This is a genomic window from Tolumonas lignilytica (genome assembly GCF_000527035.1).
GTDB lineage: Bacteria > Pseudomonadota > Gammaproteobacteria > Enterobacterales > Aeromonadaceae > Tolumonas > Tolumonas lignilytica.
Window position 1 is genome coordinate 1,925,343 of the sequence record NZ_AZUK01000001.1, and the last position, 111,687, is coordinate 2,037,029.

Below are 111,687 nucleotides of genomic sequence, written 5' to 3' on the forward strand. Positions count from 1 at the left end.
GGGTCGGGAAATGAAAGCCACGCCGGAAGCATTCCGCAGCGGATTGGCAGGCAAAAACATCGTGACGCTGTTTGAAAAACAGTCTTTGCGGACCCGGGTAACGTTCGATATCGGGATCAACCGTCTCGGTGGTCATGCTGTCTATCTGGACCAACAGAATGGCGCAATGGGGCAGCGTGAATCGGTCAAAGATTTTGCGGCCAACCTGTCCCGCTGGTGTGACGGTATTGTGGCTCGTGTCTATGACCACAAGACACTGATTGGCTTACGTGAAAATGCGACCGTCCCCGTCGTGAACTCACTGTGTAACCTTTATCATCCCTGCCAGGCGTTGGCCGATTTCATGACCATTGCCGAAAATTACGATGATCTGAGCAAGGTAAAACTGGCTTATTTGGGTGAAGGCAACAACGTGTCTCATTCATTGCTGATCACTGGTGCCATTCTGGGCACTGATGTTACGATCGTTTCACCGAAAGGATCGGGTCCGGATGCGCAGATTTTCAACCTGGCTGCCGAATTGGCGCGTAAATCAGGTGCCAAACTGAGCGTCACTGATAACTGTGATGACATTCGTGGCTTTGATGTGGCTTACACTGATACTTGGGTTTCAATGGGTGATACGACCCCGATGGAAGCCGTTATCGACAAATACATGCCGTATCAGATCAATCAGGCACTACTGGATAACACCGGTATTCGTCATGTGCTGCACTGCCAGCCAGCACACCGTGAACTGGAAATTACCTCCGAAGTGATGGACGGCCCGGCATCACTGATTATGGATGAAGCCGAAAACCGTATGCATATCCAGAATGCCATTCTGTACACACTGATCAATCAGGCATAATTCAGTGGGGAGTCACTAAAAGTGGCTCCTCTTCTGTGAAGTGCCTCGCTACACTAAGCAGCATTGCAAGCATTTAAGAAAGGAACCTGTCATGGCTTTATGGGGTGGACGTTTCAGCCAGGCGGCTGATACCCGATTCAAACAATTCAACGACTCTCTGCGTTTTGATTATCGTCTGGCAGAGCAGGATATCGTCGGCTCCATTGGCTGGTCAAAAGCACTGGTCAGCGTGGGTGTACTGACAGGCGATGAACAGGCGAAACTGGAAGCTGCACTGCTGGCACTGAAAGCGGAAGTCGAAGCTGATCCCGAGCAAATCCTGCAATCGGATGCTGAAGACATCCACTCATGGGTCGAAGGTAAATTGATTGAGCGGGTTGGCGATCTGGGTAAGAAATTACATACCGGCCGCAGTCGTAACGATCAGGTCGCCACCGATCTGAAACTGTGGTGCAAGCAGCAGGGCGCAATTTTGCTGAGTAGCATTCATGGCCTGCAAACCAAGCTGGTTGCAACGGCACGTCAGTATCAGACGACGACCTTACCAGGTTATACCCACCTGCAACGCGCGCAACCAGTCACTTTTTCGCATTGGGCGCTGGCGTATGTGGAAATGCTGGATCGGGATTACACCCGTTTACAGGATGCGTTGAAGCGCCTGAATACCAGCCCGCTGGGTTCCGGTGCCTTGGCGGGAACAGCCTATCCAATCGACCGTCAGGTATTGGCACTGGATCTGGGTTTTGAGCGTGCCACCCGTAACAGTCTGGATTCCGTGTCGGATCGTGATCACGCCATTGAGCTGATGAGCACCGCTGCACTGTCCATGATCCATCTGTCCCGTTTTGCAGAAGATCTGATCTTTTACGCATCGGGTGAAGCCGGGTTCATTGAATTGTCCGATAAGGTGACGTCGGGGTCTTCCCTGATGCCGCAAAAGAAAAACCCGGATGCCCTAGAGCTGATCCGCGGTAAAACCGGTCGTGTGGCAGGTGCTTTGAACGGTATGCTGATGACGCTGAAAGCCCTGCCACTGGCCTACAACAAAGACATGCAGGAAGATAAAGAAGGGTTGTTTGACGCACTCGATACTTGGCACGATTGTCTGGATATGGCGCAATTGGTACTGGAAGATCTGAAAGTCAACGAACCGGTTACCAAAGCTGCCGCAATGGGTGGCTATTCTAATGCCACTGAACTGGCTGACTATCTGGTCGCAAAAGGCATTCCGTTCCGCGAAGCCCACCACATCGTCGGTGAAGCGGTGGTTTATGCCATCGGGCAGCAAAAACCACTGGAAGATCTGAGCATTGCGGAATTCCAGCAGTTCAATGTGGTGATTGCCGATGATGTCTATCCGATTCTATCTCTGGAATCGACACTGGCTAAACGGCAGGCGCTGGGTGGTGTTTGTGCCGAACAGATCGCCTTTGCCCTACAGCAGGCCGAACAACATCTGGCTAGCCGTTCACTGTAACGAAGAAAAGCGTAATTTCCCCGATAAAAAAGAGAGCAGCAGCTCTCTTTTTTATTTGGCAGGATCTGCACATAAAAACAACAACACAACTTGCACTCCGGTGTCAGATCCGTATAATACGTCGGCTTGCTAATACCAAGCTGAGCGATATGCTCTGGTGTTCGAGATATTCGGCACCTCATCAGTTCCTCCGATAGGGAGGAAAATGTAGCGAAACAACCTCCGGGTCGAATTAAAACGATCTCGGGCGGTTTTGTTTCATGTTCTTTTTACCATCTGGAGCTCTGGTCCATGCAGAACCAAAGAATCCGTATCCGCCTGAAGGCTTTCGATCATCGTCTGATCGACCAGTCTACTGCGGAAATCGTAGAAACTGCCAAACGCACTGGTGCACAGGTACGTGGTCCAATCCCACTGCCAACTCGCAAAGAGCGTTTCACTGTACTGATTTCTCCACACGTGAACAAAGATGCTCGTGATCAGTACGAAATCCGCACTCACAAGCGTCTGGTTGACATCGTTGAGCCGACAGACAAGACCGTTGACGCACTGATGCGTCTGGATCTGGCTGCTGGTGTTGACGTCCAGATCAGCTTGGGTTAATTCGGAAAGAGGTTGATAGACAATGACTCTCGGTCTTGTAGGTCGCAAACTGGGCATGACTCGCGTCTTCACTGAAGACGGTGTATCTATTCCAGTGACTGTTATTGAAGTAGAAGCCAACCGTGTTACCCAGCTGAAAACTCTGGAAACTGACGGTTACACCGCTGTTCAAGTAACTACCGGTGTTAAAAAGGCAAGCCGCCTGACTAAAGCTGAAGCTGGCCATTTCGCCAAAGCTGAAGTAGAAGCAGGTCGCGGTCTGTGGGAATTCCGTCTGAACGACGGCGAAGGCGCTGACCTGAAAGTTGGCTCTGAGCTGAAAGTAGACATTTTCGCTGACGTTAAAAAAGCAGACGTTACCGGTATCTCTAAAGGTAAAGGCTTTGCTGGTACTGTTAAGCGCTGGAACTTCCGCACCCAAGACATGACCCATGGTAACTCCCGTTCACATCGTGTACCGGGTTCTATCGGTCAGAACCAGTCTCCGGGTAAAGTGTTCAAAGGCAAGAAAATGGCTGGCCACATGGGTAACGAACGTGTAACCGTTCAGAGCCTGGATATCGTGCGCGTTGATGTTGAACGTAACCTGCTGCTCATCAAAGGTGCAGTTCCAGGTGCGACCAACGGCGACGTAATCGTCAAGCCTGCCGTTAAAGCGTAACGTCTGAGGAGATAGTAATGGAATTGGTATTGAAAGACGCGCAGAGCGCTCTTCAGGTTTCCGAAACTACCTTCGGTCGTGAGTTCAACGAAGCTCTGGTTCACCAGGTAGTCGTTGCTTATGCAGCTGCGGCCCGTCAGGGTACTCGCGCGCAGAAGACTCGCTCTGAAGTGTCTGGCGGCGGTAAAAAACCGTGGCGTCAGAAGGGTACTGGTCGTGCCCGTGCTGGTACTATCCGCTCTCCTCTGTGGCGTAGCGGTGGTGTGACTTTTGCTGCTAAGCCGCAAGATCACAGCCAGAAAGTAAACCGTAAAATGTACCGTGGTGCGATCCAAAGCATCCTGTCTGAACTGGTTCGCCAGGACCGTCTGGTAGTTGTAGAAAAATTTGGTGTTGAAGCTCCGAAAACTAAAGAGCTGCTGACCAAACTGCAAGCACTGGACCTGAAAGACGTGCTGATCGTTACCCCAGAAGTTGAAGAAAATCTGTTCCTGGCTGCACGTAACCTGTACAAGGTTGACGTTCGCGATGTAACAGGTATCGATCCGGTTAGCCTGATCGCCTTCGACAAGGTACTGATGACTGCTGATGCAGTTAAGCAAATCGAGGAGATGCTGGCATGATCCGTGAAGAGCGTCTGCTGAAAGTTCTGAAGGCTCCGCACATCTCTGAAAAGAGCACTATGGTAGCTGAAAAACTGAACACTATCGTGTTCAAAGTTGCTACTGATGCTACTAAAGCGGAAATCAAAGCGGCAGTTGAAAAACTGTTCGAAGTGAAGGTTGAAGCTGTTCGTACCCTGAACGTTGCTGGTAAGACCAAACGTACTGGTGCACGCATGGGCCGTCGTTCCGATTGGAAAAAAGCCTATGTAACTCTGGTTGAAGGTCAGGACATCGACTTCGTGGGCGGCGCTGCCGAGTAAGAGGAGTCTTAAAAAATGGCAATCGTAAAATGTAAGCCTACTTCTCCGGGCCGTCGTCACGTCGTTAAGATCGTTACCCCGGAGCTGCACAAGGGCAAGCCGTTTGCTGGTCTGCTGGAAGAAAAACGCAAGACTGGCGGTCGTAATAACAACGGCCGTATCACTACCCGTCATATCGGTGGTGGTCACAAACAGCACTATCGTCTGATTGATTTCAAACGCAACAAAGACGGTATCCCAGCTAAGATTGAACGTCTGGAATATGATCCAAACCGTTCTGCAAACATCGCACTGGTGTTATACGCAGACGGTGAACGTCGTTATATTCTGGCACCGAAAAATCTGAAAGCTGGCGATGCAATCGTCTCTGGTGTGGATGCACCGATCAAAGCTGGTAACGCGCTGCCAATGCGCAATATCCCGGTTGGTACTACTGTTCACGCAGTAGAAATGAAACCGGGTAAAGGCGCACAGATGGCTCGTTCTGCTGGTGCAAGCGTACAGATCCTGGCGCGTGAAGGTGCATATGTAACCTTACGTCTGCGTTCTGGCGAAGTACGTAAAGTATTGGCTGAATGCCGTGCTACTATCGGTGAAGTTGGTAACTCAGAACACATGTTGCGTCAATTGGGTAAAGCCGGTGCTAACCGCTGGCGTGGTGTTCGTCCTACCGTTCGCGGTATGGCGATGAACCCAGTTGACCATCCACATGGTGGTGGTGAGGGTCGCAACAAAGGTATCCAGCCTGTATCTCCTTGGGGTACACCGGCTAAAGGCTACCGCACACGTAGCAACAAGCGCACTGACAAGTACATCGTACGTCGTCGTAATAAGTAATTCTTTTATAGAGGAATCGCCATGCCACGTTCTCTCAAGAAGGGTCCATTTATTGACCTGCACTTGCTGAAGAAGGTAGAGAAAGCGGTGGAAAGCGCGGACAAAAAGCCTATCAAGACTTGGTCCCGTCGTTCAATGATCATTCCAGATATGATTGGTTTGACCATCGCTGTCCATAATGGTCGTCAGCACGTACCAGTTTATGTTACCGACGAAATGATCGGTCATAAACTTGGTGAATTTGCACCGACTCGTACTTATCGCGGTCATGCCGCTGATAAGAAGGCCAAGAAGAAATAAGGGATAAATGATGGAAGCTATCGCTAAACACCGTTTTGCCCGCACTTCTGCACAGAAGGCTCGCCTGGTTGCTGATCAGGTTCGTGGTCTGCCTGTGGATCGGGCCTTGAACCTGTTGGCTTTCAGCCCGAAAAAGGCTGCTGAGCTGATCAAGAAGGTTCTGGAGTCTGCTGTTGCTAACGCTGAGCATAACGAAGGCGCGGATATCGACACCCTGAAAGTACAAACTATCATGGTTGATGAAGGTCCATCTCTGAAGCGTATTCGTGCTCGTGCGAAAGGCCGTGCGGACCGTATCGTCAAGCGTACTGCCCACATCACTGTGGTGGTATCCGACGCTAAGGCTGGGAGATAAGCAATGGGTCAGAAAGTACATCCTAATGGTATCCGTTTAGGTATTACCAAGCCGTTCAACTCTACTTGGTATGCAAATACCAAAGAGTTCGCAGACAATCTGCACGGTGATTTTCAGGTACGTCAGTATCTGACCAAGGAGCTGAAAGCAGCCTCTCTGTCCCGCATTGTGATCGAGCGTCCAGCTAAGAGCATTCGCGTGACTATCCACACTGCCCGTCCAGGCGTAGTGATTGGTAAGAAAGGTGAAGATGTTGAAAAACTGCGCAAGCAAATCGCCAGCATCGCTGGTGTGCCTGCACAAATCAACATCGCTGAAGTTCGTAAGCCAGAGTTGGACTCTCAGCTGGTTGCTGACAGTATCTCCTCTCAGCTGGAACGTCGTGTTATGTTCCGTCGCGCTATGAAGCGTGCGGTGCAGAACGCAATGCGTCTGGGTGCTAAGGGTATCAAAGTTGAAGTTAGCGGCCGTTTGGGCGGTGCAGAAATCGCACGTACCGAATGGTATCGTGAAGGCCGCGTGCCTCTGCACACTCTGCGTGCAGACATCGACTATGCTACCTCTGAAGCACACACCACTTATGGTGTTATCGGTGTTAAGGTATGGATCTTCAAAGGTGAAGTTCTGGGCGGTCTGGCTGCTGTTACTGCTGCAGCTGCAGCTGCACAGCAAGAGCCGGCTCCTGCCAAGCCGAAACGCAAACCGCGTGGTGCTAAGTAAGGAGAACCGGTAAATGTTGCAACCAAAGCGTACAAAGTTCCGTAAGGTTCATAAAGGCCGTAACCGCGGTCTGGCTAATGCAGGTAGCGATGTATCTTTCGGTACCTATGGCCTGAAAGCGGTGACCCGTGGCCAACTGACTGCGCGTCAGATCGAAGCTGCACGTCGTGCGATGACCCGTGCTGTTAAGCGTCAAGGTAAAATTTGGATCCGTGTTTTCCCGGACAAACCAATTACTGAGAAACCGCTTGAAGTGCGTATGGGTAAAGGTAAAGGTAACGTAGAATACTGGGTTGCCTTGATCCAACCAGGCAAAGTGCTGTACGAGATGGACGGTGTACCAGAATCTCTGGCACGTGAAGCATTCGAATTAGCGGCTGCTAAACTGTCTGTTAAGACCACCTTTGTAATTCGGACGGCAATGTGATGAAAGCTCAAGATCTGCGTCAGAAAAGTGTGGAAGAGCTGAAAGCTGAACTGCTGGGCCTGCTGCGTGAACAGTTCAACCTGCGCATTCAGAAGAGCACTGGTCAGCTGAATCAGACTCACACTATCAAACAAGTACGTCGCGACATCGCGCGCGTCAAAACTGTACTGAACGAGAAGGCAGGTGCGTAATGACTGATAAAATCCGTACTCTGCAAGGTCGTGTAGTTAGTGACAAAATGGACAAGTCCATTACTGTAGCTATTGAACGTAAGGTAAAACACCCAATTCTGGGTAAAATTATCGTGCGTACAACTAAGTTGCATGTCCATGATGAAAACAACGAATCCAAAGCTGGCGACCTGGTGGAAATCCGCGAATGTCGCCCGTTGTCCAAAACTAAATGTTGGACACTGGTATCTGTTGTAGAGAAAGCCTAATCATCGATTAGGATAGGAATGTGAGCGGCCCGTTTCTGGGCCGCTCACTTTTTGGCTACCACTTTGTTTGGTGCTGTGATATTATGCTGCGCCTTTCAAAGGTAGCCAGATGCCCACATTTTGTGGGAAGTAGTTATTTAGCGGAGCACTAACATGATCCAAATGCAAAGTATGCTGGACGTCGCCGACAACTCCGGCGCACGCAGCGTAATGTGTATTAAGGTTCTGGGTGGTTCGCACCGCCGTTATGCCGGTGTAGGCGACATCATCAAAGTTTCCATTAAAGAAGCAATTCCACGTGGAAAAGTTAAAAAAGGTGATGTGTACAATGCGGTGGTCGTTCGCACCCGTAAAGGCGTTCGTCGTCAAGATGGTTCTCTGATCCGTTTTGATCGCAACGCGGCTGTGCTGTTGAACAACCAACATCAGCCGATCGGTACTCGTATCTTCGGCCCAGTGACTCGTGAACTGCGTAACGAAAAGTTCATGAAGATCGTGTCCCTGGCCCCAGAAGTACTGTAAGGAGCACAGAACATGGCAGCAAAAATCCGTCGTGAAGACGAAGTAATTGTTTTGACCGGTAAAGACAAAGGCAAACGTGGCAAAGTCACTAAAGTCTTGGTTCAACAGGGCAAAGTAATTGTAGAAGGCATCAATGTGGTGAAAAAACACCAGAAGCCAGTTCCGGCTTTGGGTGTTGCTGGCGGTATCGTTAGTAAAGAAACCCCTATTGATGTATCAAACGTAGCGATTTTCAACCCTGCTACTGGCAAGGCAGATCGCGTTGGTTTCAGATTTGAAGACGGCAACAAAGTTCGTTTCTTCAAATCTAACGGTGAACTTGTAAAGTAATTGGAGTTTAACGATGGCGAAACTGCATGATACCTACAGACAAACTGTAGTCCAGGAACTGATGAAACAGTTCGGCTACAATTCTGTCATGCAAGTCCCTCGGATCGAGAAGATCACCCTGAACATGGGTGTCGGTGAAGCCTTGGCTGACAAAAAAGTACTGGAAAATGCTGCTGCAGATTTGGCCGCAATTTCTGGTCAGAAGCCACTGATCACCAAAGCACGCAAATCTGTTGCGGGCTTCAAGATTCGTGAAGGCTACCCGATCGGTTGTAAAGTAACCCTGCGCGGCGAGCGTATGTGGGAGTTTTTGGAGCGCTTGATTTGCATCTCTATGCCACGTATTCGTGACTTCCGTGGTGTTAGTGCTAAGTCCTTTGATGGTCGTGGCAACTATTCTATGGGCGTGCGTGAGCAAATCATCTTCCCCGAAATCGACTACGATAAAGTCGATAAAGTGCGCGGTCTGGATATCACTATCACAACGACTGCGAAGACTGACGAGGAAGGCCGTGCTCTGCTGGCTGCCTTTAGCTTCCCATTCCGTAAGTAAGGTGTAGGGTTATGGCAAAACTGTCCATGATTGCACGTGAAGAAAAACGTGCAAAATTGATTGCAAAACACTTCGAGAAGCGTGCTGCGCTGAAAGCGATCATCTCTGACGTTAATGCTTCTGACGAAGCACGTTGGGATGCTGTGCTCAAGTTGCAACAACTGCCGCGTGACTCCAGCCCGAGCCGTCAACGTAATCGTTGCAATATCACAGGTCGTCCACACGGCTACCTGCGTAAATTCGGTCTTTGCCGCATCAAAGTGCGTGAGCACATGATGAAAGGCGAAATTCCTGGCCTGAAAAAGGCTAGCTGGTAATTAATCACGGGAGTTAAGACACATGAGCATGCAAGATCCGATCGCGGACATGCTGACCCGCATCCGCAACGGTCAGGCGGCCCACAAGGTTTCCGTCTCTATGCCTTCTTCCAAGCTGAAAGTAGCTATTGCTAATCTGCTGAAAGAAGAAGGTTACATCGCTGACGTTAAAGTGAGTGGTGACGTTAAACCTGAACTGGAAATTGAACTGAAATATTTCCAGGGCAAGCCTGTTGTTGAGCTGATCCAGCGCGTAAGTCGCCCTGGTCTGCGTATTTATAAGAAACGTGGCGAACTGCCAAAGATCATGAACGGTCTGGGTATCGCTGTGGTTTCTACTTCTAAAGGTGTGATGACTGACCGTGCTGCGCGTAAAGCAGGCATGGGCGGTGAGATCATCTGCTACGTAGCGTAAGGAGCTAGGAAATGTCTCGTGTTGCGAAAGCACCTGTTACTATTCCTGCTGGCGTGGAAGTAACCCTGAACGGCCAGGAAATTGCTGTTAAAGGTAAAAATGGCACCCTGAAGCGCACTCTGAACGCTGCAGTTATCGTCACCAAAGAAGAAAATGTGTTGAAATTCGCACCTCAGGAAGGTGTGACTGGTGCAGACGCGCAGGCTGGTACTGCTCGTGCACTGGTTAACAACATGGTTGTTGGTGTTACTACTGGCTTCGAGCGCAAACTGGTGCTGGTTGGTGTAGGTTACCGTGCACAAGCTAAAGGTAAGTCTGTTGGTCTGGCTCTGGGCTTCTCCCATCCAATCGACCACGAACTGCCAGAAGGTGTGACTGCAGAATGCCCTACTCAGACTGAAATCGTACTGAAAAGTGCTGATAAAGCTCTGTTAGGCCAAGTTGCTGCAGACATCCGTGCTTATCGTAGCCCGGAGCCTTACAAAGGCAAAGGTGTACGCTATTCTGACGAAGTTGTGCGTACTAAAGAAGCTAAGAAGAAGTAAGGTAACACTATGGACAAGAAAGCAGCTCGTATCCGTCGTGCTACTAAAGCACGTCGTAAAATGCTGGAACTGGGCGCGACTCGTCTGGTGGTTCACCGTACTCCGCGTCATATTTATGCGCAGGTTATCGCAGCAAGCGGTGCCGAAGTGTTAGCTTCTGCATCAACTGTTGAAACAACCATTCGTGAGCAAGTGAAATACACCGGTAACGCCGATGCGGCCGCCGCTGTGGGTAAAGCAATTGCAGAGCGTGCTCTGGCAAAAGGCATTACCACCGTAGCGTTCGATCGCTCTGGGTTCCAATATCACGGTCGCGTAGCCGCACTGGCTGCTGCTGCACGTGAAGCTGGTCTTCAGTTCTAAGCCAGGAGTCGACAATGTCTAAAATCGAATCTCAAGCCGGTGAACTGCAAGAAAAGTTAGTCGCAGTAAACCGTGTTTCAAAAGTAGTTAAAGGTGGTCGTATTTTCTCCTTCACAGCTCTGACTGTAGTTGGTGATGGTGCTGGCCGCGTTGGTTTCGGTTACGGTAAAGCACGTGAAGTTCCTGCCGCTATTCAAAAAGCGATGGAACAGGCTCGTCGTAACATGGTTAAAGTAGAGCTGATTGAAGGCACTCTGCATCACCATGTTAAAGGAACCCATGCAGGTTCTACCGTATTCATGCAGCCTGCTTCTCAGGGTACCGGTATCATCGCCGGTGGTGCAATGCGTGCCGTTCTGGAAGTGGCTGGTGTACATAACGTTCTGGCTAAGACTTATGGCTCAACCAATCCGATGAATGTTGTTCGTGCGACTATCGAAGCACTGGCTGACATCAAATCACCGGAACAGGTTGCAGCTAAACGTGGTCTGCGCGTGGAAGAAATCCTGGGGTAATACGACATGGCTAACAAGACTGTAAAAGTTACACAGACTCGCAGCTCCATCGGTCGTTTACCGAAGCACAAAGCCACTCTGGTGGGTTTGGGTCTGCGTCGTATTGGTCACACTGTCGAACTGGAAGACACTCCATGTGTTCGTGGTATGATCAACCAGGTTTATTACATGGTGAAGGTGGAGGAGTAATCAATGCGTTTAAACACTCTTTCTCCAGCTGCTGGTGCTAAATCTGCTAAGAAACGTGTGGGTCGTGGTATCGGTTCTGGTTTAGGTAAAACCGGTGGCCGAGGCGTCAAAGGCGCTGGCTCACGTGCTGGTAGTGGTGTAGGTCCAGGTTTTGAAGGCGGTCAGATGCCTTTGAAAATTCGTCTGCCAAAATTTGGTTTTTACTCTCGTAAAGGTGCTGTCACTGCTGAAGTACGTTTGAGCGAAGTTGCTAAAGTTGAAGGCGATGTAGTAGACCTGAACACCCTGAAGCAAGCTGGTGTGATCACTAAAGGCATGCAGTTTGCCAAGATCGTTCTCTCTGGGAACATCGACCGTGCAGTAACTGTTCGCGGTGTAAGCGTCACTAAAGGTGCTCGCGCTGCAATCGAAGCTGCTGGTGGCAAAATCGAGGAATAATAAGTAGATGGCCAAGAAACCAGGATTAGTAACACGGGGCTCGCAAGGGGGCCTGAGCGAACTGAAAAGCCGTTTGTTTTTCGTTCTAGGTGCTATCATCGTCTTCCGTGCGGGCGCTTATGTGCCGATTCCTGGTATTGACGCTGCTGTGCTGGGACAATTGTTCCAGCAACAGAAGGGAACCATCATTGAAATGTTCAACATGTTCAGTGGTGGTGCTCTGTCTCGTGCATCAATTTTTGCGCTGGGTATTATGCCGTATATTTCGGCATCTATTATTATCCAGTTGTTGACTGTTATCAGCCCTTATTATGTAGAGCTTAAAAAGGAAGGTGAAAGCGGTCGACGTGTGATCAGTAAACATACTCGATGGGGTACTTTGGTATTAGCCACAGTGCAGGCATCGGGTATTGCAACTGGTCTGCCTAATATGATGCATGGCTTGGTGCTCAACCCCGGTTTCGGCTTCTACTTTACTGCGGTGGTCAGTCTGGTCACAGGAACCATGTTCTTGATGTGGTTAGGTGAACAGATCACCGAGCGCGGTATTGGTAACGGTATTTCACTGATCATCTTTTCTGGTATTGTTGCCGGTTTGCCAAGAGCAATCGGGGCAACGGCAGAACAGGCCCGACAAGGTGAATTACATATACTGTTGCTATTGTTACTTGTAGTCATTGTGTTTGCAGTCACTTATTTTGTAGTGTTTGTTGAACGTGGTCAGCGACGTATTGTTGTTAACTATGCAAAACGCCAACAAGGTAATCAGATTTTTGCAGCACAAAGTACACACTTACCGTTAAAACTGAATATGGCGGGTGTAATTCCGGCAATTTTTGCGTCGAGCATTATTTTGTTCCCTGGGACGATTGCGTCTTGGTTTGGGCAGGGTGATTCTTGGATTGCAAATATCCTGCAAGAAATCTCTTTGAGCTTGCAACCGGGACAGCCGTTATATGAATTGCTGTATGCTATCGCGATTGTTTTCTTTAGCTTTTTCTATACCGCACTCGTGTTTAATCCACGTGAAACGGCCGATAATCTGAAGAAAAGCGGTGCATTCATTCCTGGCATTCGTCCGGGTGAACAGACAGCACGTTTTATCGATAAAGTGATGACTCGGTTAACACTGGCTGGTGCTTTGTATATCACAGTGATTTGCCTAGTACCTCAGTTATTGATGACCTTCTGGCACGTCCAGTTCTATTTCGGTGGTACTTCACTGCTGATTATTGTAGTGGTCATCATGGACTTTATGGCACAGGTACAAACACATATGATGTCTCATCAATATGGGGATGTACTGAAAAAAGCCAATCTTAAAGGCGTAGGCCGATAAGTCGGCCTAATATTGCGGAGTTAAGCAATGAAAGTTCGCGCTTCCGTTAAAGCAATCTGCCGTAACTGCAAAATCATCAAACGCCACGGTGTGGTGCGTGTGATTTGCACTGAGCCGAAGCATAAACAACGCCAAGGCTAATATATTTTCGGTAGAGACTTGAAAAGTCGAGGCTGGCTAAGTACATTAGCCAGCCTACATTTGTGTGTAGGCTGATCACCATGTATCCGGAACGGGCTTTGTGGTGGTCATAAAATTACTATTTTGTTTAGGAGTGGAATAGTGGCCCGTATCGCTGGCATTAACATTCCTGACCATAAACATGCAGTTATCGCGTTAACTGCGATTTATGGCGTTGGCGACACCCGTGCAAAAAACATTTGCGCAGCAGCTGGTATCGCCGAGGATGTGAAAGTTAAAGATCTGGACGAAGCTCAAATTGAAGCGCTTCGTACTGAAGTTGGTAAGTTTACTGTCGAGGGTGACCTGCGTCGTGAAGTATCCATGAACATCAAGCGTTTGATGGACTTGGGTTGCTACCGTGGTCTGCGTCATCGTCGTGGTCTGCCGGTTCGTGGACAACGTACCAAAACTAACGCGCGCACCCGTAAGGGTCCTCGTAAACCGATTAAGAAGTAAGCGGGAAGGTAGAAAATGGCAAAAGCTCCTACTCGTGCTCGTAAGCGCGTTAGAAAGCAAGTTAGCGACGGCATTGCACACGTTCATGCCTCTTTCAATAACACAATCGTAACTATTACTGACCGTCAAGGTAATGCTCTGTCTTGGGCTACTGCCGGTGGTTCTGGTTTCCGTGGTTCTCGTAAATCAACACCTTTTGCTGCACAGGTTGCTGCTGAACGTGCTGGTGAGATCGCCAAAGAATATGGCGTTAAAAACCTGGAAGTAATGGTTAAAGGTCCTGGTCCGGGCCGTGAGTCTTCTATTCGTGCGTTGAATGCTGCGGGTTTCCGTATCACCAACATCACAGATGTGACTCCGATCCCGCACAACGGTTGTCGTCCTCCTAAAAAACGTCGTGTATAACGTTGTCTAGTAGGATTGTTGGAGAAAGAACATGGCAAGATATTTAGGCCCAAAGCTGAAGCTTAGCCGTCGTGAAGGCACCGATCTGTTCCTGAAATCAGGCGTTCGTGCTATCGACTCTAAGTGTAAAATTGATACAGCCCCTGGTCAGCACGGTGCGCGTAAGCCACGTCTGTCTGACTATGGTGTGCAATTACGTGAAAAACAGAAAGTTCGTCGTATTTACGGCATTCTGGAAAAACAATTCCGTAATTATTACCGCGAAGCAACTCGCTTGAAAGGTAATACTGGTGAAAACCTATTGCAGTTGCTGGAAGGTCGTCTGGATAACGTAGTTTATCGTATGGGTTTTGCAACTACCCGTGCTGAAGCTCGCCAGCTGGTTAGCCACAAAGCCATTGTTGTGAATGGTAAAGTAGTTAACATTCCTTCTTCTCAGGTTTCTCCTGAAGATGTAGTCACTGTTCGTGAGAAGGCAAAGAAACAAGCTCGTATCAAGGCCGCACTGGACTTGGCTGCGCAGCGTGAAAAGCCAACTTGGATTGAGATCAATGCAGACAAGATGGAAGGCGTTTACAAACGTCTGCCAGAGCGTTCAGATCTGTCTGCTGACATCAATGAACAGTTGATCGTCGAGCTTTACTCCAAGTAAGGCTAGCTTCTAAGAGAGGACATAATGCTGGGTTCTGTAACAGATTTTCTCAAGCCACGTTTGGTTGATATCGAGCAACTCAGTCCGACTCATGCCAAGGTAACTCTTGAGCCGTTGGAGCGTGGTTTCGGTCATACTTTAGGTAATGCGTTACGGCGCATTCTCCTGTCGTCCATGCCGGGATGTGCAGTTGCTGAGGTTGAGATCGACGGTGTATTGCACGAGTACAGCAGCAAAGAAGGTGTTCAGGAAGATATCCTGGAAATCTTGCTGAACTTGAAAGGCATTGCAGTAAAGCTGGAAGGTAAAGATGAAGTAATCCTTTCGCTGACCAAGTCTGGTGCGGGCCCGGTCACGGCAGGTGATATCGTCCATGGGGATGATGTTGTCATTGTCAATCCGGAGCATGTGATTTGTCATCTGACCGGTGCAAATGCTGAAATCAGCATGCGTCTGCGTGTACAACGTGGTCGTGGCTATGTTCCAGCATCAGCTCGTTTACATACAGATGATGAAGATCGTCCGATTGGTCGTTTGTTACTGGATGCTGCGTTCAGCCCTGTGGTACGTATTGCCTACAATGTTGAAGCTGCTCGTGTGGAACAACGTACTGATTTGGATAAGTTGGTTATCGATATGGAAACCAACGGCACGCTGGATCCGGAAGAAGCAATCCGTCGCGCAGCTACTATTCTAGCTGAGCAACTGGATGCCTTTGTTGATTTGCGTGATGTTTCCGTTCCGGAGAAGAAAGAAGACAAGCCGGAGTTCGATCCGATCCTGCTGCGTCCTGTTGATGATCTGGAATTGACAGTTCGTTCTGCGAACTGCCTGAAAGCAGAAGCAATCCATTATATTGGTGATCTGGTACAACGTACCGAAGTTGAGTTGTTGAAAACTCCAAACTTGGGTAAGAAGTCTTTGACAGAAATCAAAGACGTGCTGGCTTCTCGCGGTCTGTCTCTGGGTATGCGCCTTGAGAACTGGCCACCGGCAAGTCTGGCTGATAATTAATCCAGATCGCAGGTTCTACCGATTTTGTTAGAAGGATAAGGTCATGCGCCATCGTTTGAGTGGTCGTCAACTGAACCGGAATGCTAGCCATCGTTCGGCTATGTTCCGTAACATGGCCAGCTCCCTTGTTCGTCATGAGATCATCAAGACGACTCTGCCTAAAGCAAAGGAGCTACGTCGTGTAGTTGAGCCCTTGATTACTCTTGCTAAGAGTGACAGTGTTGCAAATCGTCGTCTGGCGTTTGCGCGTACCCGTGACAGAGATGTTGTTGGTAAGCTGTTCACTGAACTTGGCCCACGTTTTCAAGGCCGTCCAGGTGGTTACACTCGCATTCTGAAATGCGGTTTCCGCGCTGGTGATAATGCACCAATGGCTTATATTGAGCTGGTTGGTCGTCCGGTAGATGCTGAAGCAGTTACCGAAGAATAAAATAAAGCCGGGGTATCCCGGCTTTATTTTTTCCTGCAATTACATCACGGCATAGCCGTATCACATCTTATGATTTGATCCTTCGTCTGCTATACTGTATCTCATACTGAATGACCGGGATTATCTTCCTGTTTTATCAGCAGAAATCATGGTTAGTATTTTAGTTTTTTATTGCCAATGATCTGAAGGATTCAATGCTGATCTCTTCCCGTATTGAGTTAAAACCGCCATCTCTGGAGTGGGTTGAACCACTTCGCCTTGCCTTATCTGAAAGCTATGAATTGCATCAATTATATTTGGATTGGGCAGAACCAGAACCTTCACTTTTGACCGTTACTGCAACGATGAATGTGGCCAAAGAACAATTTGAGCGTAAAGAGCATGAATTGCGTTTTCTTATTGTTCGTCGCGAAGATCAGGAGTTGGTGGGGAGTATTAGCTTACACGTCAGGGATGTTGCTGTACCGTATTACGAACTGGGCTATTGGGTGCGGCAGTCGGCGGCAGGAAAAGGCTATATTACGGAAGCAGTCTTGTTATTGGCTGACTATGCATTTATTCATTTGCATGCAGCAAGATTAGAGATCCGTACTGCTGCAGGAAATGAGAAGAGCCGGGCCGTTGCGGAACGGGCTGGCTTTCATCTGGAGGCAACCTTGCAGAATGCTTGCCGTACGCAGGGGCATTTGGATGATATGCTGGTCTATAGTCGGATAGGTCACGAAGACATGATCCCGGAGATTGATTTAGTGGATATCTCCCCGGAGGACTTAGATTACTAATTCACATCACGCCATTATTCATCATATTTTTCTATCGGTTTACCCATTTCTGCCATGAGTTGTTGTACCGCAAGAGGGATATCATCGGGGCAATCTTTTCGCAGATCATCATCGGCAGGTAGTGGTTGTCCTGTGTAGGCATGCAAAAAAGCCTCGCAGAGCAATTCGCTGTTTGTGGCATGACGGAGATTGTTGATCTGACGACGTGTACGTTCATCTGTGAGTATCTTGAGTACTTTCAGAGGAATGGATACAGTGATTTTTTTTACTTGTTCACTTTTTTTGCCATGTTCTGCATATGGGCTGATATAGTCGCCATTCCACGCCGTTTTCATTGTGCACCTGCAATTTTATCCAGACTTTAACATAGTAACCCGTATGCCTTGTAATGGCAATCCATAGGCAAAGCCATATGGACGTCTAGAAGTGTTGACGTCTTATTGGCGGTGGGGTAACGTGGTACGCAGTACGACCAGTAAGGAATGATTATGTCGGATTACCAACGGGAAACATACGCTGTCAAATCAGGAATCGCCACAGATACCCAGTATGGTGCTGTCGTTCCACCTATTTATCTTTCCACTAACTACACCTTTGCGGGATTTGGTGAGAAAAGAGAGTTTGACTATAGCCGTTCTGGCAATCCAACGAGGAATACTTTGGCTGGGGCGTTAGCGGCATTGGAAGGCGGTGCTGGCGCTGTATTCACTGGCAGCGGCATGGGAGCTATTAATCTTGTTACGGCATTGTTGTCTTCGGACGACCTGCTGGTAGCTCCGCATGATTGTTATGGCGGTACTTACCGATTATTTCAGCATGTGGCTGCTAAAGGTTCATATCGGGTGTTGTTTGTGGATCAGACTGATCCTCAGGCATTGGCGCAGGCATTAGCATTACAGCCCAAGATGGTGTGGCTGGAAACCCCATCCAACCCCTTATTGCGTGTTGTGGATGTTGCGGCAATTTGTCAGCAGGCTCATGCCGTTGGCGCCTTGGTTGTGGTGGATAACACGTTTTTATCCCCCTTATTACAGCAGCCTTTGGCATTAGGGGCGGATATTGTCGTTCATTCTACGACCAAATATATCAATGGTCATTCTGATGTCGTTGGTGGTGCTGTCATTTCAAAAACGCAGGAACTCCACGAAAAATTGGCCTGGTGGGGCAATTGTCTCGGTCATACTGGCGGTGCCTTTGATGCCTACCTGACCTTGCGTGGTTTGCGTACACTGGCGCCTCGGATGCGTGCCCATCAGGATAATGCCACTGCCATATTGAGCTATCTGCAACAGAAACCGCAAGTTACCAAGATTTATCATCCTAGCTTGCCGGATCATCCGGGTCATGAAATTGCCAAGAAACAACAACAGGGTTTTGGTGCGATGTTGAGCTTTGAGGTTGACTTTGATGTCGCACAATTAAAACAATTTTTGAGTGGATTAGAGCTATTTTGTTTGGCAGAGTCACTAGGCGGCGTGGAAAGTCTCGTTGCGCATCCGGCCAGCATGACTCACGCCGGGATGGATCCTGCCGCCAGACAGATAGCCGGTATTTCCGACCAACTGCTGCGCTTATCGATTGGTATTGAACATATCGATGACCTGTTGGCGGATCTTGAACACGCTTTTTCATGCGTGAGCAGTAAATAAAAAATGAATTCGGGCAGTATGCACGGGCTGCTTAGAGATAGTTAAGAGGTAAAAGATATGCCCCACACCGCAACAGGCCATTTGCCAGGACGCCAGGTTCACAAATTCGGTGGTAGCAGTTTGGCTGATCCGAATTGTTATCGTCGGGTTGCAGGTTTGATTGAACAGGAAGCCGATGCTCGGGCTTTGATTGTTGTCTCTGCGGCTGGAAAAACGACCAATCGTTTACTCCAGGTGCTGGAACTCAGTGAAGCGGGTGATGAAGCGGTGGTGACGGCATTAAATGGGTTAAGAAGCTATCAATTAGGATTGATTGAAGGGTTGCTTGATGGCCCGGCCCGTCAGGTGTTATCGCTACAACTGATCGAAGATGTTGAGACGATTGCTCGTGTTCTGAAAAATGGTTATGACCGACATGGTCGTAACGGCATTTTGGCCAACGGCGAGGTATGGTCTGCCCGTTTGCTGGCTGCGCTCTTAACGGAACGTGGTAATCAGACGGCCTGGCTTGACGCAAGGCGCTTTCTTTCTGCTGAAGAAGGGGCTTTAGCGCGGGTTAATGAACTCTTATCGCGTGAGAAATTGCGCGATGTATTAGCGGGTATTGGTGAACAGCGCGTTGTGGTTACGGGATTTATTGCCGCGGACCCTGAAGGTCGAACCCTGCTCTTGGGCCGCAACGGTTCTGATTATTCAGCAACGCTGTTAGGCGCGTTGGCAGATGCCGACTCGACAACGATCTGGAGTGATGTTGCCGGGGTTTATAGTGCTGATCCGCGTTGCGTGAAAGATGCGAAGTTGCTGGAGCGATTGTCATTAACCGAGGCCAATGAATTAGCCAGATTAGGCGCTCCGGTTTTGCATTCCCGGACCTTACAGCCGTTATTGCGCAGTCAGCAAAGATTGGTTTTACGTTCCAGCTATGCACCTGATGGCGGTGCATCGCATATTTTGCGGCGTAAATCGCAGGTTAAAGGGGCTCGCATTGTTACGTCACTGGATCAAGTGGCATTGATTGAATTACGGATCCAACCCGGCTGTGATTACGCAGAAGCCATCCGTCATTTGGAAGAGTTATTGTCGCAACAGCAATTATCGCCACTGGTGAGTAAATGCCAGGCGGATCGTCGTCTCATTCGTCTGACTTACACATTGGAAATGATTTCAGACGCGTATGATTTTCTGGTTAAACAGCAAACGAATTGCAACTTAAAAGAAGTTGTACGCCGTGATGGATTCAGCTTAATCGGTCTTGTCGGGGCCGGGGTGTGCGACAACGCGGAACAATGCCATCGCTTTTATCGGTTATTGGTCGATCAACCGCTGGAGTTTATTTATACCTCGCCGGATGGCGTGAGTTTAGTCGCCGTTGTTCGCGAAATTACTTTGGAACCGCTCCTGATTGCGTTGCACCACGCCATGTTCCTGCAGACAAAACGGGTTGGCCTAGTGGTCTTGGGGAAAGGAAACATTGGCAGTCAGTGGTTAAAATTACTGGCCAAAGAAAAACACCATCTTGAACAGGCCCATCAGTTAACTCTGACACTGTTTGGTTTGTTTGATTCGCGTGGCGGTATTCTGAGTGAGGATGGTTTAGACCCCCTGCAAGTTCTGGATAATTTTGATCCGCAACCGGTCATCTGGGCCGAATTGCTGGTGCAGCTTGAACAACATCCCTTTGATGAGCTGGTGTTACTTGATTTGACGGCCAGTGAGACCGTCAGCAGTTATTACCCGGAGTTTGCACAAATTGGTGCCCATCTAATCACTGCCAATAAGCTGGCGGGTGCGGCAGAAAATGTCTTCTATTCCCGGGTACGCCAGAGTTTTGCCGAACATCAAGTGCAGTGGCGTTATAACGCGACCGTCGGTGCGGGTCTGCCGGTTCAGGCATGTATTCGCATGATGCTGGAATCAGGAGATCGGGTACATGGTATTTCGGGTATTTTTTCCGGCACGTTAAGTTGGTTGTTTCAACAATATAATGGTTCTATTCCCTTTTCCGAGTTGGTTGAACAGGCTTGGCAGCACGGCTTGACGGAACCTGATCCGCGTGAGGATTTAACCGGACATGATGTGCGGCGGAAATTGCTGATTCTGGCCCGTGAGGCGGGCTTGGATCTGGAGCCAGATCATATTTCATTGCAGAGTCTGGTTCCTGCTGAACTGGCTGATATTCCGTTGGATGAATTCTTTGAACGACTGAGTGAACTGGATCAGACGATTGAGACGGCATTTGACGAAGCACAGGCGCATGGCAAGGTGCTGCGTTATGTGGCCCGACTTGATCGGGATGGATCTGCGCGTGTGGGTCTGGATTTGTTATCTGCAGAGCATCCGTTCGCGAATTTGCGTCCTTGCGATAACATTTTCTCAATCGAAACCGATTTCTATCGGACTAATCCACTGATTCTGCAGGGACCTGGTGCCGGGCGGGAAGTGACAGCCGCCGCCGTACAGGCAGATCTTTGGAAAATTTGTGCCACGCTAAAATAAGCTTAATAGGCCCGGAAGGCGCTTGCTGATACAGAACCTGCCGCTAATTCCGTAACCTCTATCTCATCGACACTGGCTGTTCTCGGACCTGATTTCAGCCAGTGTATGAGTTTTTCTATGGCTTCTGCCTGACCTTGCGCGATCACTTCGACTGAACCATCGGACAGGTTGGTAGCTCGGCCACATAGCCCGAGGCGGCTAGCTTCCTGTTGTGTATAGTATCGGAAGCCGACACCTTGCACGATGCCATATACCTGTACTCTGACGCTGCGTAATTGCGACATGCTGCTCTTCTCTCGTTCTGCTTTTCTTTAACTTAGACATAACCCTATCAGGCAGCAAGGTGGAATGTGGCATAAGGGCGATCTGAATCGCAATTTGCTGCGTATCATCATCACAGTAAACAGTGGCTTGTTGCCATATTCAGGATCGATAAATGCCAGAATTACCAGAAGTTGAAGTGAGCCGGTTAGGTATTACACCTTGGCTGGAAGGGGTGGTGGTTGAACGAGTTGTGATCCGCCATCGGCAGTTGCGCTGGCCAATTCCCGCTGAAATTCATTTGCTCGAAGGCCAGCCTATTCAGCGAATAGAGCGTCGGGCCAAATATTTACTGCTACATTCCACATTAGGAACTGCGATCCTGCATCTGGGAATGTCTGGTCGTTTACGCATCTTACCGCTCGGAACTCCGGCTGAAAAACACGATCATGTAGATATCGAACTGGCTAATGGCAAGCTATTGCGTCTACATGATCCCCGGCGTTTTGGTGCTCTGTTGTGGACATCGGATGATCCCTCATTACATCCATTATTAGAAAAAATGGGGCCGGAGCCGCTTACCGACCTGTTCACGGGGAATTATCTGTGGCAACGCGGACGCAAAACGCAGAGTGCTATCAAACCCTGGTTAATGAACAATCAGATCGTGGTTGGTGTAGGTAATATCTATGCCAACGAAGCGCTGTTTATGTCGCGGATCCACCCCAAACGCGCTGTAAACTCCCTGTCACAGGTGGAGTGTCAGTTACTGGTCGATGCTGTCAAAACCGTCTTGGCCAGAGCCATTCAACAAGGGGGGACGACATTACGTGATTTCATGCGAACGGATGGTAAACCGGGCTATTTTGTTCAGGAGCTATTGGTCTATGGACGCGCGGGCCAGCCGTGTACGCTTTGTGCGCATCCGCTGGAAGAATTGCGACTAGGGCAACGCAGCAGTGTGTATTGCCCCATCTGTCAGCCGTTTGGCAATTAAGCCCGATTCAGGAGTTGTTTATGCCTGATCGCTTCCGCCACATTATCTGTGACAAACTGGCTGGCATCACCGCCATGTAACGCAATTTCTCTGACTAAGGTTGAAGAGACAAAAGCATATTGTTCCGCAGGCGGCAGAAAGATAATTTCCATTTCAGGCATCATGCGGCGATACATGGCCGCCAGTTGTGATTCATACTCAAAATCACTGCCTGTTCTTATGCCTCGCAACAGGATGGTTGCATTTTGTTCCTTCATGAAGTCGATCAACAGGTTGCTGAAACCAGTGATAGAGACATTAGATAATGACTGGCAAGCTTGTTGTGCCAACTGGATGCGTTCATCAAGGGAAAACAAAGGGCGTTTTCCCGGACTCGCGGCGACGGCCAGAATCACCTCATCAAATAAAGCGGCTGCGCGGTTGATCAAATCCAAGTGGCCGCATGTCAAAGGATCAAACGTTCCGGGAAATACGGCTTTCTGTGGCATGAAAATTTCACTCAAATGACATTAAATATTGGCTATTATAAAAGAGATAACCGTTATTTAGATACTGCAACGAATTTGCTTCGCAAAACCAGGGCAACCGGTTATCGTCCATACGCGACAACATCAAAGAGGATACATTATGTCTGCATTTTGGGGTGTGATTGCTCGATTACTCGTTGTGTCTTTATTGGCGCTATCGTTACCAGCGAAGGCTTCGATGATGTCGGCACAAGATACCATCGCAATTCATCAATCGACAGAACGCGTACACGTGATGCAATTTCTGGCCAGGGAAGATGTCGCAAAACAAATTGCTGCACAGGGTGTCGATATTGCATTAGTGAAACAGCGTGTGGCGGCGATGAGTGATGACGAAGTTAATCAGTTATCCCATAAAATTGATCAACTGCCCGCGGCCGGTTCTGATGTGCTCGGGGCGATTTTATTTGTCTTTATCGTCCTATTGGTTACCGATATTCTGGGTTTAACCAAGGTATTTCCATTTACACGCTCTGTTCGATAAGTGAAGCCTATACTGACCAAAGCCCTCCTGCTGGTGGGCTTTTTACTTTTGTCGTCTTGTGCGTCGCATGTTTCGTTTCCGAAGTCGGCACTCCATAGCTCGGAAAAGCAGCTTGTTGTTCCCTTTATTGCACAAGAGGATGCTTTTTGTGGGCCATCGGCATTGGCGATGGTGATCGACGCGCAACAGCAAAAAACAGTTTCCGTCTCTGAGCTGGCACGAGAGATGTTGTTACCGGCCCGGGGCGGTTCGTTACAGGCGGAACTCAAGGCCAGTACCCGACGGCAAGGTTATCTGGCTTACGAAATTTCACCCTCGTTACCCGCGCTTTTACGGGAAGTGGATGCCGGACGTCCAGTTATTGTCTTGGTGAATTTGGCATTCAACTGGTATCCGCGCTGGCATTATGCGGTAGTGACGGGCTATGACTTATCACAGCAAGAAATCATCGTACATTCGGGATCAGAAGCCAATCAGCACTGGTCATTTACCCAATTCGAGAATTTATGGCAGCGTAGCGGTCGTTGGGGATTGATTGTACTTCCTCCACAGCAGATCCCGCCGACTTCCGCTGACGAGACGCGTTATTTACAGGCTGTTGTTGATTTAGACCGGACCTCCGGGGCGTTAACGGCCATACCTGCGTATCGTGCTGCATTACAGCGGTGGCCTGACAATCTGACGGCCATGATTGGATTAGGCGTTGCGGCATATCAGCAACATGATCTGGTGCTGGCGCGACAATGGTTCCAACAGGCAACCAACGCCCATCCAGACTCTGCGGTGGCGGCGAACGATCTGGCGCAAACGTTACTGGATAGTCGTGAACCGGTAGAGGCATTTGGCTGGGCGCAGAAGGCCGTGTTATTGGGTGGCGGCCCATCAGCTCAAGATACCTTGCAACAGGTTCTACAGGCATTACATGCTCAATAAGCCGACAACCTATGCAAAGTTGTACGGAGACGAGTAGAATTGTAAGTTTATTTCACAGGGATTAGTTGATGACTGCGATTCGTATTCTGAAAAATGGCGGGCAGACCTGTTGTTTTGATCCGTCGTTGGCGCCTGATTTTACGCCGGATTACTTTTCAGTAGACTATTGGCAGCATCGGCACGCGATTACCGGCCAATCACATGGTCGGGGCATTACCTGGTTTATCCAACATCAGACGGCGCATTGGGTATTACGGCATTATTGGCGTGGTGGTCTGATTGGCCGTTATGTTCAGGATCAATTTTGCTTTACGCGACTTAATCTTACCCGATCGTTTGCAGAATTTAATTTGCTGCATAAATTGGTTGAGGATGAGCTGCCTGTCCCGCGCCCTGTTGCCGCACGTGTTGTGCGACAGGGTTTGTTTTATAAAGCAGATATTTTGATTGAGCGGATCCCCGGCGCGGAAGATCTGGTTCAGCTTCTCAAGCGGGATGCGCTGCCGCGCGATACTTGGCAGCAGATTGGGCAAGTCCTGGCACAATTTCATCAGGCCGGGGTTTACCATTCTGATCTCAATGCCCACAACATCTTACGAGATACATCGGGAAAGATATGGGTCATTGATTTCGATAAAGGCAATATTCGACGCCCGGGCCGTTGGCAGGCCAAGAATCTGGCCCGCTTGTATCGCTCTTTACAGAAAGAGTCGGCGTTGCATCCTCTTTTTCACTGGCAAAGCGATGATTGGCAGAATCTGCTGGTGGCCTATCAGGCTTATCGCTGAGAGAGAATGGATTCCAGCGCGTTCAGACTTTTCTCCAGTGCACCCTGATTGGCGGCGACGACATCAAAAGCAGCCATTCCCATCTGGTGTTGTTTTTCTTTGGCTAACAGCAATTCCTGTACGGTTGCCGCCAGTTCATCGTCGTTATGGATCACCTGACAGGCCTGTTTGGCAATTAACTGACGTGTAATATCACTGAAGTTAAAATAGTGCGGGCCAATGAGTGTCGGTTTTGCCAGTGCGGCGGGTTCCAGCAGGTTGTGTCCGCCAACCGGTACTAAACTGCCACCCATAAAGGCGAGGTCAGCCATCTGAAAGTAGTAAGCCATTTCCCCCATGCTATCACCCAGCAGTATCTGTTCGTCGGCAGCTACGCTGCGTTGTTCACTGCGGCGGCATAAAGAAAATCCCTGATTCTGACACAATAACGCAACATCATTAAAACGTTCAGGGTGCCGAGGCACTAACACTAACAAGGCATTCGGGATCTGTTGCAGAAGGATCTGATGAGCCCGCAGGATTTTTTCATCTTCTCCCTTGTGCGTGCTGGCCGCGATCCAGACGGGGCGGTTACCAAGCTGCTGGCGATATTGTTCTCCATTTTCGATTTGCGCTTGATCCATCTGGATATCAAATTTGATGGAGCCTGTAATGAGCAGCTTATTTTTATCGACCCCCAAGCGCTTAAAGCGCGCGGCATCGTCATGATGCTGGCACAGCAACAGGGTTAATGCGCGACTCATGTGTTGGAAGAAATGTCGGATATGTTGGTAACGCTGGCATGAACGCTCTGAGAGTCGAGCATTGAGGATCGCCACCGGTATCTTTTTCTGACCGCATTGCGCAAGTAAATTGGGCCACAGTTCGGTTTCCATGATCAACAATGCACGCGGATTAGCGGTGCGTAAAAAACGGGCGACAGCTCCCGGATAATCTAACGGGGCATAACGATGCTCAACCAGCGAACCCAGCCGGGCTGCTTGGTCAGCGCCAGTGCGCGTGGTGGTGGTTAATAAGATAGGCAGGTCAGGATGGCGCTGTTTTAGCGCTTTAATCAATGGTGTGACCGCAATCGTTTCACCAACACTGACGGCATGGATCCACAGCGGTGCAGATTTCAGGGGGGCGGGTATCCAGCCAAGATGTTCTTTCCAGCGGGAGCCAAATCCAGGTTTACCATGTCGGGGTCGGTAGAGCAAAAAGAGAATAAACGGTGAAAAGAGATAAATGATCAAAGTGTAAAGTATACGCATGAAAAGTAGCCGACACGGGAAATGGACCACAGTATCAGAAAATCTGATCCGACTAGCAAGAGACATTCGTGGTGCGCAAATGACGATGTTGCACTATTTTAAAGCGAAACAGCAGAAAACAGTGCGATCGTTAAAAATATAGTCTGCTATGCAGATGGATATCTTGTTTTTAATAACGGAATTATATTTTGTGTTTTTTTAAATATTAGGCTGATTAATCTGCTTTTGGTTATTAATGCTAATATTGGCTCTATTTTTGCAAAAAATATCGGAGATCTGTGTTGTTCGTGCACGGTTTGATACGCGGATATTTTTCACTCCTGCTCTTGTCTTTCGCCATATGGCAGTGATAGAAAGCGGTTAAACCAATTGTAGTTGTATAAAAAAAGGCCCAAATGGACTTGATGTCCGAGAATTGAGGGAATCTGAATGAAAAATACGTCAAAACTGCTCGTAGCTGTAGCGGTATCTACCGCGTTGTTTGGTTCTGTTTCTGTTATGGCAGAAGATACTATCAAAGTGGGTATCGCTGGCCCGCTGACTGGTCCTGTTGCTCAATATGGTGACATGGAATTTACCGGTGGTCTGATGGCCGTAGAACAAATCAATGCTGCTGGTGGTATTAAAGGTAAGAAACTGGAAGCCATCAAATACGATGATGCTTGTGATCCAAAACAAGCAGTTGCAGTTGCTAACAAAGTTGTGAACGACGGCGTGAAATATGTCATCGGTCATCTGTGCTCTGACAGCACATTGCCATCATCTGATGTCTATGAAGATGAAGGCATACTGATGATTACGCCGGCGGCAACTGCGCCAAAGATCACCGAACGTGGTTACAAGCTGGTGCTGCGTACTACGGGTCTGGATAGCGATCAGGGTCCAACTGCTGCAAACTACATCACTTCTCAGATCAAACCTAAAACGATTGCTGTTATCCACGATAAGAAACAGTACGGTGAAGGTATTGCCACTTCGGTTTACAACACACTGAAGAAAAATGGTGCCAACGTTGTCGATTTTGAAGGTATCACGGCAGGCGATAAAGATTTCTCTGCACTGATCGCTAAGTTGAAAGAGCTGAAAGTTGATTTTGTTTATTATGGTGGCTATCACCCTGAGCTGGGTTTGATCCTGCGTCAATCAGCCGAAAAAGGTTTCCATGCTAAATTCATGGGTCCGGAAGGGGTGGGTAACAAAGACATTTCTGCTATTGCAGGGAAAGCCTCTGAAGGCATGTATGTCACCATGCTGAAGAAATACGACCAAGACCCGGCTAATGCTAAACTGGTTGAAGCGTTCAAAGCGAAAAAACAAGATTACTCAGGTCCGTTCGTATGGACAACCTATGCAGCAATCCAGGCTTTGGCGGCGGGTATCAATGCTGCAGGTGATGAGCCTGCTGATATTGCTAAATATTTGCGCGGCAACAAGGTGGATACCGTTATGGGCCCACTGGAATGGTCAGCAAGCGGCGACCTGAAAAACTTTAAATTTGGTGTCTATCAGTGGCACGCGGATGGTACATCCAGCGTTCTGCAATAACATCCGCTAACATGATAAAGCGGGGCTGTCATTACGGCCCTGCTTTTTATTTATCGGGTTGGTAACTTTCTTTCCGCGCTGATCCCGTCTTTCGCGGATCGCTCAGGAACAACGGTCTATGTCTGAACAGATTTTTTACTTTATTCAGCAGTTGCTGAATGGTTTGACTATCGGCAGCACCTACGCGCTGATAGCGATTGGTTATACGATGGTGTATGGCATCATCGGCATGATTAACTTCGCGCATGGCGAAGTGTATATGATTGGCTCCTATATTGGCTTTATGGTCATTACGGCACTGATGATGATGGGAATCGACAGCTCGTTCCTATTAATGGGCGCTGCTTTCATCATCTCGATTCTGATCACCAGTTGCTATGGCTGGAGTATTGAACGTGTTGCTTATCGTCCATTACGTGGTAGCAATCGTCTCATCCCACTGATTTCAGCCATCGGGATGTCTATTTTCCTGCAAAACGTGGTGCGTTTTGCGCAGGGTTCTCGTGATATTGCGATGCCAGCCTTGGTACAAGGGGGCATCCAGTTTGGTACTAATAATACCGCCAGTCTTTCTTACATGCAGATCATCATCTTCGTGGTGACCTTCATTTCTATGTATGGCCTGTCACAGTTTATTTCTCGTTCCCGCATGGGGCGTGCTTGCCGTGCCTGCGCAGAAGATATCAAGATGGCGAACCTGCTGGGTATCGATACCAACAATGTGATTGCGCTGACCTTCATCATTGGTGCTGCGTTGGCTGCTATTGCCGGTATTCTGCTTGGTTTGTACTACGGCGTCATTAATCCTTCACTGGGTTTCATGGCCGGTCTGAAAGCCTTCACGGCAGCGGTTCTCGGTGGTATCGGTTCTATTCCGGGTGCGATGATTGGCGGCTTGATTCTGGGGGTGACTGAAGCCCTGACGTCAGCATATTTAAGCTCGGAATATAAAGATGTGGTGGCATTCGGTTTGTTGATTGCCATTCTGTTACTGATGCCAACAGGTATTTTAGGTCGTCCAGAGGTGGAAAAAGTATGAAGCATCTTAAACAGGCCTCTGTTGCCGGTTTGCTGACGCTGATTTTGTCGCTGTGGTTGTTTTGCTACCAGCTGCAAACTGAGGGCGTGGGTATCACCGTGGTTAGCCGCTTAAAAGAAAATGGCCCGATGGTCGCGCTGGCGGTCGTCATTGTATTCCTGTTCCAGTTGTTTCGAGATCAGATCGCCAGTGGTTTTTCAGCGCTGAAAGAAAATATTCCCGTATTGTCTTTACCCAGTACGACGGAGAATCCGCGGTTATATCGTGTGTTGCAGTTGTTACTGTTGGCCGCGGTGCTGGTGATCCCTTGTTTTGCTTCACGGAATCTGCTCGATTTAGGAACCTTGATTCTGATTTATGTCATGTTGGGATTAGGTCTGAATATTCAGGTCGGTCTAGCTGGGTTGTTGGATCTGGGCTATGTTGGCTTCTATGCCATTGGTGCTTATACCTATGCACTTCTGAACCAGCATTTTGGTCTAACGTTCTGGGAATGTCTGCCGATTGCCGGTGGTATGTCCGCTTTATTTGGCTTCCTGCTTGGTTTCCCTGTATTGCGTCTGCGCGGAGACTATCTGGCAATTGTGACGCTGGGATTCGGCGAGATCATCCGCATCCTACTGAACAACCTGACGACACTGACTGGTGGCCCAAATGGCATTACTGGTATTCCAAAACCGACATTATTCGGGTTGGAGTTCTCTCGTCGTCCGGAAGCTGGTGGCCGAGCATTCCACGAATTCTTTGGTATTCACTATGATGCCAACTATAAAATTGTGTTTTTGTATGTCATGGCAGTGCTGCTGGTGTTGTTTACCCTTCTGGTGATTAAACGCTTGCTGCGGATGCCATTGGGTCGTGCCTGGGAAGCGTTGCGGGATGATGAAATTGCCTGCCGTTCTCTGGGGCTGAATCCAACCGTTATCAAACTGACTGCATTTGCCATCGGTGCGGCTTTTGCCGGGTTTGCGGGTAGCTTCTTTGCTGCGCGTCAGGGCTTTATCAGCCCAGAATCATTTACCTTCATCGAGTCCGCCATCATTCTGGCAATTGTGGTTCTGGGGGGAATGGGCTCACTGGCGGGTGTTGTACTGGCGGCGATCATTATGACGGTACTGCCGGAGCTGCGGGCCTTTAATGAATACCGGATGCTGATGTTTGGTCTGTTGATGGTAGTTATGATGTTGTGGCGTCCACAGGGTCTGGTGCCAATGACTCGTCATCATGTGGAGTTGCCTAAATGAGTAAGTTATTAGAAGTCTCTGATCTGTCCATGCGCTTCGGCGGGCTGTTGGCAGTCAATGGCGTCAAACTGCAACTGAAAGAAAAAGAAATTGTCTCCATCATCGGGCCGAACGGTGCAGGTAAGACAACGGTATTTAACTGCCTAACCGGGTTTTACAGACCTACCCACGGCATCATCCGTTTCCGTGATGAAGAAATACAAGGGTTGCCGGGGCATGAAATTGCCCGGAAAGGGGTGGTGCGAACCTTCCAGCATGTGCGTCTGTTTAAAGAGATGACCGTACTGGAAAATCTGCTGGTTGCCCAACATCGGCACATGAATACCAGTTTCATCGGTGGATTGTTGAAGAGCCCGGCATTTCGTCGTTCGGAACGTGAAGCGTTGGAGCGGGCCAAATTTTGGCTGGATACCATCGGACTGACAGAACTGTCGAACCGCTCTGCCGGTAACTTGGCTTATGGTCAGCAACGTCGCCTGGAAATTGTGCGCTGCATGTGTACCCAGCCCAAAATTCTGATGCTGGATGAACCTGCCGCGGGCCTGAATCCGAAAGAAACCGAAGATCTGAACAATCTTATCCGTCAGTTGCGTGATCAGTTTGATGTGTCCGTCTTGTTGATCGAACACGATATGAAACTGGTCATGGACATTTCCGATTACATCTATGTGGTGAATCAGGGAACGCCACTGGCTGATGGCAAGCCAGCAGAAGTGCGTGATAATCCGGCCGTGATCAAGGCCTATCTGGGCGAATCGTAGGAGATAACCGATGTTAGAAGTGAAAAACGTCTCAACCTTCTACGGTAAGATTGCGGCGCTGACCGATGTCAGCGTACATATCAAAAAGGGCGAAATTGTCTCCCTGATTGGTGCTAACGGTGCGGGTAAAACCACGCTGCTGATGACGATCTGTGGTGATCCGAAACCTTCACAGGGGCAGATCCTGTTTGAAGGCCGGGATATTACACAAGATACCACCTCAGCCATCATGCGCGGGGATATTGCGATTGTGCCGGAAGGGCGCCGAATTTTCTCGCGCTTGACAGTGGAAGAAAACCTGAGCATGGGCGCCTTCTTTATCAATGATAAAGAAGAAAAGATTGCGCTGATGGATGAGGTCTTCAATCTGTTTCCGCGACTGAAGGAGCGTATCAATCAGCGTGCTGGCACTATGTCCGGTGGCGAGCAGCAGATGCTGGCGATAGGTCGTGCCCTGATGAGCAAACCACGCCTGTTGTTCCTTGATGAACCATCACTGGGGCTGGCTCCGCTGGTGATTCAGCAGATTTTCGACATCGTACAGCAATTGCGTGAGGAACGTGGGATGACGATCTTCCTGGTCGAGCAGAATGCGAATCAGGCGCTGAAATTGGCGGATCGCGGCTATGTGCTGGAGACCGGACGTATTGTGCTGGAAGATACGGGCGAAGCTTTGCTGGCCAATCCTGCAGTGCGAAACGCTTATCTGGGTGGTTAATTTTTTTTAAAAACAGATCTTTTCTGTAACAATCGGGTAAACTGTGCGCATGCCTCTGAGGAGATAATGATGACACAGTTTACCCGAATTTCTATTCAACAAGCTGCCGCACTGCTAAAGCAATCTCCTGTCTGCCTGGCCGATATCCGAGACGCAGGTTCATATAATGCCGCACATGTTGCGGGTGCTTATCATCTGACGAATGATACCTTGTCACAGTTCACACAGTCGGTGGCGAAAGACACGCCGGTGCTGGTAATGTGTTATCACGGAAACAGCAGTCAGGGTGCGGCCAATTATCTGGTCAGCCTCGGTTATCAATCCGTATATAGCATCGATGGTGGTTTTGAAAGCTGGCGACACGTCTATCCATTTACGGCAACAGTATGATACTGCTGATTGAACTCAATGATCTTCAGCTTGCGCAAATGCTGGCTGATTATCTGCAGGGGCAACAAATTTCCTGTCAAATACACAGCTCGGAAACGGGTGTAGCACTCTGGTTGTTAGATGAAAATCAGGCTGGCTTGGCGGAGACGGAAATTCAGCGTTTCATTCACGAGCCGTATCATCCCCGTTATCGGGAAGCGGCTTGGCAGCAAGAAAAATCGGTGAGTTGGCGCGCTGCTGCCGATTCTCATCTAATGTCTGAACTCGTATTGCAAGCCCAGCCATTAATGTTGGTAGTTACCGGTCTGGTATTGATTGAGTATCTGCTTCGCTCCATGGGTTTACCGGTGGAGTCTTGGTTATCATTTGAGTGGCCATGGCTGAATGGTCAGATTTGGCGTCTCTTTACACCCGTATTCCTCCATTTTTCTGTCATTCATCTGCTGTTTAACCTTTCCTGGTGGTGGTATCTGGGCGGTAGAACAGAACAACGTTATGGTGTCAGCAAACTTGCCATTGTGCTCATTTCCGGCGCATTGATCCCAAATGTCTTACAAGCGATGGTCTCCGGTAATACGTTCGGCGGATTATCCGGTGTCACTTATGCACTGTTAGGTTATCTATGGCTGCGGGAACGACACTCAGAACAAGCGCAAATGACGGTTTCAAATGGTTTGTTTATCTTTATGCTGTGTTGGTTGACGTTAGGGTTTGCGGATATTCTGCCGGTGAATACGGCTAATTTTGCACATTTAGGCGGCTTGTTAGTGGGGCTGGTTCAAGGCTGGCGGGATAGCCGTCGCGCTACCCCTCGCAGTTCGTGAAGGTTATTGGTATAGGTAGTTGGTAAAGATCAGGTCGCGAACCAGATTTTTTCCAGTCTCCTTTTGGAGTCGTTCGTTTATTTTATCCTGACATTCTAAGCGGATCACTTCCCGGCCTTTGAGAGAGCGGATATGTTCGACGGTTTCTTTTCCCAATACGTCATTGATGGTATCGCGAATCAATGGTTCGTGTTTTTGGACTAACGCCAATTCGGCAGCACTATTGACCATGAGCTCAACTTTGACGCGGATATATCCCATTTCATTGTTGGTCGTGATGTAATTAGTAATGATTTCAGGGTCAAGGGAAAAATAAGTAATGACGGGTTTGTTCGGATCTTCGGTTTTTCCACCCTCACCGCCGCCTTCTGAGGCTAGTACCAAAAACGGGATCAGGCAACATAACCAGAGTAAACGTGACATGATTTTCATAACTAAATTCCGGGCAGCAAATAACAGCCAAAGTGAGTGTTAAGTAAATTGTTCAAGGCAAACGCATTTTCGTCAAGCTTGATGAGGCCGCAATACGATCTACTCACCGATGTAGAGGATCTGGATCAACTTGTTTGGCTTTCGGCAACATCAATGACATGGCCGGAACGTTATGCCGACTGGTTATTTGATCCGACGTCATTAACCGCCAAACTTTGTCAGCATACTTCGCAGCTCAGGGTTCATTTGTTGACCTCTGGTTGGATACCATCGAAAGCAACATCTTCCACTCAGCTCATGCGACAAGTCTTATTATCAGATGATGAGCGGCCATGGATCTGGGGGCTCACTCAAGTGACGACCAGCCAGCTTCAGAATGAACCTGATTTATTGAATTGGAAAGCGCAACCGCTGGGGACGCTGCTATTTGCTGCAGCAGAAGAACAGAATAGCTGCAGGGAGTTTGAGGTGGCAGATTTTTCGACACAGGCTTCCTTTGCCAAGCTGTTGCCGCAATGGGGATGTACAGAGACTCATCCGCTTTGGGGCCGTCGTTCCACCGTGTGTTTTCGTTCCTGTCAGCTAAGCTTAACTGAGGTTTTTTTACCTCAACACCCGATGTATGGAGTGTGACTAATGATGTCGGTAATACCTACCCAATGGCAACCCTACTGGCAATTGGCGCGTTTGGACAAACCCATTGGTACATTATTATTGCTATGGCCGACCCTTTGGGCCTTGTGGTTAGCGTCGGGGGGAATGCCCTCTTTTTCATTGTTAATTGTGTTCTCACTCGGTGTGGTCGTGATGCGTGCAGCCGGATGTGTGATCAACGATTATGCCGACCGTCATTTTGATGGACACGTAAAACGTACCGCCTTCAGACCATTGCCTTCTGGACGCATCACGACCTTTCGGGCCTTATCTTTTTTCCTGATATTGGTGGTGGTTGCATTCTTGCTCGTTTGGCAACTTAATCGCTTCACGATTTATCTTTCTACGGGTGGATTGTTGCTCGCCGCCGTTTATCCGTTTATGAAACGAGTCACTTCACTGCCTCAAGTCATTCTCGGAATGGCGTTCTCGTGGGCGATCCCCATGGCTTATGCTGCCGTCACCGGGCATTTGAGCCTTATCAGCTGGCTACTCTTCTTGGCTAATCTGTTATGGACCGTGGCCTACGATACGATGTATGCGATGGTTGATCGGGATGATGATGTGAAAATCGGCATCAAATCAACGGCAATCCTGTTCGGTAAAAATGATAGGTTGTATATCGCATTATTGCAGTTCAGTACTTTGGCTTTATTGAGCTTGGTTGGCTGGTTATCTGAACTGACAATCAGTTATTTTATGGCCTTGTTGGTCGCGCTCTGTTTATTCATCTATCAACAATATTTGATCTGGCATCGTCAACGTGACGCCTGTTTTAAGGCTTTTTTGAACAACAACTGGGTTGGTGTTGTCGTATTTGCGGGCATTTTATTTTCTCAGTGGTAGCTAGTTTGTAGATGAGCCTTTGTTTTTATACAGATAACTGTATATACTCACAGTTATCTGTATAAAAACACAGGCTTATCTCATGAAGCAGCTTACCCCCCGTCAAGCCGAAGTACTGGCTCTTATTCGTTCTGCTGTGCAACAAACTGGAATGCCACCGACGCGAGCCGAGATTGCTTCTGAGCTTGGGTTTAAATCAGCCAACGCAGCGGAAGAGCATCTGAAAGCACTGGCTAAAAAAGGCGTGATCCGAATGATGCCAGGCACTTCCCGTGGCATACAATTATTGACCGATGAGGAACCAGAAGAAGAGGGATTGCCGCTCATTGGTCAAGTGGCGGCAGGAGAACCTATTCTGGCCCAACAACATATCGAAACCCATTACCAAATAGACGGCTCGTTATTCCATCCCCGTGCCGATTTTCTATTGCGGGTGCATGGCATGAGCATGAAAAATATCGGTATCTTAGATGGCGATTTGCTTGCTGTGCATAAAACCACCCAAGCGAATAATGGTCAGGTTATAGTTGCCAGAGTCGGGGATGATGAAGTAACCGTGAAGCGTTTTGAGCGCAAGGGAAATACCGTGCGTTTACTGCCCGAGAATGAAGAACTGGAACCTATAGTGGTTGATTTGACACAAGAACAACTCAGTATTGAAGGATTGGCTGTCGGCGTGATCCGCAATGGTAGTTGGATGTAACCACAAAACAGTGAGCCGAGTTTGCTCTCGACTCACTTACTTTCTTTATACCGCCCCGGCAAAACCTAATTGACGCCAGCTTTCATAGACGAACACAGACACTGCATTTGAAAGATTCATACTGCGACTTTGCGGCAGCATCGGGATCCGCAGTCGTTGTGCTTCCGGCAGACTTTCAATGATCGACATAGGAAGCCCACGGGTTTCAGGTCCAAACAGCAAAACGTCACCCGCCTGAAATCCGGCATCCGAGGGGTAGGCTTTACCCTTAGTGGTACAAGCAAACAGCCGAGCATCACCGACATCATTCAAAAATGCTGAAAAATCAGCATGACGTTTGATCTCTGCAAACTCATGGTAGTCGAGGCCTGCACGCCGCAGACGTTTATCATCCCAGGCAAACCCGGTGGGTTCGATGATGTGCAGGAAATATCCGGTGTTGGCGCAAAGACGGATAATGTTGCCAGTATTAGGCGGTATCTCTGGTTCGTATAACGCAATATGTAGCATAGCAGGCCAGGTATTGATCTCGAGTCATCGTGAATAACTGTTATTGTTGTCAGATAATTGACAATTATGTGGATAACTTCGCTAAAAGTTGATCTTTTATAAAGATGTCATGTAACAACGAACTATATTATTACATATATAAATGTAGTTATCTCATCCTGTCGCCTGATGGGTTGCGATGAAATTATAGTGAGTAGAAAGATAGTATATGCAGCTGACTTTATTTACGGATTATGCCTTACGAACGCTGGTGTTTCTGGCCTTGCAACCGGAACAGCATTTATCCACGATTACTGAAGTGGCTGATCGCTTTTCTATTTCTCGTAATCATGTGGTCAAAATTGTTCATCAGCTGGGCATGAAAGGATATATCGAAACTATTCGTGGAAAACATGGTGGTATTCGTTTGGCTCGCGTAAGTTCCGAAATCAATCTGGGTGATTTGATTGCGGATATGGAAAATGTGAGTTGTTTACTGGATTGTCAGCGTGAAGGCTGCCGGTTAGCTCCGGGATGTCGTTTCCAATCCATCATGCGAAAAGCCATGCGGGCATTTATGGGCGTATTGGCTGAATTCACGCTTGCGGATTTGGTGAAAGACGAAGAGCGGATGTGCGGTCTGCTGGGACTGAATATCCCTGTCATGGCTGTTGACGCGGTTTAACTGCAAACTGCTTGTTTAACCATAAATCCAGAAAAGCCACAGCATTCAGCCTGTGGCTTTTTTCGTGGTATTAATCTTTCCAAAATGAAGGGAAGAGTAAGACTGCGACGGTTAATACCTCTAAACGTCCCAACATCATGTCTCCAGCCAGCACCCATTTTGCGGCATCCGGTAAACTGGAAAAATTCCCCGCAGGACCTATTTTGCTGCCTAAACCAGGGCCGATATTACCCATGGCAGTGATGGCTCCACTAATCGCTTCCTGTGGCGTCAGATTAAACATACCGAGGACAATGGCACTTAGGGTAATGATTGCCAGATAACTGAGCACAAAGGCGACAATAGAGCGGACAATGGCGTCATTGACCGGACGACCATTGTATTTTTGTGGGAATACCCCAGCAGGGTGCATCAATTGGCGGGCTTGCTTTTGAAACAAGGCTCCTGCAATTTGAATGCGGAACAGTTTTAATCCACCCGAGGTGGAACCAGAACACGCCCCCAGAAACATGAGTAAGATAAAAATCACGGTAGTCATATAACTCCAGTGACTAAAATCTGTTAAACGGTATCCGGTAGTGGTCAGGATAGAAATGACATTGAATGTGGTAATGCGAAAGGCATCTTCCAGACTGAAGGTGCTTGAATACCAGAGCCAAACACTCATCAGCAGACTCGTTCCCAGCACTAACCAGAAAAAACCACGCACTTGAGCATCCCGAAACAGTAAACCTTCCCGGCGACGCACGCTTTGTACGTAGAGTATGAAGGGCAGCCCGCCTAAGAACATAAATACACTGGCGACCCACTGCGCCTGTGGCGAGAAGGCATTCATGGAAATGTCGTGCGTCGAAAAACCGCCTGTACTTAATGTCGTCATGGCATGATTAATGGCATCAAATAATGACATGCCACTAAACCAATAACAGAGACAACAGATCAAGCTAAGCGCGACATAGACAATGAGAATATTACGAGCCACACCGGACATGCGAGGTGTATCTCTCTCTGAACGATCAGATGATTCCATCTGGAATAATTTCATCCCACCTACGTTCAGATAGGGTAATACGGCAACAGCAAGAATAATGAAGCCGACACCACCGAGCCACTGTAACAGCGAGCGCCATAGCAGGATTGCCGGCGGCATTCTGTCCAGCCCGCTCATAACGGTGGAGCCTGTCGTCGTTAAGCCGGACATGGCTTCAAAGTAAGCATCGGTAAAATGCAGTTTACTGAGGAATAAGAAAGGCAGCGTCGCGAAAGCGCAGGCAACAAGCGAGACCAGACTCGTCATTACAAACATATCTCTGACGCTCAGACGGAATGTTTGCTGATATCCCAGCCGGATCAACAGTAAGGCCGCTACATGCGTGATCACCGCAGAAGCGAGAAACTCCGCCGTTCCTGCCGTACCACTAAAAAAAGCAACCAATAGTGGTAACCACATAAAGAGGGCCAGTTTCGATAGCGTCAGGCCAATAACGAAGGTAATGGATTTAAAATTAATCATATGACCTACAAGAAGAACGGGCTTGGCTGGAATAGACGTTCAACCTCGGGGATATGTTTTTTATCCACTAAAAACATTACCACGTGGTCATCCTGTTGGATCACGGTTGAATCATGTGCGATCAATACTTCATCACCCCGCACAATGGCGCCAATGGTGGCACCTGGCGGCAGTTTCAATTCGCCAATAGATCGACCCACGACTTTGGAGGTATGTTCGTCACCATGAGCAATCGCTTCGATTGCTTCGGCTACACCGCGGCGCAGTGAATAGACGTTGGCAATATCGGCTCGACGGACATGGGTCAATAAGGCAGAGATTGTCGCTTGTTGGGGTGATACGGCAATATCAATGGTGCCACCCTGAACCAGATCTACATAAGCGCTGCGTTGAATTAACACAATCGCTTTCCGGGCACCGAGTTTCTTTGCCAACATGGCAGACATGATGTTGGCTTCATCATCATTGGTAACGGCAATGAATACATCAATCTGTTCGATATGTTCTTCTTGCAATAATTCCTGGTTGGCGGAATCACCACAGAAGACAATGGTTTCTTCCAGCATTTCGGAAAGCGCTTCCGCACGTTCCGGATTGCGCTCAATCAGCTTAACGCTGTATCGACCTTCCAATTGACGAGCCAGACCGGCACCGACGTTCCCACCACCAACGATCATGATCCGGCGGTATGGGCTTTCCAGACGCTGCAATTCCGACATGACGGCCCGAATATGACCTGACGCAGCAACGAAGAACACTTCATCATCGGCCTCAATGATGGTTGTGCCTTGCGGACGGATAGAACGACCCTGTCGGAAGATGGCGGCCACACGTGTATCAATGTTTGGCATATGTTCTTTCAGGGTAGCCAGTGCGTTACCGACCAATGGGCCACCGTAATAGGCTTTAACGGCGACCAGACCGAGGCGTCCGCCAGCAAAATCGGCCACCTGTAGCGCGCCAGGATATTCAATCAGACGACGCATGTATTCAATAACGAGCTGTTCCGGCGAGATCAAATGATCAATATGGAAGACTTCGCCCTTAAAGAGTTTCTCTCTGGAGGACAAATAGGCGTGAGAGCGGATCCGGGCTACTTTATTTGGAATATTGAACAGAGAATATGCAATTTGGCAGGCCACCATATTGCATTCATCACTGCTGGTGACGGCAACCAGCATGTCAGCATCATCAGCACCGGCTTCACGCAACACGCCGGGGTAAGAACCCGGACCACATACGATACGCAGATCATATTTATCTTGTAATTCGCGTAGTCGTTCCGCATCGGTATCCACGAGCGTAATTTCGTTATTTTCACCAACCAGATTTTCGGCCAGTGTGCCGCCAACTTGTCCGGCGCCGACAATAATGATTTTCATGCTGTAATCCGCTTAGTCAATTTGGCGTAGAAAAAGCCGTCCATCTGCTGCTCTCCGGGGTAAATTTGCCAGCCAGGTTGTTCGGTTGTGTCTTTCGCGTGCAACGGAACATGAATTGCGTCGGCAGTTCGTTCCAGAAACGATTTTATTTGCAGACTATTTTCATCAGATAATATGGAGCATGTGGCATATAACAAAGTACCACCGGGTTTTAATTGTTGCCACATTGCATCCAAAATCAGGCTTTGCAGATGAGCCAATTCGCTAATATCTTCTGCACGGCGTAACCATTTGATATCCGGATGCCGCCGGATCACCCCTGTTGCCGAACAGGGGGCATCTAATAAAATTCGATCAAACTGCGGCCCATCCCACCATAGTTCTGGCTGCGAGGCATCGCCGTTGATCAGTGTGGCATCTAGTTTGATGCGTTGTAAATTTTCACTTACACGCATCAAGCGCTTGGCATCGCTATCAACGGCGATTAATTGCTTGAGCGCGGGCTGTCTTTCCAATATATGCGCGGTTTTACCGCCGGGAGCAGCACAGGCATCGAGAATTATTTCGTCCGGCTGCGGGTCGAGTAGCCAAGCTGCATGTTGCGCCGCAGCGTCTTGCACAGAACAAAGCCCCTCACTGAAACCCGGTAGCTCATTCACATCACAGGCCTTCTCCAGCAATAATGCAGAATCACAAGATGGATGCAGGGTGCTGTGAATCCCTTGCTGCATTAGCAGCTGTTGATAGTCATCGCGAGTCTGCTGGCTGAGATTGACTCTAAGCCACATGGGCGGGTATTCATTGCCTGCCTGTAATACGGAAACATAACCATACTGGCAGGATTGTTTGATTTTTTTCAATAACCAGCGTGGATAACTGAAGCGTGTTGCTTCATTTTTATCTGCCGCCACCAACAACTCGGCTTGCTGGCGCTGTGCATTACGTAAGACACCGTTGATCAAGGCCCGGAAGCTGTCGCCGTTAAGGGCACCAGAGGCATTAACGGTTTCTGCCAATACCGCATGGGCGGGTATGCGGGTATACAGCAGTTGATACAATCCGACCAATAACAGATAGTGCAGTGTCCGATGTTTACCTTTTAACGGGCGCTCAATCAGTTTTTCGGCAATAAACTCCAGGCGGTTCAGCCAACGCAACGTGCCGTAACAGATTTCCTGTAATAAAGCCCGGTCTTTAGCTGCGATCAAGGGTTGTGCAGCAGGCAATGCGGTAGAAAGCGAGAGGCCCTGTTCCACTACCTGATAAACGACTTTAGCGGCCGTTGCCCTAACTTTCATAAATGGTCACTCATTAAAAACGGTTAAGGCAGAAGATTGCCGGGAAGGAACAGATCCTGACGAGCATTCAATACGTCAGCAAATGACATGGCTTTTTTGCCGGGTAACTGCAATTGTTTGATGCGTAGCAGGCCATTACCGGTTGCCACGTCCAGACCTTGTTTGGTGGCCTGTACGATGGTGCCTGGCGGGTATTGTTTGTCACTGGTCAAAACTTCTGCTTGCCAGACTTTAATGTTCTGCTCGGCAAGGCTGAAATAACTCACAGGCCAGGGGTTGAAGGCGCGAATACAACGCTCAATAAAAACGGCATCCTGTTGCCAGTCGATCTGTGCTTCTTCTTTGGTGAGTTTCTTGGCATAGGTCGCTGCGACATCATCTTGCTTTTCGGGTGTCGTCTGACCGGTGGCGATTTGACCGATGGTCATTAACAGCCCGCGGGGGCCATCGATTGCCAATTTGTCATACAGTGACGCACTGGTTTCCTCAGCCGTAATAGGTCGCACCACTTTATGCAACATGTCACCCGTATCCAGACCAACATCCATCTGCATGATGGTCACGCCGGTTTCAGCATCTCCCGCCCAAATGGCGCGCTGGATCGGAGCGGCTCCGCGCCAACGTGGCAGCAGAGACCCGTGAACATTAATACAGCCCAGCCGTGGTGTGGTCAGCACAGGTTGAGGTAACAGCAATCCATAAGCCACCACAACCATCAAATCAGCGTTGAGGGCTGCTAATGCTTGTTGATCCTCTGCATTCTTAAAATTTTCTGGCTGATAGACAGGGAGTCCGTGCTCCAGCGCCAGCGTTTTGACTGGGCTGGGGGTCAGCTTATTCCCTCGGCCTGCAGGTCTGTCCGGCTGCGTGTAAACCGCCACCACCTGTAATCCTGCATCCAATAGGGCTTGTAGGTGTTTGGCGGCGAAATCGGGTGTTCCTGCAAATACAATACGAAGATTCTGCACGGGTATTTCCATTAGGATGAACGTTCTTGACGAGCGATCTTTTCCAGCTTCTGCCGGATACGTTGCCGTTTTAACGGCGACAAATAATCCACGAACAATTTGCCAACCAAATGATCCATTTCATGTTGTAAGCAAATGGCTAATAATCCATCGGTTTCAATTTCAAAGGGTTCGCCATGTCGATCCCAAGCCCGGACTTTTACCCATTCTGCTCTTGGTACAAAAGCTCGACATTCCGGAACAGAAAGACAGCCTTCTTCAATACCGGTTTCGCCCCGTTTCTCAATCAGCTCCGGATTGATAAAAACAAGGGGTTGGTCCCGATTTTCCGACGTATCAACGACGATGATTCGTTTATGAATGTTGACCTGTGTCGCAGCTAGCCCAATCCCTTCTTCCTGATACATAGTTTCAAACATATCCTCTATAATATGTTCGAGGTCAGAAGTGATTTTTTCGACCGGCGTAGCAATTTTTCGCAACCGTTCATCAGGAAAACGTAAAACTTCCAGAGTAGCCATATAATTAATTAATACTCACAAATCGTAACTGTCAGCCTGATTTTAGTCGGCTGGCGTTGAAAATAACAGCCGTCCGGCATAAACGGGGACAGGGATGATCATGAAACCACGTTATATATCGCTTTTTTTAGCGTCTGCATTACTCGCTTTTCAGGTCAGCGCCGATACCTTGGCGTTACGCAAAGATCACCCACAGCAATATGTTGTTCGGAAAGGCGATACATTATGGGATATTTCGGGGCGTTTTCTGACTAAACCCTGGTTGTGGCCGCGGTTGTGGAACATGAATCGCCAGATCAAAAATCCACATTGGATTTATCCTGGCGATCGGTTGCGTTTAACCTGGGTACATGGTCAGCCTCGGTTAGTGCTGGATCATTCAGATGCCCGAGAAGGGAAAAAAGTGATCCGGCTATCACCTCAGATGCGTGTCGAAGAACCACAGGCACCGATTCCTGTGGTGGAGCTGTCGGAAATCTCCCAGTTCCTGCGTGCCGATCTGGTCGTCGATAATGGCGTGGATATTGAGCATGCACCGTATATTCTCGGCGACAATGAAGACCGAAGCATTTATATGTCTAAAGGGCAAACCATACATGTTCGTGGTAAACCTGATTTGGATAAGACATACGGGGTCTATCACGTCGGGAATATGTACAAAAACGAACAAACCGGGGAAGAACTGGGCCGTCAGCTCGAATTGGTCGGCATAGTGCAACCGAAAGAGTTATACAACCAAAACATTACTGCGGTAGATGTCCTCTCAAGTTTCAGTGAAATCCGGAGAGGAGATCGTTTATTACCCATGTTAAGCGAGAGCAGTATTGACGCTTATTTTGTGCCAGAGCCAGGCAATCTGCCACAAGGTGGGCATATCATTGATATACCAATGAAAAGCACTTATGTTGGCCGGTATGACACTGTCATTATTGACAAAGGGGCACGTGAACACCTGAAACCGGGTGATGTTTTCGGTATTGTACGTCCCGGCGCTAAACTGGTCGATAACGGGCCCGATCAGATCGTCTATCAGCAAGATAGTACGATAGGGCAGAAATTAATGGATAAACAACCGACAACGCTGATGGCAGATAAAATCGGCGAGTTGATGGTGATAAAGGTTTATCAAAAAACCAGTTTGGCAATTGTGATGGATAGTCGGGACCTAGTGAAGGCTGGTTATGCGGTGGAGAACCCTTGAGTCGTTACTGTCGGAAGAAGAATTAGCGCTTTGGTTACATTTTACGAGTATTCCTGGAATTGGCCCCGTTAAAGGGGCTAATTTATTACAGCATTTTTCCGTTGCGGAGTTGCAAGGGCGAGATGCGGTATTTCTGACTGAACACGGTTGGAATGAACAACAAATTCGTTATTGGTTCGATTTTTCCGCTGAGAAATACCAGTCGGTCTTGGCTTGGGCTCACACTGATCAACACCATCTCATTGATATAGAGCATCCTGCCTATCCGGCATTGCTTCGGAATATTGTTGGTGCACCGTTAATCCTATTTATAGACGGGAATTTGGATGTCATTAATCAGATGCAATTGGCTGTCGTCGGATCAAGAAAGCCAACATCGGATGGACGCGATGCCGCCCAATTGTTTTCGCAAGAACTTGTCGCCCATGGGTTTACCATCACTTCCGGGTTAGCGGCTGGGATTGATGCCATCTGTCATCAAACCGCACTGCAATCGAGAGGTCGAACTGTCGCAGTCCAAGGCTGTGGGCTCATGCATGTCTATCCATCGAAACATAAATCACTCGCCGGTCAGATCATTGGAGAAGGTGGTGCGTTGATTTCTGAATTTTTTCCACAAACTTTGCCAAAGGCTGAACATTTTCCCCGCCGTAACCGTATTATCAGTGGTCTGAGTCTAGGTACATTGGTGATTGAGGCAGCGGAAAAAAGTGGGTCATTAATTACAGCCCGCTACGCTTTGGAACATAATCGGGAAGTTTTTGCCGTACCGGGGCGAGCAAACAACATCAATGCTCGGGGTTGTCACAGATTAATTCAACAAGGTGCAAAACTTGTTTGTGATGCTGCCGATATAATAGAAGAGCTTGGTGTTTTTACACAATTGATGAGGCATGACAATAAAACGAGTCCTATATTTGAAGAAGCTTCATCTGATTTGCCATTTTCTCGATTGTTAGATAACGTAAGAAGTGATGAAGTCACCGCAATTGATGTGATTACAGCGAAAAGTGGGTTACCTGTTCAGGAGGTGATGACCGAATTAATCACACTCGAATTAGAAGGATTAATTTTGTCAGTACCGGGTGGTTATGTGCGAACGAGGAGTGCCTAATTATGTTTGATGTCTTAATGTACCTGTTCGAAACATATGTGCAAAGTGAGTTAGATTTCATGGTTGATCAGGATGCCCTGACGGATGAACTGACTCGTGCCGGCTTTCAAAAACCCGAAATATATAAAGCATTATCCTGGCTTGAGCATTTAGCTACATTGCATGATAGTGATGAAGCGCCAGAATATATTGCCTGTGCCTCTGATTCTTTCCGTGTTTATGCTTCGGAAGAGATGCTGAAATTAAGCACCGAATGCCGGGGTTTTTTATTATTTCTAGAGCAAATCCGCGTGTTAAATTGCGATACCCGCGAGATTGTTATTGAACGCTTGATGGAATTGGATTCACCAGAAATAGAATTAGATGACCTGAAGTGGGTGGTCATGATGGTGTTATTCAATCTTCCTGGTGGTGAAAATGCCTGCCATCAGATGGAAGAGCTGATGTTTGAACCAGAATCTGTCACGATCCAGTAACCATACACCGATCCTGGTGACTCAATTCAATGAGTAAAATTGATTCCTCTCTATTTTCTATGCAAGAACACGCTCTGGATAAAGAATACCGTCTTTGTCCAGAGTGTGGTGGTGCTTTGTCTTTGCGCCGTAGTAAACATGGCCTGTTTTTGGGCTGTGATAATTATCCTGCATGCCAATACATCCGACCCTTACAGCAACAAAATGTGCAGATAGAAAAGGTATTAGATGATTCAAAATGCCCTGAATGCGGGAAACCATTAGCCATTAAAAAAGGGCGTTTCGGGTTGTTTATCGGCTGTACGGGTTATCCTGAATGTACACATATTGAAACCAATAGCAGTGTCGATGCCTCTGCCAATGCAGAGCGATTACCCGCATGTCCACTTTGTCATGGACAACTGCAAGCAAAAATCTCCCGATACGGGAAGACATTCTATGCGTGTAGCAACTACCCGAAATGCAAATATGCAATTAATGACAAACCGGTCGCGGCTACCTGCCCCGACTGTGGGTCGTCTATACTGGTAGAACGAAAGAGCAAAAATGGCATCAGATATTGCTGTGCGAGAAAAGAGTGTACCTACAGCACTGATTCACTATAATGCCCCCGGTTTTAACAAAATTTTAACCTGACAAACGAAGCAAGGAAGTACTATGTCTACACCATTTGTTGCCATTCTGATGGGTTCTGATTCTGATTTCCCGGTCATGCAGACAACATTAGACGTACTGAAATCATTTGATATCAGCTATGAAGTGAAAGTCACCTCAGCCCACCGTACACCAGCAGCTACCCACGCTTATGTTACTGATGCAGAAGCTCGCGGTTGTAAAGTGTTTATTTGCGCTGCGGGGCTGGCGGCTCACCTGGCTGGTGCGGTTGCCGGTATTACTACCCGTGCAGTGATTGGCGTACCGATCGATGGTGGTCCACTGAAAGGTCTGGACGCATTGCTGTCTACTGTACAAATGCCTGGCGGCGTTCCGGTTGCTACTGTTGCGATTGGTAAAGCGGGAGCTAAAAATGCGGGCTATTTAGCTGCACAGATCCTCGCGGTAGCGGATGACGCTTTGGCTGCAAAAGTTAAAGCTGAGCGTCAGAAAAATGCTGAAGAAGTCATCGCGAAAGATGCGGCCCTGCAAGCTCAGTTAAAATAATGAAAAATGAAAAGGAAGGCGACCTGTGTCGCCTTTATTGTTTATGAGTGATGATTTACAAAAAGCATGTAAGACCTTGCAATCGGGTGGCGTGATTGCTTATGCCACGGAAGCAGTCTTTGGTTTAGGTTGTGATCCGGATAATCAGCTTGCTGTTCATAAGCTGCTGCAAATCAAGCAACGACCGGTAGAAAAAGGATTAATTTTAATCGCAGCGACGTGGGAGCAACTGCTTCCTTACCTAGATATCAGCCAGCTAACCAACGAACAGATACAACGCGCTTTTAACAGCTGGCCTGGCCCTTACACTTGGATTTTCCCCGCAAAGCCAACCACGCCCAAATGGCTAACCGGTCAGTTTTCCTCGTTGGCGGTACGAGTAAGTGCTCATGCGCAAGTGCAGGCATTGTGTCAGCGATTTGGCAAACCATTGGTTTCGACCAGTGCTAACCTAACAACATTCCCTCCGTGTCGGACAGCAGAGGAAGTTCGCTTACAGCTCGCAGAGCGAATAGACTATATTCTGCCGGGAAAGGTAGGGACGCAAAATAACCCCTCTGAAATCCGTGATGTGATCACTAATCAACTATTCCGCGCGGGCTAGCAAAAGGATTGCCGGTGCCCGCGGTAATCAAGAGGCTAGCCATGGATCGTTATGCTGTTTTTGGTAATCCCATAAACCATAGTAAATCGCCGTTCATTCATACATTGTTTGCCAGACAGACACAGCAAGCTATGGTGTATGAAAAAATCGAAGCACCGATTGATGATTTTGACGGTACGATTCGGCGCTTCTTTGCTGAAGGTGGGAAAGGGGCCAATGTTACTGTTCCGTTCAAAGAACAAGCTTTTCAGCTGGTGGAACAGCTCTCACCAAGAGCAAAACTAGCGGGTGCAGTAAATACCCTGAAACTGACCGATGACGGCATTTTGCTGGGTGATAACACCGATGGTGCTGGGTTAGTACAGGATCTGAAATATCATCTGACCGACCTGACCGATAAAAAAATCCTGTTATTAGGGGCTGGTGGTGCATGTCGAGGTGCGCTCGGCCCGTTACTGGAACAAAAACCTGCGGAAATTGTCATCGCTAACCGGACAGTAGCCAAGGCGGAGCAACTTGCCCATGAATTTTCAACGTTGGGCAAGGTCAGAGCGAGTGGATTCACAGAATTGAACGAAGAATTCGATCTGATCATCAATGGTACATCCGCCAGTTTGGCAGGCGCGATGCCTGATATTCCAAATAGTGTTATCGGCACGGCAACAGTCACTTATGACATGATGTATGGCAGTAAGGAAACGGTCTTCAACCTCTGGGCAAAAGAGCACGGCGCAATTCAAACCATTGATGGGTTGGGGATGCTGGTTTGCCAGGCTGCAGAAAGTTTTGCTATCTGGCGTGGTATTCGCCCCGGAACCAAGCAGGTGATCCGTGAATTACGGCGGAATCTGACCGGGGCATAATTGCTACAGCTTCATTTCATTTATAAACTCATTTTTTAATAACACATAATTAGCCGAGGATTGAACAAAGAAGGCCCGTTCATCTTCGGTTAGCTCCCTACCTTGTTTTACCGGATTGCCTACATAAACATAACCTGAAACCAGACGTTTACGGGGTGGTACAACAGCACCTGCTGCCACAATGACATCAGATTCAATGGTGGCACCATCAAGAATAATGGCTCCCATACCGATCAACACCCGGTCATGAATAACGCAACCATGCAAGACAGCTTTATGACCCACCGTGACATCTTCACCAATAATCAACGGACAACCATCAGGATTCTTTTCTGTGATCCGATTGACATGTAATACCGAGCCATCCTGCACATTGCTTCGTGCACCAATAGTAATGTAGTTCACATCCCCACGTACCACCGCCATTGGCCAAATACTCGTATCGTCAGATAGACGAACATCTCCAATAACACAACTTTGAGGATCGATATAAACAGAATGCCCTAATTGAGGTTTTATACCTCGATAGCTACGAACAGAAGACACAAAACGACCTGTTTTTATTCAATTGTGGATAACCATGTTTATATCTAGGAATAAAATAAGAGCAAGATGTAGATAAATAAATTGATTAAAAAAAACTGAAAAAAGCACTTGATCAAAAAAGATCGGCCCCTATAATGCGGCCCCACTGAGACGGCAGACGCCGCAACGAGTTGAGATTCAGCACGTTAACTCAGTAAAGATTCAAGTTGCCAAGCCGTTTGTGATAAACACCGCTTGACAACGAAGAGGGAAAGCGTAAGATTCGCGTCCCTGGCCTAACAGCCACGCTCTTTAACAACATATCAAGCAATCTGTGTGGGCACTTGCGTAGATTGATTAGATTGAAAAAATTTAATCAATGATACGAAGTGTCTGTAAAGACAAGTCATTCATTGAGCCAAAACTTTAATTGAAGAGTTTGATCATGGCTCAGATTGAACGCTGGCGGCAGGCCTAACACATGCAAGTCGAACGGCAGCGGGGGATAGCTTGCTATCCTGCCGGCGAGTGGCGGACGGGTGAGTAATGCATGGGGAGCTGCCCAATCGAGGGGGATAACAACTGGAAACGGTTGCTAATACCGCATACGCCCTGCGGGGGAAAGGTGGGGACCTTCGGGCCTACCGCGATTGGATGCACCCATGTGGGATTAGCTAGTTGGTGAGGTAACGGCTCACCAAGGCGACGATCTCTAGCTGGTCTGAGAGGATGACCAGCCACACTGGAACTGAGACACGGTCCAGACTCCTACGGGAGGCAGCAGTGGGGAATATTGCACAATGGGGGAAACCCTGATGCAGCCATGCCGCGTGTGTGAAGAAGGCCTTCGGGTTGTAAAGCACTTTCAGTGGGGAGGAAGGGTTGATGACTAATACTCATCAGCATTGACGTTACCCACAGAAGAAGCACCGGCTAACTCCGTGCCAGCAGCCGCGGTAATACGGAGGGTGCAAGCGTTAATCGGAATAACTGGGCGTAAAGCGCACGCAGGCGGTTGGATAAGCGAGATGTGAAAGCCCCGGGCTCAACCTGGGAACTGCATTTCGAACTGTCCGACTAGAGTCTTGTAGAGGGGGGTAGAATTCCAGGTGTAGCGGTGAAATGCGTAGAGATCTGGAGGAATACCGGTGGCGAAGGCGGCCCCCTGGACAAAGACTGACGCTCAGGTGCGAAAGCGTGGGGAGCAAACAGGATTAGATACCCTGGTAGTCCACGCTGTAAACGATGTCGATTTGGAGTTTGTGCCATTATGAGCGTGGGTTCCGAAGCTAACGCGATAAATCGACCGCCTGGGGAGTACGGCCGCAAGGTTAAAACTCAAATGAATTGACGGGGGCCCGCACAAGCGGTGGAGCATGTGGTTTAATTCGATGCAACGCGAAGAACCTTACCTGGCCTTGACATGCTGAGAAGTTTGTAGAGATACGAATGTGCCTTCGGGAACTCAGACACAGGTGCTGCATGGCTGTCGTCAGCTCGTGTCGTGAGATGTTGGGTTAAGTCCCGCAACGAGCGCAACCCCTATCCTTTGTTGCCAGCGGGTCATGCCGGGAACTCAAGGGAGACTGCCGGTGATAAACCGGAGGAAGGTGGGGATGACGTCAAGTCATCATGGCCCTTACGGCCAGGGCTACACACGTGCTACAATGGCGTATACAGAGGGAAGCGACCTCGCGAGAGCAAGCGGAACCCAAAAAGTACGTCGTAGTCCGGATCGGAGTCTGCAACTCGACTCCGTGAAGTCGGAATCGCTAGTAATCGCAAATCAGAATGTTGCGGTGAATACGTTCCCGGGCCTTGTACACACCGCCCGTCACACCATGGGAGTGGGTTGCACCAGAAGTAGTTAGTCTAACCTTCGGGAGGACGATTACCACGGTGTGATTCATGACTGGGGTGAAGTCGTAACAAGGTAACCGTAGGGGAACCTGCGGTTGGATCACCTCCTTACCTTAACTAATTGACTCTATGTGAGTGTTCACACAGATTGCTTGTGTCCCCTTCGTCTAGAGGCCCAGGACATCGCCCTTTCACGGCGGTAACAGGGGTTCGAATCCCCTAGGGGACGCCAGAAGTTCTTTAAAAAATTGGAAAGCTGATAAAGTTCAATCAAGACAAACAAGCGTCTTGGAAAAACTTGGTGTTAAACCAGTAAACTGGTCATAACAACAGCGCTGAATGGGAAACCATTTGGGGTTGTATGGTTAAGTGACTAAGCGTACACGGTGGATGCCTAGGCAGTCAGAGGCGAAGAAGGACGTGCTAACCTGCGTTAAGCTGTGGAGAGTCGGTAAGAGACATTATTATCCACAGATGTCCGAATGGGGAAACCCACTGAGTTTACTCAGTATCGTATGATGAATACATAGTCATACGAGGCGAACCGGGAGAACTGAAACATCTAAGTACCCCGAGGAAAAGAAATCAACCGAGATTTCCTTAGTAGCGGCGAGCGAACGGGAATTAGCCCTTAAGTTTCTTGGAAGTTAGTGGAACAGTCTGGAAAGGCTGGCGATACAGGGTGATAGCCCCGTACATGAAAGCGACCTTGGAATGAAAACGAGTAAGGCGGGACACGTGGTATCCTGTCTGAATATGGGGGGACCATCCTCCAAGGCTAAATACTCCTGACTGACCGATAGTGAACCAGTACCGTGAGGGAAAGGCGAAAAGAACCCCTGTGAGGGGAGTGAAATAGAACCTGAAACCGTGTACGTACAAGCAGTGGGAGCACCTTCGTGGTGTGACTGCGTACCTTTTGTATAATGGGTCAGCGACTTACATTCTGTAGCAAGGTTAACCGAATAGGGGAGCCGTAGGGAAACCGAGTCTTAACTGGGCGACTAGTTGCAGGGTGTAGACCCGAAACCGGGTGATCTAGCCATGGGCAGGTTGAAGGTGCCGTAACAGGTACTGGAGGACCGAACCCACTAATGTTGCAAAATTAGGGGATGACCTGTGGCTAGGGGTGAAAGGCCAATCAAACTCGGAGATATCTGGTTCTCCCCGAAAGCTATTTAGGTAGCGCCTCGGACGAATACTACTGGGGGTAGAGCACTGTTTCGACTAGGGGGTCATCCCGACTTACCAACTCGATGCAAACTCCGAATACCAGTAAGTACTATCCGGGAGACACACGGCGGGTGCTAACGTCCGTCGTGAAGAGGGAAACAACCCAGACCGCCAGCTAAGGTCCCAAAGTACTAGTTAAGTGGGAAACGATGTGGGAAGGCTTAGACAGCTAGGATGTTGGCTTAGAAGCAGCCATCATTTAAAGAAAGCGTAATAGCTCACTAGTCGAGTCGGCCTGCGCGGAAGATGTAACGGGGCTAAACTAGTCACCGAAGCTGCGGATTTGCCGTAAGGCAAGTGGTAGGGGAGCGTTCTGTAAGCCTGTGAAGGTGTGTGGTAACGCATGCTGGAGGTATCAGAAGTGCGAATGCTGACGTGAGTAACGTTAAAGGGAGTGAAAGACTCCCTCGCCGGAAGACCAAGGGTTCCTGTCCAACGTTAATCGGGGCAGGGTGAGTCGGCCCCTAAGGCGAGGCTGAAAGGCGTAGTCGATGGGAAGCGGGTTAATATTCCTGCACTTTTTGTAACTGCGATGAGGGGACGGAGAAGGCTAAGTAGGCCAGCGGTTGGTAGAGCTGGTGAAAGGTGGTAGGGAAGTACGGTAGGCAAATCCGCTGTACTATATTCCGAGAGCCGAGACGAAGTGACCACGGTCATGAAGTTACTGATGCCACGCTTCCAGGAAAAGCCTCTAAGCTTCAGGTTACAAAGAACCGTACCCGAAACCAACACTGGTGGTCAGGTAGAGAATACCAAGGCGCTTGAGAGAACTCGGGTGAAGGAACTAGGCAAAATAGTACCGTAACTTCGGGAGAAGGTACGCTGATGTTGGTGAAGAGATTTACTCTTGGAGCGAATGTCAGCCGCAGTGACCAGGTGGCTGGGACTGTTTAACAAAAACACAGCACTCTGCAAACACGAAAGTGGACGTATAGGGTGTGACACCTGCCCGGTGCCGGAAGGTTAATTGATGGGGTTAGCGCAAGCGAAGCTCTTGATCGAAGCCCCGGTAAACGGCGGCCGTAACTATAACGGTCCTAAGGTAGCGAAATTCCTTGTCGGGTAAGTTCCGACCTGCACGAATGGTGTAACCATGGCCACGCTGTCTCCACCCGAGACTCAGTGAAATCGAATTCGCCGTGAAGATGCGGTGTACCCGCGGCTAGACGGAAAGACCCCGTGAACCTTTACTACAGCTTGACACTGAACATTGAACCTACCTGTGTAGGATAGGTGGGAGGCTTTGAAGTGATGACGCTAGTTGTCATGGAGCCGTCCTTGAAATACCACCCTGGTATGTTTGATGTTCTAACCTTAGCCCGTTATCCGGGCCAGGGACAGTGTCTGGTGGGTAGTTTGACTGGGGCGGTCTCCTCCCAAAGAGTAACGGAGGAGCACGAAGGTGGGCTAATCACGGTCGGACATCGTGAGGTTAGTGCAATGGCATAAGCCCGCTTAACTGCGAGACGGACAGGTCGAGCAGGTGCGAAAGCAGGTCATAGTGATCCGGTGGTTCTGAATGGAAGGGCCATCGCTCAACGGATAAAAGGTACTCCGGGGATAACAGGCTGATACCGCCCAAGAGTTCATATCGACGGCGGTGTTTGGCACCTCGATGTCGGCTCATCACATCCTGGGGCTGAAGTTGGTCCCAAGGGTATGGCTGTTCGCCATTTAAAGTGGTACGCGAGCTGGGTTCAGAACGTCGTGAGACAGTTCGGTCCCTATCTGCCGTGGGCGTTGGATGATTGAGTGGGGTTGCTCCTAGTACGAGAGGACCGGAGTGAACGAACCGCTGGTGTTCGGGTTGTCATGCCAATGGCACTGCCCGGTAGCTAAGTTCGGAAAAGATAACCGCTGAAAGCATCTAAGCGGGAAACTTGCCACGAGATGAGTCATCCCTAGGACTTTGAGTCCTCTGAAGGGCCGTTGGAGACGACGACGTTGATAGGTGAGGTGTGTAAGCGTAGTGATACGTTGAGCTAACTCATACTAATGACCCGAGAGGCTTAACCATACAACACCCAAGTGGTTTCAAACCCCAATGCTTGTTTGACTGATTGAATGATAGCTTTCCAATGAACCGAATATGCCTGGCGGCGATAGCGCGATGGAACCACCTGTACCCATTCCGAACACAGAAGTGAAACGTTGTAGCGCCGATGGTAGTGTGGCATTCGCCATGTGAGAGTAGGACACTGCCAGGCTTCTAAATTAGACGAAAGTCAAGATGAGTAAAAACAAGAACCCCGCTAATGCGGGGTTTTTTTGTTTTGGTGCAAAATTTTTATACTACTATATTTTAAGCTCAGCACTCAGCTTTGGTTGCTTTTCGTGGCGATCTAAGTAAAATTGCGCGGCTTATTCTAAGCTGGGGCTCGTATTAGGTTGTGAGCCTTGTTCAATCAAAGTTAATGAGGACGATATGGTAACCATTCGTTTACAACGTGGCGGCGCGAAAAAGCGTCCTTTCTACCAAGTGGTAGTTGCCGATGCACGCTTCGCGCGTGATGGTCGCTTTATTGAGCGTGTTGGTTTCTTTAACCCACTGGCTGCTGGCCAGGCTGAGAAAGTAAATCTGGACCTGGAACGTATCCAACATTGGGTAGGTCAGGGTGCATCTCTGTCTGATCGTGTAGCTAAACTGGTTAAAGACGCTTCTAAAGCGGCTTAATTGCGATCCGGTAGGTGGGAGTCAGCGTGGATAGCTCTATCGTTGTGGGTCGTCTTGGTGCCGTTTATGGCATCAAAGGTTGGCTGAAGGTCAACTCTTTCACCGATAATCCAGAAAGCATTTTTGAATACACTCCTTGGATGCTTAAGCACAAAGGAGAGTGGCGTGAAATTCAACTGACCGGTTGGAAACGTCACAATAATGGTCTGATCTGTAAACTTAATGGTGTTGACACTCGAGAGGATGCGCAAGCACTGACCGGTGTTGATATCGCTGTTTCTTCTGATCAGTTACCAGCTTTGCCGAAAGGTGAATACTACTGGCGTGATCTTATTGGTTGTGCAGTAGTTACTACTAAAGGTTATCAACTTGGGACTGTTTCTGAACTCATGGAAACAGGATCAAATGACGTATTAGTTGTTGAAGCTAATTTGAATGATGCTTTTAGTATGAAAGAACGTTTGATTCCTTTCATTGATGAACAAGTGATTAAGCATATTGATATCACTGCGCGTCTGATTGAAGTCGATTGGGATCCGGGATTCTGATCCCGAGATTTGTTTTCGTGCGGAGGTAGTATGTGGATCGGGGTGATTAGCCTCTTCCCGGACATGTTCCGTGCTATTACGGATTTTGGGGTAACTGGTCGGGCGGTTAAACGAGGCTTATTGGATATCCAATGCTGGAATCCTCGTGATTTTGCTCATGATAGACATCGAACCGTGGATGATCGCCCCTATGGCGGCGGTCCCGGTATGTTGATGATGGTGCAACCGCTTCGAGATGCGATTCATGCGGCCAAAAAAGCTGCTGGTGATGATGTGAAAGTGATTTATCTTTCACCTCAGGGTAAAAAGTTAACGCAATCAGGGGTCGTTGAGCTTGCTCAATGTAGAAAGCTGATTTTAGTCGCTGGTCGGTATGAAGGTATCGATGAGCGAGTGATTCAGTCAGATATTGATGAAGAGTGGTCTGTTGGTGATTATGTGTTAAGTGGCGGTGAATTACCGGCAATGACCTTAATTGACGCGGTTTCTCGTCTTGTGCCTGGTGTTCTGGGTGATATGGCGAGTGCTGAACAAGACTCTTTCACTGATGGTCTGCTTGATTGTCCTCATTATACTCGTCCAGAAGATCTGGATGGTGTAGGGGTTCCTGATGTGTTACTAAGTGGTAATCATGAACATATTCGTCGTTGGCGTTTAAAGCAGTCGCTGGGACGTACGTGGCAAAGAAGACCGGAATTACTTAATAACCTAGCTCTGACTGACGAGCAAGCCAAATTGCTTGCCGAGTATGTTCAGGAGCTTTGATACTGAACAGCAGTAGAGTTTTCAGTTTATCCTAGGTAGGAAAGACAATGAGTAACATTATTAAACAACTGGAACAGGAACAATTACGTACTGATATCCCTGCATTTGCTCAGGGCGATACAGTTCGTGTACAGGTTCGTGTTATTGAAGGTGGCAAAGAGCGTCTGCAGGCGTTTGAAGGCATTGTTATCGCTAAGCGTAACCGTGGTCTGCATTCTTCTTTCACTGTACGTAAGATTTCTAACGGTGAAGGTGTGGAACGTGTATTCCAGACCCATAGCCCGCTGATCGCAAGCGTAGAACTGAAGCGTCGTGGTGATGTTCGCCGTGCTAAACTGTACTACCTGCGTAATCTGTCAGGCAAGGCTGCTCGTATCAAAGAGAAGCTCAACTGATAAACGTAAAAAAGCCTACTTCGGTAGGCTTTTTTATTGCCATCAATTAAATTTTTATTGAGGTAGTACGGTCAGTACTGAGTTTTCGCCACCATATGGGTTGCTGCAATATGCATCAGCCTGCGCTTCGTTCTCAAATTTTTCTGAGCCGTCTGGTAATACAAAACGATAGCGATATTGGTAACTATCCTTTTCGTTAGTTGGAAGGTTGATAGTGGTTTTAAATAATCCACTTTTCAGCTTTTTCAGTTCTACAGGTTCCCACCCGGCAAACTCTCCAACAACATAAACCTGTGAAGCATTCTCGGTTGCGTCTGCTTTTACTTCAAACGTAACCTGTACCTCAGGCTTAGTTTTTAAAAATTTCTTTGTAACTGCCATGTCAACTCCTTGAGTCTTAACCGTGAACTAGTACCAACACTCTTTTATAAATAATAAGTCATAAAATAACCAGGGATATTGTTATCTGCATAGCTTTATTTAAGTCCATGAAATCTGCATTGTGAGGTTGTATATCGCGACAGACTTCACAGATGAAATTGCAATTGGAGCAGCTGGTGTGTAAAAGCACTGCGTAGATAAAATCCGCGAGGACGAGTTTGAATGAGTGTGCCATCTCGTCCAATGGCCGATGTTTGAGAGCGCCCACTGGCTGCTTTGGGACGTAATTGCAAAATAGTACCGTGACGGGCACTGATAGCTTCTACATTGCCCAAGGCGATCATTTCCATGATTTCCTCCCAGTCTTGCTTCAACAACCGTTCTTGTTCGGCCGTGGGTTGCCATATCCAGGGTGAACCTATCAGACGGGTTCCTGGTGGTTGTTGACGATCACCAATGATGGGTATCCAGAGTACAGTCGAAAGCTTGTGATGAACGTTTGATGTTTCCCATGAAATTTGTTGCTGGTTTAAAAGGGGTGCGGTACAAACGAAGGTACTTTCCAGTGGGGTGCCATTGGGCGCTATAGGTAAAGTTTTAAGCTCAACACCGAGTTCAGGAAAATCTTGCTGTGGCTTACTACCAGCAGAGGCACCTAGTGCCAGCTCCAACAATTGGCCTATCCAGCCTTTTTCTCTGCGTAAGGAAGACGGAACTACCAAGTGATATTGTTCTGCCAATTCACTTAGCGTTAATCCTGCAAGCCGATGGGCGGCATCAAGTAATTCCGAAATATTCTGGTGCATGGTACTGCCTGAAGGAGAAGCCTGATCGTCGGCTTATTGTAAGCACATTTTTATTTTGTTGTTGAAATAGAAAAATAATGCCGGTGAAGAATGATTTCATGAAAACCAGCATTCGTTATAGCTCTCACTCTGGGAATGTGTGTTTGCTGATCTGAAGCTAATATGAAAGAATCGGGTTAGTTCAAGTTGTTACATCAGGTGATTGCGTGATTGATGGCGATGGTTTCCGCCCGAATGTAGGTATAGTGATCTGCAATCGCAATGGACAAGTGTTATGGGCTCGTCGCTATGGGCAACATTCCTGGCAGTTTCCTCAGGGTGGTGTGGACGATGGGGAAACACCAGAGCAAGCTATGTTTCGTGAGTTGTACGAGGAAATAGGATTAAAGCAAGACGATGTTACTATTCTCGCAACCAGTCGGAACTGGCTTAAATATCGACTCCCCAAGCGCTTGATCCGTTGGGAAAGCAAACCCGTTTGCATTGGGCAGAAACAAAAATGGTTTTTATTACGATTGGATGCAGCTAAAGAAACCAGCATCCAATTTGGTTGCCATGGTCAACCCGAATTTGATGATTGGCGGTGGGTGAGTTATTGGTATCCCGTTCGGCAGGTAGTGTCTTTTAAACGAGAGGTTTACCGTCGAGTGATGAAGGAATTTGCAGCCATAGCAATGCCTTATACACCACCTGTTGTGAAAAAAGAGCCTCGTCGAAAAGCTTCTCGCTGGTAATCGATACAAGAGAAAGGAGATATATCGTGCTGACAACATTGCGGCAAATCGTGGAAAGTGTAACAGCGGCGCCATCTTTGTTTGATGCGATGCAGACGCTGGTACAACAAACCCGTACTGCTATGCATGTTGATTGTTGCTCGGTCTATATTTCTGAGCCTCAACGGCAACGTTATCGATTAATGGCCACTGATGGTTTGTCTCAGGATGCGGTCGGCAAGGCGATATTACCTTTTAATGAAGGTTTGGTCGGGTTGGTCGGTCGTCGTGAAGAGCTGATCAATCTGGCTGATGCACCAGCACACCCCAGTTTTAAATATCTGCCGGAAGTGGGCGAGGATGAATTTAAAACGTTTCTTGGTGTGCCGATCATGCATCAACGTAACGTATTAGGTGTCTTGGTTGTACAGCAGACGTTGTCACGGCAGTTCACCGAACTGGATGAGTCATTTTTGGTGACCTTAGCAGCACAGTTGGCGGTGAGGATTGCGCATGCTGAGTTGAAAGGATTGATCAGTTCGCCTTCAAATAGTCATCGAGCCGTGCATGGTGTGGGTGTATCGAGCGGTATGGCAATTGCCAAAGCATGGGTTTGGCAACCGAAAATGGATTTGGCTCAAGTTCATTTAAAACACAGCGATGAGCCGGAGCTACAGGTTGAGTTACTTAATCAGGCTGTTTTGCAGGTTCAGATGGACTTGGATTCTCTGGCAATGCGTTTTCAGGATGCCGTGCAGGTCGATTCACAATCTATCTTTGATATTTATCAGCACATTTTGGCTGATCCGAATTTTATTTTTCAGATCGAACAAGAGATCACCACCCATCACTGGAACGCCACCTCAGCGGTGAGACAGGTCAGTGAACGGTTGATTGCCCAGTTTTCAGCAATGAGCGACCCATACCTACGGGAGCGGGCGTTAGATATTCGCGATGTTGCACAGCGGCTGTTGAGCTGCCTCGCTCATAGCCATATGGAGCAGTTCGATTTTAAGGAACCGGTTATTCTGCTGGCTGAGGAAGTGACTGCCACGCTGTTAGCCGAAGTACCAAAGGATCGATTAGCGGGTGTAATCTCCATTCGGGGGGCGGTGAACTCACACGCGGCAATCTTAGCGCGTACCATGAGTGTGCCTGCTGTCATGGGGCTGGAGTTGCCGTTGCAGGAGCTGGATGGTCAGGAATTGATCATTGATGGAGGCAATGGCGATGTGATTATTCAACCAAGCGGTGCGGTGCTGGCTGAATATGAACAGCTCATTCAGCAGGCGAAAGCATTTGATGATTTGGTGGCTCAGGAAGCGCAACTGCCATCTGAAACGCTGGATGGTTGTCCGGTCTCTGTCTTGCTAAATGCCGGATTAAGTCTGGATGTGGATAGCTGCCTGATGGACTGTTCCGATGGTGTCGGTCTTTATCGTACTGAAATCCCGTTTATGCTGCATGATAGTTTTCCTTCTGAACAGGAACAGACAACGCGCTACCGGACGATTTTAGAACAATATAGCGGACGGCAGGTCTGTATGCGGACGCTGGATATCGGCGGGGACAAGCCGTTACCCTATTTTCCTATCAGCGAAGAAAATCCGTTTCTTGGCTGGCGAGGCATTCGAATCACTTTAGACCACCCAGAATTGTTTCTGGCTCAGCTGAAGGCGATGTTACGGGCCAGTGAGCATAATGATAATCTGGCGATTATGTTACCGATGATCTCGTGTGTCAGCGAAATTCAATCGGCACGCCGCTTGTTGGATCAGGCTTGGCTGGAAGTCTCGGATGAACTTCGAGCCAGAGGCAGTTCAATTCGTTATCCTAGCTTAGGGGTGATGATCGAAGTACCTGCGGCGATTTATCTGTTACCTGATTTAGCGCCGTATGTTGATTTTTGGTCGGTGGGAACCAATGACCTGACTCAGTATCTCTTGGCGGTGGACCGAAATAATGCTCGGGTTGCAGACATGTACGATGGGTTGCATCCTGCTGTTCTTCGGGCATTACAGCAAATTGTTCAGATTGCCAATCAGCAGGCCAAACCGGTCTCTGTGTGTGGTGAATTAGCGGGCGATCCAATCGGTGTGTTGATTCTGTTGGCCATGGGGTACCATCGGTTCAGCATGAATTTAAATAACATCGCCAAAATCAAATACCTGTTACGCCGGGTAAAGACTGATGCGTTGGCCCCGTTGCTTTCGCAAGCCCTGCAGATGCATGATTCTTCGCAAATCCGAAAGGTGTTTTCTGGGTATCTGGAGTCTTTAGGCTTACAGGGCGGATTTATTAGCAAGAAAGTAGAACAATAAATAACAAGGTGAGTACGTGAAATACTCACCTTGTTATGCTGTGTCATTTATACGGAAAAGGGATATTTAATGGCGTCGTGGTGCTGATAGCCGACGACATTAAAGTCATCCAGCGTTACCCAGGTTTCCAGATCTTTGAGAGTTTTTATCTCTGGGTTAATTTCGAGTTTTGGTGATGGGAATGGGGTTCGTTGCAGCTGAACATCCCGCATCAACGCGACCTGATCTTCATACATATGTGCATTCACGATCTTGTGATAAGCCAGCCCTGGTTTTTTCCCTGTAATTTGCGCTACCAGTGCCAGTAATGTAAATACTTGAATCTGATTGAAATTAAGCCCTAATGGAACATCGCAGGAGCGCTGATAGCTGGTCAGATAGAGCGTGTCGTTTAATAACGAAAAGGTATGTGTATGCATGCATGGGCGTAAACACCCCAGCTCAAACTCTCCAGGATTATAAAACGTCAGGATTTCACCGCGATCATCAATCCCTTTTGAGAGATGGCTAATAATTTTGGCCAGCTGATCCAATTCATTACCATTGTGTTGTCGCCAATGACGACCCTGAACGCCGTAAACACGTCCCATGTCATCATGACCTTTCCGCGCAGGATTATTTAGCCAGGCTTCATTTTCATTGGCATTGGCATCCCACGATTTAGTGCCCAGAGCCCGAAAATCGGCGGCATTATCGTATCCCCGGATGTAACCCAACAGTTCTGCTATCGCCGCTTTCCAGAAGCTTTTACGTGTCGTAATGATCGGAAATTGATTGTTTTGTACATCGTAGACTAAATCGGCATTGATTACGGTCAGGCAGCGTTTGTTCGTTCTTTCATTCTCGATCCATACACCATCATCAATAATGCGCTGGCAGAGGTCTAAATATTGTTTCATGCGATATCCTGATATTTCCTGTCGGAGAACATACTCGTGCTATTTTGCGATCCCTGCCTTCGTAATGCACGATCGAATTGTTTTCATCTTGTTTTGCTCGGTAATACCGATGGTTTTGGCGATTTTAAGTGATTTTTTCTGATAAAAGAGAGATTGTATACTGGCGTAACTGATTTCAGGGAGCTGCACTATGGTTTATTTAGTGAAACGATTTTTGCAGATGGAAGCAGCAAGTGGAATTATATTGTTTGTTTCTGCCTTAGCTGCATTGTTATGCGCCAACTCATCATGGTCTGAGATATATCATTCTTTTCTCTCCATTCCGATACGTGTGCAAGTGAGTAGTCTGGATGTGCATAAGCCATTGTTGCTGTGGATCAATGATGGATTGATGGCGATCTTCTTTCTGCTGGTTGGCATGGAAATCAAACGTGAAATGCTGGATGGCGCGCTATCGACAGTCCGTCAGGCGAGCTTGCCTTTGATTGCTGCCGTAGGCGGAATGGTCGTTCCGGCTATCTTGTTTGTCGTTGTTATCGGCGATCATTCGCAATTTATGTCTGGCTGGGCGATCCCCATGGCGACAGATATTGCCTTTGCCTTAGGGGTGCTGGCCTTGTTAAGCGGTCGGCTCCCATTTTCACTGAAGATATTCTTGTTAGCTCTGGCCATCATTGACGATCTGGGGGCTGTGCTGGTCATCGCGTTATTTTATACCGCCAAATTGCACACGCTACCATTGTTGATTGCCGCAGGATTAAGCCTGTTGCTGTTTATTTTGAATCGTTGCCGCGTCATGCGCCTGACGCCATATCTGCTGGTGGGGACACTATTATGGTTTGCGGTATTAAAATCCGGTATTCATGCCACCATTGCCGGTGTGGTCTTGGGGTTGGCGATACCCCATATTAGAAATATGACAACCACGCCACTGCTTCAATTGGAACATCAACTTCATCCCTGGAGCAGTTATTTTATTTTGCCTCTTTTTGCGTTTGCTAATGCCGGATTACCGCTGTCGGGTTTGTCTTGGCAGGATCTGGGTTCTGGGTTGCCATTGGCGATCACGCTCGGACTCTTTCTTGGTAAACCTTTCGGGGTATTACTGGCGTGCTGGCTCGCGATTAAAAGCAGGCTTGCGGTGTTACCGGACGGCGTGAGCTGGTTCCATCTTGGTGGGCTTTCCGTGTTATGTGGTATCGGTTTTACCATGTCGATGTTCATTGGCGGCTTAGCGTTCGGAACCTCCAGTGATGCGTTTGCCGCGTCCCGGCTGGGGATCTTGAGTGGTTCATTCTTTGCCGCTGTTTTCGGCTACTTCTTGTTAAGCCGTTCGAGCCATGTCCATCACAGTCAGGAGTCGGAACATGTTTCATCTTAATTATAATCACCTCTATTATTTCTGGATGACACAGAAAAAAGGTTCCGTCACCCAGGCTGCCGAGGCTCTTTATCTGACTCCTCAAACGATCACCGGGCAGATCCGTCAGCTAGAGGATCGGCTCGGGGGGCGATTATTTAAGCGTAAGGGCCGGAATATCGAAGCGACAGAATTGGGACAATTAGTTTTTCGTTATGCGGACAAGATGTTTTCGCTTTCTTATGAAATGCTCGAAGTCGTGACATTCCAAAAAGAAAATGAAAGTTCATTCAATGTGGGTATTGCGGATGTCCTATCTAAACGCATTGCGTCCAAAGTATTGCTAACGGCATTACCAGAGGATGGCTCAGTCCATTTGCGTTGTCTGGAGTCGACGCATGAAATGCTCCTGATCCAGTTACGTGAACACAAATTAGATGTCATTCTTTCCGACTGTCCGCTCGATTCCGCGGAGCATCCGGGGTTGCTTTCTAAAAAACTGGGGGAATGCGGTGTGAGCTTTTTTTGTCAGGCACCGTTACCGACAAAACCATTTCCTGAGTGTTTGATGGAAAGAAAATTGCTGATCCCCGCGAAACGCACAGCTATGGGACGACAACTGACGCGTTGGTTTGATGAACAGGGTTTGGTGCCGCAAATTTTTGGCGAATTTGACGATGCTGCATTGATGAAAGCATTTGGTTTGTTCAATCAGGGGATCTTTGTTGCACCCACCCTTTATCAGGAAGAATTTCTGGATGGATTGTCCGTTTCGTTGGTCGGGCAGACCGATGCATTGAAAGAAGAATATTATGCTATTTTCGCAGAGCGAATGATTCAACATCCTGCCGTCAAACGACTTTGTGAAAGCGATTTTTCCGCACTGTTTGCTGGAGCGGTATGATAATGGCTATTCCTATTTATTCTCATTCGCAAAATTACTGCTATCATGACGCGTTTTAAGGCACGGAGGAAAAGATAATGACCATCGAAGAAATGGAACTTAGCGCCGATCACGCGGTATCGCTACTGAAGGCGATGGCCAACCGGCACCGGCTGATCATTCTGTGCTGTTTACAAGGGGGAGAGCTGTCGGTTGGTGAGTTGAACCAGAAAATTGGTCTTAGCCAATCTGCATTATCTCAACACTTGGCTATATTGCGGCGTGATGTGTTGGTAAAAACCCGCAAGGAGGCTCAGACGGTATACTATTCTCTGAGCAGCAATGAGGTTGAGGCGATCATCTCTACATTGCATAGTTTATATTGCGCACCGTAATGACAATCATATCCGTGTAGAAACAAAAAACCGGCCGAAGCCGGTTTTTTTGTCTGAACGGAACGTCAGCAAATTACTGCATTGCAACGATCTGAGCAGACAGGCGAGACTTATGACGAGCAGCCTTGTTCTTGTGGATCAGGCCTTTGGTCGCCATGCGATCCAGAATTGGCTGTGCAGCCGCGAAAGCAGCCTGAGCAGCAGCTTTGTCACCAGATGCGATCGCTGCAACAACTTTCTTAATGAAAGTACGGGTCATAGAACGACGGCTGGCGTTGTGCTTGCGGGCTTTCTCTGCCTGGATAGCGCGCTTCTTAGCAGATTTAATGTTAGCCAAGGTAAAACTCCTGAAAAAACGGTCTTAGCGAGTGTGCTGAAAAGGTCGAGAAATATGCCTTCTCAACCCGATGATGTCAATCAATTTTGTGCAAATAACCACCGTACTCTTGTAGCCACCCAGAGCGCAGATAGTTAAACTGTCGGCCGATTTTAGCAGGAATCTGGCTGCTGTACAGTTTTCGAGGTCTATCTTGAGCAAGAAGTTAATAAAATCTGGTCTGATGGTGACAACGGCCACCTTTGCATCGCGTATTTTGGGATTGGTGCGGGATATTGCGATTGCCCATTTGTTGGGGGCGGGTATTGCGTCAGATGTGTTTTTCTTTGCCAATCGCATTCCCAACTATCTGCGGCGCTTGTTTGCCGATGGTGCATTTAACCAGGCATTTGTCCCTGTGATGACGGAATACAGGGAGATGGGGGACAAAACAGCCGTGAGAGAATTACTGAGTGCCGCATCAGGGACACTTGGATTAATTATTACGATTGTGACTGTGTTGGGCGTTTTAGGTTCGACAGTTTTATCTGCATTGTTTGGCTGGGGTTGGTTTATGGCCTGGTGGCACAATGAACCGGGTGCAGAAAAGTTTGAATTGGCCAGTCTGTTATTAAAAATTACCTTTCCCTATTTATGGTTTGTGACCTTTACGGCCATGTCAGGAGCGGTACTTAACACTTATGGTCGTTTTGGGGTTTCATCCTTTACCCCAACTTTCCTGAATGTATCGTTAATTGCGACGGCCTGGTGGATTGCGCCACATACGGGAAAACCTGAAATTGCGCTGGCAGTGGGTACGTTTGTTGGTGGTTTCATTCAGTTGATTTATCAGATCCCCTATCTTTATAAAATGCGTTTTTTGGTGAAACCCAAATGGGCATGGCATCATCCGGGGGTCACGAAAATTCGTTCGTTGATGTTACCGGCGATTTTTGGTGTCTCAGTCAGCCAAATCAACCTGATGTTCAATACCATGCTGGCCTCTTTTTTGGCCACGGGGTCGATCAGTTACCTTTATTATTCCGATCGCCTGCTGGAATTTCCGCTGGGTATGTTTGCTGTTGCGATCAGTACGGTCATTTTGCCGTCACTGGCTAAACGTCATGTTGATGCCGATCCATTACGTTTCTCGCAAACAATGGATTGGGGAGTGCGGATGGTCTTATTTTTAGGGCTACCCGCCATGGTTGGTATTATGGTGTTACGGGAACCCATTTTACGTGTGCTGTTTATGCGTGGGGAGTTTGGTGCACATGAGGTTCAGATGGCGGGTGGTAGTTTGCTCGCGTCGACGTCCGGTCTGTTATCGTTGATGCTGGCCCGCGTGCTGGCCCCGGGTTTTCATGCCCGACAGGATACGAAAACCCCGGTCCGTTATGGTATGCATTCGATGGCAGCCAACATGATATTTAATGCGATCCTGATATATCCGCTGGGGTATATTGGTTTGGCCTTATCGACCGCCTTATCCGGCACGGTGAATGCGATATCTTTGTTCCAAGGGCTCTATCGCCGACAAATTTATCGTCCGGGAAAAGAGACCGTTATCTTTCTCATCCGATTGGCGATGGCGACATTATTGATGGGGGGAGTGCTGGTTTGGTTATGTGCGCCGTTATCAAGCTGGACGGCCTGGTCTCAATGGCGTTCGGTTTTGGAATTGAGCAAGCTGATCGGCATTGCTTTAGTGGCCTACGGTTTGGGGATGGGATTGGTTGGCTTACGTCCTCGCCATTTCAAAACTGTGACAGAGGGCTGATCCGGCAAGGCGTTCAGTATATAATCCAGCAGTTTTGCAGTGTAACAGGGCTCCGTATCTATGGAATTGATCCGCGGTATTCATAATATCCATCCTGAACATGCAGGTTGTGTTCTGACTATTGGTAATTTTGATGGTGTACATTGCGGACATCAGGCGGTATTGCGTCGCCTGCAAGAACAAGCAAAAGTGCTGGGCTTACCCTCTTGTGTGATGGTCTTTGAGCCACAACCGCTGGAGTTTTTTGCTCCGGATAGAGCTCCGGCCCGACTCAGCCGCCTGCGTGATAAATATGATGCGATTGCGGCATTGGGTATTGATCGCTTGTTATGTGTTAAATTTGACCAAACCTTTGCGGAACTGAGTGCGACGGCGTTCATTGAGGACATCTTGGTGAAAAAGCTGTCTGTCCGGTTTCTCGTGATTGGCGATGATTTCCGATTTGGCCTGCAGCGCAGTGGTGATTTTTCGCTATTGGTGGAAGCCGGTAAACGGTATGGTTTTCAGGTGCTCAGTACCGATACGTTACTGCATGAACAACAACGGGTCAGTAGCACACTGTTACGCGAAGCATTAAAAGACGGCCGTTTGGCTGATGTGGAGCGCATGCTCGGTCATCCGTATTGCATCACCGGGCGTGTTGCACATGGTGCAAAACTGGGAAGAACCATTGGTTTTCCAACAGCGAACATTCATCTGAAAAGGCTGGTGGTGCCAATTCAGGGCGTGTATGCCGTTCAGATCGTGATTGCGGACAACACGTATTTCGGTGTGGCCAATATCGGCTTTCGTCCGACAGTCAACGGAACGCGTTCGCAATTAGAAGTACATATTTTTGATTTTCAAGATGATTTGTATGGTAAACAGTTACAAATCCGGGTATGCCATAAATTGCGGGATGAACAGAAATTTTCTTCATTTACCGCGCTACAAACACAGATAACAGCGGATGCTCGATATGCCAGACAGTGGTTTGGTTTGTCGGATACCGCTGTTGCACCTGATGGAATTTAGGACTGATGAGCGACTATAAACATACTTTGAACCTGCCGGAAACTGCGTTTCCGATGCGTGGCGATCTGGCTAAACGTGAGCCAGAAATGCTGAAAAACTGGTACAAGCAAGATTTGTACGGTGCAATCCGCAAAGCCAAAGCAGGTAAGAAACCCTTTATTCTGCACGATGGCCCACCGTACGCTAACGGCAGTATTCATATCGGTCACTCTGTTAACAAGATCCTGAAAGATATTATTATTAAATCCAAAGGGTTATCTGGTTTTGATTCACCTTATATCCCAGGTTGGGATTGCCATGGTCTGCCAATTGAGCTGAAAGTTGAAGGCATGGTGGGCAAACCTGGTGAAAAAGTGACGGCGGCGCAATTTCGCGAAGAGTGCCGTAAATACGCCAAAACACAGGTTGAAGCGCAGAAAACCGATTTTATCCGCCTGGGTGTGTTAGGTGATTGGGAACACCCGTACCTGACCATGGATTTCAATACCGAAGCCAACATTATCCGTTCGCTGGGCAAGATCATTGCCAATGGTCATCTGCACAAGGGTTCTAAACCGGTGCATTGGTGTACCGATTGTGGTTCGGCTCTAGCTGAAGCGGAAGTGGAATATTACGATAAAAAATCGCTTGCCATTGATGTGCGTTTCCGTGCAGAGGATGAAGCACTGGTCGCCAGTAAGTTCGGTGCTGCGGGTGAAGGTCCGTTATCGGTGGTGATCTGGACGACCACGCCATGGACATTGCCAGCTAACCGGGGTGTTGCTTTGCACCCTGAACTGGAGTATGTCTTGGTGCAGGTGAACGGCGAACAAACGGAACGCCTGGTTCTGGGCGCCGCCCTGTACGAATCAGTATTGGCGCGTGCCAAGATCACTGATTTCACCATTCTGGGTCGTTGTGTGGGGGCGGATCTGGAATTGTTGCGTTTCTGTCATCCATTTTATGATTTCACTGTGCCAGTCGTGCTGGGTGATCATGTCACCACCGATTCTGGTACGGGTGCGGTGCACACCGCTCCGGGTCATGGTCAGGAAGACTTTGTGGTCGGTAACAAATATGGTCTGGAAGTCGCCAATCCGGTTGCCGGAAATGGTACCTATCTGGCCGATACACCACTGTTTGCCGGTCAGCACGTCTTCAAAGCCAACGACAAGGTGGTGGACGTGTTGCGTGAGCATGGGGCTCTGTTGCACCACGAAGCCTATTTGCACTCCTATCCGCATTGCTGGCGTCATAAAACGCCGATCATCTTCCGTGCAACACCACAATGGTTCGTCAGCATGGAACAGGCGGGTCTGCGTCAGAAAGCATTGTCAGAAATCAAAGGGGTTCGCTGGATCCCGGAATGGGGCCAGAACCGTATTGAGGCGATGGTTGAGAACCGTCCTGACTGGTGTATCTCGCGCCAGCGTACTTGGGGGGTGCCGATTGCGTTGTTTGTGCATAAAGAAACACAGGCATTGCATCCTCGTGCACTGGAGCTGATGGAAGAGGTTGCTAAGCGAGTAGAGGCGAAAGGCATTCAGGCATGGTGGGATCTGGAACCGGCTGAATTGCTGGGGGCGGAAGCTGCTGATTATGAAAAAGTGCCAGATACGCTGGATGTTTGGTTTGACTCTGGTTCAACTCATGCCTCCGTCGTGGATGTTCGTCCTGAGTTCCAAGGGAATGCCGCGGACATGTATCTCGAAGGTTCAGATCAGCATCGAGGCTGGTTCATGTCATCGCTGATGATCGGTGTCGCCATGAAACATCAGGCACCTTATCGTCAGGTGTTGACACACGGTTTCACCGTGGATGGTCATGGCCGCAAGATGTCTAAATCGCTGGGTAACGTGGTCAGTCCGCAGGATGTGATGAACAAACTGGGTGCCGATATCCTGCGCCTGTGGGTGGCCTCAACAGATTACACCGGCGAAATGACGGTGTCTGATGAAATCCTGAAACGTTCGGCAGATGCGTATCGACGTATCCGCAATACGGCGCGTTTCTTCCTCGCAAACCTGAACGGTTTTAGTCCTGAAACGGATATGGTGGCACCAGAACAGATGGTGGTACTGGATCGTTGGGCGGTAGGCCGGGCTCAGGCTGTACAAGAAGAGATCATTGCTGCGTACGAAAATTATGATTTCCATATTGTGACCCAGAAGCTGATGCAATTCTGCTCGGTCGAAATGGGCTCGTTCTATCTGGACATCATTAAAGACCGTCAGTACACCGCGAAAGCGGACAGTATTGCTCGCCGTTCTTGCCAGACCGCGCTGTTCCATATTGTGGAAGCGATGGTACGTTGGATGGCGCCAATCATGAGTTTCACTGCGGAAGAAATCTGGCAGTTGTTGCCGGGTCAGCGTGACCAGTTTGTCATGACGGGGGAATGGTACACCGGTCTGTTTGGTCTACAGCAAGGCGAAGCTCTGGATGACGCATTCTGGGCTGAGTTGTTAGCCGTTCGTGCCGAAGTGAACAAGGCTCTGGAAGTGGCTCGTAATGACAAATTGATCGGCAGTTCATTACAAGCTGAAGTGACCTTGTTTGCGAATGCAGATTTAGCGGCGAAATTACGTTTGCTAAACGATGAACTTCGTTTCGTATTGCTGACCTCAAAAGCCGTGGTACAGGATGCCGACGCGCAACCAGAAAATACACAGCCTACCGATGTGGCTGGGTTGTGGTTACAGGTTGCAGTCAGCAGTGCCACGAAATGTGAGCGTTGCTGGCATCATGTCGATGATGTGGGAGCACATGATGGTCATGGTGATATTTGTGGTCGTTGTGTTATCAACGTAGCCGGAGCAGGCGAAATTCGCCAGTTTGCATGATGAAATTACTCACCGGAACAGGGCTCCGCTGGCTATGGCTGGCGGTAGTCACGATAGTGCTGGATCAACTGGCAAAGCATTTCATTATGCAACATATCCCTTATGGACACGGCGTGATCATGACGCCGTTTTTTAATCTGGTCCATGTTTATAACACCGGTGCGGCTTTCAGTTTTCTGGCTAACGCCGAAGGCTGGCAACGCTGGTTGTTTAGTGGATTGGCGGTGGCTATTTCCGGGCTTCTCGTAATTGCCTTGGCAAAAGCGCCGGCAAAATGTTCCTTGTCCAACCTGGCTTACAGTCTGGTGATCGGCGGGGCGATCGGTAACTTGGTTGACCGTATGCTTTATGGTCATGTTGTCGATTTTCTGGATTTCCACTGGCATGAGCTTTATCACTTTGCCGCGTTCAATGTTGCCGATATGGCAATCAGTTGCGGTGCCGCGTTGATTATTCTGGATGGTTTTATTAAGAAGCCTGCGAATAAGTAACGTGCTGTTAACATCTGCGATATGATATAAGCCGGTATTCATACCGGCTTTGTTTTAAATGGCTCGGAGGGGCATCATGAAAATTCTGTTAGCAAATCCACGCGGTTTTTGTGCCGGCGTTGATAGAGCGATCACCATTGTCAAAAATGCCCTGCATAAATTTGGCGCCCCCATTTATGTTCGCCATGAAGTGGTTCATAACAAATATGTCGTGGATGAACTGAAGGCGATGGGAGCCATCTTTGTGGATGAGCTGGATGAGATTCCAGATGGCAATACCGTCATTTTTTCTGCTCATGGCGTTTCCAAACGCGTGCGTGATGAAGCAAAAAATCGTGGATTACAAGTGTTTGATGCAACTTGCCCATTAGTGACCAAAGTGCATATGGAAGTTCATCGCGCCAGCCGTAAAGGACAGGAAGTAGTGCTGATTGGGCATAAGGGACATCCCGAGGTTGAAGGTACCTTGGGTCAGTATGATGCCTCGGGAGTCGGCATGTATCTGGTTGAAGATGCATCTCAGGTTGATGCACTGCCAATCCAACACCCTGACAATGTGAGTTTTGTTACGCAAACGACACTCAGTGTGGACGAAACCCGAGACGTGATTGATTCATTAAAACAGCATTATCCCGCGATTCAGGGGCCCCGCAAAGATGACATCTGCTATGCCACGCAGAACCGACAGGATGCTGTCCGGGCATTGGCACCCAGAGTTGATGTCATGCTGGTGGTCGGTTCACGGAATTCATCCAACTCCAACCGATTACGTGAACTGGCTGAACGATTAGGTCCCCGCGCTTATTTGCTGGATGATGCATCGCAACTGCAGGATGAATGGTTTGTGAATGCTAACACTGTAGGCGTCACTGCCGGTGCGTCAGCCCCTGAGGTGTTGGTGCAAAGTGTCATTGATCGCTTATATCAGCTGGGTGGCAGTGATCTGGAACAGATGGATGGCGTGCTGGAAGATACCGTATTTGAAGTACCTATGGAATTGCGATAAACAAACGTCATAATTTTAAGCAAAAAACATATCCCATCGGTACTCATGCGAAGTGATTATTATTTACAGGTTAGTTTAAACACTTTCGCGTGAGTACCTGTTCATTTAAATTTGTTCCGGCTCTCATTGTTCTCAAATAACCCTACAAAAATCATACTTATCCCTTGAATACAGTGGTTTGTTATGTAAACTTCTGTGCCGTTTTGTATAAAAAAGCATCGTAATAGTAATACACAGAGCACTAGCTTTTACGATATAAAATAAAAAGTAGAGGGATAAATGAATAATAAAAATAAAGGCGTAACGCTCATTGAGCTTATGCTTGCGGTTGCTATTGTTGGCATATTAGCCGCCATTGCCTACCCCAGCTATTCCCGTTATGTATTAAGTTCCCATCGAACAGAAGCGCAAGCAGCATTGACCCGAATTGCGAATCTGGAAGAACGATATTTCATGGACGCTAACAGTTACGGGACACTTCAAGACCTTCACCTGACAGCCACTTCTGCTGCAATCTACACCACCGACAATGGCTACTATCAGGTCAGCATCACCCCGAGTAGTGCCACCTATACGCTGACGGCAACAGCAACAGGAAACCAAGTGGGGGATACGGACTGTCAAACCTTCACTCTGACTCAGGATGGTTTAAAAACCAGCTCTTCTGCAGCAGCCAGCATTTGCTGGCACTAATCACAGGATAATCAAGCATGAACCTGACTCAAGGAAGTGCGAACGATCAGGCTGGATTTACGTTGCTGGAGGTTTTGGTGACGGCCGTTATTCTCTCTGTCAGCTTATTGGGTCTGATTGCATTACAAGGGATCGCTAAGTTTTCATCTTATGAAGCAAGGCAACGAACACTGGCAGTTTATGCAGCTTCCGATATTGTTGAGCGGCTTCGTATCAACAAAACCCCTTGGATTGATCAGCATTTAAATTCAAGCGGTGCCTCGTGGGCTGTGTCTGTCGGGAAGGATCAGACTGTGCAGACAAAACCCACCTGTATTAATGACAACGGTATCACCACGGCTAGCTGCAGTTATGCGGATTTGGTCAACAATGATTTGTACAGTTGGCAGCAGTTGCTAAGTAATGCGGCTTCCAATGCCAGTTCAACGTTAATCGATCCCGTCGGCTGTCTGAGTTTATCTCGAATTAATTCACAGAGTGCCGCCACCGCCACGATTGTTATTAGCTGGCAGGATAGAGAATCAATACGGGATGCAGCCGAAACCACAGGGCAAACCTGTGGTACGGCCGATGCCAAACATCGCCAGTTCGTGTTGAGTACCACGCTATGAAAAAACAAACAGGTTTCACATTGCTGGAATGGATGATCGCGCTCACGATCGGATTGTTTTTGCTCGCTGGTATGATGTCGTTATATTCAGCTTCACACGAAACAACAAATGATTCCTTAGATAGTGGCGAATTGCAGGAAAATGGCCGGATTGCCATGAATTTGCTCATGCGTGATCTGCACATGGCCGATTTCTGGGGCGATTATACAGGCTCCGTGTTATCCGCAGCCTCAGGCGCCAATATCACGCTCAGTAGCGCGGCCTCTAATCTATCAGCGGCAAACGACTGTCTTGATGATCGAAACGCCGGCAGTTTTCCTGTCGGAAGCAACAATCTGCGCCCCGTCTGGACCGTGCACGTCAATCATTCTGGAAGTAAAGGGACGGTATTAGGTTGTATCAGTAATACTGCCGTTTTATCGCCAGATTCAGACATCATTAATATAAAACGGTTAAGAGGTGAAGATGCCTCAAATCTGACACTGGATAATGATCATTTTTATATGGCCACCACGGTACATGCCGGTTATTTCTTTAAGGGGAATGAAACGGCTCCAACCGCGGCCAACATGCCGAATCGACGGATATGGGAATATTTAAATCATCTCTATTTCATTCGCGTTACCGATAATATTCCGGAACTACATATGACCTATCTACTGGGTTCAATGACCGACTCTGCCTTGGTGCAAGGCGTTGAAAAAATGCGTCTACTATTTATGGTTGATACGACTTTTCAACCAGATGGCATCGTTGATCAATATATCACGCCTGAAAATATTACCCAGCAAGAATGGGATGAAGGCCGGGTGTTGGGTGTCAGGTTATTTCTATTAGTTCGCTCACTGCAACCAAGCCCGCTATATACCAATACCAATACCTATCAGTTAGGCGATATTTCTTATACCCCCACAACGGATGATCATTTCCGGCGTTTATTACTGCAGTCCACGGTGAAATTTAATAACGGAGGATTGTATATCCAATGAAAAAATATTCAGCTGATCGCGGCATGGTATTAATTGTCGCGTTGATTTTATTACTACCGCTGACTCTGATTTCAGTATCTGTTATGCAGTGGGCCCGGGAGGATTTAAAAATGACCGGTGCAGCTTCTGGGCGCAGTGCAATGGAACAACAACAGGAAGGGACAGTGCAGAATATTTTAATTCTCAACTCCCTGGCCAGTACGATTGCAGGAATGCAAACCGGTGTTTCTGCCAGTGTGACAACAGGTGGCTCGACCGTACCGTTGACGCTCGTGGTGGATACTAATTGCAAACATAAATTAAGGGGCTACAGCACTAATCTGGCCGAATCTTGTCGTTATGTGGATGCCAATTTAAGCCAGACCTTCGACAAAGGTGGTATGGGGCAATTGCAAACGACAATTGGCATAGAGCAGCGTCTGCTAACCACCACAAATTAAAATAAAGCAGGGATGTGAGATGAAAAAAATAATAAGCATAATACTGTGGGGTCTGCTATTTGCCGGAATTATGCAGAGTTATACGGCACAGGCAGATGATACGGAACTGTATGTTTTGAATGTCGCACAGGCGAATGGTATCCGTCCAAAAATACTAGTGATTCTGGATAACTCTGGCAGTATGAAAGATACCAATACGGTTACGCCTTATTTTTCCTACAATGCTAATACTAATTATATTCCGACGGTATTAGATGAGGCTACTTACAGAAAACATGCTTTTTTAACTGATTCTTCGACTACCTATCCATCTATCAGTAATTCATATTATTTAAATAACTGTAATGCCTCGTATGCTTCTGGTTTCCTATATGATGTATTCAAGCAGTACTATGTTCCGCAATCAACAGACCAATGTATTTCATACTCGAGAAGAACAGGGGCGTGCAGACAATATCAGACTATTGACACATGGGGTACTCCTGGTAATGGCAGTGGTGCTATAGATTGTGCCTCAGATGTGTCAGCGTTGAGTTTAACTAATCCTGGTAGCGATGATGTAGGTTATCCAGTCGATGATGGCGCGACTGGTTATGCATCATCTGGGGCTGCGAGTAGCCAATTTGGTTCTGGTTCTTATTATTTGTATACCGAAAATTATTTGTATTATCGAACAAAATTAGTATCGGCCAAGCAGGCAGTCAAAGATATTATCAATTCTACTTATGATGCCAGTTCAAGTAAAACAAATATGGATTTTGGATTGGAGATCTTCAATGTCAACACTGTTGATACAACGGGATATGACAGGAATGGCAATTATTACATAAATAATAATGGTGGCCGAATAATAAAAAATATAGCGCAATTAGATCAAACAACAAAAAGCACTTTTTTTAGTACCCTAGACAGTTTGGATGCAACGACAAATACTCCCTTGGCTGAATCTATGTGGGAGGCCTATCGCTATTTATCCGGTGGTCATTCTGGATTATCGGATAGTAATGCTAATGACTATGGTTTAAATACAGATACGGGATTACCAGCCAAAGATCTTGCGGCTTTTACGTCTACCACATCAGGTATTTATCAATCTCCATTACTGAGTGACTGCGCTGATCATGCATATATCATTCTGGTAACCGACGGCGATCCAACCAGTGATACCAATGCTGATTCGGCAATCAAGACTTTGACCGGAAAAAATAGTTCCGAATATGGCAACGGCAGCTATTTGCCCTATCTGGCAGAGTGGATGAATAAAAACGACATTCTGGATGGGCAAAGTGGCCGAGCAAATAAAACCGGTAAGCAATATGTGACGACCTATACGGTCAGTTTTGGGAATGACATATCTGCAAATGGCAAAGCCATACTGCAAGCTGCTGCGACAAAGGGTGGTGGTACTTATTACGATGCCAGCAGTGCCGGTTCATTGTCCAGCGCATTAAACAATATCATTAAAGATATAGCTAAACGTCAGTTCACTATGACCGCGCCGTCAACTGCGGGTAGTAATACTGACCGGACGCAATATCTCGATAGTCTCTATATCACCGGTTTTGTGCCTGCCAGCGGTCCATTTTGGGGTGGAAATCTTAAAAAACTGAAATATACGGCCAATGGCATAGAAGATAAAAACAATCATTTGGCCTTTGATAGCAATGGTCGCTTGCTGGCGACGGCTCAAACCTATTGGTCAACAGCGGTGGATGGGGATGCCGTTGCCAAAGGCGGTGTGCAGGAAATGCTCGCCGATCAAACGACAGCAAGAACGATCTATACCAATACCTCGGCACCCGCATTAACACCGCTGACCCGTAGCAATCTGAATACAATTACAGGAAATGACGATGCTACGCTAAAAAGTGCACTGGGGTTGGCCAGTAGTGCTACCAGCACGGGTTCGCCGAATGATGTCGATACCATGATTAGCTGGATTCAGGGTGTGAACACCGATAGCACCGCAACGCCTAAACCGAATCGGGATACCATCATTGGCGACATGATGCACAGCCACCCACGAGTGATTAATTATGGTGCCAGTTCCGGTGATCCGGATCTGCGCATCGTCGTCGGCACGAACAGTGGTTTTCTGCATATGTTTAAAGATAACGGCGATACAGTGGCAGAGAGCTGGGCGTTTATCCCGTATCCACTGTTAAAGATGCAATCGGTATTAAAAACCAATAGTGCTGCTTTGAATCATGTCAACGGCATTGATGGTTCACCGGTTTCCTATATCGTCGACAAAAACAACGATGGCCGGATTTCCAGTGCGACACCAGGGGATAAAGCCTGGATATTTGTCGGCCAACGCCAGGGTGGTCGCAGTTATTATGCACTGGATGTCACCAATCCTGATGCGCCGACGCTGAAATGGATCATTACAGGCGGTGCTGGTGGCACTACCGGATTTAGTCGCTTGGGCCAAACATGGTCAACGCCCCAAGTGACTAAAATTCCGGGCTATACCGATACGGATGGCAAAAGTAAACCCGTTGTTGTTTTTGCGGGTGGCTATGATGTCAATAAAGATGCCTCCACGATTGGTACCGATGATTCTATGGGCAATGCAATTTATTTTGTGGATGCTGACACCGGAGCTCTGATTTTATCCGTATCCCCAGATGCTGCTTCTGCAACTAATCTGAGTAAAAGTTCAATGGTCGATAGCATCCCCAGTGATGTGACTTTGCTGGATAGCGATGGTGATGGCATTACCGATCGTCTGTATGTCGGTGATACTGGGGGCAATGTCTGGCGTATGGATATGTCGGGCACGGATCGCAGCAAATGGTCGATTTTCAAACTGGCCAGTCTGGGTAGCGATGATACGCAAACGGCTGATCGGCGTTTCTTTGGTGCGCCATTGGTGGTGCGCAGTATTAACCCGAAAGTCACTGCTATGGCTGACGGTACCTATAAATACACGCAGGAACCATACGATGCGGTGTTGCTCGGTAGTGGCAATCGCAATCACCCGGCATCAGATAAAACTACCGTTAATGCTTATTTTATGATCCGGGATATGCATACGGCGGTGTATGGTGCCAATGACACCAAACCCGCGGATGCCTCTGCTGTCGTCATTACTGATTTGTACGATATCACCGGAAATAAAATCGGCCAGATTGCGAGTAGCGGGCCAACTTCAGCACAGCTGACGGAAATTGCCAAACTGACGTCACAAAAGAAAGGCTGGGTTTATTGGATCTCCGGTACGGGTGAAAAAGTGTTTGGTTCAGGTTTTGTATCTAATGGTACCCTTTATTTTACCTCATTCATCCCGGAAGCTTCGGCCGATGCGAATGCCAATCAGTGTTCGCTGGGGAGTTCCATTGGCAGTACCCGTCTGTACGCTGTCGATATGACGTATGGATATTATACTGGGTTGACCGCTTATATCAGCGCGAATGATTTGTTAACTGAAGATTTGAGTTATATCGTGGATAGTAATGGCAATATTCTCGGATTGGGATTCCCCGGCGCAGTTAAGGTTTCTGGTGCGGATGCAAATGGAGTACAACAATGTCAGGATGGGCAACCATGCATGCAATTATGCACCGGGGATTGTTCGGGAACCTTCGGGCCGGTAGGGTCTATTTTACCGGAAATGGAATATCAATACGTTCATGAACCGAAATAGTTATGTAGATGATGTCTGCAATGTAGGCATCTTCGTTTAACACGCGGCGGATGTTTTCCTGATACGACCACTCATGGCAACAATAATGTGATAACTGTTGTTGCCATGCCTGTCACACACACTGATGGTGCCCGGCGAACCGGCCACCGAGCCATCCGGTTGAAAGACATATTCATTCCGGTTGGTTTGGATGTTTAACCGATTAGAGAAAGTCGTACTGGATAATAAGGGAATATCCGGATCTGCGTTATGTAGTGTTAAGCGGTTATCGGTGTTTTTATCAATAAATAACAGAAGATGAGTAAAACCGGCGCTGACACAGTCATTCTTTTCATTGGCTAGACAAGCAACCACACGTTGATTGATCGCAATGGCATGGCTTCTGGCTGAACTGAGGGCATTGTGAATAGAGTCTGACTGATATTGCAGATCACTGTTTGAGACAAATGCGTACAGTGCGGGTGGCGCCAAAACAGCTAATAAACTCCCGATAGTCAGAGACAGTAATAATTCCGGTAAGGTAAATCCTTTTGACATGACACACCCAGTACTGAACGATAGTAATGGGCATTGTCAAAATTTGCTGTATTGACGGGAACTGCCAAATCAGACAGAAAGGATAAGCAGCGGTATTAATGACAGGCAATATTGTCAGATTGGGTTCGGCCACTGAGGGAGACACTGAGCCGATGCCCTTCGGTGGAGGCTTGCGTATCACCGGAACAAACAGAGATAGAACCCACCGCAGAGGTTGAACCATCGGCCAGAAAGACATAACTGCCTGCATCCGGCGCTATGTTGAGCGTATGATCAAAAGCAGAGCCATTGAGGATAATGGCATCCGGATTGGCTCCTGAGGTGGTTAATACGCCATCATTATTTTTATCAACAAAGACGAGCAGATGGGTAAATCCGTTGTTTTTGCAGATGTTACTGTTGTCGGCAAAACAGACAACAACATGTTGATTGATATCAACGGCATGACTGCGGGCCGAGTGCAGGGCGTTACTGATATTGCTTGCTTCCGCATCAATGGCGTTGTTGGTGATCAGCGATGCTAAGCCGGGGGCGGCAATACTCAGTAATATGGCCCCCAATGTGATAGTGACCAGCAATTCCAGTAATGAGAAGCCTTTCGTTATCATGCGACACACCTTGCACCATGTGAACTGATGCAATTGTATCCCTCCTATTGAGGGATAGATAGCCGCTGAAATCTACGCACTTCTCATTTTTCTGCTTCGCAGCATCAGAATAATACCGGCGAAAACAAACGGTACGCTTAGCCATTGTCCCACAGTGATCAAATTGCCAGCTTCATAGGCGGCCTGCGGTGTTTTGAAAAATTCCAGAACAAACCGGGCTGAGAATACCAGTGCCAAAAATAGACCTAACAGATAACCGGGTTGTCTGATTTTTGGGGTTTTTGCCAAGGTGAACAACAAGACAAAAATGACCAAATAACAGGCCGCTTCATAAAGTTGTACTGGATGCCGTGGAATGTTATCTACCCGTTCAAATACCACCCCCCAGTTGCCATTAGTCGGATTACCCAGGATCTCTGAATTCATGAAATTACCGAGGCGGATAAAGCAACCGGTCAAGGCCGTCGGAATGGCCAGCCGATCCGCCAGCCATAAAAAGTGATTTTCTGGATGCTGACGTACGAATAACCAGATGGCCAGTAATACGCCGACGCCACCACCGTGACTGGCCAAGCCGCCTTCCCATATTTTCAGGATTTCGATGGGATGTGCCAGATAGAATTCTGGTTCGTAGATCAACGTGTGCGCGAGGCGTGCACCGACAACAGTCCCGATAAAAATATAGGTGAGGAGCTTATCCAGTTGTTCTGTCGGACGGCCCTCTTGACGATACATGCGTTGCATCAGTTGATAACCGAGCAGGAAACCTGTCGCAAAAAGAGCGCCATACCAATGGATAGCTATCGGACCGAGTTGCAGCAAAATAGGGTTTGCATTCCAGAACAACATTCTTTTTCTCGCTAGTGAAGCATCACCTTAGTTATCTTTGGCGACAGGGTAGCATGTTATCAGAGCTGCGGTGAAGCGTGATCACCGGCAGGCTCGGGCGCCTGCCGGTGATTCATGATGGTTTATTGGCGCAGTTGCTGCGCGGCCTTGACCATATTTTGCAGGGCGGCCCGCGTTTCTGGCCAACCCCGCGTTTTTAAGCCACAGTCGGGGTTGACCCACAGGCGCTCTGTGGGGATGTGCTGCTGGGCTCTTTGTAAGAGCCGGGTCATCCATTCGGTATCCGGGATATTGGGGGAGTGAATGTCATACACACCGGGTCCGATATCATTAGGGTAAGCTTGGTGATGAAAGACATCCAGCAATTCCATATCCGAACGAGAGGTTTCCAATGTGATGACATCGGCATCCAACGCAATGATTGCGGGCATGATGTCGCCAAATTCACAGTAGCACATGTGAGTATGGATTTGCGTATCATCATTGACGCCGGAGACTGCAATTTTAAACGCGTTAACGGCCCAATGAAGGTAGGCTTCCTGATCTTGCTGACGTAGTGGTAATCCTTCGCGTAGCGCCGGTTCATCGACTTGAATGATGGCTATTCCGGCTTTTTCTAAATCCAATACTTCTTGTCGCAATGCTAATGCCAACTGCAAGGCCATGGTTTCCTTTGCAATGTCTTCACGGGGAAACGACCAGCATAGCATCGTGATGGGGCCGGTCAGCATGCCTTTCATCGGTTTTTGGGTTAATGACTGGGCATATTGACTCCAGCGTACGGTCATGGTGGCAGGGCGGCTGATGTCGCCTACAATCACAGGGGGCTTGACGCAGCGTGAGCCATAGCTTTGTACCCAGCCATTTTGTGTAAAAGCATAACCGTCTAATTGTTCGCCAAAATATTCCACCATATCATTTCGCTCGGCCTCACCATGCACGAGAACGTCCAGGCCGATTTGTTCCTGCTCGCGGACCGCATAAGCAATCTCTTGTTGAATGCCTTGTTCATAAGCGGCAAGCCCGATGTTTCCTTGTCTGAATTGGCGGCGGAGTTCGCGAATTTCCTTGGTCTGCGGAAAGGAACCTATGGTGGTGGTTGGCCAGGCGGGCAGTTGCAAGCGAGCACGTTGTTTCGTCACGCGTTGTGCATATCCGGTACTGCGCTCAGCGTCTGCGGGACGGATGGCGGCGGTTGCGATTTGTACGGCCTGATTTTGAACCCGGGTTGATGATTGACGTTGTAATAACGGCGCACTATAGGCCTTGAGCGTTAATATTTTTTGATCGTCCGGTTCTCTGAGTGCGCGCTGTAACAGATGAAGTTCAATACATTTTTGTCTGGCAAATGCGAACCAGCTTTTCGTTTCGGCATCCAACCGGGTTTCGGCATTGAGATCGATCGGGCAGTGTAATAATGAACATGAAGTGCCTATCCAGAAATCAGGTCGTTGCTGTTTTATGGATGATAACTGGCTATAAAGCGCATCGAGATCAGCTCGCCAGATGTTGCGCCCGTTAATCAGACCCAGTGAAAGCTGCCAATGTGCAGGCAGTGCTGCAATGAGCTTGTCTAAGTCATGCGGACTTGCAGTTGCATCCAGATGGATGCCATCGATCGCCAATTCAGGCAACCAGCCCAACTGATGTGTCACACTACCGAAGTAGGTGGTCAACAAGAGCTTGCTCTTGCCCTGTCTCAGTTGTGAATATGCCGACAGATAAGCCTGTTGCCATTCAACGGGTAGATCTAAGGCTAAAATAGGCTCGTCGATTTGTATCCATTCCACTTGTCGTTCTGAGAGTTTATGTAATATCTGCTGATACACAGCTAACAACTGGGGCAACAGAGAAAGTTTATTGAATTCACTACCTTTGTTTTTCCCTAGCCAGAGATAGCTGAGTGGCCCCAGCAGCACGGGTTTGGCCTGATATCCTGCCGCGAGAGCTTCATCCAGTTCGTCAAATAACTGCGTCCAGCCGAGGTGGAAATCCTGTCCGGCGTGAAATTCAGGAACCAAATAATGATAGTTGGTATTAAACCATTTACTCATTTCAGCTGCCGGAACGGCTTGACCTGTGGGCGCTTTTCCTCGAGCGATCCGGAATAACGTGTCTAAGTTAATTTCGCCCTGTAATTCTGCGTGGCGGGCAGGAACATTGCCAACCATCAGGCTGGTGGCCAGTATATGATCATACCAGGCAAAGTCACCAACCGGGATAAGGTCAATTCCGGACTCCTGTTGCCATTGCCAATGCCGTAAACGAAGTGCTTTGCCGACGTTGATGAGTTCAGCCTGCGTTATTTTTTCAGCCCAATAAGCTTCCAAAGCTGTTTTCAACTCACGATGTATGCCGATGCGGGGAAAACCCAGGGTATGTGTTGTGTAACGCATAATCACTCCAAATAGATGTTTAGATGGCTAGATGTTTACACATCCATATTTGCGCGTTACCTTAATGGATACCAGTGCATTTATTGCATGCAGAACTTGCAGGATCCTCATGTTTGAACTGAAACATCTTCGATCGTTACTGACGTTAAAACAAAATGGTTCGCTAGCGGCGGCGTCGGCGGTGTTAAATCTGAGTCAGTCGGCGTTATCGCATCAATTCACCGAATTGGAAGGGCGCATTGGCGGCCCGTTATTTTTACGCAAAAGTAAACCCATCGTTTTTACTGCTGACGGAATCAGACTAGTGACCTTGGCCGAAGCGATATTACCGCAGGTGGATGATGTACAACGGTATTTGCAACGAGAACAGCATCCGGTTCAACTGCGCTTGAATATTGAATGCCACAGTTGTATTCGTTGGCTTACCCCTGCACTGCATACGTTGCAAGATCGGTTTCCCAATCTGGAATGGATCTTTGCCAATCAGCTGGATTTTTCTCCGCAGCAGAGTTTGCTGCAAGGGGAGTTGGATATGGTGCTGACGGCGGATGTATTACCTGAAGCCGGTATTTTTTATGCGCCGTTGTTTGATTTTGAGATGCGATTGGTTATTCCAGCGACACATGCCTTAGCGGCAAAAGCCGTGATAGAACCGGAAGATTTGTGTCATGACGTCTTGCTTTCATATCCGGTGTCGCCACAGCGGCTGGATGTGATCAAACATTTCATGGCGCCCGCAAGCGTGAGCCCGAAGCAGATCAAAACAGTGGATAATACGCTCATGTTAATACAGATGGTGGCTGCAGGGTGGGGGATTGCCGTGTTACCGGATTGGGTTTGTCAGGAGTTTGAACCACCGGCGCTGATTGTATCCCGATCACTCGGACATGGACTATGGCGTCGTTTACATGCTGCGGTCCGAGTGGGCGAACGACAGCAACCGGCTATCAGTAGATTAATACAAGCACTGACCCGTCTTTCATAGGTCATTCATTTTCATCGAATCGGGTTTCAAACAAATGCTGAACCGCTTCCATGACCTCAATTGCCTCTGGTCCATCACAGATCACGCGGATCGTTTCTCCCTGTGCTGCTTCCAGCATCAGCAAGCCGACGACACTATCAGCACTGGCCTGTTTTTCTCCATTGCAGAGCGTGATCTTGGCTTTGAAATTAGCGACTAATTGCACCAATTTTATGGCGGCCCGCGCGTGTAATCCCAGCTTATTGATCACGGCGACTCGTTGTTCAACGCGAGGCATGAGACTTCTCCAGCGTACGGTGACGACGTTGTACGGTTTTTCCCAGCACCAAAAAATGGTTCGCCAGTTGTTCGGCAATAAACACCGAGCGATGTTGACCGCCAGTACAACCAATGGCGACGGTGACATAGCTCCGGTTATTGCGTTCCAGTTGCGGTAGCCAGGTTTCCAGCAAACTGATCAACTGATTGATGTATTTGACCACATCAGGTTGCGAATGCAGATAACGCTGCACAGGCTCATCCAATCCGGTGAGTGGCTTGAGCTCTGCAATCCAATGCGGATTTGGCAAAAACCGTGCGTCAAAGACAAAATCTGCATCTTTGGCGATGCCGTGCTTGAAGCCGAAAGACTCAAACACCATCACTAATTCATGTTCTTTTTTCCCGAGCACCCGTTCGCGGATTTGTTCACTGAGGTCATGAATACTTAGATGGCTGGTATCAATACGCAGATCGGCGAGCGATGATAATGGGGATAATAAATTGGTTTCCTGACGGATCGCCTGTTCTAACGTTAACTGTTGCCGAGACAAGGGGTGCAGTCGACGACTTTCGCCATAACGCTTTAACAAGGTTGCATTATCGGCATCAAAGAAAAAGCTGGAAAATTGCAGATCCCGATGCTGTCTGATGGCATCCAGGATAGAAACCAACTCATCGGCATTGGCTGGTAGGTTGCGAACATCGATACTCACCGCGATTTGATCGTATTTCCCTCGTAGCTCTGCCACCAACTGAAATAACAGCGAAACCGGCAAATTATCTACGCAGTAATAACCCAGATCTTCCAGAACCCGCAGGGCAACGGTTTTCCCTGAGCCAGAGCGACCACTAACCACGATGAGTTTCATCGATCATCATCCATTGATCATTTGTTGATAAAGCGCTTCGTCGGATTCGGCTAGCCGTAATTGACGACAGAAGTTTTTATCGTTGAATTTTTCTGCCACCAGCGCCAGTGTTTTCAGATGCATTTTACACTCGCTTTCTGGCACTAACATGGCAAACAAAAGATCCACGGGTTGATTGTCTATGGCATCGAAAGGGATCGGTTGTTCCAGCGTCAGGAGTATCCCAGTGACAGGATAACCATCGGGGATTCTGCCGTGCGGAATGGCAATCGCTCCGCCGATACCGGTCGTTCCCATTTTTTCCCGAGCTTGCAGACTGTCGAAGATCTTTTGTTCGTCGAGTCCTAGTTTGGGGGCGGCTAATTCGCTGATGATTTCCAGCACACGTTTTTTGCTGCTGCATGGGACTGCACTTTTCGTGCAGTCCGCAGACAAGATTTCAGAAATTAACATGATCACTTGCTAGATAGTTTTTCTTTGTATTTGATGATCTGACGATCCAGTTTATCCATCAGAGCATCAATGGCGGCATACAGACTGTCATCTTCGGCATTGGCAAAAATCTCACCACCATTGACATTCAGTTTCGCTTCCGCGATTTGTTTCAGTTTTTCTACAGATAAGATCACTTGAACGTTGTTGATGTGCTCGAAGTGACGTTCTAAACGGGCAAATTTAGTTGTGACATAATCACGCAATGCATCAGTTAACTCGATATGGTGACCTGACAGGTTGATTTGCATAACGTCTTCCTTATTGTTGGCCTACAGCAGGCGTTTGCGTTGGCTTGATGGTGGTATGGACAACGATTCGCGGTATTTTGCGATCGTTCTTCGTGCCACCATAATGCCTTGTTCAGTCAGCAAGTCTGCGATCTTGCTGTCGCTTAACGGTTTGGCCGGGTTTTCTGCCGCGACCAGTTTTTTTATTAAGGCTCTGATCGCGGTCGAAGAACACTCGCCGCCGCTCTCAGTATTAACATGACTAGAGAAAAAATACTTCAGTTCAAAGATGCCACGAGGCGTGTGCATGTATTTTTGTGTAGTAACTCGCGAAATTGTCGATTCGTGCATCTCCACTTCCTCGGCAACATCATTCAAAACCATCGGCTTCATTGCCTCTTCGCCATACTCAAAGAAGTCCTGTTGCTGTTGTACAATACAGTTGGCTACTTTCAGAAGTGTTTCATTCCGGCTTTCTAAGCTCTTGATAAACCACTTGGCTTCTTGCAAATGAGAACGGATGAACTGGCTGTCGCTGCTGTTACGGGCATGGCGTGCCATCGAGGCATAGGTTTCATTGATACGAATTTTGGGCATCGCATCCGGATTTAATTCCACCACCCAGCGCCCATTTTTCTTCAGCACGGCAACATCAGGAATGACATAACTGGATTCGCTCGGCATGACACGACTGCCGGGACGCGGCTCCAACGTCTGGATCAGTTGCAGAATTTCTTTCAGGTCAGTTTCTTTCAACTGGAGTTTGCGGGCCAGATTCCGGTAATCGCGCGCACCCAGTAGATCCATGTGATCTTTGATGGCCTGACGGGCTTCATTCAACCAGGGTGTTTCTGGTACGAACTGATTGAGCTGGATTAACAAACACTCCTGTACCGAACGGGCGGCCACTCCGATGGGATCAAAATGCTGGATCCGTTTTAACACGGCTTCAATTTCATCCATCTCCACGGGGTCTTCATCCGTTGTGACGGCTTGCTGGATCTCTTCCAGTGTGGCGCTGAGATAGCCGGATTCATCGATACTATCAATGATCGTGAGCGCAATGGCGGCATCTTGATCACTGAACGGGGTTAGGCGCATCTGCCACAAGAGATAGTCTTGTAAGGTTTCCGATGTTTCACCCTGATAAATGGATTCATCATCACTGTTCATCAGTCCACTGGAGGGGGCGGAGCCAGCAGCGGTATAAACCTCATCCCAGGTGGTATCCATGGGCAGTTCCTCAGGCATGTTTTCTTGTGCCTGAGCCATCTCTTCGCTGCTATCCGGCGGAGTGAAATCTTCATCATCAGGAAGTTCCGGCGTAGCAATATCTGATTCATCCTCTTGTTCCAATAAAGGATTGGCATCAATGGCTTGCTGGATTTCCTGCTGTAGTTCCAAAGTGGACAGTTGCAGCAGACGAATCGCTTGTTGCAATTGTGGGGTCATGGCAAGTTGTTGGCCAAGACGCAACTGTAAGGTCGGCTTCATCTACGGGATTTGTCCTTAGTCTCTAATTTCCATATCGGCGCTTGTAGTCAGCCGGTTGGCTGAAACGATCAATCTACAAGCTGTCCGTGAGTTAATTATGGCTGATAATCGCCATTGACACACTGTTTACAGGGTAAATCCTTCACCGAGGTAAACTTGTTTCACATGCTCATTTTGCAGGATCTCTGCCGGTGTGCCTTCAGCAATCAGGTTTCCATGGCTGACAATATAGGCTTTTTCGCAGACATCCAACGTTTCACGCACGTTATGATCGGTAATTAATACACCGAGACCGCGATCACGTAAATGCTCAATGATGCGTTTAATGTCGATCACGGAAATAGGATCAACACCTGCAAACGGCTCATCCAGCAGAATAAAGCGGGGCTCTACGGCCAAGGCCCGCGCTATTTCTACCCGGCGGCGTTCCCCTCCGGAGAGACTCATACCTGTGTTTTTCCGAATATGACCGATATGAAATTCTTCCAGCAAGGCTTCCATTTTTTCTTTTTGCTCCGCCCGGGTCAGTTCGCCGCGCAGTTGTAAGACGCCAAGTAAGTTCTCTTCCACCGTCAGGCGGCGAAAAATGGAGGCTTCCTGTGGAAGATAGCCAATACCATGACGTGCACGCTGATGCATGGGCATGGACGTGATGTTTTGTTCATCAATGGTGACGGTTCCACCATCTTGCGGTACCAGTCCGACAATCATATAAAAAGAGGTGGTTTTGCCTGCACCATTTGGCCCTAACAGGCCTACGACCTGCCCGGTCGCCACCTGGAGACTGACATTTTGAACCACTTGTCGGCCTTTATAACTTTTCTTCAGACCGCTTGCTTGCAAAAGAGCCATAAATTTATTGTTTGCCTGCTTTGTTAAATTCGTCAATTTCCTGTGGTAGGAAAATGGTTTTTACGCGAGAACCTTTGCCACTGCTCTGTGCAACCATCTGTTGCTTCTGGATGTCATAGCGGATCACATCGCCGTTCACTTGATTATCATCCTGTTTCAGCTCGGCTTTTCCCGTTAAGGTGACCAAGCGATCTTTGAGTTGATAGCGCAGTTCGTTGGCACTGGCATTGACTGGTTTGCCATTATCCAGGATTTGGAAAAATGTCGCCGGATAGCCGGTGGCAATCATTTCATCATTGCCTTTTTCATGACGTAATACCACGACTTTATCGGCATGGATAATGATAGACCCCTGAGTGATCTTGACGTCTTGAAGAAAGGTCACTTTGTTGGCATTCAATTCGGCCTGCTGGCTGACCGAGTCAACCGTCACAGGTTGCTGATAATCGGATTGTTTCGCAAAAGCGCTGGCCGAGAACAGCAGCATCAATCCAAAACTAACGTGGCTTAAAGTAAGTCGCATGTCCTTGGTCCAGAATTTGGTAGCGTTTGTTATTCAAATCAGCATGTAAGCCGACACCTTGTACATGATAATCCGGGCTGTCAATAGTAATGGGCTTGTCGCTCGTTATCTGATGTTTATTAATGTCCATTTCCAGATACGAGGTTTGCATACGATCAACATCTATTGCCGGATTATGATTTTTGATCAATACGTTATCGTGCAAAATCAAGCGATCGTTACTGAAAAGCTGGCCGCTGTTGGCGGAAATATTCCAGGCTTTTTGACCATCAGGATCAAATGTCTGTAATACCGGGTGTGTGGTCTTGGTCATTTTATCTTGCTGATAATAAAAAGCCTGATCTGCAGTAAAAATATCGGTTAACTTCCCATCTGCTGAGTAGCGCTGGTTATGAAGTTTGGTCGCAGTAAAACTGGGTAAAGAAAGATCTTGTTTCTGCAATTGAGCATTCTGATTATCGCGCTGCGAAGACCATTGCCAAGCCAGCAGAGAGGCTAAAAACAGGAAAAACATCAGTAGCGTTTGCCGGCTGATCATATTGACATTCCCTGGGCCGAGTCGAACAAACCCTGAGCAAGCAGAATCAGATCGCATACTTCCCGCACAGCGCCTTCACCCCCACGGGTATGGGTCACCCAGTCTGCCTTCTGTCGTACCAGCGGGTGCGCATTGGCGACCGCAATACCGAGTGCAGCATTGTTCATGACGGGCAAATCAATGACGTCATCCCCGATATAGGCAGCTTGCGAGGCAGAAAGTTCCAGTTTATCTAACAGATCTTCAAAGGCCGGCAATTTGTTACCCTGACCTTGATAGATATGCTGGACACCGAGCGCCTGCATGCGGCGCTGCACGATGTTGGAATTACGACCAGTAATGACTGCCACATCGATACCGGCATTGAGCAAGGCTTTGATGCCGAAACCATCATGGGTATGAAACGTTTTCAGCTCTTCGCCGTCGTTGCCCATATAGATCAGTCCATCTGACAAGACGCCATCGACATCGCAAACCAACAGACGAATATCAGCCGCCAGTGTCATAACGTGCTTTTCTACAGGGCCATAACAGGTCGTTATTAACTCGCTCATACTACACCGGCTTTGAGGACATCATGCATATTAAAAGCACCGATAGGATGGCGTTGTTTATCCAGCACAATCAGTGCGTTGATTTTTCTTTCCTGCATCAGTTTAACCGATTGGGCCACCAGCATTTCGGCTGGCACGGTGATGCAATTGACCGTCATGACTTTGGTGATCGGGGTGGTATGGATATCAAGCTGCTGATCCAGTATGCGACGTAAATCGCCATCAGTGAAAATACCGGCCAGGGTTCCGGCATTATCCAGAATGGCAGTCATGCCAAGGCCTTTACGACTCATTTCGAGTAAGGCATCACTCACCGTCGCCTGATCGGAGACCGCGGGTATCAGTTCGCCCTGATGCATAATATCGGCGTTGCGTAATAGCAGTTTTCGACCCAGCGCTCCGCCTGGGTGCGACATGGCGAAGTCATCGGCGGTGAACCCTCGGGCTTCCAGCAACGATACAGCCAGCGCATCGCCGAGCACTAACGTAGCGGTGGTGCTGGAGGTAGGTGCGAGTCCTAATGAGCAGGCTTCTTGTTCCACATGCAGGCAAAGATGAATATCCGCCTCTTTGGCCATGGTGGAATCAGGACGGCTGGTCATGCAGATTAGCGGGATCCCCCAGCGCTTGATCACAGGCAGGACGGCCATAATCTCATTGCTTTCACCAGAGTTGGAAATGGCAATGACAATGTCATTGGCACTCAGCATGCCAAGATCACCGTGGCTGGCTTCGCCTGGGTGGATAAAAAAGGACGGCGTGCCGGTACTGGCAAAACTCGCGGCCATTTTACGGGCAATGTGGCCTGATTTACCCATTCCCATCACCACGACTTTACCGCGACACTCAAAGAGCATCTGACAAGCCTGACTGAATTGTTCATCCAGCGTTTGAAAAAGCCCTTCTATCGCTTGCAACTCCAAGCGTAAAACCCGTTGTGCGGACTGGCGGAAATCAAAATTGGTTGTCATCAACGATCCTCTGAGCGTATTGCGCAATAGCCTATTATATGAAAACCTCAGCGCATAAGCGATAACGGCTCTTTTTTTGCTTTAAAACAGTATCAATAGATACCAGTTTAATTGGCTACGGCATTTTGCAGCATATACAATGGGCGCCAGACGTTTGTCAGTGGAGGTTACGTGAGCAATTCGTTGATCCAGATCCAAAACTTAAGTTTCAGTCATGGAGAGCGGTTGATTTACGACAATATCAGTCTGGAGATACCCAAAGGCAAAATTACGGCATTCATGGGCCCCAGTGGTATTGGTAAAACGACGCTGTTACGGTTGATCGGTGGACAGATCAAGCCGGATCAAGGAAAGATCCTCTTTGATGGGAATGATATTCCGCAGTTAAAGCGGGGTGATCTTTATGCGATCCGCAAACGTATGAGCATGTTGTTTCAAAGCGGTGCGCTATTCAGTGGGATCAGTGTCTTTGATAACGTAGCATACCCGTTGCGTGAACATACCCACTTACCCGAGGAGATTATCCGCACTCTGGTGCTGATGAAACTGGAATCGGTCGGGTTGCGTGGTGCCGCGAATTTGATGCCTGCGCAGCTTTCTGGCGGTATGGCGCGTCGTGCGGCGTTGGCGCGGGCCATTGCGTTGGATCCTGAGCTGATCATGTATGATGAACCGTTTGCCGGACAGGACCCGATCACCATGGGGGTTCTGGTGAAATTGATCCGGGAGCTTAATCAATCGCTGGGGATCACGTCGGTGATTGTTTCGCATGATGTGGCTGAAGTGATGAGCATTGCCGATCATGTGTATTTGATTGCGAATCATCGGATCGTCGCACAGGGTTCTCCGGAAGAATTACGGCGTGAAGGTAATCCGGAAGTTGTGCAGTTCGTGCAGGGGTTACCGGATGGCCCGGTTCCATTTCATTATCCAGCCGTTGAATTGTTACAGGAATTGTAGATGTTGGTGGATTTTATCAGCCGTCTTGGACGGCGGGGCATCCAGAGCCTGAACACGATCGGACGAGCCGGGATCATGCTGTATCAGGCATTGATCGGACGACCCGAGCCGAGAAAACATTTTCCACTACTGATCCAGCAGCTTTATGTTGTTGGCGTTGAATCGGTGTTGATTATTTTGGTTTCCGGTTTGTTTATCGGTATGGTGCTCGGTTTGCAAGGTTACCGAGTCTTAGTGGATTTCGGTGCAGAAGCATCACTGGGGCCGTTAGTGGCACTGTCATTGTTACGAGAGCTGGGCCCTGTGGTGACGGCGTTATTATTTGCAGGTCGTGCCGGTTCAGCCTTGACAGCCGAAATCGGGTTAATGAAAGCGACAGAGCAACTCAGCAGTCTGGAAATGATGGCGGTCGACCCTTTGCGTCGCATTATTTCACCACGATTCTGGGCTGGCGCAATCAGCCTGCCGCTGTTATCCCTGATGTTTTGTTTCATTGGTATCATTGGGGGCAAATTGGTCGGGGTTGACTGGTTGGGGGCTGATGACGGTGGTTTCTGGTCATCCATGCAAGCTTCTGTGGACTGGAACAAGGATATTGTTCAGGGCATTTATAAAGCCATTGTTTTTGCATTGGCTGTCACATGGGTCGCACTGTTTAATGGTTATGACAGTCAGCCCACGGCAGCAGGGATCAGTCAGGCAACCACTCGTACCGTGGTTCATGCCTCATTGCTGGTATTAGGATTGGATTTTTTAATGACAGCCGTCATGTTCAGGTGAGCGCAATGAAGTTCAGTAAAATTGAGTTTCTGGTTGGATGTTTCATGCTGGCAGGTATTTTTGCCGGTGTGATGTTGGCCCTCAAAGTGGCCGGGCTGAGTTTTAGTAGCCAGGGGGATAGCTACGCGGTATATGCCAGTTTTGATAATATCGGCAGCCTTAAGGTGCGGGCACCGGTCAAAATTGGGGGGGTGGTGATTGGACGGGTTTCTAATATTTCAATTGATGTTAAAAACTTCACCCCTAAAGTGGAAATGCAGATCGAAAGCCGTTACAACCAATTGTCTGATACAAGCACCGCCGCCATTCGGACTTCAGGTCTATTAGGTGAACAATATATTGCTATTACGCCTGGATTTTCTGATGCCGACATGGGTACTGCTATGTTGAAAAACGGGGATTCCATTACCGACACCAAATCGGCATTAGTGCTGGAAGATTTGATCGGCAAGTTCGTCTATGGACAAGCAAATGGTAAGTCTGCTGAGCCGACCTCGGCAGCGAAAAGTACCAATCACTAAAAAATATTAGGAGTCACGCAATGTTTAAGTGGGTAAGTCGTTGGGTTGTCTGGTTATTCCTGCTGGTATCAGCGCAGGCATTTGCGATCAATGCGCAAGATCCATACTCGCTGGTTAAAGACGCTGCTGGAAAAACGTTTTTGCGGTTGGAACAAGATGCACCACAAGTCAAAAAGGATCCGAACTACCTGCGCACTATTGTTCGTGAGGAGTTGATGCCTTATGTCGATAACAAGTTTGCTGCCTATAAGGTCATTGGTGCAGAACTGAAAAACACCACACCAGAACAACGGGATCGGTTTGTTAAGGCATTCACTGACTATATTGTGGCTACCTATGCCGATGCATTAGGGAAATACGATAAACAGACGATTCAGGTCGAATCCAGCCAGCCTGTTGATGATAAAAAAGAAGTGTCAGTGAAGGTGACCGTTATTGACCCGAGTAAGCCTGAAATTAACGTAGTATTCCAACTGCGGAAAAACAGTCGCACCGGGGAATGGAAAGTATTCGACATGGTTGCGGAAGGAGTCAGTCTGCTGTCGTCAAAACAATCAGAACTGGGTGGTTCAATTCGACAGAAAGGGATCGACAGTGTGAGTTCTATGCTGGAACAACATAACCTGAAACCAGCAACATTACAGAGTAAACAGTCATGAAGCTGACAGGCAGTCTGAATGCTGAACAAGTGACACAATTATGGGCGGAACGGGCAACCCTGTTCCGCCAGAACATGGTTGATCTTGGTACAGCAACGAAGATTGATTCTGCCGGAGTGGCTTTTTTGGTGAAGTGGGCTCAGGCTTGTCAGGCTGATAATCAGCGCCTTTCTATTACCGGCGCGTCACCCGAATTAGTGCGGTTGCTCGCTTTATATGGCGTCAGCACACTGTTCGATCTGGTATCACCGCAATAAACGAGAAATTATTATGCATCCAACCGAGATTGAGAGTATTCTTCGGGCCGCTCTCGCGCTGGACGAGTTACATGTACAGGGTGACAATGGTCACTATCAAGTTATTGCCGTTTCCTCCCTGTTTGCCGGTATGAGCCGGGTGAAAAAACAGCAGACTATTTATGCTCCGCTGACGGAACATATTGCCAGCAATGCCATCCATGCCCTGAGTATCAAAGCGTTTACACCTGAAGAGTGGCAACGCGATCGGAAACTGAACGGTTTTTAAGTCAGCGCGGATCACCGCGCTATGAAATCTAATGTTGAGAAATCGTCACTATGGATAAATTTCGTGTGCAGGGGCCAACCCAGCTCACCGGTGAGGTTATTATTTCCGGTGCCAAAAATGCTGCTCTGCCCATTCTTTTTGCTGCGTTACTCGCAGAAAAACCAGTAGAAATCCAGAACGTACCTAAATTACGTGATATTGATACGACCATGAAACTGCTGAGTCAGTTAGGGGCTCGTGTCGAACGCAACGGTTCCGTGCATGTGGATGCCGGCCCGGTTAATGTATTTTGTGCTCCGTATGAACTGGTAAAAACCATGAGAGCTTCGATCTGGGCATTAGGGCCACTGGTGGCCCGTTTTGGTCAGGGACAAGTCTCCTTACCGGGCGGTTGTGCTATCGGTGCGCGTCCGGTGGATTTGCATATTCATGGCTTGGAGCAGCTGGGTGCCAAAATCACCCTTGAGGAAGGCTACGTTAAAGCCAGCGTCGACGGTCGTCTGAAAGGCGCGCATATCGTTATGGATAAGGTGAGTGTTGGCGCAACCGTGACAATCATGTGTGCTGCAACGCTGGCTGAAGGTAAGACCGTCATTGAAAATGCGGCTCGTGAACCTGAAATCGTCGATACAGCGAATTTCCTGAACACACTGGGTGCAAAAATCAGCGGTGCTGGTACAGACAAGATTATTATTGAGGGTGTGGAACGCTTAGGTGGCGGTGTCTATCGCGTGCTGCCCGATCGTATTGAGACGGGCACCTTCCTGATTGCTGCGGCTGTGACCGGTGGTAAAATCGTCTGCCGCAATACCCGTCCTGATACACTGGATGCCGTGCTGGCCAAATTGACAGAGGCGGGAGCCGATATCGATGTGGGTGACGATTGGATCAGTCTGGACATGCACGGTCGTCGTCCCAAGGCTGTCAATATTCGCACAGCACCCCATCCAGGGTTTCCAACCGATATGCAAGCTCAGTTCAGCCTGCTGAATATGGTGGCAGAGGGAACCGGGGTGATCACGGAAACCATCTTTGAAAACCGCTTCATGCATATTCCTGAACTCATTCGTATGGGCGGTCATGCAGAAATCGAGAGCAATACCGTGATTTGTCATGGTGTTGAGCGTTTATCGGGGGCTCAGGTGATGGCCACTGATCTACGAGCGTCAGCCAGTCTGGTTTTGGCTGGTTTTGTTGCGCAAGGTACGACGATGGTTGATCGTATTTACCATATCGATCGCGGTTACGAGCACATCGAAGAAAAATTGCGTGCGCTGGGTGGACAGATCGAGCGGATAAAGGCCGAATAATATCACTGGCGTAAATGATAAAAGGCACCTGAAGGTGCCTTTTGTTTATCCATTGTTGGTTTTATTGAAGCGCATATCTTCATCAACGGTAATCATGAAATCGAGCTGTTTTCCGTTACGCAAGACGGTGAATTTTGCTTTGGTTCCGGGTTGCATTTCAGCAATAAGATCCATGGCGTCGCGAACGTTGACAATGGGTTTATCGTTGATCCGCAACAGAAAATCGCCACGTTGTAAGCCCCCCTTGGCTGCAGGACCTTCACTATCCATATTTTCGATCATTAAGCCCTGTGACATCTTGGCGTCTTCTAATTTCGCCGTGACGGAATCGATTTGAATACTTGAAATTCCCACATATCCCCGTTTTACGCGGCCATGGGCAATCAGTTCATCCATGATCCGTTTTGCCAGGCGATATGGGATCGCAAAACTGATGCCATATCCCTCCTGTGATGTACCGGAATGATAGGAACCGGCATTGATACCAACCAATTCGCCTCGGGTATTGACTAAGGCTCCACCAGAATTCCCGGAATTAATGGCGGCATCCGTCTGTAACAGATCCTGACGCCCGTTACTGTCTGGCCCCATTGTGCTAAGACCGATGCGGCCTGTGGCACTAATAATACCCTGCGTGATGGTCTGACCAACGTTATAGGGGTTACCGATAGCCAGCACGACATCGCCGACTAGGGGCGATAGCTGCGGATCTTGGGGAATTTCCGGCAGATTATCAGCAGAAATTGACAGCACCGCCAGATCGGTAGGCACATCCGCACCGACTAACTCGGCGGTAAAAACCCGACCATCCTGCAAGGCCACAATGATTTGATCTGCATCGGCAATAACATGGAAATTGGTGAGAACATAGCCCTTACGCTGCATGATCACACCAGAACCCAGGCTTTGTGGTAATAATTCTTTGCCATTGTTCAGCGAGGAGTGCTGAAAACTGCGAGTGTATATATTGACAACGGCCGGACCTGCGCGACTGGCTGCATAGGCATAACTCAAGGGTGGAGAATCCCGTGGATCGGGAGTATCAAAACTGAATTGACGCAGGCGAGGAGCCCAGATAATCAAACCAGCAAGCAACAGCCCTAATAGCACGGCTTTGCCAATATAACGTAAGGCTGCGATTATCATGAACACTCTCTCCATTCCAACTGAATGAAAAGAATAGCATATCTTCCAGAAGAATCGCCTGCTGACACATGATCAGCAGGCGGATTTGTTAACGCAGTACCAGATAGAGATTGGCATCGCCACGGCGAATATTCAATGCCAGAATATCACCATGATGTTTCATCTCAGCACGCAGCTCTTGCAGATTCGTAATTGGTGTACGGTTTACACCAATGATGACATCACCTTTCTGTAATCCCGCCTGTGCCGCTGCGGAATGTTGGTCCAGTTTGGTAATGACTACCCCGACGATATCAGAACCCGGTTCGCTGTTACCTAAGGTAGCGCCTTCCAGAGCGGGATGCAGCACACTGGCTTTGGTTTCAGAAAGGTCAGCCTGCTTCAGTGTTACATTGACTTCCTGTTCTTTGCCATCACGGATGACACCCAGCGTGACGGTTTTTCCTGCCCCCATGGTAGCAATGTTGGCCCGTAACTCGCCGAATGACTTCACTGCTTTTCCGTTCAGCTTAACGATGATGTCGCCCGGTTTGATCCCGGCTGCGTCAGCGGCAGAATGAGGCACCACCTGATTAACAAACGCACCCTGTTGTTTATCTGTACCAAATGCTTTTGCTAAATCAGCCGTCAGCTCTCCGCCCATGATACCAAGGACACCACGACGAACTTCACCGTATTTCAGGATCTGGTCTGAGATATCACGGACCATATTTGCAGGGATCGCGAAGCCGATACCGATGTTGCCACCGTTAGGCCCTAAAATAGCGGTGTTGATACCAATCAGTTCGCCCTGGAGATTCACCAGTGCACCGCCGGAGTTACCGGAGTTGATGGCGGCATCGGTTTGGATGAAGTTCTCGATATTTTCGATATTCAGGCCACTACGCCCCAGCGCACTGACAATGCCGGATGTCACGGTCTGACCCAGACCAAACGGGTTACCAATGGCAATGGCAAAATCGCCGACGCGTAACTGGTCGGTATTTGCCAGCTTGATTTCAGAAAGACCATCGGCCTTTATCTGTAACAGTGCGATATCTGATTGCTGATCCTCACCAATCTTCTTCGCTTTGAATTCCCGGCCATCCTTGAGGGTTACTTTAATTTCGTCTGCACCATCCACAACGTGGTGGTTTGTGATCACGTAGCCTTTAGCTGCATCAATAATAACGCCTGAACCTAAAGCCTGAAACGGCTGTTCCTGTACCTGGGAATCTGGCGCATCAGGACCAAAGAAGAAGCGGAATTGTTCCGGGATCTCCTGACGGGTCTTCTTTTTGCCTGAAACCAGAATATTAACAACCGCAGGCGTCACCTTTTCAACGACGGGGGCCAAGCTCGGCATCTCTTGTCCGTTAACAGTTAACGGTAAAGCGGCCTGAGCAGGTAATGCAGATAAAGCCATACTCAAACTTAATGCTAAAGCACTCAACATGTGTCGGGTATTGCTCATGCGCCACAGCTCCTTACAAACAAGACCAAGTAACTACCAACTCATTGGTATATGACAAGAATTGCTAAGAAGAGTTCACTAAGATTTATGATCATTTAATAAACCTGATGGCTCACCTGAGTAGTCGCGTGGTGGATGAACGCCTTCGTTAACGGGTGTTGGCAGTTCTTTTTCCTCGGCAGGAACATCCGGTTGGAAATTGTAAACGGTCTGACTGTTCGTGAGCTTTTCGCTCTGTTCAGTCATATGTTGTGACATGCGTTGATACTGGACATCTAGTTGCTCCATCAGCGTGGAGAATCCGATGAAATGATCCTGCACATCCCGTTTGTACTGTTCAAATTCCTTACGGGTTTTGGTTAATTCTTTGTGCAGTTTGGCTGCATCACCAGCCCGGGAAGTTGAACGTCCTGCCACAAAGCCAATAATCAGGCCGATTACTACAAACAGGATCATGGTGAATTCAGTCGTCATAACAACACCTTAAATACATTACAGGAGACGGCTTCACTATAGCCGCAGACTTAAGCTAAGTGTAACGCTTTTATATTGCGGACTCTACGTAGTGTGATTACACAATAAAAAGCTGAAATCAAACTTAAACAGATAGAACTATTTGTAGCGATAAAATAAAAATCAAGATGCTTTTCTCATCAGCTTCCCCTATAATCTTGCGGCCCACGTTACAGGCCACCTCCGTAGACGGTGCCCACGCCGCTACGCGTGGACTAGCAACTCTGCTGGTCTTGTATTCGAAGGGGTACAAGCGAAAGCATTCACAGGTTATGTCTTAAATCAAGACGTAATTCGTTATTTTATTTAGGTAATTTGGGTTTACTCGATGAAAACTTTCGTTGCCAAACCAGAAACCGTTAAGCGTGACTGGTACGTTGTTGACGCAGAAGGCAAAACCTTAGGTCGTCTGGCCACTGAAATCGCTTCCCGCCTGCGCGGTAAGCACAAACCAGAATACACTCCGCATGTTGATACCGGTGATTACATCGTTGTTATCAATGCAGAGAAAATTGCTGTGACTGGTAACAAAGCAGCAGCTAAAACTTACTATTCATACTCTGGTTTCCCAGGTGGTCTGAAATCTATCACTTTTGAAAAGCTGATTGATCGTAAGCCAGAAATGGTTCTCGAAATCGCAGTCAAAGGTATGTTGCCAAAAGGCCCGCTGGGTCGTGCTATGTTCCGTAAACTGAAAGTTTACGCAGGTACCGAGCACAACCATGCGGCTCAACAACCTCAAGTACTGGACATCTAATCGGGAGCTGGCAAATGGCTGAAAATCAATACTACGGCACTGGCCGTCGCAAAAGCTCTACCGCTCGTGTATTTGCTAAAGTAGGTAGCGGCAATATCGTTATCAACAAGCGTTCACTGCAGGATTACTTCGGTCGTCCTACCGCTCGTATGGTGGTAATGCAGGCTCTGGAGCTGGTTGAACTGACTGATAAAATCGACCTGTACATCACCGTTTCTGGCGGTGGTATCACTGGTCAGGCCGGCGCTATCCGTCACGGTATCACCCGTGCACTGATGCAATACGACGAATCTCTGCGTCCAACACTGCGTAAAGCGGGCTTCGTTACCCGTGATGCACGTCGCGTTGAACGTAAGAAAGTTGGTCTGCATAAAGCGCGTAAGCGTCCACAATACTCCAAACGTTAATTTTACGTTTCAGTATTTGTGTTGCGAAGAAACCGTCTGGCGAAAGCCGGGCGGTTTTTTTTTATCCGGTAAAAAGCGATTCCTGTGCTATAACAAATGTTAAATGTTATTGGATTATGTCACAGTTCAAACCCTGAATTGCTGAGGGTGGTTGAAATCATCCGCAACAGGTATCATGTTGATAAACAGGATATGATCTGGCAGGAGAGCAGTAGATATGAAAAAGATTGAAGCGATTATTAAACCATTCAAATTGGATGATGTGCGCGAAGCACTGGGCGAAATCGGCATCAGTGGTATGACCGTTTCTGAAGTGAAAGGCTTTGGTCGTCAAAAAGGCCATACTGAACTGTATCGTGGTGCTGAGTATGTCGTCGATTTTCTGCCTAAAGTGAAACTGGAATTGGTGGTGAACGACGATGATGTTGAGAACTGCATCGATGCCATTAATCGCAGTGCTAAAACCGGCAAGATCGGCGATGGTAAGATTTTCGTCACCACGGTAGAACGTGTCATTCGAATTCGTACCGGCGAAGAGAACGAAGAAGCTATCTGATCCTCTTCCTGTAACCACATCGTTACTGTGCATTAAGCAGATGACGATGTGGTTTTGTTTTTATGGATTGTCGTGTCATGTTAAAACCACTCTTTCTGCTTTTGTTGTTATTGCTGACCTCATGCAGTTCAATAACGACGCAACGCCCCGCAAATCCAGAAAATATTTGTGATATTTTCAGGCAGAATAGTGACTGGTATGAAGCTGCATTGGATATGCAGAAGCGCTGGAAAATCCCTCTGACGGTGCCGATGGCGATGATGTATCAGGAATCGAGTTTCAAATATGATGCGAAACCGCCGATGGATTATTTCCTCTTTGTACCGATTGGTCGACGTAGTTCCGCCTATGGTTATGCCCAGGTGAAAGATGAAGCGTGGGATGATTATAAAAAGCAGACCGGTAATCGCTGGGCAGATCGGGATAATTTTGCCGACGCCATTGATTTCATGGGCTGGTATGCCTACAAGACGAGCCGGGTAAACAAAGTTGCACCATCGGATGCGTATAATATGTATCTCAATTATCATGAAGGCTGGGGCGGTTTTCGGCGTGGTACGCACAACGATAAACGCTGGTTACTCAAGACCTCCCGCATCGTAGATACGCGGGCGAAACGCTATGCGGCCCAGTTCCGGCAATGTCAGAGTTCGCTGTAAACACAGAATGTTAAAGGAGGCAGCATGCCGTTATTAGATAGTTTTACTGTAGATCATACCCGTATGCAGGCTCCGGCAGTGCGTGTGGCAAAACAGATGCGCACACCACATGGTGATCCGATTACGGTGTTTGATCTGCGCTTCTGTGTGCCGAATAAGGAGATCCTGCCTGAGCGGGGGATTCATACGTTGGAACATTTGTTTGCGGGTTTCATGCGCGATCATCTGAATGGCAGTGATGTGGAAATTATTGATATTTCCCCTATGGGCTGCCGGACTGGTTTTTATATGAGTTTGATTGGTACGCCAGATGAAGCGCGTGTAGCTGCGGCCTGGCAGGCGGCGATGGCGGATGTGCTGAACGTGGTGGATCAAACCAAGATCCCTGAGTTGAATGTATATCAATGCGGGACCTATCAGATGCATTCACTCGAAGAGGCTCATGAGATTGCCAAGGCTATTCTGGCGCATGGGATCGGTATTAACAAAAATACGGAACTGGCGTTGCCTTCCGATAAACTGGCTAGTCTGTAATAATGAAACATGAAAAATCTGAGCCGACGAAGCAGGAAGTCTCTCGGCATAATGGTTCGGGGCAAGGAGCTGATATGAGTCAAGAATTAATGGAATGGCAGGAAGAAACGGCGGAAATTATTGCTGAATTGATGGAAGACGGCAGTAATCCAGATGCAGAATATCCGATAGAACATCACTTTGCAGCTATTGACTTCGACAGTCTGGAAAAACTGGCCGTGGATTTGTTTAAGGCCGGTTTTGAGGTCGAGGACGCAGAAGAAGTGGAACTGGATGACGGTGCGATAGTGTTTTGCTTTGACGCTACCAAAGAGGGTTCGTTGGATGTTGAGCGGATCACGGCGGAAATCGCTACCCTGTTGCCACTGTGTAAGAAATACCGCGTCGATTATGACGGTTGGGGCACCTATTTCGCGGAATAATGGACCATTCTTCCGTCAGCATTAGCAAAGCGGCCATTCACGGCCGCTTTTTTATTGTCAGAATTGACCGGTCTGGTAGTCGGCAATGGCTTGTTCAATTTCCTCGCGGCTGTTCATGACAAACGGCCCCCATTGCACAATCGGTTCGGCCAACGGCTGGCCGGTTAATACGAGCAGTTGATCGCCGGCATTCCCTTGCAGCAGCACACCATCGGCCTGTGGGTTGTTTTCCAGAACCGCCATCCGACGGGCCGTGACGCGCTGTCCGCCGACCTCGGGTTCCCCTGCTACCACATAAACCAGCGCATTGTGACTGGCGGTAATGGGAACAAAGATCGGCTGGGCATTGGCCAACTGAATGTCCAGATACAAGGGGGCAGTATCTGGCCGTTGCAGCGGTCCGACGATGTCATGCCACTGACCGGCAATCACTTTGACCGAATGCCCTTCTTGACTACGGACGACCGGGATCTGATTACTTGCTACTTCCTGATAGGTTGGTTTGGCCAGTTTGTTTTTGGCTGGCAAGTTGATCCAGAGCTGAAAACCGTGCATCAGACCTTCCACTTGTTCGGGGGTTTCTGAGTGCAGGATCCCTTTGCCCGCCGTCATCCACTGGACATCACCCGGACCGACGACACCTTCATGGCCAGCATTGTCTTTGTGACGCATTTGCCCGGCCAGCATATAGGTGACCGTTTCAAAGCCACGATGCGGATGTTCCGGAAAACCTGCGATGTAATCATTCGGATCGTCGGAGCGAAATTCATCGAGCATCAGGAACGGATCCAGCCGACGTTGCCATTGGTGGGTCAGCACCCGCACCAGATTAACCCCGGCACCATCCCGGGTTGGCTGACCTTGTACGAGATGTTCGGTTTTACGGCTGAGTTGCGACATATTATCACCTGCGGCATTTTTAAATTGACGATGACAGTATGACTGCAGATTTATCGAAAAATAAGTGGATTATTTCCACTAAATCGTTCGATTTTATGCAATTAAAGTCTGTCTCAATAATGCCGGAAAAACGGTGAAATCTGTGTGCTGAAGGCGTGAGCCATGCCATAACCCAGCAGGATCAAGAATATTCCTCCCAACAGCGCGATGATTTCCAGACTGTAATACACCCATGGCCCGGATTTTTTATGACTAATGAGACGGATCGCCAGATGACGCATGCTGTGGCTGAACCAGGCGAGTAAACACACGGTTCCAGCAGTGCCGAGCGCCATCAATAAGACGGCGGCAATTCCCAGTGAGAACAGACCGATGGATTTGGCCAACACCATGATCAGGAGGGCACCAGTGCAGGGACGGATCCCCATGGTGAACATGACTCCCAGTTGGCTGTGCCAGTCTTGCGCCTTGTTTAATTGCGTGAGATCCGGGGTGTGGGCATGGCCACAGCCGCAGGCGGCTTGCGAGGAAACGGGTTGGCGCTGGAGCCCGGTCACGGTTTTATGGCTGGCCGGTTGTACGCGATGAATGGTGAATCGGGGTTTTGCCGGTTGTCTGAGTTGGTATAACCGATAAGTAGCGCGCAGACTGAGATAACCACCCAGCAGGGCAATCAGCCAGAAACTGAATTGATCCAACTGCAGACCGAATTGCTGGGCGCGGATCTGTGTCCAGCCGAGTAAAGTGGTGATAACCGTCATCAGCAAGATGGCGACCAGCGCCTGCATCAGGGCGGCCCCCAGCGACAGACTCATTGCTCGTTTTAGCTGGCTGTCATGTGTGGCCAGATAGGTGCTGAGTACGGCTTTACCATGGCCGGGCCCGACCGCATGAAATACACCGTAGAGAAAGCAGAGCCCCAGCAGTAATGCTTTGGTTTTGATATCAGGGCTCAGCGCAGCCCGTAACAGAATGGCCATTTGCTTATGCAGCTGATTTTGCCATTGCATGACCTGCCAGCTGAGCCACTGCCAGTGCAACATGGCGGTGAGCAGGATGCCACCTAAGGCAAGAAATGCTGTCAGCAGAAGAATGAAATGAACACGATCTTGTTGCGGTGTGGTTATGGATGACATGTCACGATGACCTTTTCAGCAAAGAGTGTTCCCAGTCCTTTATCGCTTTGCTGTGTTACATCCAGCGAAGCGGCATAAGCACTTAGATCGTCTGGGGGTTTCGGGGTTTCAAGCCGTGCACTGCACAGTTTGCTGGCATTATCCGAGAAGCTGATGGCGCTGAGTCTGTGGTGCAGCATCTCCACATAATAGGTTGAATCATAAATGGAGAGGCTGAAGGTATTGCCTTTGACCACGACGGGTTCTTTCAGCGGCAGCACAAAATGCAGCACCAGATGATATTGCTGTTTTTCAGTGCGGTAAGCCGTCGGCGGGGAGAAGGTGAGATCTTTTCCATTCATTTTTAAATGGGTTAACCAGTTCTCGGAAGCCATGAATTCAACGCTTTGTTTGGCAAAATCCTGATATTGCTGTGCCAGCGGCTCTTTCTTCTGCTTCATGTCTTCGATGATGTTGGCGGAATAAAAATCGTCGAAGTGCCAGATCAGATCGAGTGCCGTTAATTGCTGTTTATCATCAATCAAAAAGCGGGTTTGCAGATCCATCCAAGCATGCGGATGAGCCATCGCCAGCGGTGCGGCGAGGCTCAACAGAAGAAATAGGCAGAATCTTTTCATCATTTACTGCTTCAGCGCGGCCAGAATTTGTGCGGTATTGTAGCGCATCATGTCCAGATAGGTCGAAGCCGGACCATCCTTGGCGGACAAGGCGTCGGAGTACAATTCCTTACCGGGGATCACACCGGTTTCTTTGCTGATTTGCAACATCAGCCGCGGGTCAGAAATATTTTCGACAAACAGGGCTTTGATCTTTTCCTTACGGATTTGCTGGATAATTTTTGCCACATCACCGGCAGACGCTTCGGATTCGGTATTGACGCCCTGCGGGGCAATGGCGGTGAGCTGATAGTGACGTGACAGATAGCCAAAGGCATCATGGCTGGTGATCATCTTGCGCTGTTCGCTTGGGATCGCGGCAAATTCCTGTAACAGGGTATGGTCGAGCGCGTCCAGCTTCTGAATATAGTTCGCGGCATTGCGCTGATAATCGGCCTGATGGGCCGGGTCGGTCTGGCTTAAGCCATCTGCAATGTTATGTACATATTGGATCACATTGGGAATGCTGTGCCAGGCGTGAGGGTCTTGGGTGGGCTGCGCATGTTTTGCCGCATCTTCGGCATCAACGAAGGTCTGGGGTTGAATGCCCTGACTGGCGGTGATCACCTTGCCTTTGTAATGACTGGCGGACACCAATCGATCCATCCAGCCTTCAAAGCCCAGTCCATTGACGACAAATAACTGTGAGTGGGTCAGATGGATGGTGTCCTGCGGCGTTGGCTGATAAACGTGCGCATCACCATTCACTCCAACCAGTGTCGTCACGGTGACATGTTCTCCACCCACCTGTTTCACCAAATCGCCGAGGATTGAGAAACTGGCCAGCACCGGTATCTTATCAGCGGCAAACACGCTGCTACTGCTCAGACAGGATGCCAATACGGCAGAAACGAGGAGCGATGATAAACGCATGAAAACTCCTTAGGCTTGCAGATGTGAACGGTGAACATAACGCCAGAGCAAACCGCTTTGACGCCCAAAAATCACCGAGAGAAAATAGCCGATCCCCAATGTCAGGATGATGGCCGGACTGGTAGGCCACCCCAAATGGTAGGAAATCAGCAGACCAACCAGTGCACTGAACATGGCCAGTAGCACAGAAATCAGTAACAGGTGGCTGAGACGGTTGGTCCAGTAACGGGCCGTGATGGCGGGCAGGATCATGATGCCGACTGCCATCAGGGTGCCAATGGCGTGGAACCCGGCGATCAGATTCAGCACCGCCAGCAAGAGAAACGCGATGTGGGCAATCGGCCCCATCCGGCTGACGCTGCCGAGAAAATCCGGATCCAGACACTCCATCACCAAAGGGCGATAGAGCAGTGCCAGCAAGAGCAGCGTGAGTGAAGTGACACTTCCCAGCAGCCAGAGTGCGGCGTCGTTCAAGGCCAGGGCAGAACCGAACAGGACATGCAACAGATCGACACTGCTGCCATGCACGGAAATAATCATCACCCCCAGTGCCATCGAGATCAGATAGAACGCGGCCAGACTGCTGTCTTCGCCACTTTCGGTCAGGCGCGCCACAAATCCGGACAGGATCACCACCAGTCCACCGGCCAGCAACCCACCAATGGTCATCGCTTCCACCGACAACCCAGCCACCAGATATCCCAGTGCGGCACCGGGTAAGATGGCATGTGCCATCGCATCACCGGTCAGGCTCATCCGGCGCAACATCAAAAAGACACCCACCAGTGGCGCACTGAGTGATAACGCAATACAACCGGCCAGAGCCCGTAGCATAAAATCAAATTCGGCAAAGGGTTGGATCAACCACTGCCATAACAAGGTGAGCATCAGGCAACTTCCTTTTCTGAGAGATGACACACCGGAGCATCTTCATCAAACGAGTCGATTTGATGACGGGCCTGTTGCCAGTTTTCTGCGGTGATCACCTCGGCGGTCGGGCCGTAAGCGATCATCTGGCGGGCCAGTAACAGGCTCTGCGGAAAGTGATGACGGACCTGTTCGTTGTCATGCAGCACCGCCAGAATGGTACGGCCTTGTGCATGCCAGTGATGCAACAACTGCAGCAGATCCTGACAGGTTCGGCTATCAATGGCGTTGAAGGGTTCATCCAGCAGGATCAGCTGTGCATCCTGCAGATAAAGCCGGGCAAACAGGGTGCGTTGCAGTTGTCCACCAGACAGTGAGGCGATCGGGCGGTTGGCAAAACCCTGCATGCCCACGGCGGCCAGTGCATGTTCAATCTGATGGCGGTGTGCCTTGGTCAAACGGCCAAAGCTACCCAGTTCACGCCATAGGCCCATGCCGACCAGTTCCGTGACGCTGATGGGAAACTGTCGGTCAATGCGCGATTGTTGCGGCAGATAGGCGATCTGCTCGCGGGTGATACCTTGTAGCTGTAAAGTGCCCTGCAGGGGTTTTAGCTTGCCCATGATACCTTTCAGCAGCGTCGATTTACCGGCGCCATTAGGGCCAACAATGGCCAATAGCTGACCGGCTGGGATATCCAGATTCAGATGATGAATGGCCGGGTGCCGATCATACCCCAGCGTCAGATTTTCAAACCGTAGCATGATTAACGCATACTCCAGAGTAAGAGCGCCCAGATCGGCAATAAGATGACAGCAGCAACTAACAGGCGTTGCCCGACGGACCAGAATAGACTGGCTGCTGGCCGTGGCGATGAAGCTTGATGGGAATGAGACATTGCAGTGAACCATGAGGTTACAGATTGTTGCGGATGTTATAACATAACATTCGGGATGAAAAGTATTATCAATAAGACTTTTTGCTGCTGAATCGGCAGTGATTCGGTATCCTTAATAGGGATCAGGTTATTCAGGAGTATTGAACCCATGCAGCATGCATCGCCTCGCTGTGAACATAATCAGGCCGGCTTGACCACCAATCGCCGGTTAGTGCTGGATGTATTGCTGCAGGCGGATCGGGCCGTCAGTGCTTATGACGTGCTACAACTGTTGCGTGAGAAAGAGGTGCACTGGCAGCCGCCGACTGTGTATCGAGCACTGGCGTTTCTGGTCGAGGCGGGGATGGTGCACTATATCCAGTCGATCCAGAAATATATGGTTTGCCATCATCAACACTGCGGACATGTCACGCAATTGTTGATTTGCCATCGGTGCGGACAGGTGCAGGAAGTGCCGATCGCTGACTCACTGGTGGCGGAACTGGAACAACAGGCCGCCGCGTATCATTTCACGTTAATTCCGCAATTTCTCGAATTGCAGGGCATTTGTGCCACATGTCAGGGCGAGAACACGGATGTTCAGATAACAGAACGCTGACACGCCATAAATACATCCCTGTAGGCTCGAACGGCGGCATCCCTGCCGCCGACGGTCGCTTATATCTTATCTGACCAATCTTGAATCATATGTATATCTGAAAATCACAGATTAAGTATCGCAACATCCCGCAGTTGCATCACTGCTGTTATGCTTTAGATATTGATCGTAAACGGATTGTCTGAACATGACCTCATCGACTGTACTTCCTTTACCTGCCTTGTTGTCTGAATTGGCGAACCGGCAGTGGCAACGGCTGTTGGAACGCGCTGATACTACGCAGCAAGCCTTGTTTTTCGCTCATCAGCCGATGCTGTTACGCTTGCTGGCCTTATCTGATTTTGTCGCCGAAGCCTGTATTCAGTCGCCCGCCATGCTGGCCGAAATGCTGACCAACGAACATTATCTGCAGGCCGAACGCAGTGACAGTTACGCGCCGTTATTACAGCAGGCACTGGCTGAGATCGAGAACGAAGAACAACTGAAACGGGTATTACGCCAATTCCGTCGTCAACAGATGGTGCTGATTGCCTGGCGGGAGCTGCTCGGTTTATCGACGGTTCAGGAGAGTTTTACCCATCTATCGGTGTTGGCGGAAAGCCTGATCATGGCCGCCTATGACTGGTTATATGCGCGGATGTGCCGGGAGGTGGGTACGCCGATTGGGCGCGACAGCCATGAGCCGCAACGCATGCTGATCTTTGGTATGGGGAAACTGGGTGGCGGCGAGCTTAATTTTTCCTCCGATATCGATTTGATTTTTGCCTATCCCGAACGGGGATTTACGCAAGGTGGCCGGCGGGAGTTGGATAACCAGTCGTTCTTTACCCGTCTGGGGCAGCAACTGATCCAGGCATTGCATCAGCAAACCGTTGACGGACAGGTGTATCGAGTGGATATGCGCCTGCGTCCGTTTGGTGATTCCGGCCCGCTGGTGGCGAGTTTTGCGGCGCTGGAAGATTATTACCAGCAGCATGGCCGCAACTGGGAACGCTATGCGATGGTCAAGGCCCGGATCATGGGGCCGGAAAACGCAGATAGCCGTTATCTGATGCAGATGCTGAGGCCGTTCATTTACCGACGTTATGTCGACTTCGGCGCGATTGATGCCTTGCGCAAAATGAAGGGCATGATCGTGGCTGAAATCCGGCGCAAGGGGTTGAAAAACGACATCAAACTGGGTGCTGGGGGTATTCGGGATGTCGAATTTATCGTGCAGGCGCATCAGCTGATCCGCGGTGGTCGGGAGCCGGGGCTACAGGTGCGGCATATGCCCGCGGCACTGGCGGCCTTGCGTGATTATCAGGTGATCAGTACCGAAGAATATCAGACGCTGCACGAAGGCTATCATTACCTGCGGCGGGTAGAGAATATCCTGCAGGAAATCGCCGATCAGCAGACGCAGACGCTGCCCGACAATGATCGTGACCGCTGGAGGGTTGCCGTGGCGATGGGACATGCCAGCTGGGAAGATTTCAATCGCGAATTGCAGCAGGTGCATGCTCAGGTCAACCAACTCTTCCGTGAGGTCATTGGTGAGCAGGAGGAGCAGGAATCGGATGTTCCGGCGTGGTGGCAGGATGTCTGGCATGGCCATTTGTCGGCGGCGGATCTGACATTACTTTTGCAACAACAGGCGATCACCGATGCGGAGAAGCTGGCCACGGAACTGGTCGCGCTGCGTGACGAGTGCGCACATCGTCCCATTGGCCCACAGGGGCGAGAAGCGTTAGCCAAGCTGATGCCCCGCTTATTGAATCTGCTGGTTCAGGACGAGGCGCCTACTGCACTCCTCATCCGTATCCGGCAGGTGCTGTTGCAGATCGCGACCCGTTCGGCGTATCTGCAACTGCTGGCGGAAAATCCCGGTGCGTTGAAACAGTTATTGAAACTGTGTGCGGCCACACCGCTGGTGGCGGAACAACTGGCCCGTTACCCAGTGTTGTTAGATGAATTGCTGGACCCGGCGCAGTTGTATCATCCGACACCGTTGGAGCAGTATCGAGATGAACTGCGGCAATATCTGTTGCGAGTGCCGGAAGAGGATGTCGAGCAGCAGATGGAGGCGATGCGCCAGTTCAAACAGATCCAATTGTTGAAAATTGTCGCAGCCGATATTGTGGGCGCCTTGCCGCTGATGAAGGTCAGCGATCATCTGACTTGGCTGGCAGAAGCCTTGCTGTCAGAAGTGATCAATCAGGCCTGGAACCAACTGACCGGTAAACATGGTGTCCCGCCGCAAACGGTGCAGCATGGCGGGAAAAATTTTGCGGTGATTGCCTACGGCAAACTGGGAGGCATCGAGCTGGGGTATGGTTCTGATCTGGATGTGGTGTTCATTCACGGCGGTGACCATGACGATGGCTATACCAACGGTGACAAACCGATCAGTGTGCGCCAGTTTTATGTCCGTCTGGCTCAGAAGATCATTCATCTGAGCGAAACCCGGACAACATCCGGCATCCTGTACGAAATTGATATGGAACTGCGGCCATCGGGAGCTTCCGGCATGCTGGTGTCCTCGCTGAAGGCCTTTGAACATTATCAGCAACACGATGCCTGGGTCTGGGAACATCAGGCGCTGGTGCGTGCCCGGGCTGTCTACGGTGATGATCTGCTGTTACGAGAATTTGCACGGGTTCGTGCTGCGGTATTAAGCCAACACCGGGATATTGCCATGCTGGCACAATCCGTGGCCGATATGCGCGCCAAGATGCGTACGCATCTGCTGCGTGGCACGGCAGAGCAGTTCGATCTCAAGCAAGGGGCGGGTGGAATGATCGATATCGAATTTATCGCCCAGTTCATGGTGCTGGCCTATGCGGAACAGCATCCGGCCCTGCTGACACACTGGTCAGACAATGTCCATATTTTTGAATCTTGTGTGGCGGCCGGCTTATTGTCGGAAGCGGAAGCGACCACCCTGAAGAATGCCTATTTGCTCATTCGGGATCGCGCCCATCGCTGTACCCTGTCGGGGTTGATCCGGATCATTGATGGACAAGAGCTACAGGCCGAGCGCACGGCGGTGATTTCACTTTGGCATCAGCTGATTGAATCGCATCTGCCTGCCAACTGATTTGGGATACAAGCAAGGGAATGAAACATGTCCCTTTGCTTTATAGGTGAAATGTAAACGATTACATAAATTCTATGATGTCCGTCACGACCTGAACCGATGCGGACAGTCAGAACATCTGACGCTCTTTATGATGACAGCGGACAACAGCATGTTTATCAGAGGAGTTTCTATGCAACTGGCTCAGTGTCTGGCGCGTCGTGACTGGCAAAATCCGGCGGTAACCTCTCTGCATCGTCTGCCCGCGCATACCCCGCAGCGCAGCTGGCGTAATATTGAGGCCGCCCGGCAGGAACAATCTTCCCCCTCTTTTGTCAGCCTGAATGGCGAGTGGCAATTCAGTTATTTCAGCGCACCGGAACGGGTGCCGGAAAGCTGGTTACAGGCCGATTTAACCGACAGTCAACCCATTCCCGTTCCTGCAAACTGGCAAATGCAGGGCTATGACATCCCTATTTACACCAACATCAAATATCCGTTTCCCTGCACACCGCCAACGGTACCGGAAGAAAACCCAACCGGGTGTTATTCCACCACCTTTACGGTCGATGCGGCGTGGTTGGCTTCAGGCCAGACCCGCGTCATTTTCGACGGCGTGAATTCCGCATTTTATCTCTGGTGCAACGGGCAGTGGGTTGGTTATTCCCAGGATAGTCGTTTACCGGCGGAATTCGATCTGACGCCTTACCTGCAGGCGGGGCCAAACCGTCTGGCGGTGTTGGTGCTGCGCTGGTCAGATGGCAACTATCTGGAAGATCAGGATATGTGGCGCATGAGCGGTATTTTCCGCGATGTGTCGTTACTGCATAAACCCGATACCCGACTGGCTAATATCCTCGTTCGTCCTGAGCTGGATGCCTGCTATCGGGATGCACAGTTGCATCTGCAGATCGAGGTAGCCGGTGAGGTGGCCGGGCATCAGGTTAGCGTTTGGTTATATGATGCCGAAGACGCACTGTTATGCGAACGTCGGCCGCTTGGCACCGCTGCCATCGATGAAAAAGGGGCCTATCATGATCGGCTGCTGCTCTCGCTGCCTGTCAGGGAACCGCGGCAGTGGTCAGCGGAAATCCCGAATCTTTACCGGCTGGTGGTCGCACTGGAGACGTGCGACGGAGAACTGGTTGAGGCAGAAGCCTATGATGTGGGCTTTCGCAGCGTCGAGATTAAAAATGGCCTGTTGCTGGTCAATGGCAAGGCGGTACTGATCCGTGGCGCGAACCGGCATGAATTCCATCCAGAGCGAGGTCAGGCAGTACGTCCGGAAGACATGCTGCAGGATGTCCTGCTGATGAAGCGCTATAACTTTAATGCCGTCAGAACCTCGCATTACCCCAATCATCCTTACTGGTATCAGTTGTGTGACCGACTGGGGCTTTATGTGGTTGACGAGGCCAATATTGAAACGCACGGCATGACGCCGATGAGCCGTCTGTCGGATGATCCCAGCTGGACAGGCGCTTTCACCGAGCGCGTGACCCGGATGGTGCAACGCGATTTTAACCACCCATCGATCATTATCTGGTCACTGGGAAATGAATCAGGACATGGCGCGGTACAAGACAGCATGTATCGCTGGATCAAGTCCCGCGATCCCAGCCGTCCGGTGCAGTATGAAGGCGGTGGCGCAAATACCGCCGCCACCGATATTGTCTGCCCGATGTATGCGCGCGTCGATGAGGATCAGCCCTTCCCGGCGGTGCCCAAATGGGCAATCAAGAAGTGGATTGGTCTGCCGGGTGAGACTCGTCCGCTGATCCTCTGCGAATATGCGCATGCGATGAACAACAGTCTCGGCGGTTTTGCCCGTTACTGGCAGGCATTCCGGCAATATCCGCGTCTGCAGGGCGGATTTATCTGGGATTTCGTCGATCAGGGGATCCGCCGGA

Annotated in this window: 131 protein-coding genes, 1 tRNA gene and 3 rRNA genes (2 of these 135 running past the window's edge); 95 read left to right on the forward strand and 40 right to left on the reverse strand. The window is 48.8% G+C overall.

Annotated elements, in window-relative coordinates; genetic code table 11:
* The 31 genes from H027_RS0108945 to H027_RS0109095 all read left to right on the forward strand — a co-directional run.
* A protein-coding gene (locus H027_RS0108945) for an ornithine carbamoyltransferase (RefSeq protein ID WP_024872120.1) crosses the window boundary here: on the forward strand, positions 1-850 show its 3' portion. Its footprint begins 62 nt before the window's first position; the window shows 850 of its 912 coding nt (coding positions 63-912); its start codon lies beyond the left edge, outside the window; it ends in the stop codon at positions 848-850.
* A 91-nt stretch (positions 851-941) separates the two neighbouring features.
* Positions 942-2,327 (forward strand): argininosuccinate lyase, encoded by a 1,386-nt coding sequence (argH, locus tag H027_RS0108950; protein ID WP_024872121.1) that lies wholly within the window; start codon positions 942-944, stop codon positions 2,325-2,327.
* 291 nt (positions 2,328-2,618) lie between these two features.
* A complete protein-coding gene (gene rpsJ / locus H027_RS0108955) occupies positions 2,619-2,930 on the forward strand; it encodes a 30S ribosomal protein S10 (RefSeq protein ID WP_005307944.1) in 312 nt (103 codons plus the stop codon).
* Positions 2,931-2,952: 22 nt separating this feature from the next.
* A complete protein-coding gene (rplC, locus tag H027_RS0108960; protein ID WP_024872122.1) occupies positions 2,953-3,591 on the forward strand; it encodes a 50S ribosomal protein L3 in 639 nt (212 codons plus the stop codon).
* 17 nt (positions 3,592-3,608) lie between these two features.
* A complete protein-coding gene (gene rplD / locus H027_RS0108965) occupies positions 3,609-4,214 on the forward strand; it encodes a 50S ribosomal protein L4 (RefSeq protein ID WP_024872123.1) in 606 nt (201 codons plus the stop codon).
* On the forward strand, positions 4,211-4,516 hold the full coding sequence (gene rplW / locus H027_RS0108970) for a 50S ribosomal protein L23 (RefSeq protein ID WP_024872124.1): 306 nt from the start codon (positions 4,211-4,213) through the stop codon (positions 4,514-4,516). Before rplD ends, rplW begins: the two co-directional genes overlap by 4 nt.
* A 15-nt stretch (positions 4,517-4,531) precedes the next feature.
* Entirely contained in the window at positions 4,532-5,353 is an 822-nt protein-coding gene (gene rplB / locus H027_RS0108975) for a 50S ribosomal protein L2 (RefSeq protein WP_024872125.1), read from the forward strand.
* A 21-nt stretch (positions 5,354-5,374) separates the two neighbouring features.
* Positions 5,375-5,653, forward strand: coding sequence for a 30S ribosomal protein S19 (gene rpsS / locus H027_RS0108980; RefSeq protein ID WP_024872126.1), 279 nt, complete (start codon positions 5,375-5,377; stop codon positions 5,651-5,653).
* Positions 5,654-5,663: 10 nt separating this feature from the next.
* The gene (gene rplV, locus H027_RS0108985) at positions 5,664-6,008 is read left to right on the forward strand and encodes a 50S ribosomal protein L22 (RefSeq protein WP_024872127.1); all 345 of its coding nucleotides are present in this window, start codon (positions 5,664-5,666) and stop codon (positions 6,006-6,008) included.
* A gap of 3 nt (positions 6,009-6,011) precedes the next feature.
* A complete protein-coding gene (gene rpsC / locus H027_RS0108990; protein ID WP_012728334.1) occupies positions 6,012-6,728 on the forward strand; it encodes a 30S ribosomal protein S3 in 717 nt (238 codons plus the stop codon).
* Positions 6,729-6,741: 13 nt separating this feature from the next.
* Positions 6,742-7,155, forward strand: coding sequence for a 50S ribosomal protein L16 (gene rplP, locus H027_RS0108995; protein WP_024872128.1), 414 nt, complete (start codon positions 6,742-6,744; stop codon positions 7,153-7,155).
* Positions 7,155-7,346: a 50S ribosomal protein L29 gene (gene rpmC, locus H027_RS0109000; protein WP_024872129.1), complete on the forward strand. Its 192-nt coding sequence runs from the start codon at positions 7,155-7,157 to the stop codon at positions 7,344-7,346. Before rplP ends, rpmC begins: the two co-directional genes overlap by 1 nt.
* Complete coding sequence (gene rpsQ / locus H027_RS0109005; protein ID WP_024872130.1) at positions 7,346-7,594, forward strand: 30S ribosomal protein S17; 249 nt, start codon at positions 7,346-7,348, stop codon at positions 7,592-7,594. The genes rpmC and rpsQ overlap by 1 nt, the downstream gene beginning before the upstream one ends.
* 153 nt (positions 7,595-7,747) lie before the next feature.
* On the forward strand, positions 7,748-8,116 hold the full coding sequence (gene rplN / locus H027_RS0109010) for a 50S ribosomal protein L14 (protein WP_024872131.1): 369 nt from the start codon (positions 7,748-7,750) through the stop codon (positions 8,114-8,116).
* A gap of 12 nt (positions 8,117-8,128) precedes the next feature.
* A complete protein-coding gene (gene rplX, locus H027_RS0109015; protein WP_024872132.1) occupies positions 8,129-8,446 on the forward strand; it encodes a 50S ribosomal protein L24 in 318 nt (105 codons plus the stop codon).
* Between the two features lie 13 nt (positions 8,447-8,459).
* A complete protein-coding gene (gene rplE, locus H027_RS0109020) occupies positions 8,460-8,999 on the forward strand; it encodes a 50S ribosomal protein L5 (protein WP_024872133.1) in 540 nt (179 codons plus the stop codon).
* Between the two features lie 11 nt (positions 9,000-9,010).
* Positions 9,011-9,316, forward strand: coding sequence for a 30S ribosomal protein S14 (rpsN, locus tag H027_RS0109025; RefSeq protein ID WP_024872134.1), 306 nt, complete (start codon positions 9,011-9,013; stop codon positions 9,314-9,316).
* A 22-nt stretch (positions 9,317-9,338) separates the two neighbouring features.
* A complete protein-coding gene (gene rpsH, locus H027_RS0109030; RefSeq protein WP_024872135.1) occupies positions 9,339-9,731 on the forward strand; it encodes a 30S ribosomal protein S8 in 393 nt (130 codons plus the stop codon).
* Positions 9,732-9,742: 11 nt separating this feature from the next.
* Positions 9,743-10,276, forward strand: a complete 534-nt coding sequence (gene rplF, locus H027_RS0109035; RefSeq protein ID WP_024872136.1) for a 50S ribosomal protein L6 — start codon at positions 9,743-9,745, stop codon at positions 10,274-10,276.
* 9 nt (positions 10,277-10,285) lie between these two features.
* Positions 10,286-10,639, forward strand: coding sequence for a 50S ribosomal protein L18 (gene rplR / locus H027_RS0109040; protein ID WP_024872137.1), 354 nt, complete (start codon positions 10,286-10,288; stop codon positions 10,637-10,639).
* A gap of 14 nt (positions 10,640-10,653) precedes the next feature.
* Positions 10,654-11,154 (forward strand): 30S ribosomal protein S5, encoded by a 501-nt coding sequence (gene rpsE / locus H027_RS0109045; RefSeq protein ID WP_024872138.1) that lies wholly within the window; start codon positions 10,654-10,656, stop codon positions 11,152-11,154.
* Between the two features lie 6 nt (positions 11,155-11,160).
* Positions 11,161-11,343: a 50S ribosomal protein L30 gene (gene rpmD / locus H027_RS0109050; protein ID WP_024872139.1), complete on the forward strand. Its 183-nt coding sequence runs from the start codon at positions 11,161-11,163 to the stop codon at positions 11,341-11,343.
* 3 nt (positions 11,344-11,346) lie between these two features.
* Positions 11,347-11,781 carry a 50S ribosomal protein L15 gene (rplO, locus tag H027_RS0109055; protein ID WP_024872140.1) on the forward strand — a complete coding sequence of 145 codons (435 nt, stop codon included), beginning with the start codon at positions 11,347-11,349 and terminating at the stop codon, positions 11,779-11,781.
* 7 nt (positions 11,782-11,788) lie between these two features.
* Positions 11,789-13,120: a preprotein translocase subunit SecY gene (gene secY / locus H027_RS0109060; protein ID WP_024872141.1), complete on the forward strand. Its 1,332-nt coding sequence runs from the start codon at positions 11,789-11,791 to the stop codon at positions 13,118-13,120.
* A 27-nt stretch (positions 13,121-13,147) separates the two neighbouring features.
* Entirely contained in the window at positions 13,148-13,261 is a 114-nt protein-coding gene (gene rpmJ / locus H027_RS0109065) for a 50S ribosomal protein L36 (protein WP_012728349.1), read from the forward strand.
* Between the two features lie 141 nt (positions 13,262-13,402).
* Positions 13,403-13,759 carry a 30S ribosomal protein S13 gene (gene rpsM / locus H027_RS0109070; protein WP_024872142.1) on the forward strand — a complete coding sequence of 119 codons (357 nt, stop codon included), beginning with the start codon at positions 13,403-13,405 and terminating at the stop codon, positions 13,757-13,759.
* Between the two features lie 15 nt (positions 13,760-13,774).
* The gene (rpsK, locus tag H027_RS0109075) at positions 13,775-14,164 is read left to right on the forward strand and encodes a 30S ribosomal protein S11 (protein WP_012728351.1); all 390 of its coding nucleotides are present in this window, start codon (positions 13,775-13,777) and stop codon (positions 14,162-14,164) included.
* A gap of 31 nt (positions 14,165-14,195) precedes the next feature.
* Positions 14,196-14,816 (forward strand): 30S ribosomal protein S4, encoded by a 621-nt coding sequence (gene rpsD / locus H027_RS0109080; protein ID WP_012728352.1) that lies wholly within the window; start codon positions 14,196-14,198, stop codon positions 14,814-14,816.
* Positions 14,817-14,840: 24 nt separating this feature from the next.
* Entirely contained in the window at positions 14,841-15,830 is a 990-nt protein-coding gene (locus H027_RS0109085; RefSeq protein WP_024872143.1) for a DNA-directed RNA polymerase subunit alpha, read from the forward strand.
* Between the two features lie 43 nt (positions 15,831-15,873).
* Complete coding sequence (gene rplQ / locus H027_RS0109090) at positions 15,874-16,260, forward strand: 50S ribosomal protein L17 (RefSeq protein ID WP_024872144.1); 387 nt, start codon at positions 15,874-15,876, stop codon at positions 16,258-16,260.
* A gap of 194 nt (positions 16,261-16,454) precedes the next feature.
* Entirely contained in the window at positions 16,455-17,042 is a 588-nt protein-coding gene (locus tag H027_RS0109095; RefSeq protein ID WP_051448972.1) for a GNAT family N-acetyltransferase, read from the forward strand.
* A gap of 14 nt (positions 17,043-17,056) precedes the next feature.
* Here the strand turns inward: H027_RS0109095 and metJ are convergent, their stop codons facing one another.
* The gene (gene metJ / locus H027_RS0109100; RefSeq protein WP_024872146.1) at positions 17,057-17,377 is read right to left on the reverse strand and encodes a met regulon transcriptional regulator MetJ; all 321 of its coding nucleotides are present in this window, start codon (positions 17,375-17,377) and stop codon (positions 17,057-17,059) included.
* A gap of 153 nt (positions 17,378-17,530) precedes the next feature.
* Between metJ and metB the strand changes: the two genes are divergently transcribed.
* Together metB and H027_RS0109110 are read left to right on the forward strand one after the other, a co-directional pair.
* Entirely contained in the window at positions 17,531-18,691 is a 1,161-nt protein-coding gene (gene metB / locus H027_RS0109105; protein ID WP_024872147.1) for a cystathionine gamma-synthase, read from the forward strand.
* A gap of 57 nt (positions 18,692-18,748) precedes the next feature.
* On the forward strand, positions 18,749-21,187 hold the full coding sequence (locus H027_RS0109110) for a bifunctional aspartate kinase/homoserine dehydrogenase II (RefSeq protein ID WP_024872148.1): 2,439 nt from the start codon (positions 18,749-18,751) through the stop codon (positions 21,185-21,187).
* A gap of 2 nt (positions 21,188-21,189) precedes the next feature.
* Here H027_RS0109110 and yccX read toward each other — a convergent pair whose 3' ends face one another.
* On the reverse strand, positions 21,190-21,471 hold the full coding sequence (yccX, locus tag H027_RS0109115; RefSeq protein WP_024872149.1) for an acylphosphatase: 282 nt from the start codon (positions 21,469-21,471) through the stop codon (positions 21,190-21,192).
* 152 nt (positions 21,472-21,623) lie between these two features.
* On the opposite strand from yccX, the gene mutM reads away from it, so the two are divergent.
* On the forward strand, positions 21,624-22,445 hold the full coding sequence (gene mutM / locus H027_RS0109120) for a bifunctional DNA-formamidopyrimidine glycosylase/DNA-(apurinic or apyrimidinic site) lyase (RefSeq protein WP_024872150.1): 822 nt from the start codon (positions 21,624-21,626) through the stop codon (positions 22,443-22,445).
* On the opposite strand, the gene coaD is transcribed toward mutM, so the two are convergent.
* Positions 22,442-22,933, reverse strand: a complete 492-nt coding sequence (coaD, locus tag H027_RS0109125; protein ID WP_024872151.1) for a pantetheine-phosphate adenylyltransferase — start codon at positions 22,931-22,933, stop codon at positions 22,442-22,444. The two genes, mutM and coaD, sit on opposite strands and share 4 nt — an antisense overlap.
* Positions 22,934-23,072: 139 nt before the next feature.
* Here coaD and H027_RS0109130 point away from each other — a divergent pair, with 139 nt between their 5' ends.
* The 3 genes from H027_RS0109130 to H027_RS0109140 all read left to right on the forward strand — a co-directional run bounded on the left by H027_RS0109130 (position 23,073) and on the right by H027_RS0109140 (position 25,177).
* Complete coding sequence (locus tag H027_RS0109130) at positions 23,073-23,456, forward strand: PA2779 family protein (protein WP_024872152.1); 384 nt, start codon at positions 23,073-23,075, stop codon at positions 23,454-23,456.
* Entirely contained in the window at positions 23,457-24,389 is a 933-nt protein-coding gene (locus tag H027_RS0109135) for a PA2778 family cysteine peptidase (RefSeq protein WP_038149237.1), read from the forward strand. It abuts the gene before it with no gap.
* A gap of 68 nt (positions 24,390-24,457) precedes the next feature.
* Positions 24,458-25,177, forward strand: a complete 720-nt coding sequence (locus H027_RS0109140; protein WP_038149239.1) for a 3-deoxy-D-manno-octulosonic acid kinase — start codon at positions 24,458-24,460, stop codon at positions 25,175-25,177.
* Here H027_RS0109140 and waaA read toward each other — a convergent pair.
* Positions 25,168-26,430 carry a lipid IV(A) 3-deoxy-D-manno-octulosonic acid transferase gene (gene waaA, locus H027_RS0109145; RefSeq protein WP_024872155.1) on the reverse strand — a complete coding sequence of 421 codons (1,263 nt, stop codon included), beginning with the start codon at positions 26,428-26,430 and terminating at the stop codon, positions 25,168-25,170. The genes H027_RS0109140 and waaA overlap by 10 nt on opposite strands.
* A 429-nt stretch (positions 26,431-26,859) precedes the next feature.
* Between waaA and H027_RS0109150 the strand changes: the two genes are divergently transcribed.
* The 7 genes from H027_RS0109150 to glpG all read left to right on the forward strand — a co-directional run bounded on the left by H027_RS0109150 (position 26,860) and on the right by glpG (position 32,951).
* Positions 26,860-27,975: a branched-chain amino acid ABC transporter substrate-binding protein gene (locus tag H027_RS0109150; RefSeq protein WP_024872156.1), complete on the forward strand. Its 1,116-nt coding sequence runs from the start codon at positions 26,860-26,862 to the stop codon at positions 27,973-27,975.
* 118 nt (positions 27,976-28,093) lie between these two features.
* Positions 28,094-29,014 (forward strand): high-affinity branched-chain amino acid ABC transporter permease LivH, encoded by a 921-nt coding sequence (livH, locus tag H027_RS0109155; RefSeq protein WP_024872157.1) that lies wholly within the window; start codon positions 28,094-28,096, stop codon positions 29,012-29,014.
* Positions 29,011-30,258: a high-affinity branched-chain amino acid ABC transporter permease LivM gene (locus H027_RS0109160; protein WP_024872158.1), complete on the forward strand. Its 1,248-nt coding sequence runs from the start codon at positions 29,011-29,013 to the stop codon at positions 30,256-30,258. Before livH ends, H027_RS0109160 begins: the two co-directional genes overlap by 4 nt.
* Complete coding sequence (livG, locus tag H027_RS0109165) at positions 30,255-31,019, forward strand: high-affinity branched-chain amino acid ABC transporter ATP-binding protein LivG (protein WP_024872159.1); 765 nt, start codon at positions 30,255-30,257, stop codon at positions 31,017-31,019. Before H027_RS0109160 ends, livG begins: the two co-directional genes overlap by 4 nt.
* 10 nt (positions 31,020-31,029) lie before the next feature.
* The gene (locus H027_RS0109170) at positions 31,030-31,737 is read left to right on the forward strand and encodes an ABC transporter ATP-binding protein (RefSeq protein WP_024872160.1); all 708 of its coding nucleotides are present in this window, start codon (positions 31,030-31,032) and stop codon (positions 31,735-31,737) included.
* A 69-nt stretch (positions 31,738-31,806) separates the two neighbouring features.
* Positions 31,807-32,127 (forward strand): thiosulfate sulfurtransferase GlpE, encoded by a 321-nt coding sequence (glpE, locus tag H027_RS0109175; protein ID WP_024872161.1) that lies wholly within the window; start codon positions 31,807-31,809, stop codon positions 32,125-32,127.
* On the forward strand, positions 32,124-32,951 hold the full coding sequence (gene glpG / locus H027_RS0109180; protein WP_024872162.1) for a rhomboid family intramembrane serine protease GlpG: 828 nt from the start codon (positions 32,124-32,126) through the stop codon (positions 32,949-32,951). Before glpE ends, glpG begins: the two co-directional genes overlap by 4 nt.
* Before the next feature lie 3 nt (positions 32,952-32,954).
* On the opposite strand, the gene H027_RS0109185 is transcribed toward glpG, so the two are convergent.
* On the reverse strand, positions 32,955-33,383 hold the full coding sequence (locus H027_RS0109185) for a flagellar basal body-associated FliL family protein (RefSeq protein WP_024872163.1): 429 nt from the start codon (positions 33,381-33,383) through the stop codon (positions 32,955-32,957).
* An 81-nt stretch (positions 33,384-33,464) separates the two neighbouring features.
* On the opposite strand from H027_RS0109185, the gene H027_RS0109190 reads away from it, so the two are divergent.
* The 3 genes from H027_RS0109190 (at position 33,465) to lexA (ending at position 35,586) form a co-directional block, all read left to right on the forward strand.
* The gene (locus tag H027_RS0109190) at positions 33,465-34,016 is read left to right on the forward strand and encodes a chorismate--pyruvate lyase family protein (protein WP_081741449.1); all 552 of its coding nucleotides are present in this window, start codon (positions 33,465-33,467) and stop codon (positions 34,014-34,016) included.
* A 3-nt stretch (positions 34,017-34,019) separates the two neighbouring features.
* Entirely contained in the window at positions 34,020-34,883 is an 864-nt protein-coding gene (gene ubiA, locus H027_RS0109195) for a 4-hydroxybenzoate octaprenyltransferase (RefSeq protein WP_024872165.1), read from the forward strand.
* A gap of 82 nt (positions 34,884-34,965) precedes the next feature.
* Positions 34,966-35,586 carry a transcriptional repressor LexA gene (lexA, locus tag H027_RS0109200; protein WP_024872166.1) on the forward strand — a complete coding sequence of 207 codons (621 nt, stop codon included), beginning with the start codon at positions 34,966-34,968 and terminating at the stop codon, positions 35,584-35,586.
* A gap of 45 nt (positions 35,587-35,631) precedes the next feature.
* Here the strand turns inward: lexA and trmL are convergent, their stop codons facing one another.
* A complete protein-coding gene (gene trmL / locus H027_RS0109205) occupies positions 35,632-36,096 on the reverse strand; it encodes a tRNA (uridine(34)/cytosine(34)/5-carboxymethylaminomethyluridine(34)-2'-O)-methyltransferase TrmL (protein WP_024872167.1) in 465 nt (154 codons plus the stop codon).
* A gap of 208 nt (positions 36,097-36,304) precedes the next feature.
* Between trmL and H027_RS0109210 the strand changes: the two genes are divergently transcribed.
* Entirely contained in the window at positions 36,305-36,760 is a 456-nt protein-coding gene (locus tag H027_RS0109210) for an Rrf2 family transcriptional regulator (protein ID WP_024872168.1), read from the forward strand.
* Between the two features lie 70 nt (positions 36,761-36,830).
* Here the strand turns inward: H027_RS0109210 and H027_RS0109215 are convergent, their stop codons facing one another.
* From H027_RS0109215 to def, 5 genes are read right to left on the reverse strand one after another with little or no spacing between them, the layout of a single operon-like run.
* The gene (locus tag H027_RS0109215) at positions 36,831-38,273 is read right to left on the reverse strand and encodes a TrkH family potassium uptake protein (protein WP_024872169.1); all 1,443 of its coding nucleotides are present in this window, start codon (positions 38,271-38,273) and stop codon (positions 36,831-36,833) included.
* Between the two features lie 5 nt (positions 38,274-38,278).
* Complete coding sequence (gene trkA, locus H027_RS0109220; protein WP_024872170.1) at positions 38,279-39,655, reverse strand: Trk system potassium transporter TrkA; 1,377 nt, start codon at positions 39,653-39,655, stop codon at positions 38,279-38,281.
* A complete protein-coding gene (rsmB, locus tag H027_RS0109225; protein ID WP_024872171.1) occupies positions 39,652-40,953 on the reverse strand; it encodes a 16S rRNA (cytosine(967)-C(5))-methyltransferase RsmB in 1,302 nt (433 codons plus the stop codon). Before rsmB ends, trkA begins: the two co-directional genes overlap by 4 nt.
* Positions 40,954-40,976: 23 nt before the next feature.
* A complete protein-coding gene (gene fmt, locus H027_RS0109230) occupies positions 40,977-41,921 on the reverse strand; it encodes a methionyl-tRNA formyltransferase (RefSeq protein ID WP_024872172.1) in 945 nt (314 codons plus the stop codon).
* A gap of 11 nt (positions 41,922-41,932) precedes the next feature.
* Positions 41,933-42,442, reverse strand: a complete 510-nt coding sequence (gene def / locus H027_RS0109235; protein ID WP_024872173.1) for a peptide deformylase — start codon at positions 42,440-42,442, stop codon at positions 41,933-41,935.
* Positions 42,443-42,542: 100 nt separating this feature from the next.
* Between def and H027_RS0109240 the strand changes: the two genes are divergently transcribed.
* From H027_RS0109240 to aroE, 7 genes are read left to right on the forward strand one after another with little or no spacing between them, the layout of a single operon-like run.
* Positions 42,543-43,643: a LysM peptidoglycan-binding domain-containing protein gene (locus H027_RS0109240; RefSeq protein WP_161632453.1), complete on the forward strand. Its 1,101-nt coding sequence runs from the start codon at positions 42,543-42,545 to the stop codon at positions 43,641-43,643.
* On the forward strand, positions 43,624-44,757 hold the full coding sequence (gene dprA, locus H027_RS0109245) for a DNA-processing protein DprA (RefSeq protein ID WP_051448973.1): 1,134 nt from the start codon (positions 43,624-43,626) through the stop codon (positions 44,755-44,757). Before H027_RS0109240 ends, dprA begins: the two co-directional genes overlap by 20 nt.
* Positions 44,758-44,759: 2 nt before the next feature.
* On the forward strand, positions 44,760-45,233 hold the full coding sequence (locus tag H027_RS0109250) for a DUF494 family protein (RefSeq protein ID WP_024872176.1): 474 nt from the start codon (positions 44,760-44,762) through the stop codon (positions 45,231-45,233).
* A gap of 29 nt (positions 45,234-45,262) precedes the next feature.
* On the forward strand, positions 45,263-45,838 hold the full coding sequence (locus tag H027_RS0109255; RefSeq protein ID WP_024872177.1) for a DNA topoisomerase family protein: 576 nt from the start codon (positions 45,263-45,265) through the stop codon (positions 45,836-45,838).
* Positions 45,839-45,890: 52 nt separating this feature from the next.
* Positions 45,891-46,394: a 5-(carboxyamino)imidazole ribonucleotide mutase gene (gene purE, locus H027_RS0109260; RefSeq protein WP_024872178.1), complete on the forward strand. Its 504-nt coding sequence runs from the start codon at positions 45,891-45,893 to the stop codon at positions 46,392-46,394.
* Between the two features lie 43 nt (positions 46,395-46,437).
* Complete coding sequence (gene tsaC / locus H027_RS0109265) at positions 46,438-46,998, forward strand: L-threonylcarbamoyladenylate synthase type 1 TsaC (RefSeq protein ID WP_024872179.1); 561 nt, start codon at positions 46,438-46,440, stop codon at positions 46,996-46,998.
* 41 nt (positions 46,999-47,039) lie between these two features.
* Positions 47,040-47,861, forward strand: a complete 822-nt coding sequence (aroE, locus tag H027_RS0109270) for a shikimate dehydrogenase (protein WP_024872180.1) — start codon at positions 47,040-47,042, stop codon at positions 47,859-47,861.
* Between the two features lie 3 nt (positions 47,862-47,864).
* Here the strand turns inward: aroE and H027_RS0109275 are convergent, their stop codons facing one another.
* Positions 47,865-48,407, reverse strand: a complete 543-nt coding sequence (locus H027_RS0109275; protein WP_024872181.1) for a gamma carbonic anhydrase family protein — start codon at positions 48,405-48,407, stop codon at positions 47,865-47,867.
* A 406-nt stretch (positions 48,408-48,813) separates the two neighbouring features.
* Between H027_RS0109275 and H027_RS0109280 the strand changes: the two genes are divergently transcribed.
* The 8 genes from H027_RS0109280 (at position 48,814) to rplS (ending at position 55,861) form a co-directional block, all read left to right on the forward strand.
* Positions 48,814-50,357, forward strand: a 16S ribosomal RNA gene (locus tag H027_RS0109280).
* A gap of 45 nt (positions 50,358-50,402) precedes the next feature.
* Positions 50,403-50,478, forward strand: a tRNA-Glu gene (locus tag H027_RS0109285).
* 131 nt (positions 50,479-50,609) lie between these two features.
* A 23S ribosomal RNA gene (locus tag H027_RS0109290) occupies positions 50,610-53,496 on the forward strand.
* Positions 53,497-53,571: 75 nt separating this feature from the next.
* Positions 53,572-53,686 (forward strand): 5S ribosomal RNA (gene rrf, locus H027_RS0109295).
* The 16S, 23S and 5S rRNA genes sit together here with 1 tRNA gene alongside, the layout of an rRNA operon.
* A gap of 218 nt (positions 53,687-53,904) precedes the next feature.
* Positions 53,905-54,153, forward strand: coding sequence for a 30S ribosomal protein S16 (gene rpsP, locus H027_RS0109300; protein WP_015880007.1), 249 nt, complete (start codon positions 53,905-53,907; stop codon positions 54,151-54,153).
* A gap of 26 nt (positions 54,154-54,179) precedes the next feature.
* The gene (gene rimM, locus H027_RS0109305) at positions 54,180-54,701 is read left to right on the forward strand and encodes a ribosome maturation factor RimM (RefSeq protein ID WP_024872182.1); all 522 of its coding nucleotides are present in this window, start codon (positions 54,180-54,182) and stop codon (positions 54,699-54,701) included.
* Positions 54,702-54,731: 30 nt separating this feature from the next.
* The gene (gene trmD, locus H027_RS0109310; RefSeq protein WP_024872183.1) at positions 54,732-55,466 is read left to right on the forward strand and encodes a tRNA (guanosine(37)-N1)-methyltransferase TrmD; all 735 of its coding nucleotides are present in this window, start codon (positions 54,732-54,734) and stop codon (positions 55,464-55,466) included.
* Between the two features lie 47 nt (positions 55,467-55,513).
* Positions 55,514-55,861 (forward strand): 50S ribosomal protein L19, encoded by a 348-nt coding sequence (rplS, locus tag H027_RS0109315; protein WP_024872184.1) that lies wholly within the window; start codon positions 55,514-55,516, stop codon positions 55,859-55,861.
* A 54-nt stretch (positions 55,862-55,915) separates the two neighbouring features.
* On the opposite strand, the gene H027_RS0109320 is transcribed toward rplS, so the two are convergent.
* Together H027_RS0109320 and mutH are read right to left on the reverse strand one after the other, a co-directional pair.
* Positions 55,916-56,242, reverse strand: a complete 327-nt coding sequence (locus tag H027_RS0109320) for an isoamylase early set domain-containing protein (protein ID WP_024872185.1) — start codon at positions 56,240-56,242, stop codon at positions 55,916-55,918.
* A gap of 146 nt (positions 56,243-56,388) precedes the next feature.
* A complete protein-coding gene (gene mutH, locus H027_RS0109325) occupies positions 56,389-57,048 on the reverse strand; it encodes a DNA mismatch repair endonuclease MutH (protein ID WP_024872186.1) in 660 nt (219 codons plus the stop codon).
* A 206-nt stretch (positions 57,049-57,254) separates the two neighbouring features.
* On the opposite strand from mutH, the gene rppH reads away from it, so the two are divergent.
* Together rppH and ptsP are read left to right on the forward strand one after the other, a co-directional pair.
* Entirely contained in the window at positions 57,255-57,782 is a 528-nt protein-coding gene (gene rppH / locus H027_RS0109330; protein ID WP_024872187.1) for an RNA pyrophosphohydrolase, read from the forward strand.
* A 26-nt stretch (positions 57,783-57,808) separates the two neighbouring features.
* Positions 57,809-60,082, forward strand: coding sequence for a phosphoenolpyruvate--protein phosphotransferase (gene ptsP, locus H027_RS0109335; protein WP_024872188.1), 2,274 nt, complete (start codon positions 57,809-57,811; stop codon positions 60,080-60,082).
* A 47-nt stretch (positions 60,083-60,129) separates the two neighbouring features.
* On the opposite strand, the gene H027_RS0109340 is transcribed toward ptsP, so the two are convergent.
* On the reverse strand, positions 60,130-60,981 hold the full coding sequence (locus H027_RS0109340) for a thymidylate synthase (RefSeq protein WP_024872189.1): 852 nt from the start codon (positions 60,979-60,981) through the stop codon (positions 60,130-60,132).
* Positions 60,982-61,171: 190 nt separating this feature from the next.
* Here H027_RS0109340 and nhaA point away from each other — a divergent pair, with 190 nt between their 5' ends.
* The 3 genes from nhaA (at position 61,172) to H027_RS0109355 (ending at position 63,619) form a co-directional block, all read left to right on the forward strand.
* Positions 61,172-62,362 (forward strand): Na+/H+ antiporter NhaA, encoded by a 1,191-nt coding sequence (gene nhaA / locus H027_RS0109345; protein WP_024872190.1) that lies wholly within the window; start codon positions 61,172-61,174, stop codon positions 62,360-62,362.
* Positions 62,349-63,245 carry a transcriptional activator NhaR gene (gene nhaR, locus H027_RS0109350; protein WP_024872191.1) on the forward strand — a complete coding sequence of 299 codons (897 nt, stop codon included), beginning with the start codon at positions 62,349-62,351 and terminating at the stop codon, positions 63,243-63,245. Before nhaA ends, nhaR begins: the two co-directional genes overlap by 14 nt.
* 77 nt (positions 63,246-63,322) lie before the next feature.
* Entirely contained in the window at positions 63,323-63,619 is a 297-nt protein-coding gene (locus tag H027_RS0109355; protein ID WP_024872192.1) for an ArsR/SmtB family transcription factor, read from the forward strand.
* A 73-nt stretch (positions 63,620-63,692) separates the two neighbouring features.
* Here H027_RS0109355 and rpsT read toward each other — a convergent pair whose 3' ends face one another.
* Entirely contained in the window at positions 63,693-63,956 is a 264-nt protein-coding gene (rpsT, locus tag H027_RS0109360; protein WP_024872193.1) for a 30S ribosomal protein S20, read from the reverse strand.
* Between the two features lie 193 nt (positions 63,957-64,149).
* Between rpsT and murJ the strand changes: the two genes are divergently transcribed.
* From murJ to H027_RS17705, 10 genes are all read left to right on the forward strand, one after another.
* Entirely contained in the window at positions 64,150-65,715 is a 1,566-nt protein-coding gene (murJ, locus tag H027_RS0109365) for a murein biosynthesis integral membrane protein MurJ (protein WP_024872194.1), read from the forward strand.
* A 60-nt stretch (positions 65,716-65,775) separates the two neighbouring features.
* Positions 65,776-66,729: a bifunctional riboflavin kinase/FAD synthetase gene (ribF, locus tag H027_RS0109370; RefSeq protein WP_024872195.1), complete on the forward strand. Its 954-nt coding sequence runs from the start codon at positions 65,776-65,778 to the stop codon at positions 66,727-66,729.
* 5 nt (positions 66,730-66,734) lie between these two features.
* On the forward strand, positions 66,735-69,551 hold the full coding sequence (gene ileS / locus H027_RS0109375) for an isoleucine--tRNA ligase (RefSeq protein ID WP_024872196.1): 2,817 nt from the start codon (positions 66,735-66,737) through the stop codon (positions 69,549-69,551).
* A complete protein-coding gene (gene lspA / locus H027_RS0109380; RefSeq protein ID WP_024872197.1) occupies positions 69,548-70,042 on the forward strand; it encodes a signal peptidase II in 495 nt (164 codons plus the stop codon). Before ileS ends, lspA begins: the two co-directional genes overlap by 4 nt.
* Positions 70,043-70,118: 76 nt before the next feature.
* The gene (ispH, locus tag H027_RS0109385; protein WP_024872198.1) at positions 70,119-71,048 is read left to right on the forward strand and encodes a 4-hydroxy-3-methylbut-2-enyl diphosphate reductase; all 930 of its coding nucleotides are present in this window, start codon (positions 70,119-70,121) and stop codon (positions 71,046-71,048) included.
* Positions 71,049-71,327: 279 nt separating this feature from the next.
* Entirely contained in the window at positions 71,328-71,741 is a 414-nt protein-coding gene (locus H027_RS0109390; protein ID WP_024872199.1) for a type IV pilin protein, read from the forward strand.
* 17 nt (positions 71,742-71,758) lie between these two features.
* On the forward strand, positions 71,759-72,352 hold the full coding sequence (gene pilV / locus H027_RS0109395) for a type IV pilus modification protein PilV (RefSeq protein ID WP_024872200.1): 594 nt from the start codon (positions 71,759-71,761) through the stop codon (positions 72,350-72,352).
* Complete coding sequence (locus tag H027_RS0109400) at positions 72,349-73,341, forward strand: PilW family protein (protein WP_024872201.1); 993 nt, start codon at positions 72,349-72,351, stop codon at positions 73,339-73,341. Before pilV ends, H027_RS0109400 begins: the two co-directional genes overlap by 4 nt.
* Positions 73,338-73,781, forward strand: coding sequence for a PilX N-terminal domain-containing pilus assembly protein (locus H027_RS0109405; protein WP_024872202.1), 444 nt, complete (start codon positions 73,338-73,340; stop codon positions 73,779-73,781). Before H027_RS0109400 ends, H027_RS0109405 begins: the two co-directional genes overlap by 4 nt.
* 19 nt (positions 73,782-73,800) lie before the next feature.
* Complete coding sequence (locus tag H027_RS17705) at positions 73,801-77,430, forward strand: pilus assembly protein (RefSeq protein ID WP_081741450.1); 3,630 nt, start codon at positions 73,801-73,803, stop codon at positions 77,428-77,430.
* Between the two features lie 36 nt (positions 77,431-77,466).
* Here H027_RS17705 and H027_RS0109415 read toward each other — a convergent pair whose 3' ends face one another.
* The 4 genes from H027_RS0109415 to metE form a co-directional block, all read right to left on the reverse strand.
* Positions 77,467-77,967: a GspH/FimT family pseudopilin gene (locus H027_RS0109415; protein WP_024872204.1), complete on the reverse strand. Its 501-nt coding sequence runs from the start codon at positions 77,965-77,967 to the stop codon at positions 77,467-77,469.
* Between the two features lie 95 nt (positions 77,968-78,062).
* Positions 78,063-78,575 (reverse strand): GspH/FimT family pseudopilin, encoded by a 513-nt coding sequence (locus tag H027_RS0109420; RefSeq protein WP_024872205.1) that lies wholly within the window; start codon positions 78,573-78,575, stop codon positions 78,063-78,065.
* Between the two features lie 72 nt (positions 78,576-78,647).
* Complete coding sequence (gene lgt, locus H027_RS0109425; RefSeq protein ID WP_024872206.1) at positions 78,648-79,424, reverse strand: prolipoprotein diacylglyceryl transferase; 777 nt, start codon at positions 79,422-79,424, stop codon at positions 78,648-78,650.
* Positions 79,425-79,546: 122 nt separating this feature from the next.
* Positions 79,547-81,820 carry a 5-methyltetrahydropteroyltriglutamate--homocysteine S-methyltransferase gene (metE, locus tag H027_RS0109430; RefSeq protein WP_024872207.1) on the reverse strand — a complete coding sequence of 758 codons (2,274 nt, stop codon included), beginning with the start codon at positions 81,818-81,820 and terminating at the stop codon, positions 79,547-79,549.
* A gap of 109 nt (positions 81,821-81,929) precedes the next feature.
* On the opposite strand from metE, the gene H027_RS0109435 reads away from it, so the two are divergent.
* Entirely contained in the window at positions 81,930-82,805 is an 876-nt protein-coding gene (locus tag H027_RS0109435) for a LysR substrate-binding domain-containing protein (RefSeq protein WP_024872208.1), read from the forward strand.
* A 1-nt stretch (position 82,806) separates the two neighbouring features.
* Here the strand turns inward: H027_RS0109435 and H027_RS0109440 are convergent, their stop codons facing one another.
* The 10 genes from H027_RS0109440 to H027_RS0109485 all read right to left on the reverse strand — a co-directional run bounded on the left by H027_RS0109440 (position 82,807) and on the right by H027_RS0109485 (position 89,589).
* On the reverse strand, positions 82,807-83,082 hold the full coding sequence (locus tag H027_RS0109440) for an HPr family phosphocarrier protein (protein ID WP_024872209.1): 276 nt from the start codon (positions 83,080-83,082) through the stop codon (positions 82,807-82,809).
* Positions 83,069-83,935: an RNase adapter RapZ gene (rapZ, locus tag H027_RS0109445; protein WP_024872210.1), complete on the reverse strand. Its 867-nt coding sequence runs from the start codon at positions 83,933-83,935 to the stop codon at positions 83,069-83,071. Before rapZ ends, H027_RS0109440 begins: the two co-directional genes overlap by 14 nt.
* 6 nt (positions 83,936-83,941) lie before the next feature.
* Entirely contained in the window at positions 83,942-84,388 is a 447-nt protein-coding gene (ptsN, locus tag H027_RS0109450) for a PTS IIA-like nitrogen regulatory protein PtsN (RefSeq protein ID WP_024872211.1), read from the reverse strand.
* Positions 84,389-84,390: 2 nt separating this feature from the next.
* A complete protein-coding gene (gene hpf, locus H027_RS0109455) occupies positions 84,391-84,678 on the reverse strand; it encodes a ribosome hibernation promoting factor (protein ID WP_024872212.1) in 288 nt (95 codons plus the stop codon).
* Between the two features lie 21 nt (positions 84,679-84,699).
* Positions 84,700-86,151, reverse strand: coding sequence for an RNA polymerase factor sigma-54 (locus tag H027_RS0109460; RefSeq protein WP_024872213.1), 1,452 nt, complete (start codon positions 86,149-86,151; stop codon positions 84,700-84,702).
* Between the two features lie 126 nt (positions 86,152-86,277).
* Positions 86,278-87,003 (reverse strand): LPS export ABC transporter ATP-binding protein, encoded by a 726-nt coding sequence (gene lptB, locus H027_RS0109465; RefSeq protein WP_024872214.1) that lies wholly within the window; start codon positions 87,001-87,003, stop codon positions 86,278-86,280.
* Between the two features lie 4 nt (positions 87,004-87,007).
* A complete protein-coding gene (gene lptA / locus H027_RS0109470; protein WP_024872215.1) occupies positions 87,008-87,526 on the reverse strand; it encodes a lipopolysaccharide transport periplasmic protein LptA in 519 nt (172 codons plus the stop codon).
* Positions 87,501-88,064, reverse strand: coding sequence for an LPS export ABC transporter periplasmic protein LptC (gene lptC / locus H027_RS0109475; RefSeq protein ID WP_024872216.1), 564 nt, complete (start codon positions 88,062-88,064; stop codon positions 87,501-87,503). The genes lptA and lptC overlap by 26 nt, the downstream gene beginning before the upstream one ends.
* Complete coding sequence (kdsC, locus tag H027_RS0109480) at positions 88,061-88,618, reverse strand: 3-deoxy-manno-octulosonate-8-phosphatase KdsC (RefSeq protein WP_024872217.1); 558 nt, start codon at positions 88,616-88,618, stop codon at positions 88,061-88,063. Before kdsC ends, lptC begins: the two co-directional genes overlap by 4 nt.
* Positions 88,615-89,589, reverse strand: a complete 975-nt coding sequence (locus H027_RS0109485; RefSeq protein ID WP_024872218.1) for a KpsF/GutQ family sugar-phosphate isomerase — start codon at positions 89,587-89,589, stop codon at positions 88,615-88,617. The genes kdsC and H027_RS0109485 overlap by 4 nt, the downstream gene beginning before the upstream one ends.
* A 171-nt stretch (positions 89,590-89,760) precedes the next feature.
* Between H027_RS0109485 and mlaF the strand changes: the two genes are divergently transcribed.
* The 7 genes from mlaF to murA are packed head-to-tail and all read left to right on the forward strand — an operon-like array spanning position 89,761 to position 94,344.
* On the forward strand, positions 89,761-90,549 hold the full coding sequence (gene mlaF / locus H027_RS0109490; protein WP_024872219.1) for a phospholipid ABC transporter ATP-binding protein MlaF: 789 nt from the start codon (positions 89,761-89,763) through the stop codon (positions 90,547-90,549).
* On the forward strand, positions 90,550-91,329 hold the full coding sequence (gene mlaE, locus H027_RS0109495; RefSeq protein ID WP_024872220.1) for a lipid asymmetry maintenance ABC transporter permease subunit MlaE: 780 nt from the start codon (positions 90,550-90,552) through the stop codon (positions 91,327-91,329).
* A 5-nt stretch (positions 91,330-91,334) separates the two neighbouring features.
* Entirely contained in the window at positions 91,335-91,850 is a 516-nt protein-coding gene (mlaD, locus tag H027_RS0109500) for an outer membrane lipid asymmetry maintenance protein MlaD (protein ID WP_024872221.1), read from the forward strand.
* Between the two features lie 20 nt (positions 91,851-91,870).
* The gene (gene mlaC, locus H027_RS0109505; RefSeq protein WP_024872222.1) at positions 91,871-92,509 is read left to right on the forward strand and encodes a phospholipid-binding protein MlaC; all 639 of its coding nucleotides are present in this window, start codon (positions 91,871-91,873) and stop codon (positions 92,507-92,509) included.
* Positions 92,506-92,766, forward strand: a complete 261-nt coding sequence (locus H027_RS0109510) for an STAS domain-containing protein (protein ID WP_024872223.1) — start codon at positions 92,506-92,508, stop codon at positions 92,764-92,766. The genes mlaC and H027_RS0109510 overlap by 4 nt, the downstream gene beginning before the upstream one ends.
* Before the next feature lie 13 nt (positions 92,767-92,779).
* The gene (gene ibaG, locus H027_RS0109515; protein ID WP_024872224.1) at positions 92,780-93,034 is read left to right on the forward strand and encodes a BolA family iron metabolism protein IbaG; all 255 of its coding nucleotides are present in this window, start codon (positions 92,780-92,782) and stop codon (positions 93,032-93,034) included.
* Between the two features lie 50 nt (positions 93,035-93,084).
* Positions 93,085-94,344 carry a UDP-N-acetylglucosamine 1-carboxyvinyltransferase gene (murA, locus tag H027_RS0109520; RefSeq protein WP_024872225.1) on the forward strand — a complete coding sequence of 420 codons (1,260 nt, stop codon included), beginning with the start codon at positions 93,085-93,087 and terminating at the stop codon, positions 94,342-94,344.
* A gap of 45 nt (positions 94,345-94,389) precedes the next feature.
* Here murA and degS read toward each other — a convergent pair whose 3' ends face one another.
* From degS to H027_RS18355, 3 genes are all read right to left on the reverse strand, one after another.
* Positions 94,390-95,490, reverse strand: coding sequence for an outer membrane-stress sensor serine endopeptidase DegS (gene degS, locus H027_RS0109525; RefSeq protein ID WP_024872226.1), 1,101 nt, complete (start codon positions 95,488-95,490; stop codon positions 94,390-94,392).
* A gap of 88 nt (positions 95,491-95,578) precedes the next feature.
* On the reverse strand, positions 95,579-96,943 hold the full coding sequence (locus H027_RS0109530; RefSeq protein WP_024872227.1) for a DegQ family serine endoprotease: 1,365 nt from the start codon (positions 96,941-96,943) through the stop codon (positions 95,579-95,581).
* A 78-nt stretch (positions 96,944-97,021) separates the two neighbouring features.
* Positions 97,022-97,417 carry a Z-ring associated ZapG family protein gene (locus tag H027_RS18355; RefSeq protein ID WP_024872228.1) on the reverse strand — a complete coding sequence of 132 codons (396 nt, stop codon included), beginning with the start codon at positions 97,415-97,417 and terminating at the stop codon, positions 97,022-97,024.
* A gap of 367 nt (positions 97,418-97,784) precedes the next feature.
* Between H027_RS18355 and rplM the strand changes: the two genes are divergently transcribed.
* From rplM to rraB, 6 genes are all read left to right on the forward strand, one after another.
* Positions 97,785-98,213, forward strand: coding sequence for a 50S ribosomal protein L13 (gene rplM, locus H027_RS0109540; RefSeq protein WP_024872229.1), 429 nt, complete (start codon positions 97,785-97,787; stop codon positions 98,211-98,213).
* A gap of 14 nt (positions 98,214-98,227) precedes the next feature.
* Positions 98,228-98,620: a 30S ribosomal protein S9 gene (rpsI, locus tag H027_RS0109545; RefSeq protein WP_024872230.1), complete on the forward strand. Its 393-nt coding sequence runs from the start codon at positions 98,228-98,230 to the stop codon at positions 98,618-98,620.
* 217 nt (positions 98,621-98,837) lie between these two features.
* Positions 98,838-99,176: a P-II family nitrogen regulator gene (locus H027_RS0109550; RefSeq protein WP_024872231.1), complete on the forward strand. Its 339-nt coding sequence runs from the start codon at positions 98,838-98,840 to the stop codon at positions 99,174-99,176.
* Positions 99,177-99,253: 77 nt separating this feature from the next.
* Positions 99,254-99,835: a transglycosylase SLT domain-containing protein gene (locus H027_RS0109555; protein WP_024872232.1), complete on the forward strand. Its 582-nt coding sequence runs from the start codon at positions 99,254-99,256 to the stop codon at positions 99,833-99,835.
* 24 nt (positions 99,836-99,859) lie between these two features.
* Positions 99,860-100,369 (forward strand): S-ribosylhomocysteine lyase, encoded by a 510-nt coding sequence (luxS, locus tag H027_RS0109560; RefSeq protein ID WP_024872233.1) that lies wholly within the window; start codon positions 99,860-99,862, stop codon positions 100,367-100,369.
* Between the two features lie 74 nt (positions 100,370-100,443).
* A complete protein-coding gene (rraB, locus tag H027_RS0109565; RefSeq protein ID WP_024872234.1) occupies positions 100,444-100,791 on the forward strand; it encodes a ribonuclease E inhibitor RraB in 348 nt (115 codons plus the stop codon).
* Between the two features lie 57 nt (positions 100,792-100,848).
* Here the strand turns inward: rraB and H027_RS0109570 are convergent, their stop codons facing one another.
* The 7 genes from H027_RS0109570 to H027_RS19240 form a co-directional block, all read right to left on the reverse strand.
* Positions 100,849-101,691, reverse strand: a complete 843-nt coding sequence (locus tag H027_RS0109570) for a pirin family protein (protein WP_024872235.1) — start codon at positions 101,689-101,691, stop codon at positions 100,849-100,851.
* A gap of 113 nt (positions 101,692-101,804) precedes the next feature.
* Positions 101,805-102,827, reverse strand: coding sequence for a nickel/cobalt transporter (locus H027_RS0109575; RefSeq protein WP_024872236.1), 1,023 nt, complete (start codon positions 102,825-102,827; stop codon positions 101,805-101,807).
* A complete protein-coding gene (locus H027_RS0109580; protein WP_024872237.1) occupies positions 102,815-103,447 on the reverse strand; it encodes a DUF1007 family protein in 633 nt (210 codons plus the stop codon). The genes H027_RS0109575 and H027_RS0109580 overlap by 13 nt, the downstream gene beginning before the upstream one ends.
* Entirely contained in the window at positions 103,448-104,356 is a 909-nt protein-coding gene (locus H027_RS0109585) for a metal ABC transporter substrate-binding protein (protein WP_024872238.1), read from the reverse strand. It abuts the gene before it with no gap.
* A 9-nt stretch (positions 104,357-104,365) separates the two neighbouring features.
* On the reverse strand, positions 104,366-105,244 hold the full coding sequence (locus H027_RS0109590; protein WP_038149243.1) for a metal ABC transporter permease: 879 nt from the start codon (positions 105,242-105,244) through the stop codon (positions 104,366-104,368).
* A complete protein-coding gene (gene aztA, locus H027_RS0109595; RefSeq protein WP_024872240.1) occupies positions 105,244-105,987 on the reverse strand; it encodes a zinc ABC transporter ATP-binding protein AztA in 744 nt (247 codons plus the stop codon). The genes H027_RS0109590 and aztA overlap by 1 nt, the downstream gene beginning before the upstream one ends.
* Before the next feature lie 2 nt (positions 105,988-105,989).
* Positions 105,990-106,121, reverse strand: coding sequence for a hypothetical protein (locus H027_RS19240; protein WP_272912538.1), 132 nt, complete (start codon positions 106,119-106,121; stop codon positions 105,990-105,992).
* Between the two features lie 148 nt (positions 106,122-106,269).
* Between H027_RS19240 and H027_RS0109600 the strand changes: the two genes are divergently transcribed.
* The 3 genes from H027_RS0109600 to H027_RS0109610 form a co-directional block, all read left to right on the forward strand.
* Complete coding sequence (locus H027_RS0109600; protein ID WP_024872241.1) at positions 106,270-106,719, forward strand: Fur family transcriptional regulator; 450 nt, start codon at positions 106,270-106,272, stop codon at positions 106,717-106,719.
* Positions 106,720-106,906: 187 nt separating this feature from the next.
* On the forward strand, positions 106,907-109,798 hold the full coding sequence (gene glnE / locus H027_RS0109605) for a bifunctional [glutamate--ammonia ligase]-adenylyl-L-tyrosine phosphorylase/[glutamate--ammonia-ligase] adenylyltransferase (protein WP_024872242.1): 2,892 nt from the start codon (positions 106,907-106,909) through the stop codon (positions 109,796-109,798).
* A gap of 172 nt (positions 109,799-109,970) precedes the next feature.
* On the forward strand, positions 109,971-111,687 hold the 5' portion of the coding sequence (locus tag H027_RS0109610; RefSeq protein ID WP_152536709.1) for a beta-galactosidase. 1,358 nt of this gene lie beyond the right edge of the window; 1,717 of the gene's 3,075 nt are visible here — the first part of the coding sequence; it begins with the start codon at positions 109,971-109,973; its stop codon lies beyond the right edge, outside the window.

Excerpts from the sequence above, each read along its gene's own strand:
- argH (WP_024872121.1), top strand. The coding sequence starts at position 942 with ATGGCTTTATGGGGTGGACGTTTCAGCCAGGCGGCTGATACCCGATTC.
- rpsJ (WP_005307944.1), top strand. The coding sequence starts at position 2,619 with ATGCAGAACCAAAGAATCCGTATCCGCCTGAAGGCTTTCGATCATCGT.
- rplC (WP_024872122.1), top strand. The coding sequence starts at position 2,953 with ATGACTCTCGGTCTTGTAGGTCGCAAACTGGGCATGACTCGCGTCTTC.
- rplD (WP_024872123.1), top strand. The coding sequence starts at position 3,609 with ATGGAATTGGTATTGAAAGACGCGCAGAGCGCTCTTCAGGTTTCCGAA.
- rplW (WP_024872124.1), top strand. The coding sequence starts at position 4,211 with ATGATCCGTGAAGAGCGTCTGCTGAAAGTTCTGAAGGCTCCGCACATC.
- rplB (WP_024872125.1), top strand. The coding sequence starts at position 4,532 with ATGGCAATCGTAAAATGTAAGCCTACTTCTCCGGGCCGTCGTCACGTC.
- rpsS (WP_024872126.1), top strand. The coding sequence starts at position 5,375 with ATGCCACGTTCTCTCAAGAAGGGTCCATTTATTGACCTGCACTTGCTG.
- rplV (WP_024872127.1), top strand. The coding sequence starts at position 5,664 with ATGGAAGCTATCGCTAAACACCGTTTTGCCCGCACTTCTGCACAGAAG.
- rpsC (WP_012728334.1), top strand. The coding sequence starts at position 6,012 with ATGGGTCAGAAAGTACATCCTAATGGTATCCGTTTAGGTATTACCAAG.
- rplP (WP_024872128.1), top strand. The coding sequence starts at position 6,742 with ATGTTGCAACCAAAGCGTACAAAGTTCCGTAAGGTTCATAAAGGCCGT.
- rpmC (WP_024872129.1), top strand. The coding sequence starts at position 7,155 with ATGAAAGCTCAAGATCTGCGTCAGAAAAGTGTGGAAGAGCTGAAAGCT.
- rpsQ (WP_024872130.1), top strand. The coding sequence starts at position 7,346 with ATGACTGATAAAATCCGTACTCTGCAAGGTCGTGTAGTTAGTGACAAA.
- rplN (WP_024872131.1), top strand. The coding sequence starts at position 7,748 with ATGATCCAAATGCAAAGTATGCTGGACGTCGCCGACAACTCCGGCGCA.
- rplX (WP_024872132.1), top strand. The coding sequence starts at position 8,129 with ATGGCAGCAAAAATCCGTCGTGAAGACGAAGTAATTGTTTTGACCGGT.
- rplE (WP_024872133.1), top strand. The coding sequence starts at position 8,460 with ATGGCGAAACTGCATGATACCTACAGACAAACTGTAGTCCAGGAACTG.
- rpsN (WP_024872134.1), top strand. The coding sequence starts at position 9,011 with ATGGCAAAACTGTCCATGATTGCACGTGAAGAAAAACGTGCAAAATTG.
- rpsH (WP_024872135.1), top strand. The coding sequence starts at position 9,339 with ATGAGCATGCAAGATCCGATCGCGGACATGCTGACCCGCATCCGCAAC.
- rplF (WP_024872136.1), top strand. The coding sequence starts at position 9,743 with ATGTCTCGTGTTGCGAAAGCACCTGTTACTATTCCTGCTGGCGTGGAA.
- rplR (WP_024872137.1), top strand. The coding sequence starts at position 10,286 with ATGGACAAGAAAGCAGCTCGTATCCGTCGTGCTACTAAAGCACGTCGT.
- rpsE (WP_024872138.1), top strand. The coding sequence starts at position 10,654 with ATGTCTAAAATCGAATCTCAAGCCGGTGAACTGCAAGAAAAGTTAGTC.
- rpmD (WP_024872139.1), top strand. The coding sequence starts at position 11,161 with ATGGCTAACAAGACTGTAAAAGTTACACAGACTCGCAGCTCCATCGGT.
- rplO (WP_024872140.1), top strand. The coding sequence starts at position 11,347 with ATGCGTTTAAACACTCTTTCTCCAGCTGCTGGTGCTAAATCTGCTAAG.
- secY (WP_024872141.1), top strand. The coding sequence starts at position 11,789 with ATGGCCAAGAAACCAGGATTAGTAACACGGGGCTCGCAAGGGGGCCTG.
- rpmJ (WP_012728349.1), top strand. The coding sequence starts at position 13,148 with ATGAAAGTTCGCGCTTCCGTTAAAGCAATCTGCCGTAACTGCAAAATC.
- rpsK (WP_012728351.1), top strand. The coding sequence starts at position 13,775 with ATGGCAAAAGCTCCTACTCGTGCTCGTAAGCGCGTTAGAAAGCAAGTT.
- rpsD (WP_012728352.1), top strand. The coding sequence starts at position 14,196 with ATGGCAAGATATTTAGGCCCAAAGCTGAAGCTTAGCCGTCGTGAAGGC.
- H027_RS0109085 (WP_024872143.1), top strand. The coding sequence starts at position 14,841 with ATGCTGGGTTCTGTAACAGATTTTCTCAAGCCACGTTTGGTTGATATC.
- rplQ (WP_024872144.1), top strand. The coding sequence starts at position 15,874 with ATGCGCCATCGTTTGAGTGGTCGTCAACTGAACCGGAATGCTAGCCAT.
- H027_RS0109095 (WP_051448972.1), top strand. The coding sequence starts at position 16,455 with ATGCTGATCTCTTCCCGTATTGAGTTAAAACCGCCATCTCTGGAGTGG.
- metJ (WP_024872146.1), bottom strand. The coding sequence starts at position 17,377 with ATGAAAACGGCGTGGAATGGCGACTATATCAGCCCATATGCAGAACAT.
- metB (WP_024872147.1), top strand. The coding sequence starts at position 17,531 with ATGTCGGATTACCAACGGGAAACATACGCTGTCAAATCAGGAATCGCC.
- H027_RS0109110 (WP_024872148.1), top strand. The coding sequence starts at position 18,749 with ATGCCCCACACCGCAACAGGCCATTTGCCAGGACGCCAGGTTCACAAA.
- yccX (WP_024872149.1), bottom strand. The coding sequence starts at position 21,471 with ATGTCGCAATTACGCAGCGTCAGAGTACAGGTATATGGCATCGTGCAA.
- mutM (WP_024872150.1), top strand. The coding sequence starts at position 21,624 with ATGCCAGAATTACCAGAAGTTGAAGTGAGCCGGTTAGGTATTACACCT.
- coaD (WP_024872151.1), bottom strand. The coding sequence starts at position 22,933 with ATGCCACAGAAAGCCGTATTTCCCGGAACGTTTGATCCTTTGACATGC.
- H027_RS0109130 (WP_024872152.1), top strand. The coding sequence starts at position 23,073 with ATGTCTGCATTTTGGGGTGTGATTGCTCGATTACTCGTTGTGTCTTTA.
- H027_RS0109140 (WP_038149239.1), top strand. The coding sequence starts at position 24,458 with ATGACTGCGATTCGTATTCTGAAAAATGGCGGGCAGACCTGTTGTTTT.
- waaA (WP_024872155.1), bottom strand. The coding sequence starts at position 26,430 with ATGCGTATACTTTACACTTTGATCATTTATCTCTTTTCACCGTTTATT.
- H027_RS0109150 (WP_024872156.1), top strand. The coding sequence starts at position 26,860 with ATGAAAAATACGTCAAAACTGCTCGTAGCTGTAGCGGTATCTACCGCG.
- livH (WP_024872157.1), top strand. The coding sequence starts at position 28,094 with ATGTCTGAACAGATTTTTTACTTTATTCAGCAGTTGCTGAATGGTTTG.
- H027_RS0109160 (WP_024872158.1), top strand. The coding sequence starts at position 29,011 with ATGAAGCATCTTAAACAGGCCTCTGTTGCCGGTTTGCTGACGCTGATT.
- livG (WP_024872159.1), top strand. The coding sequence starts at position 30,255 with ATGAGTAAGTTATTAGAAGTCTCTGATCTGTCCATGCGCTTCGGCGGG.
- H027_RS0109170 (WP_024872160.1), top strand. The coding sequence starts at position 31,030 with ATGTTAGAAGTGAAAAACGTCTCAACCTTCTACGGTAAGATTGCGGCG.
- glpE (WP_024872161.1), top strand. The coding sequence starts at position 31,807 with ATGACACAGTTTACCCGAATTTCTATTCAACAAGCTGCCGCACTGCTA.
- glpG (WP_024872162.1), top strand. The coding sequence starts at position 32,124 with ATGATACTGCTGATTGAACTCAATGATCTTCAGCTTGCGCAAATGCTG.
- H027_RS0109185 (WP_024872163.1), bottom strand. The coding sequence starts at position 33,383 with ATGAAAATCATGTCACGTTTACTCTGGTTATGTTGCCTGATCCCGTTT.
- H027_RS0109190 (WP_081741449.1), top strand. The coding sequence starts at position 33,465 with ATGAGGCCGCAATACGATCTACTCACCGATGTAGAGGATCTGGATCAA.
- ubiA (WP_024872165.1), top strand. The coding sequence starts at position 34,020 with ATGATGTCGGTAATACCTACCCAATGGCAACCCTACTGGCAATTGGCG.
- lexA (WP_024872166.1), top strand. The coding sequence starts at position 34,966 with ATGAAGCAGCTTACCCCCCGTCAAGCCGAAGTACTGGCTCTTATTCGT.
- trmL (WP_024872167.1), bottom strand. The coding sequence starts at position 36,096 with ATGCTACATATTGCGTTATACGAACCAGAGATACCGCCTAATACTGGC.
- H027_RS0109210 (WP_024872168.1), top strand. The coding sequence starts at position 36,305 with ATGCAGCTGACTTTATTTACGGATTATGCCTTACGAACGCTGGTGTTT.
- H027_RS0109215 (WP_024872169.1), bottom strand. The coding sequence starts at position 38,273 with ATGATTAATTTTAAATCCATTACCTTCGTTATTGGCCTGACGCTATCG.
- trkA (WP_024872170.1), bottom strand. The coding sequence starts at position 39,655 with ATGAAAATCATTATTGTCGGCGCCGGACAAGTTGGCGGCACACTGGCC.
- rsmB (WP_024872171.1), bottom strand. The coding sequence starts at position 40,953 with ATGAAAGTTAGGGCAACGGCCGCTAAAGTCGTTTATCAGGTAGTGGAA.
- def (WP_024872173.1), bottom strand. The coding sequence starts at position 42,442 with ATGGCTACTCTGGAAGTTTTACGTTTTCCTGATGAACGGTTGCGAAAA.
- H027_RS0109240 (WP_161632453.1), top strand. The coding sequence starts at position 42,543 with ATGAAACCACGTTATATATCGCTTTTTTTAGCGTCTGCATTACTCGCT.
- dprA (WP_051448973.1), top strand. The coding sequence starts at position 43,624 with ATGCGGTGGAGAACCCTTGAGTCGTTACTGTCGGAAGAAGAATTAGCG.
- H027_RS0109250 (WP_024872176.1), top strand. The coding sequence starts at position 44,760 with ATGTTTGATGTCTTAATGTACCTGTTCGAAACATATGTGCAAAGTGAG.
- H027_RS0109255 (WP_024872177.1), top strand. The coding sequence starts at position 45,263 with ATGAGTAAAATTGATTCCTCTCTATTTTCTATGCAAGAACACGCTCTG.
- purE (WP_024872178.1), top strand. The coding sequence starts at position 45,891 with ATGTCTACACCATTTGTTGCCATTCTGATGGGTTCTGATTCTGATTTC.
- tsaC (WP_024872179.1), top strand. The coding sequence starts at position 46,438 with ATGAGTGATGATTTACAAAAAGCATGTAAGACCTTGCAATCGGGTGGC.
- aroE (WP_024872180.1), top strand. The coding sequence starts at position 47,040 with ATGGATCGTTATGCTGTTTTTGGTAATCCCATAAACCATAGTAAATCG.
- rpsP (WP_015880007.1), top strand. The coding sequence starts at position 53,905 with ATGGTAACCATTCGTTTACAACGTGGCGGCGCGAAAAAGCGTCCTTTC.
- trmD (WP_024872183.1), top strand. The coding sequence starts at position 54,732 with ATGTGGATCGGGGTGATTAGCCTCTTCCCGGACATGTTCCGTGCTATT.
- rplS (WP_024872184.1), top strand. The coding sequence starts at position 55,514 with ATGAGTAACATTATTAAACAACTGGAACAGGAACAATTACGTACTGAT.
- H027_RS0109320 (WP_024872185.1), bottom strand. The coding sequence starts at position 56,242 with ATGGCAGTTACAAAGAAATTTTTAAAAACTAAGCCTGAGGTACAGGTT.
- mutH (WP_024872186.1), bottom strand. The coding sequence starts at position 57,048 with ATGCACCAGAATATTTCGGAATTACTTGATGCCGCCCATCGGCTTGCA.
- H027_RS0109340 (WP_024872189.1), bottom strand. The coding sequence starts at position 60,981 with ATGAAACAATATTTAGACCTCTGCCAGCGCATTATTGATGATGGTGTA.
- nhaA (WP_024872190.1), top strand. The coding sequence starts at position 61,172 with ATGGTTTATTTAGTGAAACGATTTTTGCAGATGGAAGCAGCAAGTGGA.
- nhaR (WP_024872191.1), top strand. The coding sequence starts at position 62,349 with ATGTTTCATCTTAATTATAATCACCTCTATTATTTCTGGATGACACAG.
- H027_RS0109355 (WP_024872192.1), top strand. The coding sequence starts at position 63,323 with ATGACCATCGAAGAAATGGAACTTAGCGCCGATCACGCGGTATCGCTA.
- ribF (WP_024872195.1), top strand. The coding sequence starts at position 65,776 with ATGGAATTGATCCGCGGTATTCATAATATCCATCCTGAACATGCAGGT.
- ileS (WP_024872196.1), top strand. The coding sequence starts at position 66,735 with ATGAGCGACTATAAACATACTTTGAACCTGCCGGAAACTGCGTTTCCG.
- lspA (WP_024872197.1), top strand. The coding sequence starts at position 69,548 with ATGATGAAATTACTCACCGGAACAGGGCTCCGCTGGCTATGGCTGGCG.
- ispH (WP_024872198.1), top strand. The coding sequence starts at position 70,119 with ATGAAAATTCTGTTAGCAAATCCACGCGGTTTTTGTGCCGGCGTTGAT.
- H027_RS0109390 (WP_024872199.1), top strand. The coding sequence starts at position 71,328 with ATGAATAATAAAAATAAAGGCGTAACGCTCATTGAGCTTATGCTTGCG.
- pilV (WP_024872200.1), top strand. The coding sequence starts at position 71,759 with ATGAACCTGACTCAAGGAAGTGCGAACGATCAGGCTGGATTTACGTTG.
- H027_RS0109400 (WP_024872201.1), top strand. The coding sequence starts at position 72,349 with ATGAAAAAACAAACAGGTTTCACATTGCTGGAATGGATGATCGCGCTC.
- H027_RS0109405 (WP_024872202.1), top strand. The coding sequence starts at position 73,338 with ATGAAAAAATATTCAGCTGATCGCGGCATGGTATTAATTGTCGCGTTG.
- H027_RS17705 (WP_081741450.1), top strand. The coding sequence starts at position 73,801 with ATGAAAAAAATAATAAGCATAATACTGTGGGGTCTGCTATTTGCCGGA.
- H027_RS0109415 (WP_024872204.1), bottom strand. The coding sequence starts at position 77,967 with ATGTCAAAAGGATTTACCTTACCGGAATTATTACTGTCTCTGACTATC.
- H027_RS0109420 (WP_024872205.1), bottom strand. The coding sequence starts at position 78,575 with ATGATAACGAAAGGCTTCTCATTACTGGAATTGCTGGTCACTATCACA.
- lgt (WP_024872206.1), bottom strand. The coding sequence starts at position 79,424 with ATGTTGTTCTGGAATGCAAACCCTATTTTGCTGCAACTCGGTCCGATA.
- metE (WP_024872207.1), bottom strand. The coding sequence starts at position 81,820 with ATGCGTTACACAACACATACCCTGGGTTTTCCCCGCATCGGCATACAT.
- H027_RS0109435 (WP_024872208.1), top strand. The coding sequence starts at position 81,930 with ATGTTTGAACTGAAACATCTTCGATCGTTACTGACGTTAAAACAAAAT.
- H027_RS0109440 (WP_024872209.1), bottom strand. The coding sequence starts at position 83,082 with ATGCCTCGCGTTGAACAACGAGTCGCCGTGATCAATAAGCTGGGATTA.
- rapZ (WP_024872210.1), bottom strand. The coding sequence starts at position 83,935 with ATGAAACTCATCGTGGTTAGTGGTCGCTCTGGCTCAGGGAAAACCGTT.
- ptsN (WP_024872211.1), bottom strand. The coding sequence starts at position 84,388 with ATGTTAATTTCTGAAATCTTGTCTGCGGACTGCACGAAAAGTGCAGTC.
- hpf (WP_024872212.1), bottom strand. The coding sequence starts at position 84,678 with ATGCAAATCAACCTGTCAGGTCACCATATCGAGTTAACTGATGCATTG.
- H027_RS0109460 (WP_024872213.1), bottom strand. The coding sequence starts at position 86,151 with ATGAAGCCGACCTTACAGTTGCGTCTTGGCCAACAACTTGCCATGACC.
- lptB (WP_024872214.1), bottom strand. The coding sequence starts at position 87,003 with ATGGCTCTTTTGCAAGCAAGCGGTCTGAAGAAAAGTTATAAAGGCCGA.
- lptA (WP_024872215.1), bottom strand. The coding sequence starts at position 87,526 with ATGCGACTTACTTTAAGCCACGTTAGTTTTGGATTGATGCTGCTGTTC.
- lptC (WP_024872216.1), bottom strand. The coding sequence starts at position 88,064 with ATGATCAGCCGGCAAACGCTACTGATGTTTTTCCTGTTTTTAGCCTCT.
- kdsC (WP_024872217.1), bottom strand. The coding sequence starts at position 88,618 with ATGAGCGAGTTAATAACGACCTGTTATGGCCCTGTAGAAAAGCACGTT.
- H027_RS0109485 (WP_024872218.1), bottom strand. The coding sequence starts at position 89,589 with ATGACAACCAATTTTGATTTCCGCCAGTCCGCACAACGGGTTTTACGC.
- mlaE (WP_024872220.1), top strand. The coding sequence starts at position 90,550 with ATGTTGGTGGATTTTATCAGCCGTCTTGGACGGCGGGGCATCCAGAGC.
- mlaD (WP_024872221.1), top strand. The coding sequence starts at position 91,335 with ATGAAGTTCAGTAAAATTGAGTTTCTGGTTGGATGTTTCATGCTGGCA.
- mlaC (WP_024872222.1), top strand. The coding sequence starts at position 91,871 with ATGTTTAAGTGGGTAAGTCGTTGGGTTGTCTGGTTATTCCTGCTGGTA.
- H027_RS0109510 (WP_024872223.1), top strand. The coding sequence starts at position 92,506 with ATGAAGCTGACAGGCAGTCTGAATGCTGAACAAGTGACACAATTATGG.
- ibaG (WP_024872224.1), top strand. The coding sequence starts at position 92,780 with ATGCATCCAACCGAGATTGAGAGTATTCTTCGGGCCGCTCTCGCGCTG.
- murA (WP_024872225.1), top strand. The coding sequence starts at position 93,085 with ATGGATAAATTTCGTGTGCAGGGGCCAACCCAGCTCACCGGTGAGGTT.
- degS (WP_024872226.1), bottom strand. The coding sequence starts at position 95,490 with ATGATAATCGCAGCCTTACGTTATATTGGCAAAGCCGTGCTATTAGGG.
- H027_RS0109530 (WP_024872227.1), bottom strand. The coding sequence starts at position 96,943 with ATGAGCAATACCCGACACATGTTGAGTGCTTTAGCATTAAGTTTGAGT.
- H027_RS18355 (WP_024872228.1), bottom strand. The coding sequence starts at position 97,417 with ATGACGACTGAATTCACCATGATCCTGTTTGTAGTAATCGGCCTGATT.
- rplM (WP_024872229.1), top strand. The coding sequence starts at position 97,785 with ATGAAAACTTTCGTTGCCAAACCAGAAACCGTTAAGCGTGACTGGTAC.
- rpsI (WP_024872230.1), top strand. The coding sequence starts at position 98,228 with ATGGCTGAAAATCAATACTACGGCACTGGCCGTCGCAAAAGCTCTACC.
- H027_RS0109550 (WP_024872231.1), top strand. The coding sequence starts at position 98,838 with ATGAAAAAGATTGAAGCGATTATTAAACCATTCAAATTGGATGATGTG.
- H027_RS0109555 (WP_024872232.1), top strand. The coding sequence starts at position 99,254 with ATGTTAAAACCACTCTTTCTGCTTTTGTTGTTATTGCTGACCTCATGC.
- luxS (WP_024872233.1), top strand. The coding sequence starts at position 99,860 with ATGCCGTTATTAGATAGTTTTACTGTAGATCATACCCGTATGCAGGCT.
- rraB (WP_024872234.1), top strand. The coding sequence starts at position 100,444 with ATGAGTCAAGAATTAATGGAATGGCAGGAAGAAACGGCGGAAATTATT.
- H027_RS0109570 (WP_024872235.1), bottom strand. The coding sequence starts at position 101,691 with ATGTCGCAACTCAGCCGTAAAACCGAACATCTCGTACAAGGTCAGCCA.
- H027_RS0109575 (WP_024872236.1), bottom strand. The coding sequence starts at position 102,827 with ATGTCATCCATAACCACACCGCAACAAGATCGTGTTCATTTCATTCTT.
- H027_RS0109580 (WP_024872237.1), bottom strand. The coding sequence starts at position 103,447 with ATGATGAAAAGATTCTGCCTATTTCTTCTGTTGAGCCTCGCCGCACCG.
- H027_RS0109585 (WP_024872238.1), bottom strand. The coding sequence starts at position 104,356 with ATGCGTTTATCATCGCTCCTCGTTTCTGCCGTATTGGCATCCTGTCTG.
- H027_RS0109590 (WP_038149243.1), bottom strand. The coding sequence starts at position 105,244 with ATGCTCACCTTGTTATGGCAGTGGTTGATCCAACCCTTTGCCGAATTT.
- aztA (WP_024872240.1), bottom strand. The coding sequence starts at position 105,987 with ATGCTACGGTTTGAAAATCTGACGCTGGGGTATGATCGGCACCCGGCC.
- H027_RS19240 (WP_272912538.1), bottom strand. The coding sequence starts at position 106,121 with ATGTCTCATTCCCATCAAGCTTCATCGCCACGGCCAGCAGCCAGTCTA.
- H027_RS0109600 (WP_024872241.1), top strand. The coding sequence starts at position 106,270 with ATGCAGCATGCATCGCCTCGCTGTGAACATAATCAGGCCGGCTTGACC.
- glnE (WP_024872242.1), top strand. The coding sequence starts at position 106,907 with ATGACCTCATCGACTGTACTTCCTTTACCTGCCTTGTTGTCTGAATTG.